Genomic DNA, 115343 nt, shown 5'->3' with positions numbered 1-115343 from the left:
GGCGATAAGGTCATGCAGGTGCGGAACGACTATAATCTGAGCTGGGAGATCCGGGGGAAGTACGGGATTCCGACGGAGCGGGGCGAGGGCGTCTTCAATGGCGATATCGGCATTATCACAGAGATCAATCGTTTCTCGGAGACGCTGACCGTGCAGTATGAGGAGCGCTTCGTGGAGTACCCCTTCAAGGACTGTGAGAATCTCGAGCTTGCCTATGCGATTACGATACACAAGTCGCAGGGCTCGGAGTATCCGGCGGTCATCCTGCCGATGTATCAGGGCCCCAGAATGCTGATGAACCGAAACCTCCTCTATACGGCGGTGACCCGTGCGAAGCGCTGCGTCTGTCTCGTCGGGAGCCCGGAGGTTTTTGCGGCGATGTGCCGGAATGAATCGGAGGCGAAGCGCTACTCTGCACTCGCGGAGCAGCTCAGGCGGCTTTCGGGTACGGGGGAAGAGGAGGCGGAATCAAAGAGCATGGAGGAAATGCTGGACTATTTCGCGGAAAACGGAGAGCTCGAGGAGCTTTGACGCCGGAGAGGAGGAAGGAATGGAGGAAGAGCCGCTGTATATGCGGGCGCTGGAATGGGTTTTTCCCCGCCGTTGCCCGGTCTGCGCGGAAATCGTAGAGCAGGACTGCCGTCGGAGCCGGAAAATCTGTCCGGACTGCTACAGCCGCCTCCGTTTCGTCTCGGAGCCGCGCTGCAGAGGCTGCGGGCGGCGCATCGCAGACAGCGCAGAGGAGCTCTGCGGGAACTGCCGGCGGCACAGCTTTCATTTCGAATACGGGCTGGTGCTTCTGGACTATAATGAAGAGACGATGCGTTCCATGGCGGATATCAAATACAAGGGACGCCGGGAGTATCTGGATTTTTACGCAGAGGAGACGGTGCGGAGGCTGGGAGAGCAGCTCAGGCGGCTGCGGGTGGACGGACTGGTTCCGGTACCGGTGCATCGGAAAAGGAGGATACAGAGGGGCTACAATCAGGCGGAGCTCCTGGCGAGGGGGATCGGCAGGCGGCTGGGGCTGCCGGTTTACCCGCAGGCACTTCGCAGGAGGCGGAATACACAGGCGCTGAAGGAGCTGGACGCGGGACAGAGACGGCAGGCGCTCCGTACGGCGATCTTCCCGGGCAAGCTCCCGGAGAATGCGCGGGCGCTGCTCCTCGTGGACGATATTCTCACTACCGGCGCGACGATGGAAAGCTGTGCGAATGCGCTTCGTGCGGCAGGGGCGGAGCGCATCTACAGCTTCTGCCTCTGCGCCAAAAGCGATGCTTCGTCTCACGGCTCTTAGGCTTCAGCTGAACTGCTCCCAGTATTCCCTCGCGAGCCGGATCAGCAGCTCCATCGGCTCGGAGAGATGCGTATCCTTCCTTCTCACGGCGAGCGCGTTCATCATGGGATGGCTCTTCAGCTTGACGAGGCGGATGCCGACAGGCATGACCGGTTTGTTGTAAGCGCCGATCAGGGAGCAGCACTCTCCGGCGGCGACCATCGCCATCGGATAGCTGATGCCCTCCGCCTCCATATATACGGCAGGATCATCGACGCCTGCCCGCTCGAACGCCTGCTCGGAGACATAGCGCTCGGTAGAGTCCTTCGCGCCGAGTACGAAGGGGACATCCTGCAGATGACGGAGATCCATGACCTCCTCGCCGTTCTCCTCCCGCTCGAGATGCGAGAGATAAGGGCTGTCCGCGGCGATCGCGAGCAGCACCTCGACCCTCGCGAGGAGATCATACTGCAAATGATAGCTCTGCTTATCGCCCATCAGGATGATGCCGAGATCGATCGTGCTGTTCCGCACCAGCTCCTGCGCCTTCAGTCCCTTCATGATATTCAGCTGCAGCTTGACATTCGGGAATTGCCGGTGAAATTTCCCATAGATCGAGGTCATCATATGGTCTCCCTGAATGCCGGAGGCACCGATGGCGATCTCCTCATTGTGCAGCTTCGCGATATCGGAGATTCTGGAATAGCAGTCCTTTTTCAGCGCCAGCATCCTGCGGGCGGTCTCGACATAGATGCGGCCGGCCTCGGTGATGGACCATTCGTTGCCTCTCCGGTAGAAGAGCTTCGTGCCGAGCTCCTTTTCCAGATTGAGGAGCTGCAGGTTCAGAGCCGGCTGGGAGAGGAAGAGCTTGTCCGCTGCGCGTGTGATATTTCGTTCCTCTGCAATTCGGATGATATTTTCGATTCGCTTTAAATCCATAGTGATTCCTTTCTCCTTGCGATGATTCCCTTCTCTATGCTACTATACTCTTGATGTAGATAGTATAAACTTTTTTATAGAGAAATGCAAAAAAATTATATGGGAAAAACGCAATTTCCCCTTATGCTCCAAGGAAAGCTGCTTGACGCAGGCGGCGTGGCATGGTATAGTTCAGTGGTATTTAGGGGCGTTGCCCTATTTTTTATTGCATTAATTTCGTAGTCATGCGAAGTTAAAATCATTGGAGGTGAAAAGCCGTGCGTACAAAGATTATTTTAGCATGTACAGAATGTAAGCAGAGGAACTACTTTATTACGAAGGAAAAGAAGCTTCATCCGGATCGTATGGAAGTGAACAAGTACTGCAGATTCTGCAAGAAGCACACCCTGCACAAGGAGACAAAGTAATGCAAAACGAGAAGACATCCTTTTTCAAGAGCTTCCTCGGGGGCTTAAGGACGGAATATAACAAGATTATTTTCCCGACCAGGCAGGATGTTGTGAAGCAGAGCGCTGCAGTCATCATTGCCAGCTTCCTGATTGGCGGACTGATTGCTGCTCTCGACCTCGTTATGAAGACAGGACTCGGATATATTCTTAAGTAAAGGTGGTTTCAATGTCAGAGAAGAATTCAGAGGCTCGCTGGTATGTGGCGCATACCTACTCAGGCTATGAGAACAAGGTAAAGATGGACCTCGAAAAGACGATTGAAAATCGCGGATTACAGGATGTGATTCTGGAGGTCAGCGTTCCGATGCAGCCGGTGATTGAGATGAAGAACGGCGTCGAGAAGAAGACTGACAAGAAGATGTTTCCGGGCTATGTGCTGGTGAATATGGTTATGAACGACGAAACATGGTATGTCGTGCGGAATACCCGCGGCGTGACCGGTTTTGTCGGTCCGGGATCCAAACCGGTTCCGCTTTCAGAGGAGGAGATTCTCACCCTTGGTTACAGAGAATCCGAGGTACTGGTTGATTTCGTGGTCGGAGATACGGTGAATGTCACTTCCGGAGCATGGAAGGATACGATCGGTACGATCATCGAAATCAATGAGCAGAAGAAGACCGTTACGATCAATGTTGAGATGTTCGGTCGGGACACTCCGGTAGAGTTATCCTACGGAGAGGTTCAGAAGCTGAGATGACAGATTGGTAATACCCGACGGGAGTGATCCCGAGGATTACAGTATAGCCACCGCCTGAAAGGATTTCAGGCTCGTGGGAGGGTTTACCCGCAATTACCACAAGGAGGTGCCTAAGATGGCAAAGAAGGTTACAGGTTATATCAAGTTACAGATTCCCGCTGGTAAAGCAACCCCAGCACCCCCCGTCGGTCCGGCACTCGGACAGCACGGCGTAAATATCGTTGCATTCACGAAGGAGTTCAATGCGAGAACAGCCAATGAGGGTGATCTGATCATCCCGGTTGTCATCACAGTTTATGCGGACAGAAGCTTCAGCTTCATCACGAAGACTCCTCCTGCAGCCGTTCTGATCAAGAAGGCTTGTAAGCTTCAGAAGGCTTCCGGCCAGCCGAACAAGAACAAGGTTGCAACCATCAGCAAGGCTGATCTTCAGAAGATTGCAGAGACCAAGATGAAGGATCTGAACGCTGCATCTCTTGAGGCTGCTATGTCAATGATCGCAGGTACCTGCAGATCCATGGGCGTCACAGTAGAACAGTAATTGAAGGAGGCTGAACTGATATGAAAATTGGTAAGAGATATGCTGAAGTAGCAAAGACTGTTGACAGACAGGCAAGATACGCAGAGCTTGATGCGATTCAGCTGGTAAAGAAGAATGCAACCGCTAAATTCGACGAGACCGTGGAGCTCCACATCAGAACCGGATGTGACGGCAGACATGCCGATCAGCAGGTTCGCGGCTCCGTCGTTCTTCCTGCCGGAACCGGCAAGAAGGTCAGGATCCTCGTATTCGCAAAGGGCGCAAAGGCTGACGAAGCACTTGCAGCCGGTGCGGATTTCGTAGGAGCAGAGGAGCTCATCCCGAGAATTCAGGATGGCTGGTTTGATTATGATGTCGTGATCGCGACGCCGGATATGATGGGCGTGGTCGGACGGATCGGACGTCTGCTCGGCCCGAAGGGCCTCATGCCGAACCCGAAGACCGGTACGGTTACCATGGATGTCACGAAGGCGATCGCAGATACTAAGGCAGGTAAGGTAGAGTACAGACTGGACAAGGCGAATATCATCCATGTTCCGGTCGGCAAGGCTTCCTTCACCGAGGACGCGCTGAAGCAGAATCTGGACGCGCTGATGGCGGCGATCGTGAAGGCGAGACCGTCCAGCCTGAAGGGGACCTATATGAAGTCCGCTACCCTGACCTCCACCATGGGACCCGGCGTGAAGCTGGATCCGCTCCAGTTCGGCGCGTAAGCCTCGAGGCCTGCTGTGTGCAGGCTGTGCTGAAAGCTTGCGCTGAAAATACGAAAAACCTTGACAGCTATGCATTCTCTGTGCTATCCTGTCTCAGGTATTAACCCGAAGACAGCAGGTAAAGTATTGTAAGACAGAGGATGCGCCTGCCGAGGACAGATACAGACATGAGTTTGTTTGTAGATCCCATATCTTCGGATATGGGATTTTTTCTGTCCCTGAACTATGTTCAGGGGAGAGCCGCACGGGGCATCCGCGGGTCACAGACCCGTGATGCCCCTCCGGAGAGGAGCTTTAAGCGGTTCAGAACAATCGCTTGCGATTGTATCTTATTTCGCGGTTATAATACGAAATTCAAAAAAAGGAGGAAAATCGAAATGGCAAAGGTAGAACTTAAGCAGCCGATTATCGACGAGATCAAGGGACTCCTTGATAACGCGGTATCCGTAACCGTCGTAGACTATCGCGGTCTGACTGTTGCACAGGATACGGAGCTCCGTAAGCAGCTGAGAGAAGCCGGCGTAGCGTACAAGGTCTTCAAGAACACGCTGGTCAAGAGAGCGGCAGAGGGCAGCGATTACGCGCAGCTTGACGGTATCCTTGAGGGACCGAATGCGATCGCAGTCTGCAAGGACGATGCTACAGCCGCGGCGAGGATCATTGCGAAGTTCGCGAAGACCGCCCCGGCGCTGGAGCTGCGGGGAGCTGTGGTAGAGGGCGTTTACTACGATGAGAAGGCAGTACAGGCTCTCTCGGAGATCCCATCCAGAGAGGAGCTGCTTGGAAGGCTTCTCGGCTCCATGCAGTCTCCGATCACCAATCTTGCCCGTGTTCTCAATCAGATCGCGGAGAAGAGCGGCGACGCGGCATGAGTCCTTTCATCCGCTTCCGATCGGATGATATCATGAAACAGCATTTCACAATCTGTGCCTGAAGGCATAAATCTAAAAATGGAGGAAATCAAAATGGCTAAGTTAACAACGGAAGAGTTTATCGCAGCGATCAAGGAGCTTTCTGTTCTCGAGCTGAATGAGCTGGTTAAGGCTTGTGAGGAGGAGTTCGGCGTATCTGCAGCTGCAGGCGTGGTAGTGGCAGCAGCGGGTGGTGCAGGCGCAGCGGCAGCTGAGGAGAAGACCGAGTTTGACGTAGAGCTCACCGAGGCAGGTCCGAACAAGATCAAGGTCATCAAGGTCGTTCGTGAGGCTACCGGTCTTGGGCTGAAGGAGGCGAAGGAGGCTGTCGAGGCAGCTCCGAAGGTTCTCAAGGAGGGTGTTTCCAAGGCAGAGGCTGATGAGCTCAAGGCGAAGCTTGAGGCAGAGGGCGCGAAGGTTACCCTTAAGTAATAAGCTTTCGGGAAAGGCTCCCGGGAATCCATGCAGGTATGGGTTTCCGGGGGCTTTTGCATATTTGTCCCGGAGACGACAGATAGAGATAAGGGAATATTAAGGTGACGGCAAAAATCTCCTATGATATACTAAGATGATATTCGGGGAGGACTGCAATGTATCGGAAACGACCGGGAAGCCTGATAAAGCATATTGATTTTCTCATACTGGATCTGCTTTGTCTGCTGGCATCGCTGCTTCTGGGTTTCTATTTTCGCCAGAACAATATGCGGCTGTGGGGGCAGGAGGCATATCGCAGCGCTTTCCTGCTGATCGCTATGATGCACATCCTGATCGCCGTATTCGGTTCCGCCTACCGCGGAGTGCTCCGGAGAGGACCGCTGGAGGAGCTCGTCGCAGTTTTCAAGCATATCGGTCTGGTTCTCAGCTTCACTGTGATCCTGCTGTTCTTCATCAAGGCAAGCGATATCCTGTCGCGGCTGGTCATCGTGTATACCTGGCTGCTGTCCTTCCTGACGGTTTATGCCGAGCGTCTGCTATGGAAGCAGATTCTGAAGCGCCACATGAAGAGTACTTCCAGACAGCTCCTGCTCGTAGCGGGCAGGGAGAACGCGGAACGGGTGCTGGAGAAGCTGAAGAAGCGCATGCTTGACTTCGAGGTCTGCGGCGTGGTTCTCCTCGGAGAGGAGGATGTCGGAGAGCAGGCTGCATGGAATGATGCAGCAGCTTCTCCTGCGGCTTCGACACAATATATCCTGGATGTTCCGATCGTCGCCAAGGCCGAGGAGCTGCCTGCCTATCTTGCGGCGAATGTCGTGGACGAGGTTCTGCTCAGCATTTCGGAGCGGGAAGCGCTGCCGAAAGCGCTGCTTCATGACTGCGCGCTGATGGGGCTGACGGTGCATATCGAATACGCGGTACTGGATGATCTTCCCGGGGCGAGGTACCACGAGCAGATTGCGGGGATTGACGTCCTGACCAGCTATACCAATGATGTGTCAGCGGTAGAGGAAGGACTGAAGCGGCTGATGGATATCACGGGAGGGCTTCTCGGTGTGCTGCTCACCGGTATCCTCTGCATCTTTCTGGCGCCGATGATCTATCTTGCGGATCCCGGACCGATCCTCTTTCGTCAGAAACGTGTCGGCAGGAACGGAAGGATCTTTGCTATCTATAAGTTCCGCAGCATGTATCAGGACGCGGAGCAGCGCAAGGCGGAGCTGATGGCGAAAAACGAGATGAAGGGCCTTATGTTCAAGCTGGAAGCGGATCCCCGCATCATCGGCAGCGGTCCCGATGGGACGAGACATGGGCTCGGCCATTTCCTCCGAAGCAGCAGTCTCGACGAATTCCCGCAGTTCTGGAATGTCCTGCGGGGCGATATGTCCCTCGTCGGGACGCGCCCGCCCACACTCGAAGAGTATGAGCAGTACGACATTCATCACAGGGCGCGGCTTGCGATCAAGCCGGGCATCACAGGGCTCTGGCAGATCAGCGGCAGGAGTGACATCAGAGATTTCGAGGATGTAGTGCGGCTGGATACGGAGTATATCCGAAACTGGAGCCTGTGGCTGGATGTGAAGATCCTGCTGAAGACCGTCTGGGTAGTGGTGATGCGGAAGGGGTCAAGGTGAGGGCCGGAGGGGTAAGGAGCGCGGGATATGTCAGTATTACAGGCACAGGTAATAGAATCACTGAATGGATTGTCAGACGAAAACCTGTCATTCCTTTTGAATTTCTTTAATATTATTTGGGAAAAGGTTGTAGTACCAATCCGTGGACTTGATTGGCAGAGGGTAAAATGGGGATAATTCCCATCGGTCTGCTGAGGGGGTTCCCGGAAGGGTACATTTTACCTGGCTTTAAGGTCGGGAAGTTATTAAGAGATCGAAGGGTGAGCTAGGGATGACGGGAAGTATGGATAGGTTCTTTGCTCTCCTGATGAGTTGGCAAGTAGGTTACAAGAAATAGAGGGAGAGAAACTAAAGTGCAGCATGTATACCTTGTCGGTGCGAAAAGTCTCGGAGCATATGGCGGTTATGAGACATTTGTTTATAAGCTCACAGAGTATCATCAGAATAAAAAGAATATTAAGTATCATGTTGCCTGCAAAGTAAACGGTGATGGATGCATGGATGAGACCAAGCTCGAAGGTGTGTCGAAGCTCAATGACCACGAGTTTGAATTCCATAATGCTCACTGCTTTAAAATCAAAATTCCTCAGATTGGACCGGCTCAGGCAATTTATTACGATTGTGCAGCACTTAAAGCCTGCTGCGAACACATCAAAAAGAATCACATCCCGCATCCGATTGTGTACATCATGGCATGCCGTATCGGGCCGTTCATGAAGCACTTCTACAAGGAAATCCACAAGTTAGGCGGAAAGGTTTATCTGAATCCAGATGGACATGAATGGATGAGAGCAAAGTGGTCGAAACCTGTGAGAGCTTACTGGAAGGCTTCGGAACGGATGATGGTCAAGTATTCTGACCTTGTCATTTGTGATTCTGTGAACATCGAGAAGTATATTCATCAAAGTTATGACGGCAGAGGAGTGCGTGGTGCTGATCCGAAGACTATATTCATTGCTTATGGAGCAGATTTAACGCTTAGTAAGTTGACAGACGATGACGAGAAGTTAGTGAACTGGTATAGAGAAAAAGGGCTGAAGAAAAAGGAGTATTACCTGGCAGTTGGTCGCTTTGTACCGGAGAACTCTTTTGAAGTAATGATCCGTGAGTTCATGAAGAGTAAGAGTGAACGTGATTTCGCACTGATTACGAATGTAAACGATAAGTTTCTGAATGAGCTGGAGGAGAAACTGCACTTTAAGAGCGATAAGAGAATCAAGTTTGTTGGCACCGTGTATGACCAGGAGTTGCTAAAGAAGATTAGAGAAAATGCTTACGCATATTTCCATGGCCACACGGTTGGCGGTACGAATCCGAGCCTTATCGAAGCACTGGGAAGTACTGGTCTGAATCTGCTCGTGGATGTTGGATTTAATAAAGAAGTTGCTGAGGACTGTGCACTTTATTGGAGCCGTGAAGATGGAATGTTGGCAGAGCTTATTGATAAGGCAGACCAGATGAGTACTGATGAGATTAAGAAGTTAGGACGGAGAGCCAAGCAGCGTGTTGCTGAAGAGTACACGTGGGATAAAATCTGCGGGCAGTATGAAGAAGTGTTTACTGCGGAGAATAAAAAACAGATATATAAAAAAGATTAAGACTGCATATAGCCGGGAATATATCAGTGGTAGATATGCGGAGATTTGGAGATAAACAATACGGGAGTTGAACATTATGAAGGTGATGCATTATTCATTAGGATTCCCACCATATAGGTCAGGCGGATTAACTAAATTTTGCGTCGACCTTATGGTTCAACAGGCAAAAGAAGGACATTCGATAGCGTTACTTTGGCCTGGGCAAATGGGGTTTATAAGCAAAAAAACATCGATAAGAACAAGTAAGGTTGATTTTGACGGTCAAAGTATTCTCAGCTTAGAACTGGTGAATCCATTGCCAATTTCGTTTGATGAGGGGATTATTAACATTGATGAATTCACTAAGGATGTTAATAGTAATATATATGAAAAAATATTGAGCGAATTTCAACCGGATGTTATTCATGTCCATACACTGATGGGACTTCATAGGAGTTTTCTGGAAACAGCAAAACGGATGAAAATTCGCCTTATATTTACGGCACACGATTTCTTCCCTATTTGCCCGAAGGTTACAATGTTTCGACAAGGAAAAATATGCGATTGTGTTAATAGCTACGAGTATTGCGGAGTATGTAATACCACAGCGTTAAGTTTAGTTAAAATAAAAATCCTTCAATCTCCTATTTATCGATATTTAAAAGATGTGGAAATTATTAAAAGACTAAGAAAAAGCCATAGAGATAATTTCTTGAGTGAGTCTAAAGTGGATAATGACACAGGAGTAATTGGACTAACAGAGGATTACGAGAAACTGCGAAACTACTATTATTCGCTCTTAAAAATGATGGATGTAATACATTACAACAGTAGTATAACCAAAAAAGTGTATGAATCTGTGTTTGAGCTTCCCAATAATTGCGTGATTCCAGTTATGCATTCAGGTATAAAAGATAATAAAAGAATAAAAGAGTATTCAAACGATTTTATTAGAATTCGCTACTTAGGACCACAGGGGGGGGCAAAGGGTTTTTTCTTCTCCAGGCGGCACTTGATGAATTATGGAGTAAAAAACAGAATTTTTGCTTAGATGTTCATTTTACTCCTATAGAGATGTCGCCGTATATAAAAACACATAGTAGATATGCGTATGCAGAGTTAGAGAAAATCTTTGAAGATACAGATATCCTTGTAGCACCAAGTATCTGGTATGAGACCTTTGGATTTACGGTTTTAGAAGCACTTAGTTATGGAATTCCTGTGATTATAAGTGGGAACGTAGGTGCTAAAGATATTTTGGTAAATGGCGCCGGCATTATTATTGAAGATATGGATGCTTCGAAGTTGGCTATGATTTTGCAAGATATTACAGTGGATAAGCTTCGCGAGATGAATCGTATAATTGTAGAAAAACAGACAATTATGCAGGTCGAGGATATGTCAAGACAAATTGAAATAAATTGCTATGGATGGGAAAAGTGAGGAAGAAAGTACAATATGAGTATTTTGGATGTATTGTTGAAGATCGCGGGAAAAGATGGCTTTCAACTTGATCCAGATATTGATAAAAGATACATATTGTTGCAATGTTGGAAATATGGTTGGATGATGATTAGAGGGAGTATTTTTTCCTTTGGACATAAAAAAATAGCAAAGAATGTTTTCATTGGAAAACATGTGAATGTTATTGAAAAGAAGCATCTTAGGATAGGTAACAAAACAAAGTTACAAGATGGCGTATATATAGATGCTCTTTCTAAAGAGGGTGTCGATATTGGAGAAAATGTTGTCATCGGCAGGAACACAAGAATTGAATGTACAGGTAGTCTTCAGGATATTGGTAAAGGTATAAAAATCGGCAATAGAACTACATTTGGAAATGATTGTTCATTCGGAGCAGCAGGTGGAATTGAAATTGGTGATGATGTAGTAGCTGGGCAGTTTATTCGATTCCACTCTGAAAACCACAATTTTTCAGATATGACAAAATTGATTAGAGAACAAGGTGTTACACATCAAGGCATTAGAATAGGTAATAATTGCTGGATTGGAGCAGGAGTAGTATTTCTTGATGGAGCAACAATTGCAGATGGTACTATAGTTGCTGCAAATGCTGTTGTTACGGGAGTGTTTCCGCAAAATTGTGTGATTGGTGGGGTCCCGGCAAAAATAATTAAATATAGAAATGAATAATTAGATGGGAATTTTTATGGAAAACAAAATCAAGAAAAAAATGGCTTTTATCGATAACTCTAATTTTTTGAATTGGCCAATGGGTGGAATGCTGGAATATGAATTATCTATATTAGGGCATTTATGTGAAGAATACGATGTTGACTTGTGGGGAGTTAGTGTCGATGGAATTTCTGTGGAAACAATAAACGTTTGTGGAGTTGAGCATAAACTAAATATATATGGTAATGTTCAGACTAAGAATAAGGTGATTCCAAATTATTGGTTAGGACTAAGCATATTGACTTGTAAAGAATTTAAAATAAAAAAATATGATGTGATTTATGCGCATACTGGGAGTTGCTTTGTTGGTGCTGTTTTAGGAAATAAGTATGAAAGAAATACAGTTAAGGTATACCATCAACATGGTCTAAGCTATAAAACAAATCATTCCTTGATGGTTGGAATTCAAAAGCCATTTTATTGGTTGTCCCAAAGAATGGCGGATATAGTTTTTCTAGTAACCGATGATAAAAGTGCACAGAATTATAGTGCTACTATGAGAAAAAAAAGTAAAGCAACTTTCGTTGGAATTGGAAGTCCAATAAGAATTGAAAAATTTAATCATGAAAATATCGTTAGGCGAATTGAAAAACGAAAAGAAGAGCGAATTGAAACTTTTATTTATGTTGGCAGATTAAGCCAAGAAAAGAATGTTTCACAAATGATAGAGGCTTTTAGGATATTTATTGATCGATATAAGAGTACTGCAAATTTGTGTTTGATTGGTGATGGACCGGATAGATTTAATGTAGAGGAGACCATAAACCGGTTAAATTTAACTGGACAAGTTATCCTTGAGGGAACAAAGCCGCATGCCGAAACTTTCAAATTATTGGAGAACGCCGATGCATTTTTAATTAGTTCAAAGGGTGAGGGTGTTTCGTTAGCAGTATTAGAGGCTTATGCGTCTGGGTTACCAGTAGTATGCTTTTCAGTTCCGGGACTTGAGGCACAAATAGTTGATGGCGTTACGGGTAAAGTGGCAGAAAAACTAAGTCCTGATTCTTTCGCGGATGCAATGAAATTCGTTGAAGATAATAAAACACAATTGTCCTTTCATTGCTTGGAAACAGCAAAAAATTATGATACATCGATTATTTCACAAAAGATAATAGACGAAATAGAAAAAAAGTGAATTTATGAATGAATGTCTTGTTACAATTATTATCCCAGTTTATAACGTGGAAAAATATTTAGATTGTTGTATAGAAAGCGTGGTTTCACAATCATATAAAAACTTAGAAATAGTATTAGTAGATGACAAATCCCCGGATAGTTGTCCTCAAAAATGTGATAGTTGGAGTTTGAAAGATAATCGAATCAAGGTGTTACATAAAGAAATAAATCAAGGACTAGGAGAAGCGAGAAATTCGGGATTAGAGATTGCCTCAGGTAAATATATTTTATTTCTAGATAGTGATGATTATATTGAAAAAAATGCAATCAATCTTTTGGTTGAGACAGCAGAGAAAGAAGATGCGGATATTGTTGGAAGTGGAGAATATGGGGTTAAAGAGAGCGGAGAGCTTATAGTCAATGCGTTACCAATTCAATATAAGATATATCGCGATTCGGAAATTTTTGACGAATTTTTACCAAACATTATTGCTCCAGACCCCAATTCTAAAAAAAAGGTTGGATTTAGTCTATGTATGAGCGGACCTTTCTTTTCGGCTAAACTACTAAAAAGAAAAGATTGGCGATGTGCTTCTGAGAGAGAAATAATATCTGAGGATACATACTCGTTCATAGATTTGTGTAGTGCAGTTCGGTGTGTAGTGGAAATTCCGGTTTTTACTATGTATTATCGTATGAATGAAAACTCTCTATCGCATACAATAAGACTGGACAGAGAAGAAAAAAATATCGAATTCTATACTAAATGCGTTAATTTAGTTAGAAAAAAGGGTTATAACCCAATCATAGAGTCAAGATTAGTATCGCCATATATTTCTTTTGTAATTGCGGATTTGAAACAGTTGTATGCGTCTGATTACAAGAACAAAATGTCAGTTATCTATAGATGTTTAAACGACAATAGACTAATAAGTATAATTGAAAAAGGAAATTTCAAGGGAGAAAGTTTTCCAAGACGAGCGTTTGTGTTCTTTGTCAGAAATCATATGGCATGGCTTGCAGAGGCTTTGATTGTGCTCAAGACAGGCAGGTGATTATATGCGTATGAAGATAAAATACAGTGAGTTAATAGGGACCCTTGTGATTCTTTTTGCCCTTATTGGCAATCAAAGTACCCGATTATTTGGAATCTCATACGGATTTTTATTTAAAATACTATATTTTTCTAAATATATATTATGCTTTTTGTTTATTGCATATTATTTGACACATAGACGCTCTTTTGCTGTAACGAAAAATGTTTCCAATAGATTTTTGAAACTGTCTATTCCTTTATTTGCTCTAATGATTTTGACAGAATGTTTGGCGCTTGGTTTTAGTGAAGTTCCTCAAATATATGGTGTGCATTACTGGTCAAGGTCTTTGTTTGTTTTCATAGATAGATTTTGTATCTGGACTACATGTTTTTTGATGTGGAAATATATAGGTAAAAAGAGTTTGGATTGCATTACAAGAGCTGTTGTAGCTGACGCAATTATTATCTTAGTTTGTGCCCTGATTAGAGTTGGTATTTCCGGTATTGCTAATAGTTTCCTATCCATTTTGGCTGACACGCAGGAAAACTTTTTTGAAGTTCACGAACTTACTTTTGCTATAGGCATGCTAATAATCTATTATCTATTTTTTGACGCAGAGCGTAGATCAAATAAAAAATTATTGGTTTTTTTCCTTACTATTAGTTTCCTTTTAGGGGACAAAAGAATTGGAATATTTGCAATTGTTGTTGCAGGAATTTTTGCTTTATTCGTTAGAAAGAGAGGATTGTCAAAAAAAAGTCTTGCAACTTTGGGAAGTTGCGGAATTTTAATCTGCATGCTTTATATTGCTCTAATCTATAATAGTGTTTTCTTTGCAATGTTGCTTAAGTACAATATTAGTTCATCAGGTAGAGATATTATCTTTGGATATTTTACAAGAAGAACTACTTTTGGCATTTCACATATGGGGTGGGGTATAGCAGGAATTAGCAAAGTTATAGAAAACTGGGATGCATCAGAAGTTATGTATATGCAGTCGATCTCGGGTTTACACAATGATATTCTGGCAACATATATTTCTTATGGAATTATAGGCAGTATATTATGGTTTGCATATTATTTGTTGTATCTACCTAATCGCTTTTTCTCTAAATTTTCAAAAAGAACAGCAACTATATATATGGCAATGGTTTTGTATTTATTTGTTACGTATTTGACTGATAATACAGCAGATTATTTTGTCTGCCAGGTACTGTTGCTATTAATTCCTTTATCTCAGTTAAGGAATTCGTGAATGCTGTAAGGAAGGGGGCGTACATGGGAATTAAAGGCGCTATCAGACAATTAATTTGGCCTAATCATTACAATAACCAAGTTTATATAGACTTTTTAAGACGTGGAGGGGCTAAAATTGGTAAAGGAACTTTTTTCTACGTACCTAACAGGTATCCGGTAGATGAGAGCTCGTTAAATTATATTGAGATTGGAGAATATTGTAGAATTACTGAAGGGGTTAAAATTTTAGCTCACGATTATAGTTATGCTGTTTTGAGACCAGTATATCATTCAATGCCGTTTAAAGTAGGGGTTACTCGGATAGGAAATAACGTTTTCATAGGTATGAATGCTATTATTTGTATGGATTGTAATATTGGCGATAATGTTGTAATTGGTGCGGGAAGCGTTGTGACTTCTGATATTCCTTCAAATGTTGTTGTTGCTGGGAATCCGGCTAAAGTGATATGTACTTTGGATGAATACTATAATAAATGCATGTCTAATTTTGAGCGTAATGCAAAACTATTTTATGAACGAGAAAGCTGTTATCTGGGTAGACCTTTAAAAGAAGAAGAAATGGGATGGTTTCTTTCTTTGTGGGAATGCGAAAATAAGCGCGATATTCTGAAAAACGCAAGGGTTGATGGAGACTGTTTACAGGATGTCATAAATGATGTGTGTGACAGCAAACCAATATATAAATCATTTGATGATTTTAAAAAGAAAGTAATTGCAGGAAATGAGGGAAAAGTTTGAGTACCAGATTATTTATATGTAACACATATTCACAGCTAATTGAATGCATACAACTGAAATTGACATTATTCTCGGATGATAAGTTTTGTGTTGCGATTTCTGATCATACAAATGGTTTGGCAAAGATATATCCTAAAATACGTGGCATGGGATTGTTTGACGAAACATATTACATCAAAACTAAAAATGTTGAGAATAAATCTATAGCCAATAAATGTAAGCTGGTGTTGCATTATATAAATGGGAACGATGATATCTGGAGGGATTTTCCTAATGAATCTGTTGATGAAATAATTTACTATTCTCAAACAGACGAAATTTATACGCTGTTTGCAAAATTGTATAAAATTAATCCTAAAATTATTGCCTCAAGATATGAAGAAGGTATTGTATCTTATGATGATTGGAATATTAAAACTGTTAAATCTAGGTTGGCTTTTAAAATTAGATCCCTTTTAAACCTCAGTCCTTTAGAATGTTCTGCGAGTAATTTTTATTGCTATTATCCAACTCTTTATAACGGAAAGTTGAATGCTGTTCAAATACCGCGGATTTCAGATAGCAGCGAGATGGCTAATATCTTGAATGATTTATTTGAGAATGATACTAAAAGTACCGATTATGAAAAATTTAAATATATCTGTTTAACCAGTGTATATGATTTTGAAGGCGGAGGCTCTATAGGGGAAATAGATGCTGTTCTAAAAGTAGCCAAATTTGTTGGAAATGAAAATTTGATAGTTAAAGCACATCCAAGAGATAATCCAGAACGTTTTATAAGAGCAGGACTCAATGTGGATGAAAATTCAGGTATTCCGTGGGAAGCTATTCAATTGGGGAAGGATTTTTCTAAACATGTGTTAATAACTGGGTATTCATGCAGTGCGCTTTCAATTAGCTTGACACAAAGTAATTCTCCAAAAATTTGCTATATATACCCGTTATGTAATCTTGGTGCCAATAAGAGCGCTTGCGAGACTGTTAATACTATCCAAACCATAATAAATGGTGATTTTGGCAGGCGATATTGTCATAATGTTTTAGTGATAGAATCTGAACGAGAAATGGAAAAGATTATATAAACGTATGAGATGATGATAAATGGAGAATAAGTTAAAGTACTTAATAAAAAATTTAGGATTACTAACGATTAGTAATTTTGCGTCCAAAATACTTGTTTTTTTGTTAGTTCCACTTTATACAAATATTTTAACAACTGAAGAGTATGGAACATATGATTTAGTTGTTACTACGGTGTCTTTTGTTTTTCCAATATTGACCTTAAATATTTGTGATGCGGTAATGCGATTTTCTCTAGATAAAAATTATGATGTCTCTAAGGTGGCAAGTATTGGACTAAAATTTATCATAATAAATTTGGCATTATCGATAGTTGGCGTTTTCATTGCAGCAAAAATTTGTGGTGAAATAATAGAGAAATTATGTTGGATAATTTGTTTATACTATATTGCGTATTCCATTTATCAATATTTAAATCAACTTGCACAAGGAAATGAAAAAGTTTTCGATATAGGAATTGCCGGATTAATTGGCACTGTTTCGGTGATACTATGTAATGTTTTCTTTCTGATTGTTGTTAAAGCAGGGTTGGAGGGATTCTTTTATGCCAATACTTTGGCATTGCTAGTTCCTGCAATATATCTTGCTTTTAGACTAGACATTGCGCGTCTGGTTTCATTTGGCAGTAGTGGGAAAATACAGAAGGAAATGCTTATTTACTCTATGCCGCTGATTGCTTCAGTTGTTGGGTGGTTAGTTAATAATACTTCTGACAAATATGTTGTGGCTGGAATGTGTGGTGTTGCGGCAAGTGGAATTTTATCTGTTTCCTATAAAATTCCACAAATTATAGGGACTTTACAGAATATATTTCTTCAGGCTTGGCAGATTTCAGCAATAAAAGAATATGATAAAGCTGATTCAGCAGCATTCTATGGAAAAGCTTTTTCTTTTGTGAACGTATTGATGTGTTTAGCATGCTCTGCTTTAATTGTTCTTTTAAAACCACTAGCATTAATTTTATATGCAAAAGATTTTTTCATAGCGTGGCAATATGTACCATTCCTTTTACTCGGCTGTGTGTTTAACAATGCTTCAGGCATGCTAGGATCAATTCTTGCAGCACAGAAAAACACCAAAATTTTATCTCTCTCTACTATGGTAGGGGCGGTGCTTAATTTGATATTGAATGTTGGTCTAATTTATATATTGGGAGTTCAAGGAGCAACAATAGCAACAGCTGCATCAAGTTATGTTATTTATATAATTAGAAAGAGCAAAATATCACATGGAGTAATTGGTGATGAAAAAAATTTAGTTTTGATATGGGGCTTACTTGTTTTACAATGCACGGTTGAAATTTTTGATATAAATGTTTTAATTCAGATACCGATTATTTTATTGATTATATGGCTGAATAAAAACGGAATTATAAGTGTTTTTAGCGCAGTCTTTAAATTGATAAAAACTGAAAAAAATAAAGCCACGTAGTTATTAACAAGAATTAAATACATTGAATTTATTTTTTATAAAAGGTGGGGATATAAAATGAAAACAGTTGCTTTAATTCCGATTAAATTGGGTTCGAAGAGAGTTCCGGGAAAGAACATAAAACCATTCTTTGATGGAACACCATTAATGCATTTTATTCAGAAGGCTTGCTTAGAAGCTAAGAATATTGATGAGGTCTATATTTATTGCTCAGATGATGCGGTTATCCCATATGTTTTACCTGGCGTTAAATATCTCAAACGTCCGGAGTACCTCGATGGTGATGGTATCAATGCCAACGACTTCATCAAAGAATTCATGAATACCGTTGATGCAGATATTTATGTGAATGCACACACCACTTCGCCTTTTGCTAAAGTTTCCACAATTGAAGAATGCGTAGATAAGGTTGCGAGTGGAGAATATGATTCGGCTTTTTGTGCAGAGGCATTAAGAACATTTATGTGGGAGAATGGAAAGCCAATCAACTTTGATCCAGACCATTTCCCTCGGACACAGGATCTTCCTTTGATTTATGGAGAAACTTCTATTGCCTATGTCTTTACTAAAGAGTCCTTTATAAAGCATAACAGAAGACTTGGTTCTCATCCGTTCATCAAGGAAGTAGATAAGATTGAAGCTATGGATATCGACTATCCTGAAGACTTCGAAATATGTAATGCGATTTATAAGGAGATGTTGAAAAAATGAGCGTACAGATAACAGATTGTACAATTCGAGACGGAGGATATCTTTTTAATAAGAACTCTAATCCTGAATTTGTAAAAGGAATTATGAAAGGACTTGCTGATGCAGGTATTGATTTTGCAGAGACTGGTTTTTTACAGACAAATGTAACTGGCGAAACTTTAGTTTATGCAAATTCAGTAGATGCAAGAAAGTATCTTCCAGAAGATAGAAAACATACACAATTCCTTGGTTTCTGTGATAACAGTAGATATTCATTAGAAAATCTTGATGACTATGATGGCAAGTCATTTAAGTGGCTTAGAATTTCCTTTGCACAGCATGAGATTGATGCTTCCATTGAATTTTGCAAGGGAGCTAAGGAAAAAGGATATCTTGTTCAGTTTAATCCAATGGATTCTATCAGCTATACAGATGAGGCTCGTGCCGCATTAATTGAAAAGGTCAATAAGGTTAAGCCTGCATCATTCTCTATTGTGGATACTTTTGGCACTATGTACATGACTGACCTCGTACATATTTTTAAACAAGTTGATAGTCTGCTTGATAAGGGTATTAAGATTGGTCTTCATTCACACGATAACCTTGGCCTTTCTTGCGCCTTGGCTGAGAGAATGATTGAACTAGCCGAAGAGTGTGACAGAGATATCATTGTTGATGGATCTCTTTTCGGAATGGGAAGAGGAGCAGGCAACGCAAAGACGGAGCTTCTTGCTGATTACATTAATAAAAACTGCGGTGGTCATTATGACCTTCAAACACTGCTTAAGACGATTGATACATATATCACGCCAATTTTAGGTGATGTTGATTATGGATATGATCTTCCGATGTATGTGTGTGGGACAAAGCATTCTCATGTAGATAATGTTTATCATTTAAAGAAAGCTCATAATTGTACAGCTAACGAAATGTTTGATGTTGTTGAGGAATTGTCTCCACAGCAGCGTACCAGATATGGAACAGGTTACTCGAAAACAGATTTTTCAGTTTTAGATGGAATCTATGACAAATATAAAAATTGTGTAAAGTGGTGATGGCAATGAATACAGCGAACGTAGAGAAAGAACATGTCAGGAATGGTTTGATAGATATATATATCGCTTGCTGATGGCTGTTATCATTATGATTTTCTATTCTTACCATTTGTATGAAATAAAACAATACCCGTTCATGTATGGAAGAATATTTGTTGAAGCGTTTTTCGCTTTGAGTGGATATTTTACTGTATGCTATTTTGAGAAGGCCAAACTGATCGGGGGGCACAGCAACGCAGTTGTTGATGCTTGGCATTCTGTGGCACTTAGCTACAATGCTGCCAATCTTGCCGGTCTTGGCGATATTTGTTTGAAAAACTCCGATTAAAGTGTATGGCACGCTTTCTTTGGCTTATGTTTTTGTGGTATTTCGTTTTAGGAAGATATCCTGTTTTTGCACCAATAAGCTATTTTAGAGCGATTGGAGGCCTGGCACTTGGAGTTTTGGTCTATTGCTTGGGACTGTTTTTTGAAGAGCAGCTTGATGATAGAAAAGAACTTCTTACAGCGCTGATGTCTGTATGCATGATTTCTCCAATTGTATTGACCGCACTTGACATTAAAACCGATAGATTGATTTTAATTATGGTTCTTATTGGTTTCTCTTTAAGCTTTAGTTCTAAAACAAAAAAGATAGCTGGCAACAAATTCACAAGTATGTGCGGCAAATTTTCTCTTGTTTGATAGATTACTTAGGAAGGTTGGGATTTTATGAATTGTTCGGAATACTTAGTTGATTACCTCATTAAAAATGGTGTCACTGACGTATTTGGCTATTCTGGGGGCTACATTGTACCTTTTATGGATGCCTTATACGCTAGAAAAGATGAAATAAAAGTACACGTTTGTTATAACGAGCAGGGGTGCGCTTATGCGGCTGATGGCTATGCTAGAACAAGTGGTAAGCTTGGAGTTTATTTTACGACTTCCGGTCCGGGTGCTGTGAATGCGTTCGGAGGTCTAGCTGATGCTTGGTTTGATGGTGTACCTCTTATGGGGATAAGCGGCAACGTTCCTACTAATGAGCAAAGAGGTTTTTCGGGCGTTCGTCAAAATGGTTTCCAGGAGATGGAAATCGTATCTATGACGAAGCATATAACAAAGTATTCTGTATCTCCAAACCTTGCGGAGACATTTCCGGATATTATTTCAAGAGCTTATAAATTAGCTACTACAGGAAGAAAGGGAGGTGTGGTCATTGATTTTCCATATGACATCCAGAAAACCAATATTGATTGTAGGTAATGGCGCAAGAGCAGCTGGTATATCTGAGCTTATTTATGAATTTATTAAAAAAACACACATTCCTGTTCTTGCCACAATGAATACTGTGGATATGATTCAGGATGAATATAGAATTGGATTCATCGGTACCTATGGCAATCGAGTTGCTAATATGATGTTGAATGAATGCGACCTAGTCATCTCCGTTGGTGCTCGTCTTGGATTAAGACAAATTGGTCACAAAAAGGAATTGTTTGCTCCAAAGGCTAAATTGATTCGTTGTGACGTTGATCAATATGAATTGGCACGGGTAGTAAAGGATGATGAAGAAGACTATAATATGGATGCTAAGGCGTTTATGGAGCAGTTGATAGCCGAAGAAATTCCAGACTATAGTGGCTGGTGGAATAACTGTATAGAAGCAAAGAATCTTCTTGATGATTATGATGACACTGAAGGCAATAAGCTGATGAAGAAGATTTCCGAGTTGCTTCCGAAAAATCCAATTGTTACAATTGACATTGGACAGACAGTTTGTTGGGCTGCACAGTCACTTTCATTCAAGGGAACCGAAGGAAGAATTGTTATTGGCGGAAGCTACGGGGCAATGGGAGTTGGTCTTCCATACGCTATTGGTTCATCAATCAGCACGGGAAATGGCATAGCATACTGCATCACTGGTGACGGTGGCTTACAGATGAATATCCAGGAACTTGAGACTGTAAGAAGAGAAAAACTGCCAATTAAGGTTCTTGTGGTCAACAATAAGGAACTCGGTAAGATAAGTGAGATTCAGCACGGTTCTTATAATGATAGATATTGCATAACGACAGCAGAAAGTGGGTATACAGTTCCGGATTTTGTAAAAGTTGCGAATGCATACGGCCTTAAGGCTGCTGAAGTTAGTAGCTATGAGAAACTAGATGAGTATAAAGATTGGTTAATGGATGATGAGCCTTGTTTATTGAACATTATGATTACTCCAGGAACTCTCCTTATCCCTAAGATTAAGTGGGAGAGCTGTACAATCAAACCGGATCTTGATGAAGAAATGTTAGAGAAAGTAAATGCTTTAATCGGTGCGTAAAAATGTAGGCATCGGCATTGGAGGTTAAAGATGGTTAAGTATTTAATTATGGATGTCGATGGAACACTCACCGACGGCAAAATATATATGGGTCCTGATGGAGAGGCTATGAAGGCTTTCTCCATTAAGGACGGTATGGTAATAAACTATATTTTAAAACCAAGAGATATCACACCAGTTATTATTACAGCGAGAAACAGTTCGATTGTTCAACACAGATGTGATGAATTAGGAATTAAAGAAGTATACCAGGGAAAGCTTGATAAACTTACTACTTTAAAAGAAATAGTAGGAGAGGATGGACTTGGAAGCTGTGCTTATTTTGGCGATGATACTCTTGATTTGAAGTGTATGAACCCAATAAAAGAAGCAGGTGGCATAGTGGCTTGCCCAGCCGATGCTGTAAGAGAAGTCAAGGCCGTTGCCGATTATGTCTGTGCAAATAAAGCAGGTGAAGGCGCTCTTAGAGATTTTGCTGAGTGGCTTGTTTCTGATAGAAGCGATGAAGCTGAGATTCAGAGCAGAGTTGAAAAAGCCGTTAGATATTTAAAGGAACTTAGGGTATCGGAAACAGATGCTGGCAAAAGAGTAGATGTGGATAACGAATTCTATTACAGCATTCAAAGCTATGATACAAAAACAGCAGAGCAGTGCAAACTCGAGTCACACAGAAAATATATAGATATTCAGCTTGTAGTTTTTGGTGAGGAGGGTATGGATTTTGTTGATATATCTAGACTTTCCCTAAAAGAAGATTATGACGAGGAGAAGGATGTAATGTTCTGGGATATACCTTCGAGAATGAGCAAAACCACATTGCTTGCTGGAGATTGCATAGTTCTTTATCCAGAAACCGCTCATCGTGGAGCACGGGATTTAGAAGAAACAAAGCATGTACTGAAGATTGTGGGTAAAGTTAGAATATAGAGTGCTAGCAATTGGGGAAGAAAACAAAAGATTATAAAGGAAAAATACAGCGAAGAGGCAGCCGGTGATATTCAGGATATTTATAAAATTGGTGGAGAGAGCTCTCATTTCAGTGGAAAAGTAAGTGATCATGACTTGCAGGATATTATAGGCAAGGCGATACATATTGTAGAATAGATTTTTTAGGTATTTCTTGCAAGATGAGCATAAATTTGACAAGGAAAATATTTATACATTTTTGAGTATGCTTCCTTTGAAAAATCGAATTTATATCTTGGAAAGTGTATATAAAGAATATCAGAATGAGAAATTAGTGGATAGACTAAGTTTGGCTTATTCAAAGAATGGACAAATGGACCGGGCTCAAATATAGCTTGTTTTCGGACAAGCTTTGAAACTTTGAAAATGGAATATCCTGAATTTGCTAATCTATTTCTATATCTCATGCAGACAGAAGACAGAGTTTATACTTGATATCGATTATTACATTGTCAGCTGAACAATTTGGTAAAAAACAACATATTTAAAACAACTATTGGAAAGGAAATAATAAAATGAAAATTTTAGCAGTTGGAGCACATTTGGATGATATTGAGATTGCTTGTGGAGGTACTCTTGCAAAGGCAATTGAGAATGGACACCAAGTTAAGGTGCTCATTATGAGTAAATCAGGATACACCAACATTAATGGTGTTGTTCAGAGAGGCAATGATGTGGCAGTCAAGGAAGGAACTAATGCTTTGCATGTTCTTGGCGTTCATGATATCGAGATTCTGGACTTCCCTACAAAAGATATTCCATGGCATTCTGATGTTGTAAATGCCATTGATGTGTGCATTACCGATTATAATCCGGATGTTATCTTTACACATCATCCATTTGATACTCATCAGGCTCATGCAGGCGTGTCTAATGCGACAATCGCAGCAGCGAGAAGAAGAAATACGGTATTCTTCTATGAGCCTATCACACCGTCGGGAAGATCTTATGTTGCATTTAAACCGGATCTTTATGTTGATATTGAGCAGACGTTGGAAAAGAAGCTTAATTCTTTAAGAGAGCACAAGTCTGAGTACAATAAGTTCGCTGGTGAAGATTGGGTTGAAGGTGTAAGATGTAGATGCGGTTTCAGAGGATATGAAATTGGAAAGAAGTTTGCAGAAGCATTTGAAGTATTAAGAATTGAGATGGACTTTAGCGAAGGCACTAAGCTGATTGGAAGATAAGGCGAATTAACAATGGTGGAAACTTGGTATGAACTTGGAAAGGAATATGGGATGGTCTTGGCGGTATTAGCTGACATCCATAATAGCAGAGTTACTGAGTTTCTGACGATTATAGAGAAGAATAAAACTGATCTGATTTTAATTCCTGGTGACCTTGTAGATGGTGCTGCTATTGAAAAGGCGAGAGATCATGAGAGATTTGTAAATGATGGTGTCGGGCTTCTGAACCGGATAAGTACAATAGCACCCACGTATTTCTCTTTAGGAAATCATGAGAAGCGGCTTACCGCTGACGAAATTAAGATGCTTTATAAATCCGATGCTGTTGTAGTAGAGAATCGTTATGTGAAAGCAGGAGATTTATATATTGGAGGACTTTCATCGGGACGCAATTATCATGATAAGAAGATCAGTCAGGTGCCGGATGTGGAGTTTATAGATGAGTTTGAGAAATTAGATGGATATAAAATTCTACTATCTCATCATCCAGAATACTATGAGCCGCACTTGAAAAACAGAAAAATAGATTTGATTGTTTCAGGTCATGCTCATGGTGGGCAGGTTAGAATTCTTGGTCGTGGCTTATACGCTCCTGGGCAGGGATTGTTTCCTAAGTACACAAGTGGAATACACGATAAAAAACTTATTGTAAGCCGTGGTATTGCCGGGACGGAAATAATGCCGAGAATCAATAATGAGCCGGAAGTGGTGTTTGTGAAGATATAGAGAGGTAAAGAGGACAGCAGATAGGAGAGCACAATGATTAATAATAAACAGACTATCAATAATGCCTTACAGTTATACGGAAGTCCTATATATGTGTTTGATAAGAGGGCTTTCATTGAAAATTATAGAGCTTTTTTTAGTGCTATGAAAACTAATTACGAAAAATATGAGTTATCTTATTCATATAAGACGAATTATGCTCCGTATATTTGTAAATTAGTAAAGGAACTAGGCGGGTACGCAGAGGTGGTATCCGACATGGAATATTACATAGCGAAGAAAGTTGGATATGAAGATGACCATATTATTTATAATGGTCCAATTAAGGGGAAATTAGGAAACGAAATGCTTCTGAATGGAGGCATGCTTAATGTGGATAATTTGGATGAATTAACTAGAATAGTTGACTTGGCAAAACAGAACTCTAAAATCAATATCAAAATTGGGTTGAGATTAAATGTTGATATTGGGCAAAGCTTTGTTTCACGTTTTGGAATTGATGTAACAAGTGGAGATTTTGAAAAAGCGTTAGGATTGATTCAAACTGCAGATAATCTTGACGTACAAGGTATACATATACATGTAGGCCAGTCGAGAACTGTTATGGCGTGGACAAACAGGATAAAGGAAGCTCTGAAGATTATAGATAAGTATTTTGATGGAAAGAAATTAAAGTATATCGATCTAGGAAGTGGCATGTTTGGAGAAATGGATGATGAACTTGCTATTCAATTTGGAAAGGATCTACCAAAGTATTTGGACTATGCACAGGCGATTGGCATGGTTATAAATGAGCATTATAAGGACTATACATATGATAACAAGCCTATACTCTTTACTGAACCGGGCACAACATTAATCAATCATTATATTGATTTTATTGCTACTGTGTCGAGTATAAAGCACATCAGAGGAAAAGATTTTGTAGTGTTAGATTGCTCAAAACATAATCTGGGCGAAATTAGCTATTTAAAGAAACTTCCAATTAATGTTATCCATAATAACAAAAATCAAGAACAAATTGTCGATGGTGAATTTGTAGGATATACTTGTCTAGAACACGATAAGATGTATATAGGCTATAACGGAACATTAGGCACAGGAGATAATATTATTTTTGGAAATGTTGGCGGTTATTCAAATGTTGACAAGCCACCATTCATATTACCTAATTGCGCTATGATTTCTATGGAAGGAGAAAGTCTCGAATTAATCAAAGAGAAGGAATCCTTTGATTATATACTTGATACTTATGTGTTGTGATTATGGAAAAGTTGAGAGATATCACGGTGTTATATACTGCGTGTGGAGCGATATATACGCCTGCATTTATTGACTGCTTAAAAGACAATGGTGAAAGAAATATTCGCGTCATAGGAGCGGATATGGCGTATGACGAAACTATGATTCCTCTTATTGATAAGCTGTATGTTACACCCAAAGCTATTGAACCTGGATACATAGATTCATTACTAGAGATTTGTGAGAAAGAAAAAGTCGATGTTCTGATTCCTGGAATGTCTAATGAGCTTTTAAAGTTGTTAGAAAACAAAGAGAAATTTGATGCAATAGACACAAAAGTGTCATTATCTAATAGAAAGAGCATTGAGATTGCCACGGATAAATATCGCTTTTATTCTTTTTTAAAGGAAAATAATTTTCCAGTACCTAAGTTTGCTCTAGTGAGATGCGCAGATGATTTAATAGAAGCTTGCAAGTATTGCGGATATCCGGAAAAATCGGTATGTGTTAAAGCAACAAACTTATCAGGATCGAGAGGTATAAGGATTATTAAATCAGATGTATCAAGATTTGATATTTTGTTTGGTGAAAAGCCCAATTCCATGTATACCACAATGGAAGAATTACTTTCTACATTAAGAGAAAAGAATAGTATGCCAGAAATGATGGCTATGGAATACTTACCTGGTGTAGAAGGGTCTGTTGATATTATTGGTGACAACGGAAAGGTTATATACGCTGGATATAGAGAAAGTACTGTTAATTTGGCGAGCATTCCGCAAGTGGCTGAAATCAAGGAAAATAAAGAAGCAATCGAAATTGCAAAAGCTGTTTGTGAGGCTCTTGGCATAGATGGGAACGCAGATTTTGATTTTAAGGCAGATGAAAATGGACATCCTGTTTTAATGGAGGTGAATCCTAGAGTTGCAGCCACCATGAAAATTTTCAAAAAAGCAGGAATGAATTTGCCGTATTTGAGAATCAAACAGTTGCTGGGTGAAGAGCTTCCGAAAGTTGAAATCAAGTATGGGGTAAAAATGAAACGTAGATATCAGGAAATGTTTTCTGAATAGCCGAACCACCATCCTTTTAAGTAACAAAGCAACAAGGCGCCTTTACTAAAAAACTGAGGTGATATCATAACGTTGTAACACCAGTGACTTAATGAGTATAATAAGCTTAGTAAAGGAGCAAATCATTATATCACGAAAGTATGAACCGGAATTTAAGCGTAAGATCGTCCGGCTGCATCTTGAAGAGGGGCGAAGCTACAAGAGCATTACTGCAGAGTATGGTGTTTCTAAAACCGCCGTCTCTCATTGGTGCGAAGGAGATCGGTTAATGACTTACCGCTTCATCGACGGTTATAAAGATCTTTTTGGCATCCGCTGGCACCAATGTAGATGAGATGGAAAGGATTTATCCGGGTGTCTCAGATCATCTATAAACCTATAGAAAGGCTAAGCGCATAACCATCATTTATACTGGTTATACACTTATTATACGAGGAAGAATATGATGAAAAAAAGATGTGATGTTTTGGAAAGTGCCTAGAAGAATGAGTAAGATTACATTGGTTGCGGGAGATTATATTGTTATATATCCTGAATTGCTCATCGTGGAGCACAAGATCTAGAAGGTACTTCTCACGTTTTGAAGATCGTGGGGAAGGTAAGAGTATAAATATGAACTTCCGCATTGTAAGCACTCAATGTTAATGTTTTCATAAAACCTGATATGGCGCAGTCGAGCACAGACCAGCATCAAAGCACTTTGACCATCAGGGAAAGCTCCAATCGCTTTGCGAAACTTATTATATATTATCTACAACTTTATTATAGGAGGATGCTCTCCTGATAACTCGGCATGTGAAGGGCTGTTCGAAAGATTAAGAATGAGTTCTTCTATGGCAGAGACTGGATGGGAGTGAGTCTTGAAAACTTCATGAAGGAACTGGATAAATATCTTCGCTGGTATAATGAAGACAGAATCAAGGAATCAGTGGGATTTATAAGTCCTGCAGGGTACAGGACATCGCTTGGGATTGCCGTTTAGACAGTCCAGGAAAATGTCCGTGTCCCCTTGCGTCAAAAAACGAGTAGGAGACCAGCTATGAAAAGTCAAGCATGAATTAGCGGAAAATTACCTTTTTTATCTGTGACCGAAAAAGGGTAACTCTAACAGAGCCCCCTTACGGGTACTTTGAAAAATCTACCATGATCTCGAATTAGAACTTATTCGAGGTTGAATGGTACATCGCTCGTCAGCATCTTAAAAATGATTCGGACGAGTTTGCCGGCACAGTGCCCAAGGGCATTGTAGTGAGAGCGGCCTTCGGACATCTTAGAGTCATAGTAAGCCTTGAAGGTCGCGTTGTTTTTCACAACGTTGTGCGTTGCGTTAATCAATGCATACCGGAGAACCCGGGAACCACGCTTAGACATTCTGGTGTGGCTGGCATTGAAGTTTCCGGACTGATATACAGAAGGATCTGGTCCGGCAAACGCGGGCAGCTGACAGGGCTTTTAGAAGCGATGGGGGTTGCCAATCTCGCCCAAGATCATTCCGCCATTGATATATCCGATGCCGGGAATGGTCATAATAACGGAATCGAGCCCAAGCATGATATCAGACATTTGGGATTCGATATCTTTGATCTGCCTGTCCGGTAATTCGATCTGTTCCACAGATTGAGTCACTTGCAAGGATAGGGCTCTGTCGCTGGAACCGACAGAGTTCTGTGCCAGAATTCTTAATTCCTTGGCCTGCTCTTTATTGAAGTGTCCGTGGGAGGAAACCTCGAGCAGATGAGCCGGATGAGTCAAGTGCATAGAAGAAATCAGTTCAGGTGTGGGAGCCTCAGTCAGAAGCGCATAAACAGCCTTCTGATGCAGTCCGGATTTGAAGAAGTATTGGAGTTCCGGGAGGACCCGATCCATGTAAGTCGTGAGTTGAATCTTGAGCCGAGTACGCTTCTTGATGTTCTTCTGCCGGAAACGACCGAGATTCTTGAGATGCATGAGGCTGATATCCTCTTGCGAGAAGAATCTATGCGGTTGAGTAATCAATGTTCTGGCAATAACTAACGTATCCACCTTATCGGTCTTTGTCTTCCGGATGTTGTTTTTACGCATCGTGGAAGTCTGGATCGGGTTGATAACGCAGACCTGGCAGCGTTTAGACACGAGGAATTCAACCAGTTTGTCAGCATAATGTGCCGTTGATTCAAGACCAATGATGAGGCTGCTGCGTCCGTATGAAGCGAGCACGGAAAGCAGCTTACAGAAGCCATCATTGTCATTCGTAAATTTGAACGGCTTGACGAGTACCTCTCCCTCTGAAGAAACAACAGAGGCGAAGTGATTAAGTTTGGCAATATCGATGCCTACATAATACATAGGGAAAGCTCATTTCGGGTTCCTGATACTGTAGCATTCACCAGCGATTATCATCGTAGACTTGATTGAAATAAGTACTCAGGAGCAAAGAGCTCCGGCACATCCAGCTGATAAACAATTCAGATAAAGGTAGCGGCAATACACTCCTGTTAAGTAGTTAAAGCTACAGGAAAACATTAAAAGTCCCACAGTATCTGAATGTATTGAACCACAGAATCAAAAAGAAAGGAAAATGTTGATTTAGCTTCTGAAATTATCATACAAGAAAATATGCTCAGAATATTGATTGTAGATGATGAAAAAACGCATCGTTCAGCATTGATTAAAATGTTATATACCTTCTATCCGGAGGACATTTTCTTGGAGGCTGAGGGCGGCGAACAAGCGTTGGAAGCAATGGAGATACTTGATTACGACATTGTGATCACGGATATTCGAATGAATGGAATGAGTGGTTTGGCATTACTGAAGGAGATACATTCCAGGTATGAAAATGTTGCAAGCATCATTTTGAGCGGATACAGAGAATTTTCCTATGCGAAGGAAGCGATTCATTATGGCGCATCAGACTATCTTTTGAAGCCGGTAGACAGAGAAGAAGTCAAACGGTGTCTGGATAAGGTGCGTGCGGACGTTATAAGTCAACACGCAGACAGAAAAATTAGGATAGATATGAAGAGCCAACTGCAGGAAACAGCAGATGTCTATCTTGAACATCTGATGCAGCGCTTTGTGCTGGACAAGAATTTTGACCAGAAAAACAGAATACGCGAGCTTTTACCCATTGAAAGTGAAGGGTATTTCTTTTTATGCCAAGTCGATTCAAGAGGGCATGGATTTAGCCCTCGGGAATTTCGTATGGCACTGAAGCAGGCAGTACAAAGAGTTTCCATCTATTGTTTTACACAGAGTGAGAACTTGTTTGGTGTTTTGGTTATGCAGGGGCATCTTGGAGACAAGCAATGGTTTGAAGGCATTGCGTGTTCTCTTACGGATATTTTTCCGGGATTCTCCTTTTCTTTTTATTTGGGTGAGGTACATCAAAACATCTATCAGGAAAGTGTAGAAGCGTATGCTGAGGCCCTGTGTGTATGGCAATATAGTTTCTATGACTTTGGACGTTATTGCAATTTCCGTTCAATTTGCGAAAGAATTCAAGGAGATATAGCCGAAACTGACACTTTGCTCTTACCGTTGACGGAGAAAATAAAGAAAAACGATATCATTGCTGCGTTCGGTTTGATAAAAAAATATCTGACAGAGAATTGTTCTCTAAAGTATCCGGAGCCAAAGATTTTGTGCCGTGCGATTATGTTGCTATTGTTTCGCGTTGTAAAGGCATTGGAGCCAATGCTTGTCAATGATATCCACAATGAGATGGATCAAATGCTTACAGGTGTTCACGAAGCGAAAAGCATTAAAAATTTACAAGAGGTTGTGTATCATTTTCTTTTGATGATTGGAAAAGAAGTCGGTTTTCAAAGAGAAACAAGGGGTGATGATGTATTTGAGCACTGCAAGGAATACCTTGCCAGTAATTATGCGGATGAGATCACAATGGAACAGATGGCTGAAAAATACTATTTTGCGTCTGCGTATTTCAGTACCTTGTTTAAGAGTCATTTTGGCAAAAGCTTCTCAGTATATCTGACAGAGATTCGTATGCAGAAAGCCAAGGAGCTGCTGCTTGAGAATAAGTCGCCGATAAGGGTCAAGGATATTGCCAGACGTGTGGGATATAAGGATTCTAACTATTTTATTCGTGCTTTTAAAAAATTTTACGGCTATACACCAGAAGAATACCGTAGGATGGCGGCAAGAGATTAAGAGGAAGAGAATGATACGGAGTCACCTGAAGCTGAGAACACAGATATTGCTGACAACGTTTCTTACGATCGGAATTTTGCTTGGAATTGTCACAATCACGCTGTATGACAACACTCAACGTACAATAGAAAATGAGGCGTTGGCAAGTTTTGCTGAAAATGTGCAAAAGACTAGTGATATACTGGACGTCCAGTTGGATATTATCCGAGAGGCATCCGAAAAGTTGAATCTGGATACTCGTTTGTTTGAATTATTCAAAAATCTGGACGTGTCAGACGAACTTGCATTAAAGAGGGCCAGTCAGGAGGTGACATCAATTCTCAGAGATTTTATCCCATGGTACAGTGATATATATTCAGCGCATCTTGTCACTTCTACTTACAGGTTTGGTGCCGAAGGCCTGAATTATTATCCTGATTTTTCAGAAAGTGAGATTGCGCAGAAAGCATATGAAGCAGGCGGAAGGTGTGTCTGGATTCCGACCTACAGCTACACAAAGATGTATCACATAGAAAACATTGATGATGCGAATCTGCCATATGGAAAACTATTTTCTGTGGCAAGGTATTTGAATTTGAACGATATCTCCAGCGGACGTGTAGATCGGCTTAGCAGCTATACGGAAAACCCTGTGTTGGTTGTGAACTTCCAGCCGCAATACATGAAGAGGGTATTAACAAAATATAACACAAACGGGATTCTGGAAGATGCAGAATATTATATCCTTGATGATGATTGTACCATTGTCTATTGCACAGATGAAGACTATGAAGCTGGTGCGAAGTATCCGGAGACGCTCCTTAAAAATCGGCAATTCGGTGAGAACGGCGAAAGTTTCGTGATGAAGGAGAATGGACGCAAATATATCTGCAGCTGTAGCAAAAGCACCGTAACAGATTGGAATGTGGTAATGAAAATTCCTGTATCCGGTTTGATTGGTGGCATTCAAAGGCGTTACATGCTCTCCCTCGTAGTGGCTTTTGGTGTGATGGTGGTTGTTCTGGCTGCCATGAGTGTTCTGCTGGCAAACAGTATCAATCAAAAGATTTATAGCGTCGTAGGAGTCATCAAGCGAATTGGAGAGGGGGAATTTCGACAGAAAATTGATTATAATGAAAAGGACGAGTTTTCTTTCTTCTATAAAAAAATAGAGAAGATGGGAGATGCAATTGTGTCATTGATCCATGAGAACTATGAGGTCAAACTGATGCAAAAAGACACAGAAATCAAAGCACTCAATGCTCAGCTGAATCCGCATTTTATCTATAACACGTTGAATATTATCAATTGGACCTGCCTGGATGGAGATATGCAGGCAACCAGCAAGATGTTGGTATACCTTTCCAGAATGCTGCAATATTCCTGTTATCATTCCGGAATATATGAGACTTTGAAAGACGACATGGAATGGATGGAACGTTATCTGTATATCATGAAAATCCGTTATGCAGATAAGTTCGATGTTAAAGTGGACATTCCAGAAGAACTTTTAACGATGAAGGTTCCCAAGTTATTTCTGCAGCCTTTTGTAGAAAATGCATTGGTGCACGGCTTTAAAAATCTCCAAGAGGATGGAATGCTGGAAATCAGTGCAGAATGTGAGGGGAATACAGTGATCTTTTATGTTGAAGATAATGGCTGCGGCATGACGGAGGATAAAATTCATGAAATTTTGGAGAATGACTCCGAGTCTATCGGTACCGCAAATGTGAACCAGAGAATTAAAATAATATACGGTAAGGAATACGGTGTGGAATATCATTCCCAGCTCAATGACGGAACTATGGTAATAATTCGGATTCCGAGAACAGTGCCGGCTGAGATGGAGAAAAGTGAATAAAAAAACCGGCACTTTGATATCAAGGTCCTGTGAATGTGTAATACATTCACAGGACCTTGTATTTCTTAAAAAAGTCCTACTTTCTCATTAATATGCGATAGAACATACGGCGTCTCCTTCTTATAATAAAGGCATAGAAAAACTCTTCTGCAGAAGAACCACAGCATAGTGAAAATAGAGAGTCCTGAACAAGAAAGGGGGTAACGTGGGATCTATGAAGAAAAAGTTAATCACAACGTTATTGGCAGCTGCAACGGTAATTTCAGCAATTACTGCTTGTGGTTCAACTTCAACCGATAGCACCGCAGCAGCCGAGCAGAACGAGGCGTCAAATGGCAGCGTTGCGGCTACGGACAGCAATGGCGAGGAGCCTTGCGCGATTACGTTCACCTATTGGGGCAGTGGCGCAGAACAAGCTGCTATTGAAGCTTCACTTGAGACGTTTCAACAGGCTTATCCGGAAATTACAGTCAACGCGATTCATATTCCAAGCGATGACTTTTTGACAAAGATTAATTCCATGATTGCGGCTGGAGAGACACCGGATATCAGCTATTCGGCCTCTTGGAAATGCCAGTTCGGTGAAGAAGGACTGATCTACAATTTCTTTGATCTTGCGCAGGAAGACCCGGATCTTGCAGCAGAAAATTATTTGGACACTTGTTGGTGGATGTGGTCAGAAACAGAATCTGCCGGACCAATCATGGCGAATGTTTGCCCTTCTCTGATGTACAACAAAGACATCATGGATGCGGCAGATATTACAGTACCTACAACCACTGATGATGCCTGGTCTTGGGACAAATTTGTCTCCGTTGCGCAACAGCTGACTTTGGATGGGAACGGAAAAAATGCAGCAGATCCGTCCTTTGATTCCAATAATATCGTGCAATACGGTGTAATGTTTGCACCCAGCTGGAATACCTATATGTCCTTCATTTACTCTAATGGAGGCGGATATTTAAACGAAGAATGCACAGAATTTGGATTACAGGAAACGGAGGCGGCAGAGGTTCTGCAGAATTTTGCGGATCTTATCAATGTATATCATGTAGCACCAAGCTCAATTGCTTCTAATTCCATGCCGTCTGCAGCTTCTGCGATTGCATCCGGACAGGCAGCAATGTACCTGGACGGAAGCTGGAATCATCTGGATCTGTCTGAAGCAGGGTGCAATTGGGGAGTTGGCGTACTTCCGATCAGCGAAAATTACACAACCTATCTGGATGGCGGCTCTCTGATCATTTTCAAGTCTACTGAACACTTGGATGCCACAATTAAGCTGTATAAGTGGATTACCAATCCGGAATCTTCAGACGAGATTACAGAAATGTTTCGTACCATCTGGATGCCTGTACAGAAGATCTACTACGACGATGAGGATAAGCTGAATTTCTGGGCTTCGGAAGATCTTTCTGCAAGGCCAAAGGGTTTTAAGCAGGCATGCGTGGAATCTGTTGTCAACAATTTGACAGTTGCTACGGAAATCAATGTTAAAAACTTCAGCGAAATTGATACTCTTGTATCCGCCGCAATGGATGAGGTGCTTGCAGGGACTAAAACTTCAGCGGAAGCGATGAATTCTATCAAGGCAAATGTAGACAGGCTTGTAGAAGGAACCTACAACGGAGATCGTTCCTAATCTGCATGTAACGTAAACACGGTTTATGCTGAGCCTGGAGAATCTCAAAGCGAGGTTCATCAGGCTCTTCTTAAGAGGAGGTCATATTGTGAAAAAACTATTGACCAATAAAAAACGTAGGAGAAGAGAAAACATTTGGGGAGTGCTATTTTGTCTGCCTTGCATTCTCGGGTTCATCTTCTTTGCGCTTATTCCGATGTGTACAAGCTTGTATTACAGTTTTACAGATTACAATGTCATTTCTAAATGCAACTTTATAGGACCGGGTAATTACGCAAATATGTTCAGCGGAACAGACCCATATTTCTATAAATCGCTGACCGTAACATGTATCTACGTTGCGCTTTCTGTGCCATCTTCGCTTATTGTCGCGTTTATGATCGCTTTACTTCTCAATGCGGATGTAAAGGGAAAGGGTGTTTTTCGAACAATCTTCTATCTTCCATCGATTGTACCTGTTGTTGCTATGTCTGCGGTATGGCTCTGGATTTTCAATTCGGATTTTGGTCTCGTAAATATGCTTCTAAAAGCTGTTGGATTGCCGACGTGCCAGTGGCTTTCCAGTGAGAAGACCGTTATTCCAACACTTGTCTTCACCAATTTATGGACAGTTGGGTCCACCATGGTCATTTTCCTTGCAGGGATTCAGGATGTTCCCAAGCAGTTAATGGAAGCCGTTGAGATTGATGGCGGAGGAGGAATTGCCAAACTATTTCACGTAATCATTCCTTTGATGACACCAACGATTTTTTATAACTTAGTTATGGGAATTATCAATGGATTCCAGGTGTTTACTCAAGCCTATGTCATTACGCAAGGAGGCCCGAATAACGCTAGCCTATTTTATGTTTACTATCTGTATCGTGAAGCTTTTCGGTTTATGCGAATGGGAAGTGCATGCGCCATTGCGTGGATTCTGTTTGGGATTATTATGCTGTTGACAGCTGCGATGTTTAAGCTGCAAAAGAAATGGGTTTATTACGGAGGTCAATAGGCGGGATGAAGAAGAAATTAACAGGACGAATTTTCCTATATTTGCTGCTCATTATTGGCAGCATTATGTGCTTGATGCCGCTGCTATGGATGATTAGAAGTTCTCTAATGACGAATGTGGAAATCTTCATGGTGCCGATTCATTGGCTTCCGAAAGCTTGTCAATGGAAAAATTATGCAGATATTTTTTCAACGCTCCCCTTTCTGACGTATTATGCAAACTCTATAAAGCTTGTCATTGGTGTTGTCAGCGGTGTAGTTATCACCAGTTCCATTTGCGCTTATGGACTATCCAGAATTGATTGGGGAGGAAAAAACATTGTTTTTGCCTGCATTATGGGCAGCATGATGCTTCCGGTAGCCGTAACCATTATCCCCACCTTTCTTATGTTTCGAACCATTGGGCTGACAAACAGTCTGGCACCGCTGATTATTCCCGCATGGTTGGGTGGCGGTGCATTCTATATTTTCCTTCTTCGCCAGTTCTTTCTTTCGATACCAAAGGACCTTGATGAAGCTGCATATATGGACGGTGCTACACATATTGTGATTTTTACTAAAATCATGCTGCCGCTCACAAAACCAGCACTTGTCGTTGTGGGTATCTTCGCCTTCATGAACACATGGAATGACTTTCTTGGCCCTCTGATTTATTTAAATAGTGATTCTAAATATACAGTTGCACTTGGCTTACAGCTTTTCATTGGAAGTTACCGGGCAGAATGGCAACTTATGATGGCTGCGGCGTGTCTGGTCGTAGTGCCCGCCATCCTCGTATTTATGCTTGGACAGCGGTACCTGATTGAAGGTATTACGATGACCGGTGTCAAGGGATAAGGAGTAAAATAAAATGTATTTGCGTGGAGATATTATCTATAAAGACTGGAGGGAGTTCTGGAAGAACTCCTATGTCTCGCCATATTTTAAAGCAGTGTATGATGAAACCTCTGAACAGACAGACTGGTCTTTAAGTGAAAGACAGCTTTTTGTTCAATCGAACGGCCGAATACTGCTTGGACAAGATACCATGGGAAGGCTGCATTTTATATGTACGCCGCATGATAGGATATATGCCGTTCCTTCCGGCGGTGAAAATATATGCGGGCAGTTTGGCGGCCATATCGGGCAGTATTATCAGAATGACACTGCATTGTTACTGGGGAAAATGCGCTATGAGTTGGAAATGGCAAACGGTCTTGTGCTTAGCGCGGCCAATAAGAATTCTGTGACAGCTTACACAGATCATTTTCTCCCAACAACAAGAACTAGCTATCCTGAAGCCACTATCAAGGTTTTTTCTTTTGCACCTGTAATGGAAAAGGATTCCGCGCCAATTTCCTCTATCCATCCGATCCCCGGTCCGGCTGCAGTTATGTTTTGTATGGAAGTTGCGAATACGTCCGGCTGCACGTTGACGGGTAAGGTGAGACTCGGCTTCGATCAGCGCTTTGTTAATCAATTTGAGCATTATGGAAAACGATTCGAGGATTATACGCAAGGTCCCTATAAATCCGAATGGGACCAAAAGCTTCTGATTCTATGGCACCCGGAGGCCTGTGCTGCTGTTCAGTTATTAGGAGGAACGCAAGAAGGAGAGGCCAATAATCCTCGTATCTATTGCCCTTTCGTACTAAAAGCTGGAGAAAGCAGGATTTTTACTACCGTTATTGCACTGACCCCCAAAAGGGATGAAATACACAGAAATCTGGGGATTCTTTATCAGCACACCGCGTTTGAATGGCTTAATGTAACGGCGGATTTCTGGAAGAAGCGACTTGGAACAATCGTATCCGGCATTCGAGAAGATACGACAATGGGGCTCAAATATAGCGACATGCATATTCGCTTTATCCTAGATAATTTTAATTGCCTGTCTTTTAATGAAGCTGGTGATTTGCTTACGAACTGGCAGGGAGCACCTTCTCACTCGTTGTCTCGATTGTGGGGCATTGATATTGAACCGGATGTGGTCAGTGTTATGTATTCTGTCCCTGAAGTTGGACCGCGAGCGATCGAATATCTTTTAAAAAGGAATACCCCGAGGTTTAGCCTTTATTCAGATCATAGCATGTTCTTTTATATTGCGCCATTACTCATAGCAGGGAAATATCTGGAGTTAACGGGAAATAAGGGCTATTTCTGCGATAATCCGGAAATTGTAGAGGATCTTGCGCGCGTGTATCAGGGAATACTTGCTCATAAGCATAAAGATTATGTGCTTTTCAGCAGTCATTATGCAAGCGATTTAATTGTATTCCGAAAATACGATTATGGATGCAATGTACAATGCTATTATGCATTGAAGAGCTGGAGCATGATTCTGTCTGTGACCGGGCAGGATAACACGGATGTTAAGCAATTGATTTCACAGATGCCTGTCGATATGGCAGCAACGATGGAGGGAGATGGACCGTTTGGTAAGCAAATCACCGGCGGAACAAATCTTGGTGAGGATCAGGATAGGTTTTATATACCGGAGGAATTATTCTATTACGGCGGTGAAGACACAGCAACAGTTTTGGCACCATTGTACGGGTTATATGATTTCGATTATGTCCCATATGTAAACCTTCACCGCTTTGCGAAGTCTCTTTATATTACAAGCTACGACCCGGAATTTCAGACGATGCGAGAGCTTCACTTTGGAATGAATCCATCCGCGACAGGATGCACTCTTCGCTTGGGAGGAAGTCATACCAGACAGGAAATGAAGGAAACATTAGCATTACTGTATTCAAAATTGGATGAGACGGGTTCACTTTTTTGGTGGCCTCGAGCATACAACAAAAAGAGATGCTTGACTCGCTGCAGTCAAGGACAGGGAGCCTGGATACAGCAGAGCGTAGAACAGTGGTTCGGGATACGACTTAATGCATTGGATCATGAGATAACCATTATGCCGCAGGGGCTTCTCACTTCCTATGCATTAACCGATTGCCGAATTGGTGCGTTTTATTTTGATGTTGACTACGTAGAGAATGAAAATGAGACTACATTTCAAGTAGTCAATCACAACGCAGAAGATTTCCGGTTACGATTTATCGTCCGTGGATGTGGTGCTGGAGCCGAGGGAAATTCGAAGACAATGCAGACAGATTCTGTGCTTATACCGGCGGGAAAAAAGGCGACACGCTCCTATCGGACAGAAACGCTCATGTCAGAGGAACCAAAGATAGAAGAGGCAGAGTTACGAAGCTTTTCTGAGAATGAGATTGTCTTTGCTCCTTATGGGATTGTTATGCCAAAGCTGTATAGCGGGAACTGCAATATTTTCCTGCTTCGCTTTGTAGCTGTACATAGTGGCGATGAAACATGGGAAAATGTACGCGTTAAGTTACAAGTTCCCGAGAATTGGAAAGCCTCTTCAAAGAAATTCTACATCTGGGATTATCAGCCTGTGTTTTCAGAAGAGACACAGGCAGTCAACGAGATCGGAGATCTTGCGGCAAATACACACGGTGTGGGTGGTTTCTACATATCTGTCCCTGATGAGTTGTCCGGAGGTGAAAACAGCATTATGCTGTCAGAGCATCCGTATCCGCAAAATGGAAAAGGGAAGCTCCGACAGGTAAGCCTTTTGATAGAGGGAACAACTAATATGTCTTTAGAGCCGATACGAGCGAGTCTGCTTCGTGAGAGTCATGAAGTTGCCAGTTATATCTTACCTGTACAGGTATTGGATCATGAGTCGTATCAACAACGGTTTCAGCAGATGTATCACGGAAGCTGTGAAATTCCAGTATGTTGAAAGTCAAAACGAGCTGAAACTGTGCGGTTATTTTGCCATCATCACATCAGAGGAGATGAATGCAAAGCAGGCGATCAACCTGTACAAAAGCCGCGATAGCTTAGAGAAGCTGTTCCGCACGGCATTAAAAGACAAGGGCTGTGCAGGCAGCTGGATAATGTGTACCGAATGGTTCATGCCGTAACGAAGACACAGAAAGAAAGCTTGAATGCGTTTGGCATTGAAGCTTCTCACATATAAGGCAACCCAGATCAGTGAGATACTTCGGGAGGGAAGAAAGTAATGGTAAGAAAAATCAGCAAAGATACGCTTGCAAAAAAATCAGCAAGCTCGAAACAGCAATCCGTAAGAATAGACAACAGTATGATTAGATGACGAAGCTGCTCGGTTTCATAGTGCGGTTCCGCTCTTCGGCACAAAGAAATTCGTCATATCAGCATTTTCCATCGTGAGCAGCTTTACTTTCTTATCGATTCCTCCGGCGTACCCGGTGAGGCTCCCATTCGTGCCGACGACACGGTGGCAGGGGATAATCAGCAAAATGGAGTTATGTCCGACCGCTCCGCCAATTGCTTGTGCGGACATCCGATCAAGTCCATGTTGTTTGGCTATTTTGTCCGCAATCTCTCCGTAGGTCATAGTTCGGCCGAAGGGAATGGTGAGCATAATTTTCCATACCTCTTTTCGAAATTGCGTCGTGCGCATGGTGAGCGGTGGGGTGAAATCCGGTGCTTTGCCGCTGAAATAGATGTCGAGCCATTTGGCAGTTTCATCAAAAATCGGCAGAGCCGTCTCGAAGACTTCATCCTCCAATGTGTCAGCAAAATATTTCTGGTTGTCGAACCAAAGCCCGATCAGGCTGTCACCGTCGCTTGCGAGTGTGATACCGCCGAACGGCGAGTCATAGTGATAGGTGTAATCCATATTTAAATCACTTTCTCAATCTTGAATACATTGGGGGCATTCGTCTTTTCTTTCGAGTGCAGTGCTCTTTATTTGGGGGATGCTTACTGACCTTACCGGAAAGCTGCCTGCCTCCTTCACAGTTAGCTTTGGATATAATATAATTATATCATAAATTAAAGCGTGTTACGATTAGCATATCACCTGATGCTGTAAATCCTAAAATGAAATTTACAGATAATAAAAGAGAAGATGGAATAATAGATCAAGCTATGCTATAATATAAAAGCTTTTAACCGGCATACAACGTAATACAAGCCGAAGGCACGGGGAACGCATTGCATCCGTGCTACACGAGAGGCTATGCGTGTGCCGGTCTTTTTTTGTAAAAGATATGGAGGAGCTCAGATGTTAAGTGCAAGAAATCAGATAAAAGGCAGGGTAAAGGAGATTAACGAGGGGGCTGTTAACGGCATCGTGAAATTAGAGGCGGCAGGCGGCAATTGTATTTCTGCAACCATTTCCATGGAGTCCATCAGGGAGCTGGGACTCGTACCGGGTAAGGACGCGACAGCCGTTGTGAAAGCGACGGACGTAATGATGGCGCTGGACTTCGTAAAGATCAGCGCGCGGAATCAGATCAAGGGAACTGTGGTATCGGTAAAGGATGGCACCGTCAATTCCATTGTTAAGTTGGATACGGCAGGCGGAATTGGAATCACATCCACCATTTCGATGGAAGCGGTGAAGGAGCTGGGACTCGTGCCGGGCAAGGAAGCGGTTGCGGTTATCAAGGCAACGAATGTCATGATTTCTGTAGACTGAAATAAAATGTGATATAGCATAGGAAATAGGGGCTGTGGCAAAACGATTTCTCGTTTTGCCACAGCCCCTATTTTTGCGATGTGTCCGACGATACACATTTTTGGAAAGCATGGTATGCGTATGCTCCGATATCAAATGTGAAATTGGTTTTCATATTGACAAGGCAGGGGAAGCGTTGTAAAATTTGAAAACAGTTTTCAAATTTAAAAGATACAGGGGCGGCAGCCGGAGCCGGTCGATACAGGGAAGAGAAGGGAGGGCGAAGCGATGCAGGAAAACAAACAGAAATATACCGTGTATCTGCTCTGTCTTTTCCTGCTCCTTGCGTTTCTCCTGTCCGCACTGTTTCTCGCGGCGGAGGCGGGGCACAGGTGCAGCGGGGAGGACTGCCCGATCTGCGTCTGTATGCAGCTGGCAGAGCGGGTGCTGCGGCAGATCGGCGGCGCGGTGCTCGGGGCTGCGCTGCTTCTTTTCCTTCTGCCGTCGGTGCGGAGGCGCTGCCGCATTCCGGAGACGGATCGTACGCCGATGACGCTGGTCAGCCAGAAGGTTCGTCTGGATGATTAGAGTGCCGGGTCTCCCGGGGAGCGGCGAACAGTCGCCTCTCTACAGTATGACAGAAACAGAAGGATTCGGAGGTAGGAAATGAGAAAATTTGTATCGGTACTGGCTGCAGCGGCAATGATGGCGGCATGCCTGATCGGCTGCGGGAAGCAGGCGGAGAATGCGGCAGCGGCGAGCAGCACGGCGGCAGAGAACACGACAGCAGCCATGGAAGCAGAAACAGGGAAGAAACTGAAGGTGGTCAGCACCATCTTCCCGGAGTACGATTGGGTGAGAGAGATTCTCGGCGAGGATGCGAAGAATGCCGAGCTCACGCTGCTCCTGAACAATGGCGTGGATCTTCACAGCTACCAGCCGACCGTGGACGACATTATGAAGATCGCATCCTGCGATCTCTTCCTCTATGTCGGCGGTGAGTCGGATGGCTGGGTAGAGGACGCGCTGGCAGAGTCCAGCAACCCGAACCGGAAGGTCATTAACCTTCTTTCGGTGCTGGGAGACAGCATCAAGGAAGAGGAAGTGAAGGAAGGCATGCAGGCAGACGAGGATGAGCATGAGCACGGACACGAGCATGACCACAGTAAGGAGGTCTCTACCTTTGAGGATAGTGAGGTAAAGGACAGGGCGCTCTCGGATTGGGCCGGCGAGTGGCAGTCCGGCTATCCGCTGCTGCAGTCCGGCGCACTGGACGAGGCCTTCGAGCATAAGGCGGAGTCCGGCAAGATGACGGCGGCAGAGTACAAGGACTACTATGCCAAGGGCTACGAGTCGGAATACAGCAGAATCAGGATCGACGGGAAGCACATTGCCTTCACGGACAATGCGGGCAAGACCGTAGAGTCGGACTATAACTATGTGGGCTATTATATCCAGAACTGGTCTACCGGCACCAAGGCGGCGATGTACCGCTTCGAGGCGGCGGACAAGGCATCCGGCGCGCCGCTTTATGTCGAGATCAACGACCATATGATCGAGCCGGCAGAGGCGGAACACTTCCACATTCGTATGAGCAATGAGAGCTTCGATGCAATCGAGGATCCGGAAAACCGCTGGCCGACCTTCTTCCCGGCAGCGCTCAGCCCGGAGGAGGTCTGCGACGAGCTGATCGGGCATGACCATGCGGAGGAAAAGGAGTATGATGAGCACGTCTGGCTCTCTCTGAAGAATGCGAAGGTGCTGGTAAATGCGATCGCAGAGGATCTCGCGGAGCTGGATGGCGCGCACAGAGACAGCTATATGGCAAATGCTGCGGCATATACGGAGAAGCTTTCCGCGCTGGATCAGGAGTACCAGTCCGCGGTGGACGCAGCTCCGAACAAGACGGTTCTTTTCGGCGACCGTTTCCCGTTCCGCTATATGGTGGACGATTACGGGCTGGACTACTATGCGGCATTTGTAGGCTGCTCTGCCGAGACAGAGGCGAGCTTCGAGACCGTTGTCTTCCTCGCGAAGAAGATGGACGAGCTGGGACTGCACAGCGTGCTCAAGATCGAGAGCTCCGACGGAAAAATCGCGGATACGATCGTCCAGAATACGAAGGAGAAGAACCAGAGTGTTCTGACGCTGGATTCCATGCAGTCGACCACAGCGAAGGATGTGGAGAACGGCGCGACCTATCTGTCGATTATGGAGAAGAATCTGGATGTGCTGAAGGAGGCGCTCCGGTAAGAGTAAGGAGGCAGGGGAGATGGCTTTGATCACTTGCGAGGAGCTGGGCTTCGGATATGAAGGGAAGACGGTAACAGCTCCGATCAGCTTTCAGCTTTCGTCAGGCGATTACCTCTATATTATTGGAGAAAACGGCGCAGGGAAAAGCACACTGATGAAGACGCTTCTGCACTTGCAGACGCCGATCAGCGGGAAGCTGTCCATGGGCGACGGTTTGAAGAAAAATGAGATCGGCTATCTCCCGCAGCAGACGCTGGTACAGAGGGATTTTCCTGCCTCGGTCTGGGAGATCGTGCTGTCCGGCTTCCAGGGAAGCTGCGGTCTGCGTCCCTTCTACAGCAGGGCGGAGAAGGAGGAAGCGGAGCGAAACATGGAAAAGATCGGCGTCTCGGCGCTCAGGGACCGCTGCTACAGAGAGCTGTCCGGCGGGCAGCAGCAGAGAGTGCTGCTCGCGCGGGCGCTCTGTGCGACGAAGAAGCTGCTGCTTCTGGACGAGCCGGTCGCGGGGCTGGATCCGAGGGTTACCGCAGATATGTATCGGTTGATTCAGGAGCTGAATCAGAGGGACGGGATCAGCATTATTATGATTTCTCACGATATCGAGGCAGCATACCGCTATGCGAGCCATATCCTCTATATCGGGCAGACGAGCTTTTTCGGCAGCAGGGACGCGTTTGTGGAGAGTGAGACGGGGAAATTCTATTACCGTTACAGAAGGGGGCTGGAACATGACGCTGCTTTTTAACAAACTTGCGCTGTACTTCGCTTACCCCTTCGTTCGCTATGCGCTGATCGTCGGGGTATTGATCGCACTCTGCTCCTCGCTTTTGGGGGTCACGCTGGTACTGAAGCGCTTCTCCTTCATCGGAGACGGGCTGAGCCATGTGGCGTTCGGCGCAATGGCGATCGCTTCGATTCTGAAGCTCACGAATGACCTGTACTTCGTCTTTCCTGTGACGATACTCTGTGCGGTGCTTCTGCTGAAAACCGGACAGAACGCGAGGATCAAGGGCGACGCCGCGATCGCGATGATCTCTGTCGGCGCGCTGGCGATCGGCTATCTTCTGATGAATCTCTTCTCCAGCTCCTCCAATCTCTCGGGGGATGTGTGCAGCACGCTTTTCGGCTCGACCTCTATCCTGACGCTCCGGATCGGGGAGGTCTGGCTCTGCGGGATACTCTCTGTGCTGGTGCTGGCGATATTTCTGTTCTTCTACAACAAGATCTTCGCCGTTACCTTCGACGAGAACTTCTCAAGGGCGGTCGGAACCAATGCCGATGGCTACAATCTGCTGATTGCGGTCATCATTGCGGTAATTATTGTGCTGGCGATGAATCTCGTCGGCTCTCTCCTGATCTCTGCGCTTATCATCTTTCCGGCGCTGTCGGCGATGCGCGTCTATCGGAATTTCCGTGCGGTTACGATCTGCTCTGCCATGCTCTCCGTGCTCTGCGCGCTCTTCGGGATCCTGATCTCGATTCTCGGCGGAACGCCGGTCGGTTCGACTATTGTGGCGGTGGATATCGTCGTGTTTGCGCTGTTCTATATCATAGGACTGCTCCGGAGCGGCGGGAAATGAGAACAGGGCGGTGAAGTGCAGAGACAGAGAAGAGAATGGAACAGGATATAGAAAAGGGCATTTCTGCCGGGCTTTCGCCTGCGGAAATGCCCTTTTCATCATAGGAATTTTGTTGTAAACTAGCGCCATGAGTGCGCGGAAGAATCGCGGGCAGCATTAAAAACGGAAAGGATAGGGAAGATAGAGGATGAAGAGCTATGATATGATCGTGATCGGCTTCGGAAAGGCGGGGAAGACGCTCGCTGCGAAGCTTGCGAAGCAGGGAAAGCATGTGGCGCTGGTGGAGAAGTCTGCAGAGATGTATGGCGGAACCTGCATCAATGTTGGCTGCATCCCGTCCAAGCGGCTGATTACCGACGCGCAGAATGCGCCGAAGGGCGATTTCGAAGCGCAGCGGGCGTATTACCGTAGGACGATAGAAGAGAAGCGCGCATTGACTGCGGCGCTCCGGAAAGCAAACTATGAGAAGCTTTTGCAGGCAGGGGTAGAGGTGGTTGACGGAATCGCTTCCTTCACTGACAGCCACCATATCGAGGTGCAGAGCGCCGGCGGGTGTCTTACGCTTTCGGCGGAGAAATTTCTGATCAATACCGGCTCCGTACCGGTGATTCCGGAGATCACCGGGGTGCGGGAGAGCGGAAAGGTATTCCTGTCGGAGACGATCATGGCACTTTCGGAGCTTCCGGAGCGGCTCAGTATCGTGGGAGGCGGCTATATCGGGCTGGAATTCGCTTCCATGTATGCGGATTTCGGGAGCCGTGTGACGATCCTGCAGGACGGAGATCTCTTCCTGCCGAGAGAGGACAGGGATATTGCGGAGAGCATTCAGGCAGTGCTGGAGGCAAAGGGCATCCGGATCCTCCGCGGCGTCGGTATTCACCGGATAGAGGGCGGGACGCTGCATTATAGCATAGGGGGTGCGGAAGCCTCTCTTGAGAGTGATGCGATCCTGCTTGCGACCGGACGCCGCCCGAACACGGAGGCGCTCCACGCGGAGCGGGCGGGCGTGCAGCTCTCTTTGCGCGGCGCGGTGGAGACAGACGCACATCTTCGGACTACGGCAGAGCATATCTGGGCTGCCGGAGATGTCTGCGGCAAGCTGCAGTTCACCTATATTTCGCTGGATGACAGCCGCATTGTGCTCTCGGCGCTGCTCAGTGAGGGCGGGCGGACGACGGAAAACCGGGGCGCCTTCTCCTATTCCGTATTTCTGACTCCGCCGTTTTCCCGGGTGGGTCTCAATGAAGTGGAGGCAACAAAGAGGGGGCTTTCCTACCGCGTTGTATCGATGCCTGCTGCGTCGATTCCGAAGGCGAAGGTGCTTCGCAGGACGGAGGGAATGCTGAAAGCGCTGATCGATCCGGAGGGCTATATCCTCGGTGCGGAGCTGTTCTGCGCAGAGTCCCATGAGCTTATCAATATGGTGAAGCTGGCGATCGATCAGCGGATGAAATACACGGTGCTGCGGGACTTCATTTTTACGCATCCGACGATGTCGGAGAGCCTGAATGATCTATTCGCGCTTTGATAAGGACGGAGAACATGGAACATTATGATTATCTGATCGTCGGTGCGGGACTCTACGGCGCCGTCTTCGCGCAGGAGGCGGGGAAGGCGGGAAAGCGCGTGCTTGTTATTGACAAAAGAGCGCAGATTGCCGGAAATGTTTATACGAAGGAAGTAGAGGGTATACAGGTTCACCAGTACGGCGCGCATATCTTCCATACGAATGACAGAACGGTTTGGGACTATGTGAACCGCTTCGCAGAGTTCAACCGCTTCACGAATGCGCCGGTAGCGAACTTCCGCGGAGAGCTCTATTCGCTTCCCTTCAATATGTATACCTTTAATAAAATGTGGAATGTCGTGACGCCGGAGGAGGCCGCGGCGGAGATCGAGCGGCAGAGGAGCGCGGCAGGCATCACGGAGCCGAAGAACCTCGAGGAGCAGGCGATCCGTCTGGTCGGGACGGATATCTATGAGAAGCTGATCAAGGGCTATACGGAGAAGCAGTGGGGGCGTCCGTGCACGGAGCTTCCGGCGTTCATTATCAAGCGGCTTCCGGTGCGCTTTACCTTCGACAACAACTACTTCAATGCGCTCTATCAGGGAATCCCGAAGGATGGCTATACGGCGCTGGTGGAGAATCTGCTCGGCGATACAGAGCTGCGTCTGAATACGGACTATCTCTCGGATCGGGAGCGGTGGAATGCTATGGCAGACCGAGTGCTGTACACCGGTGCGGTGGATGCCTACTTCGGCTACCGTCTGGGCACGCTGGAATATCGTTCCGTTCGTTTCGAGACGGAGACGCTGGATATCCCGAATTTCCAGGGAAATGCCGCTGTAAACTACACCGACCGGGAGACGCCGTGGACACGGATCATTGAGCATAAATGGTTCACGTTCGGGAAGGACAGGGAGGGACGGGAGCTCCCGAAGACGGTAATCAGCCGGGAGTACAGCTCGGAGTGGAAGCCCGGAGACGAGCCGTATTACCCGGTCAATGATGAGAAGAACGGCACGCTCTATCAGAGCTACCGTGCGCTCGCGGAGAAGGAGGAGCGCGTCCTCTTCGGCGGGCGTCTCGGAGAGTACCGTTACTATGATATGGATCAGGTTATCGCAGCGGCGCTGGAGCGCAGCCGGGCGGAGCTTGGCTGATGGGAATCCGGCTCGAAAAAGGCATCGGGGAACGGAATGCCGCGCTGCTGTGCAGCTGGTCTAATCAAAGAGGGAGCGCTTTTCAGGAGCAGTGGATGGGGGATAGGATATCCTATCCGCTGTGTCCTGAGAAGCTGCGCGCATTGGAGGGGGTGTTCTCTATCTTTGAAGGGGATGTATTTCTGGGAGTCATACAGAGAATTCGCCGTGAGCAGGATAATGTGCATATCGGGAGGTTCCTCATCGATCCCGATCGAACCGGAAGAGGCTTCGGAAAGCGGGCGCTGCAGGCACTGATAGAATGTGTATTCGAAGAGGAGGGCATCGGAAGCATTTCTCTGACTGTTTATGATCGGAATAAGACCGCGAGAAGCCTCTATGAGGCGCTGGGCTTTTCCATAGTGGAAACGCCGGAAATGCCGCAGCTGCGGCATTTGATGAAAAAATACAAAGAAAAATAAAAAGAAGGGGAAGCAACACCTCCCCTTCTTTTTCAATCGAGCGCGAGACGGGAATCGGACCCGCGACCTTCTCCTTGGCAAGGAGACGTAGTACCACTCTACTACTCGCGCAGTATTTCAGAACTTCTATACCTTACTAAAAAAACAGAGGGATGTCAAGCCCTGAATTACCGCACTATGTTTTTTTCGGATGCAGGGAGAAAAGCGCTTTCTTTATAAAGGGAGATTTAGTATGATGTAACAGGTCAGGGAAGCGGATCGGGACAGGACAGGGAGAGCCTGCGGAAGGGGCGCTTCCGGCGCTTCTATAAAAGGCGCGCAGAGGAGAGCAGAGCATGGCATAGCATAGGGGAGGCTCTCTATCAGGAGGGAAAATGGATTACGACGTATTGATTATCGGAGCGGGGCCGGGCGGGATTTTCTCGGCATTTGAGCTGACGAAACAGCAGCCGGAGCGGAAGATCGGCGTGATCGAGGCGGGGCACGCGCTTGATCGGAGAAAGTGCCCGATTGACGGAGAGCGAATCAAGTCCTGCATCGGCTGCCGGAGCTGCTCGATTATGAGCGGCTTCGGCGGCGCGGGCGCCTTTTCCGACGGGAAATACAATATTACCAATGACTTCGGCGGGACGCTGTATGAGTACATCGGGAAGAAGCAGGCAATCGAGCTGATGCGCTATGTGGATGAGATCAATATGGCGTATGGCGGGGAGGGGACGAGGCTCTACTCGACGAGCGGCACGAAATTCAAGAAGCTCTGTATACAGAACGATCTGCATCTGCTGGATGCCTCGGTGCGGCATCTCGGCACGGATATTAACTATGTCGTGCTCGAGAACCTTTACGCTTATCTTCGGGAAAGGGTCGACTTCTGCTTTGACGAGCCGGTGGAGAAGGTCGAGGTCATACCCGGCGGCTATGAGATCCGCACCGGGAAGCGGAGTCTCCGATGCAGGGACTGCGTGATCTCTGTCGGACGGAGCGGCAGCAAGTGGATGGAAACGATCTGTAAGGATCTGGAGATTCCGGTCAACTCAAATCGAGTGGATCTCGGCGTTCGGGTGGAGCTTCCGGCGGAGGTCTTTTCCCATCTGACAGACGAGCTCTATGAGAGCAAGATCGTATACCGCACCCAGAAGTATGGGGATCTGGTGCGGACCTTCTGCATGAATCCGAAGGGGGCGGTTGTCAATGAGAATACGAACGGCATCATTACCGTAAACGGGCACAGCTATGAGGATCCGGCGAAGCAGACGCAGAATACCAATTTCGCGCTGCTGGTGGCGAAGCATTTCTCAGAGCCCTTCAAGGATTCCAACGGCTATGGAGAGTCGATTGCGCGCCTCAGCAATATGCTCGGCGGCGGTGTCATGGTGCAGCGCTTCGGCGACCTGATCCGCGGACAGCGCTCCACACACAGCCGCATCACGGAGGCCTTTGTGACGCCGACCCTGAACGCGACGCCGGGGGATCTGAGCCTTGTGCTGCCGAAGCGGATCCTCGACGGCATTATCGAAATGATCTACGCTCTCGACAAGATCGCGCCGGGGACGGCGAATGACGATACGCTGCTCTATGGCGTGGAGGTCAAGTTCTACAATATGGAGGTCAGCGTGGATCAGCATCTGGAGAGTCGGCATAAGGGGCTCTATATCATCGGGGACGGCAGTGGGATCACGCATTCCCTTTCCCACGCCTCCGCGAGCGGCGTTTTCGTTGCCCGGGAGATTCTTGAAAAGCGAAGAGCCTGACCGCATGAGCTCCGCATTCTGAAGAAGCGCCGATTCCTCCATGTCCGCGTACATGGCATAAGAGTAGTGAATAAATCGACGCTTCCCTGAAAGCCGGCATTCTTGCATTGCTGCGATAAATCAAGGGGATGCCTGAAATGCTGGATGCAGCGCGGAGTGCGGGGATAGACAGAGAGACAGGCTCACAGGAGGAAAGATGGAGTTTTTACTGATATTTATCGCGATCGTTATCCTTGCCTGCATTCTCTTCGACAAGGTTGCGGATCGCATCGGTATACCGGCTCTGCTTGCCTTCATGCTTATCGGCATGCTTTTCGGGATCGACGGGATATTCCGGATCGACTTCGAGAACTACCGCTTCGCGGAGATCGGAGCGGGCGTTGCCCTCATTTTTATCATGTTCTATGGAGGCTTCGGCACCAACTGGAAATTGGCGAGGCCGGTAGCGGGGCAGGCGTCCCTGCTTGCGTCGGCGGGCGTTCTCCTGACGGCGCTTCTCACGGGGCTTTTTACACATCTGCTGCTGGGCTGGCAGCTGGCGGAGAGCGTCCTGATCGGCGCGATTCTGGGATCAACAGATGCCGCGTCCGTATTCTCTATCCTGCGAAGCAAGCGGCTGAATCTCAGGTACGGCACTGCGTCCCTTCTGGAGATCGAGTCCGGCTCCAATGACCCTGCCGCTTATATGCTGACCATGATTATGATCGGAGTGATCAGCGGGACGTCGGGGGATTCCATCCCCCTGCTTTTGTGGAAGCAGCTGAGCTTCGGCGTGGGCTGCGGGCTCCTGATCGCGGCACTTGCCATAGCCTTTCTGAAGCGCTTTCCCTTCGCGACCGGAGGCTATGGGACGGTGGCAGTGGTGGCGATCGCTCTGCTTGCCTATGCGCTTCCCGCCTATTTCGGAGGAAACGGCTATCTCTCCGCCTATCTCGTGGGGATCATTCTGGGAAATGCCGAGATACCGGGGAAGAAGGAGCTGGTGAATTTCTTCGACGGCATAACGGGGATGATGCAGATGTTTCTCTTTTTTCTCTTAGGGCTCCTCGCTACGCCCTCCCGCATTCCCTCGGTGCTGCTGCCTGCTGTGGTGATCGCTGTGGTAATGAGCTTTCTGGTTCGCCCGCTGGTCGTGCTTGGACTGCTCCGCCCCCTCGGAGCCCGGTGGAACCAGGTTCTGCTGGTTTCCTTCGCGGGGCTCCGGGGTGCCGCGTCCATTGTGTTTGCGATCATGGCGATCCTTGCAGTAGAAGGATCGGGAACCGACATTTATCATCTGGTGCTTACTGTGGTGCTCTTTTCCATACTGGTACAGGGGACGGCACTGCCCTTCCTGGCGGAGCGGCTGGATATGATCAGTGCAGATGAGGATGTGCTGAAAACCTTCAACGACTATTCGGAGCAGAAGCCGGTACAGTTCATCCAGTTTACGGTTCCCGAGGGACACCAGTGGGCGGGAAAGGCGCTTCGGGAGCTCTCCTTCCCGCCGGATACGCTGCTGGTGCTTCTGCAAAGGGAGAGAGAATTCCGGCTGGATCGGCAGAAAATGCGGGCAGGCATTGCGGGAAGCCTGCGGGACCGGGGATATATGGTTTATGAGAATATCGTGCCAAAGGGAGATACGCAGATCCTTCCGGGGGATCGGATCACCCTTGCAGCGAAGAGTGCATCGGACATCGAGGGCGTCCATCTGACGGAGAAAACTGTAGGGAAGAAGCAGGACGGAAGAACGGTGATGGAGTGCGGCAAGAAAAATATCGGACTGGTGGTCATGATAGAGCGAGGCAGTGAGATCATCATCCCGGACGGACAGACGAGGCTGCGTGAGGGGGATGTGCTGGTGCTGCATCGGAATCCCATGCTTCGTGCCGGAGAACGGAAGCGTCACACTGCCTCCGGAGGATGTAGGACTGAAACAGGATCTGTAGATGGAATTGCCGGGCAAGAGGTATAAGCAAAAAGCGATGTGAATAAGGTAAGCAGCATGGTTTGTCAATACGTGCCTGCCCCCGATCTCTGATTGGGGGCAGGCACGCGGCTTTTATTTTGCTGGAGCTTACCTGTTTTACGCGGGTTATTTGCAGAGCTTCGGGCCCTTTTCCGTGACCTCACAGAGTCCTCTCGGGGTGATGCGAAGCTCCGGGATGACCGGAAGCGCGAGGAAGGAAAGGGCGATGAACGGGGCGATGCCGGGCGTGACACCCATTTCCATCGCCTTCTTCTTCATTCTCTGCAGCTTTTCCTCTACGGCGGTGAAGCCGGCGTCGCTCATCAGCCCCATGATCGGGAGCGGGAGCGTCTCATAGACCGCACCGTCCGCTACAACCGTGTAGCCGCCCTGTACCCGGGTGATCTCGTTGACCGCGAGTGCCATATCCCGCTCATTGTCCCCGATCACGATAATGTTGTGAGAGTCGTGGGAAACGGAGGAGGCGATCGCGCCGCCGCGGATGCCGTAGCCGCGGCAGATCCCGACACCGATCAGACCGGTGTTTTTGTGGCGTTCCACTGCGGCGATCTTCTGGAAGCCTGGGTGTGTGCTGCAGTCGAAGTTCTCCGTCTGTTCGAACTGCTCGAGGAGTCGTTCTGTCGTGATCTGTCCCGGTGTGAGACCGATGACTGCACTTTCCTTCTTCCGGATCGGGAGCAGGAAATCCGCAGCGTGCAGCTCCTTCAGGTGGACGGTCTGCTTCAGCGCCTTCGGGCAGGGGTAGATCTTCGGCGTGTCTGTGCTTACCGGAACGCCCTTATGAAAGACCCGAGAAACCCGGAAGTCCCTGAGGTTATCTACGACGACGAGATCTGCCTGATAGCCCGCAGCGATTGCGCCGAGGGTGCGGAGCCCGTAGTGCCGCGCCGTGTGTATGGTCGCCATCTGAATCGCGGCGACCGGCTCCATGCCGAGAGAGACGGCGAGCCGGACATTGTGATTGATGTGCCCCTCGCGGAGGATATCCTCGATATGCTTGTCGTCCGTACAGAAGGAGAAGTGCGTCGTATCGATATGGTGCTTCACGATGCCGCTGACGATCGCCGTTTCGTTCCGCGCGGCGCTGCCCTCACGGATATGCACATGGATGCCGTTTCGGAGCTCCTCCAGTGCGTAGTCGAAGCTGGTCGCCTCGTGGTCTGTCCGGATGCCTGCCATGGAGTAGGCGCTCAGCGACTTCGGCGGCAGGTAGGGGGCGTGACCGTCCAGAGGATAGTCTTGGAAGAGGTCGAGCTTCTCGAACATCTCCCGGTCACCGCGGACGACGGCGTCGTCGTCCATGACCTCGCCGAGTCCGAGGATGCGCGGATTGGAGAGGTAATGCTCCATGTCTCCTGCGGTGAAGGCACCGCCGTTGTCGTCCACCTTCGTCGCGGGGACGCAGGAGGGCATCATCACATAGACATTTGCAGGAGAAGCGGCGGTCTGATCCAGAATATAGTCAATGCCGGCAGCGCCGGAGACATTCGCCGCCTCGTGCGGGTCAACGACGAAGGTCGTCGTGCCGAAGCGCGCCGCAGTGCTGACCAGCTCGTTGGGGCTGACCATCGTGGACTCGAGGTGGAGATGTGCGTCGATTAGCCCCGGGAGCAGGTACTGTCCCCCGAGATCCAGCTCCTGCTCTCCCTCATAGTCGCCGACGCCGACGATGACACCGTCCTGCACCGCGACCGCACAGTCCAGAATTTCACCTGTGAAGACATTGACGACATGGGCATTTTTCAGTACCAGCTCCGCGCGTTTCTTCCCGAGCGTGTACGGGGAAAGCCGTTTATAGTCCTGATATTTCATAATGCATACCTCCTAAAAAAAATTTAGATTTTTAAATGAACAGACTTCATACGAATAATTATTTAGATTATTATCTCATAAAAGAGAAAAAATGGGAATTGTTTTTTTAAGAAAAAACTTACATTTTAAATTTTGGCAAAAAATTATTTTTTAGGTCTAGCTATTGAGAACGTTATGTTGTATGATAAAGCTGAAACTTAGAAACGGATTGAAAATAAAATGGATCCGATGATAAGTATGTTACGGCAGAACAGTCGTGAAGTCATTGCCGTTTACATAGGTTGATGCAATCCGGCATCTATCGTTCAAAAAAAAGGGGGACGACAAATGGAGAAGTTCTTTAAGCTCAAAGAACATGGAACTGATGTGAGAACAGAAGTCATTGCAGGGATCACGACCTTTATGACGATGGCTTACATCCTGGCGGTAAACCCGAACATCCTCGGGGCGACCGGAATGGATTCCGGCGCAGTATTTACGGCGACGGCACTCGCCTCGGCACTCGCGTCCTTTGCGATGGCGATTCTCGCCAATATGCCGTTCGTGCTTTCTGCGGGCATGGGACTGAATGCATACTTCACCTATACTGTGGTTATGGGCATGGGCTACAGCTGGCAGACCGCGCTGACAGCCGTTTTCTTCGAGGGACTGATCTTCATCGTTCTCTCGGTAACCAATGTGCGTGAGGCGATCTTCAACGCGATTCCGGTGCCGCTGAAAATTGCGGTTTCCGTAGGCATCGGGCTTTTCATTGCGTTTATCGGCCTGCAGAACGCCCACATTGTAGTGGATGGTGCGACGCTGGTGACGATGTTCTCCTTCAAGGGCTCTCTCGCGGCAGGTACCTTCCAGTCTGAGGGGATCACGGTGCTGCTTGCCATGATCGGTATCCTGATCACTGCGATTCTGGTGCTGAAGAACATTAAGGGCAATATCCTGATCGGTATTCTCGTGACCTGGCTGCTTGGCATTCTCTGTCAGCTCTTCGGGCTTTATGTGCCGAATCCGGAGGCGGGCTTCTACAGCCTGATCCCGAGCGGGATCGTTTCCGCTCCGGCACCCATCGCGCCGACGCTGCTGCAGCTGGATTTCAGTAATGTGTTTTCGCTGAATTTCCTGGTAGTTATATTCGCTTTCCTCTTCGTGGACATTTTCGATACGCTGGGAACCCTGATCGGCTGTGCTTCGAAGGCAGGTCTGCTGGATAAGGACGGCAAGCTCCCGGGCATCCGCGGTGCGCTCCTTGCGGACGCGATCGGTACGACGGCAGGCGCCTGTCTCGGTACCTCGACGATTACGACCTTCGTAGAGTCCTCCTCCGGTATCGCGGAGGGCGGACGCACCGGTCTCACCGCAGTGGTAGCCGGCGCCCTCTTCGTGCTGGCGCTGTTCTTCTCTCCGATCTTCCTTGCGATTCCGTCCTTTGCGACGGCACCGGCGCTCATTATCGTAGGCTTCTTCATGATGCAGCAGGTGGCGAAGATCGACTGGAGCGATATGCTGACGGCGATTCCGGCGTTCATCTGCATCGGAGCAATGGCATTCATGTATTCTATCTCTGAGGGTATCGCGTTCGGTATCATCAGCTATACGCTGCTTCATCTGATTATGGGCGAGGGCAAGAAGGTTACGACGCTGATGTATATCCTGACCGTGATCTTCATCTTGAAGTATTTCCTTCTGTGATCGGAAGGCTTTCAGAGAGCGGCTCCTCAGGAGTCGCTCTTTTCCGTTAAAGGGAGTACTGATTTATGCACGGCGCGTGTCATCGCGATGCGGGAGCAGCCGTGCGAAAATGATATTCATAAAGCCCCGGGCTTTCAGAGAAACAAAACGGAGGACAGATATGGAGAATCGCTTTGTCGTAAAGGGAAACATCTACAGCAGCAGGACGGAGAAGGAGATTGCGGTATGGGAGAATGCGTATCTTCTGGCAGAGGATGGGAAGGTCAGCGGGATTTTTTCGTATCTTCCGGAGCAGTATCAGGGGCTTCCCTGCACGGACTATGGAGATGCCATGATTATCCCGGGAATGACGGATCTGCACCTGCACGCGCCGCAGTACAGCTTCCGCGGGACGAATATGGATATGGAGCTTCTGGACTGGCTGAATACCAATACCTTTCCGGAGGAGTCGAAGTACCGGGATATGGATTATGCGGAAAGGGGCTATACGGCGTTTTCAGAGGATCTGAAATATTCCGGGACGACCCGTGCCGTGATCTTCGCGACGATCCACCGGGAGGCAACGACGCTTCTGATGGAGAAGCTGGAGGAGAGCGGACTCTGCACCTATGTCGGCAAGGTTAATATGGATCGAAACAGCCCGGACTATCTGTGTGAGCGCTCGGCAGAGGAGTCGCTGGAGAGCACGAGAGCGTGGCTCCGGTCTATCGAGGGGCGCTTCCGGCGCACGCTGCCGATCCTGACGCCGCGCTTCACGCCGAGCTGTACGGATGCGCTGATGAAGGGGCTGGGGAAGCTCCGCGGGGAGCTTTCCCTTCCGGTACAGTCTCATCTCTCCGAAAATGTTTCCGAGATTGCCTGGGTGCGGGAGCTCTGCCCCTGGTCCGGCTGCTATGGGGACACCTATGACCGCTTCGGACTGCTGCGGGGCGCGGTCATGGCGCATTGCGTGCATTCTTCGGAGGAGGAAATCGCGCTTTTGAAGCGAACGGACGCCTTTATTGCGCATTGTCCGCAGTCCAATACGAACCTTGCCTCCGGCATCGCGCCGATCCGGCGCTATCTTTCGCAGGGACTCAATGTGGGACTGGGGACGGATGTCGCGGGCGGCGCCAATCTGTCTATGTTCCGCGCGGCGGCGGATGCGATTGCGGTATCGAAGCTTCGCTGGAGGATACAGGATCAGAGCCTGTCTCCGCTCAGCTTCCCCGAAGCATTCTACCTCGCGACCCGGGGTGGCGGACGCTTCTTCGGAGAGGTCGGGAGGCTGGAAGCCGGGTACGAGGCGGACTTCCTCGTGCTGCGGGAGAAGAAGCGGAGCGTCAGGACGCAGAGCCCGCTGGAGCGGCTGGAGCAGTTCTTCTATCTGGCGGAGGAGAATGGCGGGATTTCTGCGAAGTATGTACAGGGGAGGAAGCTTTTCGGCTGAGCCTCCGGCAGCCTTATGCGGAGAAAAGAAAATGACGGGCACAGGGAGACAGGAGAGGTGATGGGATGAGGGAAGAGGGGAAGAGCGACCGGGAGGGGAAGCATACCCGCATGCGGGAAGCTGTGCCGGGAGAGCCGGCACTTCGTCTCGGGATGATCGTAATGGCATCCGGCTGGAGCCGGCGCTTCGGCAGGAATAAGCTTCTGGACCGGCTCGCTGAGAAGCCGATGATTTCCTATGTCCTGCGGGAGCTCTCCGGTGCGGTGGCAGTGCAGAATCGCCGCGGCTCCCTCAGTGAGATCGTATCAGAGGAGCTTCCGAGCGACCGCAGGGAGCAGTACGGTGACCGAAGGCTGACATTGGATACGCCGATTGTCGTGACACGTTTCCCGGAGGTGCGGAGTCTCGCGGCGGCGTATGGCTTCCGCTGCATTTTTCACAGTGACCCGGATCAGAGCGACACGGTTCGTCACGGACTGAGCGCGCCGGAAAGCGCGGGCTGGGACGGCTGCATGTTTTTGACCGGGGATCAGCCGATGCTCTCTGAGGCGTCGATCCTCCGACTCGTGCGTGCCTTCCGGCAGAACCCGGACAGGGTCTATCGTCTCAGCTTCAATGGGGAAGCAGGCAATCCGGTGATTTTTCCGGAGAAATATTTCGAAAATCTGCGAAATCTGACCGGAGATCACGGCGGCGGCGTCCTCCTGAAAAACGGGATGATTCCTGCGGCGGATATCTGTCTGGTCAGTGCGGATCGGGAGTTCGAGCTCTGGGATGTGGACACGGAGGAGGCGCAGGAGCGGCTGGAGAAGCTGCTGCGGCGCTACTGAGGGCACTCCGGCTTGCAGCTTCGGCAGTGCATCTGCCATTTTACAGCGCTTCGTGCAGGAGAGAGGCGGCGGTCAGCGGGAGCGGACAGTGTGCGGCGAATTCCCGGAGGATTTCGCCGACGCGCTCTCCCCAAAGCTCCATCTGGTTCAGAAGAACCCGATCCGCAAGTCCCTCTCTCGTGAGAACATAGGCGGCGTGCTTCGGCTCGGCAGGACTGTCTATCGTAAGCTCCGGGAAGCGTTTTCTTGCGAGGGAGAGGAAGTGCTCCGGTCGATGAACGACCTCTCCTATTTTACGGTAGAAGCCGCTCGCGCCGACAACGCAGATGCACTGTCTGCTTCCCTCAGGGATGACCGGCTCATGTGCGGCGTGCGCCTTGAGCGGCAGCCGCTTCGAGCCGTCCGCTTCGACGAGTACATAGTCAGCGAGCTCCGCGAGGACAGAGAAGGGGAGCGCAGGGGAGCGAAGCTTACCATTTTCCGCATGACGCGCGACACACAGGATTCCCGCGGGGGAGTCGGCGAGCCGCGCCCGGAGCATTTCCGGCTCCGGCTCCTCGGAGAGGAGGAGGGGGCAGTGCGGGAAGGGCAGAAAATGCGTGCTCGTGGCGAGGATAACCGTGTGCTCTCGGGACAGCTCGAGAGAGAGCGCCCGCAGCAGGCTGGTTTTCCCGCCGCTGCCGATGACCGCGCTGATGCCCTTTCGGATCTGCAGGGCGGAAGAGAAGGAAGCGTTTGTGATTTCTGTGTTCATATAAGGAAGCTCCATATAAAATCAGGATGGAAACCGACGGCGCAGTGCCTGACAGGGAAAGCATACTACAAATCCGGAGCTGTTTGTAGTATGCTGTGTACAGCTTGGTAAAATTATAAATGTCTGACCTGAACGTTTGCGGAAGAGGGATTGATTGTATACGGCGCAGGGGAAACGGGAGGAGTAAATGGAAAATCTGGTTTATATCCGCGGGGCGGGCGATCTCGCCAGCGGGATCGCCGTGCGGCTGTATCGTGCGAGGCAGAGGATCGTCATGGCGGATCTGCCGATACCGACTGCCGTGCGGCGGACGGTCGCCTTCTCGGAGGCGATCCGGCTCGGAGAGATGACGATAGAGGGGATTCGCGGCAGATATGCGAGGGATATCGCGGAGGCGGAGCGGATTCTCTCAGAGGGAGACATCGCGGTGCTTGCCGATCCGACGAAGGAGAGTATCCGCACAATGCAGCCCGCCATGCTGGTGGATGCCATCATTGCGAAGCGAAATCTGGGGACAGAGATTACGGATGCGCCGCTCGTTATCGGGATCGGGCCGGGCTTCACCGCGGGGGAGGACTGCCACGCCGTCGTGGAGACGAAGCGGGGGCACAGCCTCGGCAGGGTGCTCTATCAGGGCTCCGCGATCGAGAATACCGGCGTTCCGGGGAATATCGGAGGCTTCTCGAGAGAGCGTGTGATGCGCGCGCCGGCGGACGGCACCTTCCATCCGACGCTGGAAATCGGGACGCTGGTGCATAGCGGGGATATCTGCGGGATGGTGGACGGCATCCCGATGCGGACGGAGATCGACGGTATGGTTCGCGGGCTTCTGCAGGACGGTGTAGCGGTGACGAAGGGGATGAAGAGCGGCGACGTGGATCCGAGAGGGGAGGGCGTGAACTTCCGCGAGGCATCGGACAAGGCGCTGGCGATCGGCGGCGGCGTACTGGAAGCGATGCTGCACTTTACGTCCCCCTGAGTTTCCCTAAGAGGCAGCAGATCGAGAAAAGAAAGGCAGGAGAAGGGATGGCAAAGGAAAATATCAAACTGACGAAGCTCACGGAATGCTCCGGCTGCGGCGCGAAGGTGGGAGCCGGAGAGCTGGCGAAGCTGCTGGGAAATCTCAAGGTACGGGAAGATCCCAACCTGCTGGTGGGCTTTGAGCGCAGCGACGATGCCTCGGTATATAAGATCTCGGAGACGCTGGCGATCGTGCAGACCGTGGACTTCTTTCCGCCGATCGCGGATGATCCTTATACCTTCGGAGCGATCGCGGCGGCAAATGCCCTATCGGACGTCTATGCGATGGGCGGCGAGCCGAAGACGGCGCTGAACGTGATGATGGTTCCCGAGGATATGCCGAAGGAGCAGGTGCAGGAGATCCTGCGGGGCGGCTATGACAAGGTTTATGAGGCGGGGGCCATCATTACCGGCGGACACAGCATCTATGATCGGGAGCCGAAGTACGGAATGGCGGTGACGGGCTTCGTGGATCCGGAGAAAATGCTGACCAATGCCGGTGCGAAGGCAGGCGATATTCTCCTCTACACGAAGCCGATCGGGATCGGCGTGCTGACGACCGCCGCGAAGGGCGGACTTTTGAACAGCGAAGAGATCCGACCTGTGGAGGAGCTGATGATGACGCTGAACAAATATGCCCGGGATATCATGGTACGCTATCCGGTGCATGCCTGCACGGATGTGACCGGCTTCGCACTGCTCGGGCATCTGCTCGAGATGGCGGAGGGCTCGGATACGGAGATCCATGTCGATACCTCCGGGCTCCGCTTCCTGCCCGAGGCGGAGAGCTATGCACGGATGGGCGTGCTGCCGGCGGGCGTTTACCGGAACCGGCATTTCGCCGAATGCAGGGTAGAGGCGGGGGAGCTCAGGCTGTCCCTGCAGGATCTCCTCTATGATCCGCAGACCTCGGGCGGGCTGATGATTGCGGCCGCACCGGAGAGGGCGGAGGAGCTGCTGGCGGCGCTTCGGGAGGCTCCGGGCGTGCCCGCAGCCTTCCCGGTCGGAGAGGTCAGAACCTATCGCGGCGGGAAACGGATATTCCTTCATTAAAAAGAGCAGAGAGAGGGCGCTCCGAATCGCAGGGATTCAGCGCGCCCTCTCTGTTTGTGCAGGTTCCATTTGCTTTTACGGCAGAGCATGATGCCTCTCCTTCTCCTCATAGAGCAGTGCATCGACATGGCCGAGGAAGCTGTCCACGTCGTGCCAGCGTGCCGGGCTGTAAACGGCGGCACCCAGACTGATCTCGAGGAGGTAGGGACGGGAACGGGCTTCATTAAACTGTGCGACGCCTTCCCGAAGCCGCTGCAGAATAGCCTCCAGCTCGGTCGTCTCCTTCAGCGGAACAAGGACGCAGAACTCATCTCCGCCGAAGCGGCCGATGGTATCAGTGCGCCGGAAACAGGCGCGCAGAATCAGGGAGAGATCGATCAGCGCCTGATCCCCTGCCTGATGCCCGAAGCGGTCGTTGATGAGCTTGAACTTGTCGAGATCCAACATAATGACAGCGAGAATGCGGCTGCGTCTGTCCTTGATTGCATAGTCCAGCGTGCTGTAGAACCCGCGGCGGTTCAGAACACCGGTGAGATAATCCTCATTGATGTCCCGGTTCTGGATATAGATGAAGAGCAGGAGACAGGAAAGTGTGAGCCCCATGTACTGGAAGGATGCGCCGAGGAAAATCACCTGCAGGATGCCGAAAAAGAGGCTAAGCAGGGGGAAGAGGGCGAGAGGAAGGAAATAGGACTTCTGGAAATCCTTCCTGTGCACGAAGATGAAGCCCTCCATCGCGATGCAGAGCGAAAGCATGACGACAGCGCGGTGGGTGTAGAGTATCCCTCTGTGGTAGCTGCTGCCCTTCAGATAGTAGAAGAGCGGCACATGAAAAAGCACGTTGAACAGAAGCAGCAGGAGGTTGACAGCAGCGAGCGGACGCCAGAGGAAGCGAGTGAAGAAGCTCGGCCTCTCCAGATTGGCGCAGGCCTCGATATAGGCGATGATGCAGCAGTAACAGATCGGATCCAGAGCATAGACCATGAAGTTGCTGATATGTGCGGAAAGGATGAACTGCGGAAGGTCGTTCGGCAGCCGGGAAAGGCTGTCTCCGAGCATCGTCAGGAGCAGAGCATGGAGCAGCCTGCGAAAGGAGAGGATCTGCCGTGTTTTCTGCCGGTTCCACTCATTAAAATACAGAAGAAGGGCGAGCACGATTATATTATAGGAGTTTAGGAATGCCCAGCCGGGTAAAGTAAGCATAGAAAAGCCTTTCTGCACGTTATTTTAAAAATAAATTGCATTATAAGTTTTTTGATATAATTATTATTCGGCAGGAAGAGGAGAAAATTAAGGGGACGGCGTTTTTTTTCTGCACTTTTGGCGGAAAAGTATAGGAATATTGCGAAGCTCCCGTGGAAGTGATAAGATTTACTGCATAAGTCCCCCGTCAAGCACGAGTGCAGCTTGATGGGAGAAACAAAGGAGAGGACAGACGCGATGGATATCAATGAAAAACTGATGAATTTTCTGGATCGGAGCCCGAATGCGTTTTGGGCAGTTCATAATATGGCAGAGGAGCTTACGGATGCGGGCTTCACGCGGCTCTACGAGGGAGCGGAATGGGAGCTCGGCGCAGGCGGCAGCTACTTCGTGACGCGGAACGACTCGGCACTGATCGCCTTCCGTCTCCCGAAGAGCCGTCTTAGAGGCTTCCAGATGATGGCGAGCCATGCGGACTCTCCGGTATTTAAAATTAAGACGAACGCGGAGATCGAGATCGACAAGAAATATGTAAAGCTGAATGTGGAGAAGTATGGCGGGATGCTTTGCGCGCCGTGGCTGGATCGGCCGCTCTCTGTGGCGGGACGCGTTGTGGTGGAGACGGAGACGGGCATAGAGAGCCGGCTCATCAACATTGACCGGGATCTGCTGTTGATCCCGAACCTTGCGATCCATATGAACCGGCAGGTGAATGATGGCTATGTCTACAATGCGCAGACGGATATGCTTCCGCTCTTCGGCTCGGGCGTGCCGAAGGGAGAGTTCCTGAAGCTCGTCGCAGAGGCGGCGAATGCAGCGCCTGAGCAGGTGCTGGATACTGACCTTTTCCTCTATAACAGGATGAGGGCGAGCCGCTTCGGACTGCACGGGGAGTTCATCGGCAGCGGCAGGCTGGACGATCTCCAGTGTGCCTTCGCCTCTCTGCAGGGACTTCTGCTTTCGGAGCCACGGGAGAGTGCGGCGGTGCATATTGTACTGGACAATGAGGAGGTCGGCAGCGGCACGAAGCAGGGGGCGGCAGGCAGCTTCCTCCGCGACACGCTGCGGAGAATACAGTTTTCTCTGGGCGGCGGGGAGGAGGACTATCTCCGCGCACTCTGCTCGAGCTTTCTGGCTTCCGCTGACAATGCGCACGCGGTGCACCCGAATCACACCGACAAGTCAGATCCGACGAACCGCCCATATCTGAATGAGGGCATCGTTATCAAATACAGTGCGAACCAGAAGTATACGACAGACGCGGTATCCGGCGCGATCTTCCGAAGCCTCTGCCGGCGTGCCGGCGTGCCGGTGCAGAGCTTCACGAACCGCTCGGATATGCTCGGCGGTTCCACGCTCGGCAATATTTCCAATACGCAGGTCGCCCTCAATACCGTAGACATCGGACTGCCGCAGCTTGCAATGCATTCTCCCTATGAGACGGCAGGCGCGAAGGATACGGAGTATCTGGTCCGGGCGGCGAAGGAGCTCTTCTCCTCGGATATTGAGGGAAGAGGCGATGGCAGCTACCGGCTGCGCCCCTGAGCAGCGGCATGCAGAGAAACGGAGGATATCCCGGCGAAGGAGGCAGGATGTATCAGGCGAGAGACGATAGATATGAGAGGATGCAGTATCGGAGATGCGGACGGAGCAGGGACTTCAGCAGCTTCTCCTCGAGAAGGGCGTGGGCTGCATTGCCTACAGTCCGCTCGCACAGATGGCGCTTGCCTGGGTGCTTCGCGGCTCTGGGGTGACGAGTGCGCTGATTGGTGCGAGCAGCACATCACAGCTTCGGGAGAATGCCGGTGCACTGGAAGGAATGGATTTCACGGCGGAGGAGCTTGCCCGCATTGACCGGATCCTCCGGGAAGAGCCGGGAACGATGCCGACATAGGAGAGAAACGAACATAGATCGGGAGGCAGAGGGGAAGCGATCGCAGGTGATTGCGCTGAAGTGCGCAAAGCTCTTTGCCAGAGGGGCATCGCAGGGATAAGCCGCGAGGCTCCCCCGATCTTCGATTAGAAAAATGCAGAGTGTAAAGCAAACAGTCGCAGATCGGGGGCAGGGATGGGAAAGGGAGAAAAGACGGAGAGCTACTTTAAAAATCGGGAGCTGTCATGGCTTCAGTTCAACGAGCGTGTACTGAATGAGGCGGGGAACCCCAGGGTGCCGCTCGGGGAGAGACTGAGCTTCGCTTCGATCTACCAGACCAATCTGGACGAGTTCTTCATGGTTCGCGTCGGGACGCTGATGGTGCAGATGCAGTCGCGGGAGAAGGTACGGGAGAACAAGACGGGACTCACGGCGGCGGAGCAGGTGAAGCGCATCGTCAAACAGGTGAAGCGGCTGGAAAAGAAGAAGCGGCTGATCTATGAGCAGCTGATGGGAGAGCTGGAGCCGGAGCACCTGCACCTCATCAATTTCCAGAAGCTGTCGAAGACGGAGCAGGTGCAGCTCGAGCAGTATTTCGACCGGGCGATTCGCCCCTATCTCTCCCCGATGCTTGTCGGGAGGCAGCAGCCCTTTCCTTTCCTGCAAAACCGTGAGCTTTACGCGGTGGTTCTGCTCGGGACGAAGAGCGGAAACAGGAAGATCGGTGTGGTGCCCTGCTCCAATCCGGTTTTCAAACGGCTGATCGAGATTCCGGGGCGGCGCGGTTATCTGATGCTTTCGGAGGAGCTGATCCTGCACTTCGTTTCGAAGCTTTATCCGCAGTATCAGATCCTGGAGAAGTCTATCGTGCGGGTGACAAGGAATGCGGATATCGATGCCAATGATATCTACGACGAGGATCTGGACTACCGCGGGATCATGGAGCAGCTTCTGAAAAAAAGAAGTCGTCTGAACCCTGTGCGTTTGGAGCTGTCCCGCGATATGAACAAGGCGGTCAGGAAGAAGATCGCGGAATATCTGGATATCCCGGAGAGCCATATCATCCGCTCGGAGACGCCGCTGGAGCTTTCCTTTGTATTTCAGCTTCAGAGCTACCTCAGGGAGAGACCGGCGCTGTTCTATCAGAAACGCTCCCCGCGCTACAGTGCGATGCTGAATCGAAGCGAGTCGGTGCTTTCACAGGTGGAGCGGCAGGATGTGCTCCTCTCCTACCCCTATGAGAGCATGAGAGGCTTCCTCACGCTGCTGAAGGATGCAGCGGAGGATCCGCAGGTGGAGTCCATCAAGATCACGCTTTACCGGGTGGCGAATCACAGCCAGATCGTGGACGTGCTCTGCGACGCGGCGGAGAATGGCAAGCAGGTGCTCGTGCTGGTCGAGCTTCGGGCGCGCTTCGACGAGGCGAATAATATAGATATGTCGCGTCGGTTGGAGGACAGCGGCTGTCAGATCATCTATGGGCTCGGGGAGTACAAGGTGCATTCGAAGCTCTGCCTGATCACGAAGCGGGGCGAGAAGGGGATACTGCGCTACATTACCCAGATCGGAACCGGCAACTACAATGAGAAGACGGCGCTGCTGTATACGGATCTCTGTCTGATGACTGCAAATCAGGAGATCGGCAGAGATGCGGCGGAGGTTTTCCGTTGTCTGATGCTGGGGGAAACAGTGCGGGACGTCGGCCTCCTGCTGGTTGCGCCGAACTGTCTGCAGAATCGGATTCTCGAGCTGATCGAGAGGGAAATCCGGAAGGCGGCGGCGGGCAGGCCTGCTTATATCGGCATCAAGATCAATTCACTCACGGACAAGGCGATCATTCAGAAACTGGCGGAGGCATCGAGGGCAGGTGTCCGGATCGAGATGATCGTTCGGGGGATCTGCTGTCTGATCCCGGGCATCCCGGGGGAGACGGAGCATATCCGGATCGTGAGTATCGTGGGACGATATCTCGAGCATGCGCGGATCTACCGCTTCGGCATCGGTACGGAGGAAAAGATCTACATTTCCTCCGCGGATTTCATGACGAGGAATACGCTCCGGAGGGTCGAGGTCGCCGCGCCGATTCTGGAGGAGCGGCTGAAAGAGCGAATCCGCCATATCTTCGAACTGGAAATGCGGGACGACGAGAAGGGAAAGGAGCTCGCGGAGGACGGCATGTACTATGACCGCGCGCTGCATGCGGAGGGAAATCGTGTGAATTCGCAGGAAATCCTCTACCAGGAGGCATACGGAAGCGCGGAATCCAAGTAGAGGGAGGCATGATGCTGTTTGTTTTTTCAGCGCTGCATGCGGAGGCACAGCCCCTGATCCGGGAAATGATTCTGAAGCGAAGGGAGGGGAGCGGGCGCTTCCAGCAATTCATCGATGAGAAAGAAATGCTGCTGCTCACGCTCACGGGCGTGGGAGAGATTCCGGCAGCGGCAGGTGTCGCTGCCGTTCTTTCGAGGGAAAGCCGGAGGAGGGGGGATATCCTCCTCTCCCTCGGAAGCTGCGCGTGGATCGGGGAGCGGGAAGCGGCTCCGGAGCTTGGACAGTATCTCCGGCTTTGCTCTATCCGGAACCGGGACAGCGGGCGGATATTTTATCCGGATCTTTTGGAACGTTCTGTGTTTCCAGAGGCGCGCTGTCTTTCCGGCAGCAGACTGATCCGGACAGAGGAAGAGCGTGCATCTGCCGCACTTTCCGGCTGCGAGGTCTACGAGATGGAGGCTGCGGGCGTCTATGAGGCAGGAAACCTCTTTCTGGGACCGGAGCGGCTGCACTTTCTCCGGCTGCTGACAGACTTCGGGGAGAGCGACAGCCTGAGCCCGGAGCGGCTCCGGGAGCTTGCCACGCGGAATGCGGACGTGCTCCTTACGGAGGTCGATCGGCTGCTTCATCTTTCAGAATCGCTTTCGGAGGAGACGGCGCTTTTTACAAACGAGGAGAAGTGCTGCACGGAAAGACTCGTGCAGGATCTTCGCCTGTCGCGGACGCTGGAGTGGCAGCTCCGGCAGCGGCTCTGCTATTTGCAGCTTGTCAGTGCTCCGTGGCAGGAGCTCACGGAGCGCTGGTACGAGGAGGGGCGGCTGCCCTGCCGGGATAAACGGCAGGGGCAGAAGCTGCTGGAGGAGCTATGGAAGCATTTTCACACATCTATATAGAGGAACGCCTGCTCGGGAGCGGGCGGGCTCTGCAGATTCTCTCGCATTTTCCGAATGCGGCGGTGATTCCGATTGGGCATTATAAGGATGTCTTCAACCGGCACGGACAGGACATCGCGCTGCAGCACAGATACCAGAACCTGATTCTCGCGGAGAAGCATGGGAAGCTGGTCTATCCGGGCGCGCCGGTCTGCCAGAGCTTCGGGAATCAGCATTTCTACTATACCTCCTGTGCGGTAAACTGTTTCTTCGACTGTGAATATTGCTACCTGAAGGGGATGTACCCATCCGGCAATCTCCTGCTTTTTCTGAATATCGAGGAAATATTTCAGGAGCTTCGGGTGCTGCTTCGGGCACATCCGGTTTACCTCTCCGTTTCCTATGATACAGATTTGCTCGCACTGCATGAAATCTTTCCCTATGCGAGGCTGTGGGCGGAGCTGGTGAAGACAGAGCCGGGCCTCACCGTGGAGCTTCGCACGAAGTCTGGTGCGCTTTCGTACTGGAAGGAGTTGCGCGCTGTGTTTGGAGAGACGGGAGACGGCAGGGAGCGTCTGATTACCGCCTTCACCCTTTCTCCGGAGTACATCATCCGGGAGTATGAGCATCGTACGGGGACGCTCCGGACCCGGCTCCGGAGCGCCCGCGCGGGGCTTGCATTGGGGATGCCGGTACGGCTCTGCTTCGACCCGATGATTTACTGTCCGGACTGGCGGGCGCAGTATGAGGCGCTGCTGCGGGAGGTCTTCCGTGCACTCCCGACGGAGCAGCTTCGGGATGTGAGTATCGGCTCCTTCCGTATCTCCGAGAGCTATCTCAGGAATATACGGCGTGCCTTCCCCCGTTCGGCGGTAGTGCAGTATCCGTATGAGAATGACCATGGCGTCTGCCATTACAGTGCGGCGCTGACCGAGGAGATGGAGGGCTTCCTTTTCGGACTGCTGCGGGAGAGGCTCCCGGAGGAGCGGATCTTCCGCTGGAGGGAATGAGGGGAGCTGCATAGAAAGGCAGGGCATGCGATATGGGAAGGCAGGATGAGAAAAAGAGGGGAGAGGAACGGGCGCTCGCGTTGGTGAGCGGCGCTTCCTCCGGTATCGGAAGGGCGGTTTCGCGGCGTCTCATGGAGCTGGGCTACGAGGTCTACGGGATCGGCAGAGACTTCGGGGAATGGGAGGCGGCGAACAGGAAAACGCCGGGAGCAGCGGGAACAGAGCGTATGGGGACAGGAATACCACAAACAGAAGCATGGCTGTATGCCGGCTCCGTATTCCATCCGATCCGCTGCGACCTGCTGGATTCCGAGCGGCTGCCCGCGCTGCTGGAGCCGATTCGCAGGACAGGGCGGCTCCGTCTGCTCGTGAACAATGCCGGAGCCGCCTACTATGGGCTGCATGAGATGCAGACAGCGGCACAGATCCGGGAGATGCTTAGAACCAATCTGGAGACACCGATGCTGCTCACGCAGTTCTTCCTCCGGGGAATCCGGGAGAGGCAGGGCTGCATCGTCAACATCTCCTCCGTGACGGCGATGCACAGCAGTCCGCATGCAGCGGTATATGCTGCGAGCAAGGCGGGACTGCTCAGCTTCAGCCGGAGCCTCTTTGAGGAGCTGCGAAAGCATGGCGTCCGGGTCGTCAGCATCCTGCCGGATCTGACAGAGACGGAGCTCTATCGCAATGCGGACTTCCGCCCGGGGAGCGCCCCGGAGGAGCATCTGCTGCCGGAGGAGGTCGCCGATGCCGTGGCATATGCCGTGTCTCGCCGTCCGGGACTGCTGGTTTCGGAGCTGGTGCTTCGTCCGCAGAAAAACCGGATCGAGCGGAGAGGAAAGGAAAAGAGCACTGCCGCCGAATGAAAAATGCAGGCATAAAGATCTGCTTGTCTGAACCGTTATATTTTGCGGCGAAGCACTTCGACAGGACAGGCTGCTTTCTTAATTGACTATATGAAACACGGGTTTTATAATACTACGCAAATGCCCGCTTAAAAGCGCGCTTTTATAAGGAAAAAGATAAAAGAAGCTGATTCTGCGAGGCTTTACCTTCTATGGGGCGGAGCAGATGCTGCGAAGAGGGAAGAGAAGCTGAGACAGCACATCATGGGATACAGGAGGGAAAGCGCGCAATGTCAAAGAGAGAAGTACCGGTAGTGCTGGTGACGGGGTATCTGGGGTCGGGGAAAACCACGCTGATGCAGCATATCCTCCGGCAGGAGAAGCGGAGGGTAGCGTTGATCGTGAATGACATGGGAAGCATCAACATCGACGCATCTCTCCTCAGTAAGAGCGGGAACCGGCTCGTACAGGTGGAAATGGTGGAGATGCAGAACGGCTGTATCTGCTGTACGCTGCGGGAGGAATTCATGGCGGAGATCGAGCGTCTCTCGCAGGATCAGAACATAGAGGCGATCTTCGTGGAGGCCTCGGGGATCAGCGAGCCCTCCTCCATTGCCGGTGCCTTCGTGGGTTATGAGGAGGAAATGGAGGAGAGCCGGGTTTATTTGAAAACAGTGGTTTCCGTCGTGGACGCGGATCGGATCTACAGGGAGTTTCTGCATGATCTGGCATCGGAGGAGGAGAATGAGGAGGGAGACGTCATCAATCTGGTGATGGATCAGATCGAGTTCTGTAACCTCCTGCTCCTGAACAAGACGGATCTCCTCACAGAGGAGCAGCTGCAGGAGGTCAGGGACGCGCTCCGGAACATTCAGCGCGGGGCGGAGATCATTCCCTGCATACAGGGGGAGCTCGAGCTGGATCGGATATTGGATCGGGAGGACTTCGACTTTGAGGAGGTCATGGCGTCGAGTACGGTGCAGCGGGCGCTGAATGCCTCGGATTCCGAAGAGACGGCATGCATGGATGAGTATGGGATCACTTCCTTCGTGTATGAGGAGAGGGCTCCGTTCAACCGGGAGCGCTTCAACCGCTTCGTCTCGGAATATCCGGAAACGCTGATCCGTTCCAAGGGCTATATCTGGTTCGCCGATGATGACCGGCATATCCAGCTGTTCGAGCAGGCGGGACGCAACGCTTCGGTTACCGAGCTTTCGGAATGGGTTTCCGCCTGGTCGGAGGAGGAGCTCGCGGCGATGGAGCAGGACTTTCCGGACATCCGGGAGGACTGGGACGAGGTCTACGGCGACCGGGTCAATCAGATTGTTCTGATCGGGAAGGGCTACCGAAGGGATGAGATCGTCCGGCAGCTCGATGCCTGCTTGAACTGAGGCCGGGTTTGCTTAATAGTTTAAAATAGCTGGCAGCATAGCTAAGCCATTCGCAATTTACTGAAACAAAAATGATTGCTATGAATTTGAAGTGGCATTTCAGCGGATTACGAATAAAAGCTTGTCAAACAGGCCGTTATGTCTGGGCTGCTGCCAAAATAGAAGCTGGGAGAGAAAGTGGAAACGAGACAGGGCTATACGGAAGAAGTCGAAATCGATATCAAGCAGATGCTGATCTACTGCATAGAGGGGGCGTGGCGCATCCTGCTCGCGGGTCTGCTCTGCCTGCTTTTGCTGGGCGGATATAAATTTGTGAAGAGCTTTTCAGCGTACCGCAGCCTGCAGGGCATGGTGCAGACCAAACTGAAATCCGAGGGTACGGATGCCGAGCTGTACGAGCTCCAGAGGGAGAGCTATCTTTCCCAGATAGAAAATCTGAAGGAGCAGCTGCGGCAGAGGACGGAGTATCGGGAGGAGTCGCCGCTGATGAGGCTGAATGCGGACGATTTCTATGAGGCGCGGCTTTCATGGTTCGTGACGACCAATTATCAGATCGATCCGGATAAGACCTTTCAGAATCCGGACAGGACAGCAAGCGTCCTGAAGAGCTATCAGTCCCTTCTGGCAAGCGGAGAATTCTACAGGTATGTCCATGAGAGGGTTTCTGCAAAGATTCCGGAGAAGTATCTGCAGGAGCTGATTGAGAGCGATGCGGACGAGCAGTATGGGCTCCTGCGGCTCTCTATCTTCGGCGGGGAGGAGAAGCTGGTCACGGAGATCATGCAGGCTGCGGAGCAATTTCTGGATGAGAGGAAGGCGCCGATCGCAGAGGTTGTGGCGGCGCATGAGATCAGCTGTCTGAGTGCGGAGGTATTCAGATCCTGGGATGCAGATTCGGAGGATGTGCTGCCTGTGCAGGCATCGCTGTCGGAACGGAAGGAAAGCATCCGGCAGAAGCAGATGCAGGTCGAAACAGGTATTTACGAGCTTCAGACGCAGATCGTGGAGCTCCGGCGGCAGTATGATGCGCTGCAGGCGCCGGAGAAGTTCGTGACATTGACAGCTGTCGGGAAGTCTTCGCTGAAATTCGGGCTGCTTGGATTCCTGCTGGGGGCTTTCCTTGCGGCAGGATATCGTGCGCTCCGTTTCCTGCTCACGAACCCGCTCGTGGAGGAGGGAGAGGTTATGCGCAGGCTGGGGATCGTGGTACTGGGGTCGAAGCGCCGTTATCCGGCGCAGGGCATCCTGAACCGGATCAATGCTGCACTTTCCGGAGATGAGGCGCGGCAGCGCACGGAGGAGGAGACCTGCGGCTTCGCAGCGGAGAATCTTCGATCGCTTCTGGAAATCAGCCCGGAGGCAGAGGCGTCCGGTATCCTGCTGCTGGGAACAGACGAAGCGCTGGTAAAGGATGTGTATGAAAAGATAAATGCAGGCTGGGAGGGAGAGAAGCTCGGCTTCACCGGCAATATTCTGTACAGCACGGCTGCAGTGGAGCGATTAAGAGACTATAGAAGGGTCGTGCTGGTGGAGGAAAAGGGGAAGCTCCCCTTCGAGAAGCTTCAGCGGGAATGCGAGAAGCTTCGTCTCCTGCAAAAGGAAATCTGCGGGATCATGCTGTTGTAAGGGGACTCCGGCAGAGGAGGACTCTTTAAACGGCAGGGAGGACTCGAGACGTCCGCCGGCGATTTGCCTTAGGAGTGGCAGGAAATGAGGAAAGAGGAAACCGCACCGATATCTGTCCTGATGAGCGTATATGAGGGGGAAAGCCCTGCGTATCTACGTCAGGCACTGGAGAGCATCTATCGTCAGACGCTTCCTGCGGACGAGGTCGTTCTCGTAGAGGATGGTCCCTTGCCGGAGGCCCTTGTGGATGTGCTGTCGGCTTATCCGGTAAAGACAGTGAAGCTGAGCGCGAATCAGGGGCTGGGCATTGCCCTTGGCGAGGGGATGAAGCATTGCAGGAATGCATGGGTTGCCCGGATGGACAGCGATGATATCATGGTTCCCGAGCGAATGCGGTTACAGTGGGAATACATACGCCTGCATCCGGAAGTCAGCGCATGTGGCGGCAATATTCGGGAATTCGTATCGGATCCGAAAAAAAACAGGCTGAAGCGTATGCCCGTATCGCACGAAAGCCTGTATCAGTATGGCAAATACAGAAATCCGATAAACCACATGACGGTCGTATTTCGGAAGCGGGATGTCATGCAGTGCGGAGGCTATCGGGATGTGCGGGGACTGGAGGATTATGATCTGTGGATCAGGATGCTGGCAGGAGGCTATAAACTATGCAACATGGATGAGGTTCTGGTCTATGCCCGCATGGGAGGCAATTTCTCGGCCCGGCGCGGAGGATGGGGCTATTTCTGCAGATATCTGGGACTGCGAAGAGAGCAGCATGCGTTGGGCTGCACCAACAAAGCGGAGTGCATGCTTGGCATCGCTCTGACCTTTGCGATGACACTTTCCCCCGGCTTTATCAGAGCATATCTGTATTCCGGACTGAGAGAGGGGAAATGAGGAACGGATCGGGATGCCGGAGCGGTCTTCCGGGGAATGCCGTTTTTTGAATGCATTCATAAAACGTAAGGGAGGGGGAGCCGGCGGCTCCCCCTCCTCATTTACCCAAGATCCACCGGGTGCATCTTCCCGTTCCGGAGCATGGAGAACTGATCCATCGGATAGTTCTTCAGATTTTCCAGCACCTTACGACCGTCTGCCTCGTCGAGGAGGGATTGACGCGCCCGCTTGATCTCGATCTCCGTCTTATGCTTGGACGGGCCGCCGACGCAGCCGCCGTCACAGACCATACCCTCGATGAAGTCCTCCGGGAGCTTGCCCATCTTCAGCAGGGAGAGGGCAGTGACGCATTCCTTGCCGCCGGAGCAGGCGCGCAGCTTGATGCCGGTGGTATCCTCGCCCCGCTCCTTCATGCATTCCATCACGGCGTTGGCGACTCCGCCGGAGGAGGCGAAGCTCTTGCCCCAGATTGAGGATTCCTGATAGCTGTCCACGACCGGCTGGAGCTCGACATCTCTGGAACGGAGCATGGTGGTCATCTCACCGAAGGTCATGACATAGTCGGCGTTGCCCTCGATATGGAGCTCCTGCGACTCGGACTTCTTTGCCATGCAGGGGCCGATAAAGACGGTGATACAGCCCGGGTGTGTCGCCTTCAGATAACGGGATACCGCGCACATCGGGGAGACGGTTTCGGACATATTCTCGGCGAACTGCTCCGGGAAGTGGCGCTGCAGCAGGTTGATAAAGGCAGGACAGCAGGAGGTGGTCATCTTCTTGCCTTCTGCCCGTGCCTCCGACCACTCTGCAGATTCCCATGCCGCCGTCATGTCTCCGCCGAGCCCGACCTCGACCATATCGGCGAAGCCGACCTTTTTCAGCGCTGCCTTGACGGCTGCCATCGTGATGTCCTTCCCGAACTGCCCCTCGGTTGCAGGCGCGCACATCGCGATGACCTCCCTGCCCGCCTTGATATGGCGGATGATGTCGAGGACATAAACCTTCGAGGCGATGGCGCCGAACGGACAGGAATGGATGCACTGTCCGCAGCGAATGCACTTCTGCTCGTCGATGATACAGAGACCGTTCTCGTCATAGCTGATCGCATTGACGGGGCAGGGCTTGCGGCATGGGCGGACGAGGTGAGCGATGGCGCCGTAGGGACAGGCGTTGGCGCACATTCCGCATTCCTTGCATTTGTTCGGATCGATGTGGGCGCGGTGCTCCCCCATGCTGATCGCGCCGAACTTACAGCTGTTCTGGCATGCCTTTCCGAGGCAGAGGCGGCAGTTGTCCGTCACGGTGTAGGAGGACAGCGGACATTCCTCGCAGGCGGGATCGATGACTTGAATGATATTTCCGGAGGGCTTGTCCGGATGCGCATCCTCGTTGCAGGCGAGACGGATTCTCCATTTCAGAATCTCCCGCTCCTTGTAAACGCAGCAGCGGAAGCTGGGATGCGGCCCCGGAGAGATCTGAAAGGCAAGCTCCTCCTTTGTCTGCTCGTTCAGATTCCCTGCCCATTCCAGTCTGGCGAGGCCCTCGATGACCTGATGCTTCAGCGCGATCGCGCCCTTATCGTTGGTTACCATAAAATCTCCCTCCGGGGTCCTGATCCCCTGACGCAAGCCAAAGTGTTTTCTTTCAGAGTATAGCATAGAATCCGCCGGGAAACGATAAAACATTGTCAATGTTTTGGATGAAATTCAGTACATATTGCAGGGTATTTTATGATATACTTGAAAAAATTATGCAATGAAAGTAAGGTGAGGAAATGGCGTTTTTCGATAAACTTTTAGGGCAGGAGAGGAAGGAAGAGAAGGGGGAGGGAGCGTCTCCCGCTGCGGCTGTCTCCCGCCGTATCCTGCTGAAAAATGCGGAGGGCGCGGAGCTTGCAAAGCTGTCCGGCGAGGAGAAGGTTGAACTGCTTGTTTCGAGAGCGGACAACAACATCCGTATCGTGAAGCGGCGGGCGGAGGAAAAGCCGGAGACGATCGTGACCTTCCTCTATCCGGACAATTCCGTGATCCGGAAGGAGCTGACGGATATGCTGGGGCTGGTGATCATTGACATCCGTACCGCGCAGCGGCGGGGAGAGGATATCGAGATTCCGGTGAACCGCTATGATCTCTTCATGTATATGAAGCATCGCCCGATGGTGGACGTGGATATGGAAAAGCTGGAGGAGGAGCTCTGCCGGGAGAAGCCGGAAAAGACGGGGCCGATGCAGCAGGAGTTTCTCGACGCTGTGAGCCGGAACTGCCAGGTGGAGATCTTCTATACGAGGAATACGCTCGTGGAGGATACTGCCGTCCGGGTGCTCAAGCAGGGCTTCCGTATGAACAAGCAGGTTCGCTTCCATGATATGACCGTGCCGGAGCGTTATGTGGTGTTCTGGACGGATCTGCGGATCCAGAAGCTCATCCGGGAGAATCCCAATGTCCCGATGATCGGTGTGGGGATCGTCGGAAGGAAGCCGAAGTACGGGCTGGATCTGAGCAGCACGAAGCAGAGTTCCGCCCTCCGCAAGGCATCGGCGCTGGTACGGCATCCGATGAATATTCGGGAGGAGATGATCGATGCGCAGGAGCTCCGCAATGCCGCCGGGGTCTGGGATACCGCGGTGAACCGCAGCAAGGGCGAGGACTTCATTCGGAAGTTTATGCTGGAGCTGGCAGTGGAGGAGGCATCCTACCGGATGCCGACAGAGGCGGCGCAGCGGATTGCGGACTATGTCCGGCGCAGCGGCTACAATGAGGGACGCGAGTTGGATACTCTTCGCGTAGAGCGGATCGACCGTAAGATGCTGCTGAATCTCCTGCACGACGCGGAGAAGGGCTTCGCGGCAGAGTCTCCGGAGGGCTTCGTCTGCTATCGGGATATCACGAATGATCTCGTGGAGCGCTTCGGCTGGAGGGATCAGGGGAATGGCTGGGTGAGCTCTCCGAAGGATGTGAAGCCGGAGATCCTTCGGAAGGAGACGGCGCTGGTGCTGATGGAATGCAGATATATCCGTTCGATGCGGGAGCTGCTGCTTCGGAACCGGCAGAAGCCGATCGCGGAGGCCTATCAGTCGATACAGAATTTCGTGCTGGAGAACCGGAAGGCAGGGATCGATGAGGAAATGCAGATCGCGCTTTTGAAGCAGATCGAGGGAATAGAGGAGAATTCCTACGGGATGTCTCTGGAGAACATGATTCATGATGTCCTGTCCGACGAGGATCTGAGCTATACGACATTTGCGAGAAAGAAGGAGAAGTAAGATGAGCGCACACAAGGATGAGAGATGGTTTCCCTATGATTGTGCCGAGGCGGAGTCCGGCGGGGAGGGCGTGGAGAAGCGTGTGCTCGCCTATTCGAAGGATCTGATGGTGGTGGAGAACAGCTTCGAGAAGGGGGCGGTCGGGAAGCTGCATCACCATCCGCATACACAGATCACCTATGTGAAGAGCGGTGTCTTCGAGTTCACGATCGGAGAGGAGAAGCGGATCGTGCGGGAGGGGGATACCCTGCTGAAGACCGACGGCGTGGAGCATGGCTGCGTCTGCCTCGAGGCGGGACAGCTTCTGGACATTTTCACGCCGTACCGCGAGGACTTCGTAGAGGATTGAGAAAGTGCCGGCAGCTGTCGGCGGGATTTGAGGAGAAAACATAATTATGAAAGAAAAGAGCAACCGGCTGCTGTCGCTCTCTGCAATCGGGCTCGTGATCCTGTTTCTGATTGCCGCGCGATTTCTGACGACGGCGGAGAGCGTGCGGCAGAGCTTCTGGGCGCTGGTGCCGCCGATCGTCGCGATCACGCTTGCCCTCATTACCAAGGAGGTCTACAGCTCCCTGTTTCTGGGGATCGTGACGGGAGGGCTGCTGTATTCCGGCTACAGCTTCGAGGGGACACTGAACCATGTATTCGTGGATGGCGTGATTTCCGTCCTGTCCGACAGATGGAATGTCGGCATACTCTGCTTTCTGGTGACGCTCGGCGCCATGGTGCAGCTGATGAACCGTGCGGGCGGCTCTGCCGCCTTTGGGAAGTGGGCGGGGAAGCATATCCGCACCCGTGCCGGTGCGCAGATCGCGACGATTCTTCTGGGCTGTCTGATCTTCATCGATGACTATTTCAACTGCCTGACGGTGGGCTCGGTCATGCGTTCGGTCACGGATCAGCACAGGATCAGCCGCGCGAAGCTTGCCTACCTGATCGACGCGACGGCTGCGCCGGTCTGCATTATTGCACCGATTTCTTCCTGGGCGGCGGCAGTTTCCGGCTTCGTGGAGGGGGAGAACGGCATGAGCCTCTTCCTGCAGACGATCCCATTCAACTTCTATGCGGTCTTTACCATCGCCATGATGCTGTTTCTCGTCGCATTCAGGCTGGATTACGGACCGATGGCGCTGCATGAGAGGAATGCTGTAGAGAAGGAAGACCTGTTCACGACGGAGGAGCGTGCCGGAGATGAGAGTCTGGAGCGGCCGTTACGGCAGAAGCCGGGGGAGGTCATCGATATGCTGGTGCCGATCCTCTCGCTGGTCCTCTGCTGTGTCGTCGGCATGATCTATACCGGCGACTTCTTCAGCGGGGAGAGCTTCATCGATGCCTTCGCAGCCTCCAATGCCTCGACCGGATTGGTGCTGGGCTCCTTCGTGTCACTGGTGATCACGCTGGCATTCTATATGCTCCGCAATGTGCTTTCCTTCAACCAGTGCATGGATTGTCTGCCGGAGGGCTTCCGGCAGATGGTGCCTGCCATCCTGATCCTGACCTTCGCCTGGTCGCTGAAGGCAATGACGGACAGCCTCGGCGCGAAGGAGTATGTTGCGGCGGCGGTGAAGAGCTCCGCGACCGGTGTGCTCAGCCTCCTGCCGTTCCTCATTTTTCTGATTGCGGTCGGACTCGCCTTCGCGACCGGTACCTCCTGGGGTACCTTCGGCATTCTGATTCCGATCGTGGTGGCGGTGTTTCAGGGCACGAATCATGTGATGCTGATCATGTCCATGTCGGCGTGCATGGCGGGCGCGGTCTGCGGCGATCACTGCTCCCCGATCTCGGACACGACGATCATGTCCAGCGCCGGCGCAGAGTGTGTGCATCTGAATCATGTTTATACGCAGCTTCCGTATGTGTTGACGGCAGCGGCGGTTTCCGCGCTGGCCTACCTTTTATCCGGCGTTCTCGCGGTCAGCGGCATCACGGACAATCCGTTCGTATCGCTCTTCGGCGGGCTCGCGGTTCTGGGACTCGTGCTGCTGGGGATCCGCGGCGGAGCCGGGACGAAGGCGGAATAGCGCTGGTTGAAGAAGCGGAAGTCCGCCCGGAAAGCGTTGACGGGATCGGCAGGGGGGCGCACTGATAGTACAGCCCTCTGCGGATCCCGTTTTCGCCGAAAGGCGGTGCCTTCCGTTTCAGCACTTGACAAGCTTATCAAAAACCATTAAGATGTAGGTAAAAATGTAAGCGCTTACAGAGCGGCGCGCCGAGTGGAAAGGATGGATTTGAGATGGAGAAGCTGAATTATGAGGTGCTGGAGAAGGCGGGCTATCAGGGCTATATTCTGAAGGATGCGCCGGTTCGGGTGATGCAGTTCGGAGAGGGCAATTTTCTCCGCGCCTTCGTGGACTATTGGTTTGACATGGCAAATGAGAGGGCTGGCTGGAACGGCAAGATCTCGCTGGTACAGCCGATCGCACAGGGGCTGACGGACTATGTCAATGCGCAGGAGGGACTCTATACGCTGTATCTGCGCGGCTCCGAGGGCGGAGAACGCGTGGATCGAAAACGTGTGATCTCTTCGGTGAAGGACTGTCTGAATCCGTATACCGCGGAGGGCTTCGCGGCGATGCTGGAGCTCGCGAAGTCGGATACGCTGGAGTACATCGTATCCAATACGACAGAGGCAGGAATTGTCTACGATCCGGAGACTGGCTTTAACCAGACACCGCCGCAGTCCTTCCCCGGTAAGCTGACGAGGGTGCTCTATGAGCGGTTCCGGGCAGGGAAGCCGGGCGTAGTGGTGCTCTCCTGCGAGCTGATCGATAATAATGGCAGGGAATTAAAGAAGGTCGTGGAGCGTCACATCGCGGAGTGGGGGCTTGGAGAGGATTTTGCTGCCTGGGTGGAGAAGGAAAATCTTTTCTGCTCTACGCTGGTGGATCGGATCGTGCCGGGACGGATCCGGGATCAGGAGGAGCTCAAGCGGCTGGATAGCCTGAACGGCTATACCGATCCGCTGACGGATGTCGGAGAGGTTTTCGGCGTCTGGTACATCGAGGGACCGGCAGAGCTTGCAGATCGGCTTCCCTTCAAGCGTGCCGGACTCAATGTCCATGTCGTGCCGGAGGTAGCACCCTATAAGAAGAGAAAGGTTCGTATCCTGAACGGCGCACATACCGGCTTCGTGCTCGGCGCTTACCTTGCCGGCTTCGATATCGTACGGGACTGCATGCATGATACGGTTGTGCGTGCTTATATGAACAAGATGCTGAAGGAGGAGATCATCCCGATTCTTCCGCTGGACAGGGAGGACTGCGAGCAGTTTGCGGCAGCGGTGGAGGATCGCTTCAATAATCCGTTTGTGGATCATCAGCTTCTGTCCATCTCGCTGAATTCTACCTCCAAGTGGAGAGCAAGAAATATGCCGTCCCTTCTCGAGTATGTCGAGAAGTTCGGGAAGCTTCCGGTGGTGCTGACGATGAGCCTTGCTGCCTATATCGCCTTCTATTCCGACGAGCTGCTGCGCCGTGAGGAAGACGGGCTGATCGCCCGGAGAGCGGCGGGCAATGAGTACAAGATTCAGGATGACGCTTTCGTGCTCGACTTCTATTTCGCGCACAGAGCGGATTCTATAGAGGCGCTGGTGAAGGCGGTGCTTCAGAATACGGAGTTCTGGGGACAGGACCTCACGGAGATTGCGGGACTCGAGGCTGCGACGGTGAAGAACCTGGCGAAGATCCGTGCGGAGGGCGCGAGAGCGGCATACGAGAGCGTCCTATAAGGCGGCGGCGCGGAGCCCTGCACAGGGCTTCCTCCGCGCGCAGAGGCAGCAGAGAGGGAGAGCAATGGCGAAGTTTGTACATATCAATAAAGAGGACAATGTAGCGGTAGCGATCGAACCGATCCCGAAGGGAACGATACTGGAGATATCGGGCAGAAGCCTTACGGCGGCGGAGGATATCCCGCAGGGACACAAGATTGCTCTCGAGCCGATCCCGAAGGGCGGGCAGGTGCTGAAGTACGGCTATACGATCGGGCACGCGACGGAGGATATCCGCACCGGACAATGGGTGCATACGCATGACATGGCGACCAATCTCTCCGGAGAGGTGGAGTATGTTTATGCGCCATCGCATCCGACGCTTCCGGTGCATTCTGCGGAGAGCTTCGAGGGGTATCTTCGTCCGGACGGCAGGGCAGCGGTTCGGAACGAGCTCTGGATCATCCCGACGGTGGGCTGTGTCAATGACATCGCGAAGCATCTGGTTTCCGAGAATCAGGATCTGGTGCAGGGCAGCATCGACGGGCTCTATACCTTTACGCATCCCTTCGGCTGCTCGCAGACCGGAGAGGATCATGCACAGACCCGGAAGCTGCTGGCAGATCTGGTTCGCCATCCGAATGCAGGCGGCGTACTGGTGCTTTCCCTCGGCTGCGAGAATCTGACGCATGAGCAGTTCCTCACGGAGCTGGGCGCTTATGATGCGTCGCGTGTGAAATTCCTGAGCTGTCAGGAGGTGGAGGACGAGCTCGCGGCGGGACGGGAGCTGCTCGAGCAGCTCGCACAGTATGCGGGACAGTTCCGGCGGCAGACGCTCGGGATGGACAAGCTGGTGATCGGAATGAAGTGCGGCGGCTCGGACGGGCTGTCCGGCATCACTGCCAATCCTACCGTCGGGCGCTTCTCGGATATGCTGGTCTCGCAGGGCGGGACGACGGTCCTGACCGAGGTGCCGGAGATGTTCGGCGCGGAGGGAATGCTGCTGCCGCGCTGTGAGAGCCGGGAGGTGTTTGAGAAGGCAGACCGGATGCTGAATGGCTTCAAGAATTATTTTATCAGCCATAACGAGGTGGTCTATGACAACCCGAGCCCGGGCAACAAGCAGGGCGGGATCACGACCCTCGAGGACAAGTCCTGCGGCTGCGTGCAGAAGGGCGGCAGAGCACCGATCGTGGATGTGCTCTCCTATGCGGAGCCGGTGAAGAAGAGAGGGCTGAACCTGCTCTACGGACCGGGGAACGACCTTGTGTCCGCGACGAATCTGACCGCGGCGGGCTGTCACCTGATCCTGTTCACGACAGGACGCGGCACGCCGTTCGGCGCACCTGCGCCGACGATGAAGCTGGCGACGAACGACCGCCTCGCGGAGAAGAAGAAAAACTGGATTGATTTCAATGCCGGGCCGGTCGCCTCCGAGGGAGAGAGCATCGACCATGCGGCGCGGCGGCTCTTCGATATGGTGAAGGAGGTCGCCTCCGGGAAGAAGACGAGGAGCGAGGAGAACGGCTTCCGGGAAATCTCGATCTTTAAGGACGGCGTAGTGCTTTAAACGAGTAAGCGTATTTCATCAGCGTTTCCTTAGCGGAACTGTTACGAAATAAGAAAGGCGAGAAGCAATCACGGGAGAAGAAAGGAGAGGGATGCAGGTCGTTTATGCCTGCATCCCTCTCCTTTCTTATAGACTTTGATTGCTGTGCGTGAGTGGGAATTTTGCTGCTTCCCATCCCCAAAACGAGCCTGCATTTCCGCCCGTGTCAGCGTTCAGCGGAGGGAGAGCCGCATATCATGCCAGCTTTCACCGCCCCAGCGGGAGTCTCCGATGCCGAGATCCTCGAAGCCGAAGCCTTCATAGAACGTGACGAGATGTGTATGACAGGTGAGAACCAGCGCCTCCCTGCCGCGCGCCTTTTCCCGTTCGATATAGCGATCCATCAGTGCGGTCGCGAGACCGTGGTGGCGGTATTCCGGCGAGACATTCAGTCCGAGGAGGTAGACGGTCTTCCCGGCGGGCTCGTGCAGCGCGGCATCCATGAAGAATTCGTCGCGGAAACGAGGCTCGTCGGAGCAGATTCCGCAGAGGAAGCCCGCGAGCTTCGGATTGACCTGGTCACAGGCGACGAAGAAGTTTTCGGACGCTTTCTCGATCCGCTGCCGGAGCTGCTCCGAAGTACACGCTTCGTTCGGCGGGAAGCAGACTTTTTCAAGCGCCGTGAGCTCCTCCCATTCAGAGAGCTTTGCATTACGGAATTCGAATCGGTCAAAATGAAAACGCATGGCGGGGAAGGGCTCCTTTCTCAATGGGCGGCAGGGGATTTCCCCCTGCCGCGGAAACGTTAAGGCATCCATGCCCCTCCTGCGGGGCATGGATGCCTGAGGTTATATATATATGGCATCACGCCTATGGATTAAATCAGCGCGACCTCAGTCTGTCTCTTCTGTGGAAACAGAAGCCGCTGCATTGCTATCGGTGCGCTTTTGAAAAGCGTCGAAGTCCTCGCTGCTGGTGCTTCCCTTGATGGGACCGGAGGTTTTTTGTGTGAGATCCGGGTTTTTGCCCTTTACGGCATGGATCTGATTTAACGGCTTCTTCGGACGCGTCTTCTTCGTGGAGGAAGCAGTGCTGCTCGTCGCACTCGATGCGGCGGTACTTCCCGAAACAGTCTGAACTACGCCGTCCTTGATCCACTGCCCGTCTGCATTTACGGTATAGCCGTCCGGTGTCGTGGCAGAGGAGAGCATCCAGCCCTCGGCATCGAAGTAGTACCATTTTCCATCAATGACCTGCCAGCCGCTCCTGGTATAGCTGCCGTCGGCATTCTCATACCACCATCTCTTGCCGGCATCGTCCTGCTTCCATGCGGCAAACGCCGGAAGCGTGCCGGAAACGGTCAAGAGTCCGAGCATTGCAGCCATAACGATAGATTTCTTCATAAATATACCTCTCAATTTTAAAATCCTCTCGACAAGCTGCAATGCAGCCGATCAACTGCCTATAGTGTAAACGGATTTCCCGACCGTGACAAGGTCTGTATCTTAGAAAATAGGGTCGAAAAATTTAAGATCCTTACATTCCCCGCGAAAAAAGACATAGCAGCATGGTATAATATGATCTGAGAAAACATCAAACAGTTTAAGAGGGAGAGAGTATGGCGAAAAATCTACTGGCAGCACAATCCGGAGGGCCGACTGCGGCAATCAACGCGACGCTTGCAGGCATCATAGAGCAGGCAGACGCTATGGAGGGGATTGACAGGATCTACGGCGCACGCTACGGTATTCAGGGCGTGCTGTCTGAGCGATTTCTCGATTTGGGAGAGCGTCTCCGGACGCTGGGCGCTTCGGAGTTTGGGGAAGAACAGGAGAAGCGGCGTTGGGAAAGAATGCTGAACCGCCTGAGCACGACACCTGCGGCGGCGCTGGGCTCCTGCCGATATAAGCTGAAGGATCCGGCGGAGGACAGCTCGGAATTCGAAGCGCTGTTCCGGATCTTTCGGAAGTATGAGATAGCATACTTTGTATACATTGGCGGCAATGATTCGATGGATACCGTCGCGAAGCTTTCCCGCTTCCTCGCGGAGAGGGGAGAAAGCGGCATTACCGTAGTGGGCGCGCCGAAAACCATTGATAACGATCTCTTCGGGATCGATCACTGCCCGGGCTTCGGCTCCGCGGCGAAGTATATTGTCTCTTCGCTTTCCGAGCTGGAGCGGGAGCTCTTGGTATATGATACCGACTATGTGATCCTCGTGGAAATGATGGGGCGGAATGCCGGCTGGCTGACAGCGGCGGCGGCGCTTTGCGAGGGCAGAAATTCGGAGATCCCTTATCTTCTCTATTTGCAGGAGAGAGCATTCTGCCTTGATCGCTTCCTCACGGATGTACGGGACAGGCTCAGGGAACATCGGCAGGTGATCGTCGCCGTTTCGGAGGGCATACGGGATGAGAACGGCATCATGCTCTGTGATTATGACGGTGTGGATGGCGGGCTCGATGCATTCGGACACCGGATCGCGTCCGGTGCGGCGCGGGTGCTGGAGCGGGCGGTACAGCGGGAGATCGGCTGCAAGGTACGCTCGATCGAGCTGAATCTTCTGCAAAGATGCGCGGGGCATATCCTCTCGGCGACCGATGTCGAGGAGTCGCGGGAGCTGGGGCGAAATGCGGTGCGGCTCGCTCTCAGGGGGAGAAACGGCGTGATGTCCTCCCTCCGGCGGCTGCCGGGGCCGGACTACGCCGTGGAGTACTTTCCCGTGGAAATCACGGAGATCGCGAATCGGGAGAGGAAGGTTCCGGATGCGTGGATCAACGCGGCAGGAAATAACGTCACACCGGAATGCAGGGCATATCTTCGCCCGCTGATCCGGGGAGAGCAGAGCTGTGCATTCGAGGACGGCATCCCGAAGTATGTCGTCCTGTTCTGAGGAGATGCCGGAATGTCCGCTCATGCAGGCATGGCGCCCATTCCGGCATCTGACAGGGACTTATACAATAAAGCCATGATGGAGGAAGGGATGGAGAAGCGGTACGGTGAGGGATATCGGCATAGAGAGGATGTAAAGAACAGCGTGGGCAGGCTGCTTTTTGTGGGAATCTCTGCTCTCATCCAGCTCCTGTGGTTTGCCTTTATCATCCTGCGGCTGAGCGAGAGCTACCTCTGGGTATCCGCCGTGCTTCGCATCCTGACGATAGCAGCTGTTCTCCGGATCTTCGGCAGACATACGAACGCGACGATCAAGCTGAGCTGGATTGTCTTCATTATGGCGACGCCGATTCTGGGGCTGGTCTTTTATTTGCTGAGCTACCGCTCCAACTTTGTCAATACAATGTCGAAGCGGTTCCGGAAACTGGACAGCCTGCTCCTTTCGAAGCTTCCGGATACGTCGGCACTCGTAGAGAGGCTGCGCTGCGAAAATCCCGGGGTGGGAAATCAGGCGTACTTTTTGCAGAGGAGCGCAGGCTTCCCGCTCTATCAGGATACAGATGTGGCGTATTACAGCGACGCGAGACAGGGGCTGGAGGCGCAGAAGGAGGCGCTTCGTCATGCCGAGCGCTTCATTTTTATGGAATATCATGCCATTGAGGACAGAGAGGCGTTCGGAGAGCTTCGGGAGATTCTCACGGAGAGGGCACGCGCCGGCGTAGAGGTGCGGATATTCTACGATGAGGTAGGCTCGGTCGGCTTCCTGACGCGGGGCTTCATTCGGGAAATGGAGAGTTATGGGATACGCTGCCGCGTGTTCAATCCGATCATGCCGCTCGTAAATCTGTTTATGAACAACCGCGACCACCGGAAGATTACGGTGATTGACGGCAGGATCAGCTTCACCGGAGGCTATAATCTCGCGGATGAATACTTTAATCTGACCCATCCCTACGGCATATGGAAGGACAGCGGCATCCGCATGGAGGGGGCGGCGGTTCGCACCATGACGATGCTTTTCCTCGAGATGTGGAATGCGATGGATCGAAGCGGCATGGAGGACGTTTCGAAGTATCTGGACGATACGGAGGGGGATGCGGAGAGAAGAGGATTTACGGCAAAGGAAAGGGATGCCTATATTCTTCCCTATGCGGATACGCCGCTGGATGAGCTGCATACCGGAGAGGATGTGTATCTGAATGTCCTGAAGAATGCGAAATATTATGTATATATCATCACGCCGTATCTGATTCCTACGGACGACATGGTTCGCGAGCTGACGCTCGCGGCACGGCGGGGTGTGGATGTCCGCATTCTCACGCCCGGCATCCCGGACAAGCCGCTGATCTATGGGATGACGCGCTCCTATTACGGGGCGCTCGCGCGGGAGGGCGTCCGCCTGTTCGAGTATACGCCGGGCTTCTGCCACGCGAAGCAGGTGGTTGCGGATGGGGAGCTCGCCGTGATCGGGACGATCAATTTCGACTATCGCTCCCTCTACCATCACTTCGAGAATGCGGTGCTGCTCTATCGCTATGCCTGTATAGCGGAGATGCGGGAGGACTTCCTGCATTGCCTCGAGGAGTCCGGAGAGGTCACCGCGCGCTATCGTGACGGAAGATCCGCCGTGCTTCGCATCGGACAGTGCGTGCTGCGTCTCTTTGCTCCGCTTTTGTGACGCATTGCACTGCCTGTTCAGCCCCGGCGGTTGCTCCTCCAGATCAGATACAGTCCGCGGAGCAGGAGCTGCTCGTCAATCCGGATCGGATGCGTGCAGTAGGGACATACGGAGGCTGCCAGTCCGCCGGTGGCGACAATGCTGGCAACGCCGTCAAGCTCTGCCTCGAAGCGGTGCAGGATGCCGTCGAGCGCGCCGGCAGCGCCATAGAGGAGCCCTGCACGGATGGCATCGCCGGTAGCGGTGGCGATCAGCTTTCTGGGCGGCGCGAGATCGACCGATGGCAGCAGGGAGGTATTTCCGGCGAGCGCATTCATCGAGATCCGGACACCCGGCATGATGACTCCGCCGATATAGCTGCCCTCCCGATCCACGACGGTCACGGTGGTGGCGGTTCCCATATCGATAATGATGGCAGGCAGCGGGAAGAGCTGCTTCGCGGCGACCGCGGTCGCGACGAGATCCGAGGCAATGCTGCCGGGATCGTCGATCCGGATCCGAAGTCCTGTCCGGATACCGGCGCCGACGACGAGACTGTCCCTGCCGGTCAGCAGCCGGAGCGCCTTGCGGAGCGTTTCTGTTAGACCGGGGACGACAGAGGAGAGGATCGCCCCTTCGAAGCGTGGCTCCTCCGGACCGAGGAGCCGCAGGATCCGGTCAATGTCGGATGCGTATTCGAAATGACTTTTGTTCCGGTTGCTTTCTATGCGGAATTCCCGCACGATCGTCCCCTGCTCGTCGATACAGCCAAGCACGGTCTGGGTATTGCCGCAGTCTGCTGCTAAGATCATAGTGTCCTCTTTCCTTGCAGAAGCTTTCTTAGGAGCTTCTGAGCTTCCATCGTTTCTGTTTCAGCGAATGACTTACTTGAACGGTTACCATTATATACCAGTCCTGCCGCCCGCGAAAAGGGCTTTTGGAGAAGCTTGCGCGACGCAGACAAATTGGGTATGATAAGATCGGCAAGGGGCAGAAAGGATGGCGGCATGAGCAGGGAAAGCGGGAAAAACGGCAGAGCTGCGGAGGCGGTGCTTCCGTTTCGGATTCATGAGTCCGTGAGCATAGACGGGAACCGGCTGACGCTCCCTCTGAGCTGGAGTGAGGAGGTCGAGCTTCTCTACTTTAAGAGCGGGCGCTTTCGCGTAATGGTAGAGCTTTCGGAATATGAGATTTCGGAGGAATGTATCTGCTTCGTGAATCCCGGAGAGCTTCGCCGGGTTTCCGCACTTTCGGAGGGGGCGGTAGAATATTCCGTTCGCTTCCGTCTGGACTGCCTCCTTTTTCAGCAGGAGGACATCACGGAGACGGCGCTGCTCCGTCCGCTCGCTGCCGGTAAGCTCAGCTTTCCCCGGTTTATCGGGGTTTCCGACCTCGGAAACGCGGAGATCCTGTGCTGGACGACGGCGCTTCTGCAACGCTTTCGGAGGCTTGGGGAACGCTGCCCCTCGATCCGAAGCAGCGAGAGGCTGGTGCTCCGCAGCGCATCGGACAGCCTCCTCCTGAAGGCAGAGCTGCTTCGTCTGATCGGGCTGCTGGATTCCTATGGGCTTCTCAGGGAGGCACGGCAGCGGACGGCGGACAGACAGGTTCAGGTCATCAAGCAGACGGTTCTGCATATCCGGGAGAACTACCAGAGACGGATCTATGTGCGGGATCTGGCGGCACTTGTCGGATTGAACGGGCACTACTTCATTCACTTTTTCAAGCGGGTCATGGGAGTGCCGCCGCTGGAATATATCAACCGCTTCCGGGTACAGCAGGCGAAGCGGGAGCTCACCGAGAGCAGAGACAGAGCGTATGAGGTCGCGGCGCGCTGCGGCTTCCACAATATCGGGAATTTCATTCGGGTTTTCCGTGCTGTCACCGGCATGACGCCGAATCGATTCCGGGATTACTGTGCGGAAAGCATGCATCCGCGGGATGCCCGGGGACAGACGGGGGAATGATTTGGGGAAGCAAGCTGAATTACGGAAAAAGAAGGAGAAAAAATGACATATTATTACCCTGCGGTGATTACGAAGAAGGACAACGGGTATCGGGTGGATATTATAGATCTGGAGGACTGCTACGGGGAGGGGGCAGATCTGGATACTGCGCTGGAGGAGGCACGCTATGCGGGTGTGAACTGGCTGCTCGCGGAGCTGGAGGATACGATGGAGTTTCCGGCGCAGACGCATCTTGCGGATCTCCGGCTCGCGGAAAACCAGAGAGGGACGATGCTTGCCCTCCTGATGCCGCGGAATGACGGCTGGGACGAGTAGGAGGACAGGGGAAACCGTGAGCGATACCGGGGAGACAGAGGAGGAGCGTATGGACTACAGAATCGAACGGGACTCGATGGGGGAAATCCGGGTGCCCGCGGATCGCTGCTGGGGCGCGCAGACGGAGCGAAGTCTCGAGAACTTCCGGATCGGGACAGAGAAGATTCCGGAGGAGATGATCTCTGCCTTCGCAATCCTGAAAAAGGCGGCGGCACAGGCGAACCGCAGTCTGGGCAGTCTGGATGACAGGCGTGCCGGATGGATCGAGACGGTCTGCGAGGAGATTCTGGCGGGCAGGCTCGACGGGAATTTCCCGCTCGCGGTCTGGCAGACCGGCAGCGGCACGCAATCCAATATGAATCTGAATGAGGTCATCGCGAACCGCGGCAATGCACTCGCCGGGGAGAAGCTTCTCCATCCGAACGACCACGTCAATATGTCCCAGAGCTCCAATGACACCTTCCCGACGGCGATGCATATCGCGGCGGTGCTTGGGATCGAACGGCAGCTGCTCCCGGCGATCGGCGGGCTGATCGAGACCTGTCACCGGCTGGAGGAGGAGAACACGGGCATCGTGAAGAGCGGACGCACCCATCTGCAGGATGCAGTTCCGATCTCCTTTTCGCAGGAGATCAGCGGCTGGCGGGGAATGCTGGAGAAGGACAGAGAGATGCTCCGCGCTGCGCTTCCGTATCTTCGGGAGCTGGCGCTCGGCGGCACCGCGGTCGGAACAGGACTTAACGCTCCGAAGGACTTCGGCCGCCTCGCCGCGGAGGCGGTGTCTGTGCTGACCGGCACGAGGTTCGTGACGGCGGAGAACAAGTTTCAGGCGCTGAGCAGCAAGGATGCGCTGGTGTTCGCCCATGGAGCAATGAAGGCGCTGGCGGCGGATCTCATGAAGCTCGCAAACGATGTGCGCTGGCTCGGCAGCGGGCCGCGCTGCGGGCTCGGAGAGCTCTTTCTGCCGGAAAACGAGCCGGGCAGCTCCATCATGCCGGGCAAGGTGAACCCGACCCAGTGCGAGAGCGTGACGATGGTAGCAGTGCAGGTGATGGGCAACGATGCGGCAATCGGCTTCGCCGCCTCGCAGGGAAACTTCCAGCTCAATGTCTTCATGCCGGTGCTGATCTACGATTTCCTCCAGTCACTTCGGCTGCTCACGGATTCGATCCGCTCCTTCGACCGGAATTGTATGCGGGGGATCCGCCCGAACCGGCGGAAAATGGAGGAAAATCTCCGCCGCTCCCTGATGCTGGTTACCGCGCTTTCGCCCTATATCGGCTACGAGAACGCGGCAAGGACGGCGAAGAAGGCGTATCAGGAGGAGATTTCGTTGCGGGAGGCATGCCTCTCTCTCGGCTATCTCACGGCAGAACGCTTCGACGAGGTCTTCCATCCGGAGGAGATGGTCTGAGCGGAAACACAGCCGCAGGCAAATGCCAAGCGAGAATTTTGAAGGCAACACAATTACGCATTGCATCACGGAGGATTCAAGAAGAGCGCCGTATGCAGAAAGCGCTTGCTTTTTTTTTCGCTTCGGGGTATGATTCTTAGGTGCTTCGGGATGTAGCGCAGGTGGTAGCGCGCTTGACTGGGGGTCAAGAGGCCGCAGGTTCAAGTCCTGTCATTCCGATGACGCGAAAAAGCGCGGGTTTTCAGCGAGATAGCGAAAATCCGTGCTTTTCTGATGTTTTGGCGGGATTTTCCGGCAGCTTGGCAGGAACTTCACAGCCCGTTCCCTTGCAGAATGAATAAAATTTTTGTATTCTATAAGACAGAATTCCCATGTGCAAAAACATAGTATACAGAAAAATACAACAGCGATAGAGAACCGGAATTGCACGGAAAGGACAAGAGCATGAAGCTCGTAAGGATGGAATGTCCCAGCTGCCACGGACAGCTGGATGTGAAGGAGGAACAGGGACAGGGGTTTGTGAAGTGCCCTTTCTGCGGTACGATGGTGTATCTGGATGAGGAAAAGCCGGATGTGAACCAGACCATATATATCGACCAGCTCAACATCGGCGGGGAGAAAAAAGAGGAAAAGACCTCTCCGCTTTTGACGCTGGCGGTAAGCATTACGATTGTTCTTATTGCGCTCCTTATGATAGCGGCAGGAGGTCTGTGGCGCCATACGGCGGAGACAGCGAAGGCGAGCTACCGTACCGCGCCGCAGGATCCGGCGGTGCGGGAATTTCTGACGCAGGCATTTGGGCAGTCCTACACGGCGCTTACTGCCGAGCAGCTTGAGCGGGTGCGGTATCTCCGGATCGAGCGGGAGGACAGCGAGGGGCAGTGGGACGATACGGAGAACCACTGGATTTTCATCTGGGCGGAGCAGATCGATGATGCGGGGGCTCCGGTGAATCCCGAACAGATCGAGACAGGCGGGACGAAGGCGATAGAGCTGGAGGATATGCAGATATTCGCCGCTTTGCAGGCGCTTGACATCCATGCAGCGCGGGAGGTTCAGTGGTCGGAGGCTTATTCGGATAGAGATATCCGGGATCTCAAAAATCTTGCGGAGCTTCATTATTTTCAGGGTGGTTATGGATTTCTGATATCGGAATTATCGGAGATCTTTGCCGATCCCTCTCAGATCTATAATCTCGGGGCAATCTATTTTTCCGATAGAGAAGATTTGGAGAGGCTTTCTGCCTTTACGGGGCTTCGGATGCTGTCGCTTTCGCTGGGGGAGAACTGCGGGAAGGATCTTCATTTTCTGAGCGGGATGCAGAATCTGGGCACGCTCTGGCTTTCTTTCGGTACAGATACGGAGTTTGATCTTTCAGCATTGTCCACGCTTTCGAAGCTCAAGAGTCTGTACCTCTCGTCGTACGGCGCGAAGCTGGAGAATATCACGGTGCTGATGGGGCTTCCGCAGCTCGAGCAGCTTCAAACAGAGAATGTGGACGCGCTGAAGGATCTGAGCTTCGTTCGGAATATGCCCAAGCTTCGTGTGCTGGACATCGATGGCAGCCCGCTCCTCGATCTGGAGGGGCTTCGGGACGCCTTGTCACTGCAGGAGCTTCGAATGAAGAGCTGCTATGATTTGAAGGATGTTTCCGCGCTCAGCACGCTGCGCTCTCTGAAGAAGCTGAAAATCTCGGGGGATCTGGAACTTTGATATCCAGCTTCCGGCGCTGCAGGAGCTTTCTTTGCTGGAGGAGGTGGAGATCGAATGCTGGCACCTCGATGCGATCGCCGGGATGCCGTCGATTCGGCGGCTGCAGATCTATGAGACGTGCTTAAGCTACTCGCTGGAGCCGCTTCGGGGCATGCAGGAGCTGAGAGAATTGTATATCCGCAGCTATCACAGCGCGAAGAAAGGGGATCTGGGAGCGGTGCTCGCTGCGCTTCCGGCACTGGAGAAGCTGACCTTCTCCTATGGCTCGCTCATGGACGGAGCCGACTACGCGGATGTCTTCTCCGTTCCGACAGTGAAGGAGTTTGTGATAAAGCCGGACGATGCGTTCTCCAGCTATGTACAGCTTTCTATGAGCCATATCAAGGACAATCCGGTGCTGGAGCGGCTGGATCTCAGTGGGATCGAGATCGAAAATCTGGACAGACCGGACGAGAGACCGCAGCCCTTCGGCGTCTATGCGGAAGAGTTCCTGTCGCATTTCCCGGGGCTGAAAAGTCTCAACGTATCAGGCACAAAGCTGGACAGTCTGGACTTCGTCCGAAATATGCCGGAGCTCGCGGAGCTGGACATCTCCGATAATTATATCACGGATCTGACGCCGCTCGCCGGACTTCCCAATCTGAAGAAGCTCGTGCTCCGCGGCAATCCGGTGCAGAACCCGGACATTCTGCCGGACACGGTGGAGATGATACGATAAACGGAGAAGCCCCTCGCCGGAAAGTGCGTTTTTGTTCTCCTTCGTGATGCCATGAGGCATCTGTTTAGATCTGTGGCTTAACCCGAGCTTCTCCATACTCCTGTAGACAGTTCGCTCACTGGGAATAAATACAACAAAGGATGCGGTAAAACATCAAATTGTTTTACCGCATCCCTGTCTTTCCCTTCAGTGAGAATCTTTCTCTGCCTGTTTATCGTTTTGTTTTATCCTCTCCGCACAGGAGGCAGGCTTCCCTTATTCCTGCTCCTTCCGCTCCAGATTGTCCAGATAGCTTCTGGAACGTTCGGCGGCGAGACGCTCCTTCTGATAGCGGTAGCTCTGCTCCTCTATCTGATGCTCCCGACGGAGCTGCCGGAACAGCAGCGTCTGCGTTCTGTCGAAGAAATCCATGATTTCCGTGCTTACCGTATGCAGATAATGCTCGAAGTGCCGGAGACCTGCGTCGAAATTACCCTCCAGCAGCATGTCCGGAGATACATGCAGTGCGGAGGAAATCAGCAGCAGTGTTTCCAGACTGCACTGTGAGCCGCCATGCTCAATGCGGGAAATGGTATTTACATTCGCGCCGATCGCTTCCGCGAGATCCTCCTGCCGCAAGTGCCTGTGTTTTCTGAACTTTCGGACATTCTTGCCCAGCTTTACCGGATCCCAGCTTTTCCTCTTATTCTGTGCTTCCATAGGTTTCCTCCATCTCATTCTGCCTCAAACGGCATATTCGTTTCATATTCCTTCTTCGGATAGTAGTATTATCGCATAGTTTTCGGAAGATTGCAGATTTTTTTGCAGCAGATATGGAAATTTTGCAAGCAAATTCTGTAACTTTGATTATTATTGCAGCTTAAAATTTTATTATAAGCATTAAGCTGGCGCATCGCAACGGCAGCTTGCCAGAGTGTAAGGAAAGAGACAGCGGACAAGATTTGCCGTACAAAAAAGAGAAGCCGTGAATGAATGGGCTTCTCTCTGTCGGAGCATAGAGAAAAACTGCGGGATCTGCCGCAGCTTTTCTTTTGCCGGAAACGGCGCAGGGAGCTCAGCGCTCCGGTGTCAGAGTCAGAGACTGTTTCCGGAGAACCGGATACAGCGACATGTAGATGATAGTCGAAACGATCGCGGAGACGACGGCATTGATGCCTGATGCCAGAAAATTGATACGGAGCGAAACGTCGGCAGCCGGCTTCCCGAGGATCAGAATCTTGTAGAAGTAGCCGATGATCGGGTCCGCGATGACGTTGAAGAGCAGTCCGAGACTCACGGAAAGGATGACCCAGCGGAGAATGTGACTGCGATCGTCGCTGTGGCCGATCCTGCCGACTCTGTGCGCGAGGAAGCCGGTAATGAGACCGATCAGGAGCTTGCAGAGAAAGGTCTTCGGAACGAGCGGGAGATAGACCGGATCGAAGAAATCGCCGATGCTCATGCCCAGCGCGCCGGCGAGACCGCCCAGAGGTCCGCCGATAACGAGGGCGGCGAGCACGACGACGGCATTGCCGAGGTGGATAGAGGTCATATCCGCGCCGACCGGAATCTTGATCTGCAGGAAGGTAAATACCGCGTAGGAAAGCGCGGCGAAGAGCGCGGTAAGGGCGATTCGGTAGCTGCTTTGCTGTTTCATAAGTTCTCCTCTTTCTGTGAAGCGGCATGATGAAAATGAAGAATGGGAGGCTTCACGATGTGATGTCGGTAGTATAATGCCATTTTGGATATATTAGAATTACCAGTTTGTGTTTTTTGGATAATACCAAAAGAGGAAGAAAAGAGAGAAATCCGTTTGCTTTCCATAGGATAGTGTGATAAAATTAGAACATTAGTTCAAGAGAAATGAGTTATAAAGCAAAAAAAACGGAGGTACGGTATGTCGATTCGTTTTCTGTTCGGTATCAGCGGCAGCGGGAAAACGGAATATATGATTCGCAGAGCGCTTCGGGAGGCGCCGCGGGATCTTCGAAGACAGTGGCTGTTCCTCGTGCCGGAGCAGGATACGCTCAGTATGCAGCGCCGTGTCGCGGGACATCCGGAGAATCCGGGGAAGGGAATGCTGAATATCGACGTGCTGAGCTTCCGGCGTCTTGCCTACCGGGTGTTCCGTGAGCTGAATCAGGAGCCCCCGCGGATCATCGATGACAGCGGCAAGGTGATGATTCTTCGGGAGACGGCAGAGAAGGTGTGCGGGGAGCTGTCCTATTACCGGGAGCAGCTCAACCGTCCGGGCTTTCTCCGGGAGCTGAAGTCGCAGATCTCGGAGTTTTACCAGTACCGTATCCTGCCGGAGATGCTCGATATGGCAGCGGAACGGAGCGGCTCTGTGCAGACGAAGAGCAAGCTACGGGATCTCGCGCTTCTCTATCGTGCCTTCCGGGAGTATATGGACAGCCATGGATACCTTGCGCAGGAGGAGCTGCTGGATCGTCTGCTGCAGGCGCTGCCGCTGTCGAAGCAGCTTCGGAACAGTACGCTTTTTTTCGACGGCTTCACCGGCTTCACACCGGTGCAGCAGGACATCATCGAGGAGCTGATGCTGCAATCGAGTGAGCTCTGCTTCGCGCTGGATCTCAGGGCGGAGGAAACGGCGTCGATTTATGAGAAGCGGGGGGCGGAGGACTTATTCTATCTGACGAGAGAGACCGTACAGCGGCTGTCGTTTCGCGCGGCGCGGCAGAGAATCCCGGTAGCGCCTCCGATCGACCTGAACCGTTATCAGGCAGAGACGGGAGAGCCGCAGGGGGCTTCGCCTGTCTTTCCGCGCTTCTCAGCGGCACCGGAGCTGCAGTATCTCGCGGAGCAGATCTACCGCTACGGGGAGCCGGAGCAGGAAGCACCGCCCGCATCTTCGATCGAGCTCTGGGAGGCGGGCGATATTCGGAGCGAGCTGGAGCATGCGGCAGAGCAGATCGAGCATGCCGTAAGGGAAGAGGGGAAACGCTACGCGGAGATCGGTATCCTGCTGACTGTACCGGAGGAGTATCGGGATCTGCTCTTTCGGGTCTTCGGGGCGGCGGAGATCCCATATTTTCTGGATGACAGCCGGAGCCTGCTGGACTCTCCCTATGCGGAGCTGATCCGTGCCGCGCTGCTGGTGCCGGAAAGGAGCTTCAGCTTCGACAGCGTGATTCGCTACCTCCGCGCGCTTCCTCTGCGCTCGGAGGAGGAGGAGAATGAAATCGATCTCTTCGAGAATTACCTCCGGGAGAGCGGGAAGCGGGGGCTCGGGAAATATCGGGAGGACTGGGAGGCGTATCCGCTACTGAAGGAAAAGCTGATAGGCCCGCTGCTCCTGCTGCAGGAGGAATCCGGGCGAGGGAGCACGGCGGCGGAACGCACCGAGGCGCTCAGGGCGCTGCTCGAGCGGATCGGCGCACGGGAGCGGGTAGAGGCTGCGGCGGAAGAGAAGCGGCAGGCAGGAGAGCAGGAGCTCGCGGAGGAGCTCCTGCAGGGGATGGCACGGATTACGGAGCTGCTGGAGCGTCTGGCTCTGCTGCTCGGGGATACAGCGGTTTCCCGGAGGGAGTATATCGACATTCTGGACAGCGGACTCAGGGAGGAGAAGCTCCACATCATCCCGACGACGGTGGATCAGGTAATGATCGGAGATCTGACCCGTTCGAGATTTTCCAATCCGTCGGTCTTCATGATTCTGGGGGCGAGCGCCGCCAATCTGCCGAAGGCTGCGGGAACCTCCGGGATACTCGGGGATCGGGAGAGGGCGCTCTTTCGGGAGCTGGAGATGGAGCTCGCGCCGGATCGGACGGAGGACGCGCTGCTGGAGCGCTTCTACATTTACCGTGCGCTGGCAGCGCCGTCTCAGAGACTGCTCCTTTCCTATGCCACGAAGGGCAGGGGCGGCAAGGGGCTTCGGAGATCCTCGGTGATGGAGAAAATCGAACAGCTCTTCCCGAATATCCGGATGCAGTCCGTCAGGAAAAAACAGATGGAGCTCTACACCGGAAGGGAACTGCTCCGTCAGCTCTCACGCAGGCTTCCGGATTATCTCGAGGACAGAAGGGCGGAGAAACCCGCTTCGGAGACGGAGGAGACGCTTCTCAGGACATTGCTTCTGCTCCGGAGAAATGGCTACAGAGCGGAGAGTGCGGGGCTGCTTTCTGCTGCCTTTACGCACTACCGGGAGTCGAAGCTGGAGCGCAGCGCGGCGGAGGCTGTCTATGGGGAGCGTCTGCGCGGCTCGATCACGAGGATAGAGCAGTTTAATCAGTGTGCCTATGCGCATTTTCTGCGCTATGGGCTGCGGCTTTCCGAACGGAAGACAGATGAAATACAGGCATTTGATATCGGAAATCTGTATCATCGGGCGATAGAGCTTGCTTTCCGGGAGGCAGAACGGCAGAAGCGGGGGCTGGGAGAGCTTTCCGCTGCAGAGCTTCACATGCTTTCCGAGCAGGTCGTGCTGCAAACCGCGGAGGAGAACCGCGACCTCCGTCTGCTTTCTACCGGCAGGAACCGGTATATCCTGAGAAAGATCGGAGAGATTACGAGGACGACGCTCTGGGCGTTGTCGGAGCAGCTCCGGCGGGGGGATTTCCGGACGATAGCGCTGGAACGGGACTTTGACCTGCTTCGGGACGGGATAGAGCTTCGGGGGAGGATCGACCGTGTGGACAGCTGCCGCAGCGGGGATCGGCTCTATGTCAGGGTGATCGACTATAAGTCCGGCAGGACAGCATTCTCTCTGCAGAAGGTTTATGAGGGGCTGCAGATCCAGCTGGTGACCTATATGAATGTCATGCTGCAGAATCTTGCGTACCGGAATCCCGGCAGGGAGGTGCTCCCGGCGGGGCTCTTCTACTACCATATCGACAGTCCGGTGCTGGATTATCAGGAGGGAAAGCGGGAGGAGGAGCTGCTCAGGGAGCGTCTTCAGGCGCTTCGGATGGATGGTCTCGTGAATGCGGAGCTGGACATCGTGCGGCACATGGATCGGGATTTCACGAAGGATTCCGATGTGATTCCGGCGACGCTTCGGGACGGGCTCGTAGATGAACGGAAGAAGTCCGCAGCGAGCACGGAGCGTCTCACAGCCCTCAGGCATTATGTGGATCGCCGGATCGGGCGGGACGCGCGCAGGATACTGGAGGGAGAAATCGCAGTGCGTCCGGTGCGGGAGGATAAGGAGAGGACGGCATGCAGTTACTGCCCCTATCACAGTGTCTGTGCCTTCGACCCGCGTGTGGAGGGGTATCGTTACAGAAATATCGGGAAGATTTCGGAGGAGGAGCTTTGGAAGAGGCTTTCGGAAGAGGAAGAAAAGGATGGGGATGACGTGGACTGAGGAGCAGGAGAGGATCATTACGCACAGAGAGGGCAATCTGCTGGTTTCCGCGGCGGCGGGCTCCGGAAAGACGGCGGTGCTGGTCGCGCATGTGATCTCGCGGGTGACAGACCGGAAGAATCCGGTTTCGCTTTCGGAGCTTCTGATCATGACCTTTACGGAGGCTGCGGCGGCAGAGATGCGGAGCCGCATTCAGGCGGCGCTGGAGGAGCGGCTTCGGCAGGAGCCGGAAAATGTACTGCTGATCCGGGAGCTTGGAAGGATACAGAATGCCGATATTTCGACGATAGATGCCTTCTGCAAGCGGCTGATCACTGAAAACTATGCGCTTCTCAAGGGACTTGATCCGGGCTTTCGCATCGGGGACGAGGGAGAGCTGAGGTTGCTGAAAAGCGATATCATCGAGGAGCTTCTGGAGGAGCACTATCTCAAGGGGGAAGAACGCTTCCTCCGCTTTATGGATCAGTTTACGAGGGGGAAGAGCGACGAGGGAGTCGAGGAGCTGATTCTGCGCCTTTACGATTATGCCTCCGCCACGCCGTGGCAGGAGGAGTATCTGCGGGATCTGGAGAGCGGCGGAGAGGAAGAGGCGGAGGCACTGCTGCTTGCCTCGCTGCTTCCGGCGCTCGAGGACGATGCGCTGGAGCTGGAGCGGGCGCTTATGCTCTGTGCGGAGGAGGGAGGACCGGAAGAATACCTCCCGATGCTGACAGAGGATCTCGAGGGGCTTCGGCGGGTTCTCTCTGCGGAGACGCTCGACAGTCTGCGCCGCGGTCTTTCGGAGCTTCCTTTCTCGAGACTGAAGCTCTCGAGAGCGAAGAAGCGGGAAGCGGTGAAGGAACTGCGGGAAGCGGTCAAAAAGCATGTTCAGGAGTTTCTGAAACGGCTGATCCTGCCGGAACCGGAGAAGAGAGCGGAGGTTGCAGCGGGCATCCGGGAGAGCATCGGGATGCTGCGTTCGCTGACGGAGGAGTTTCTGCACCGCTTCCGGGAGGAGAAGGACAGGCGGAAAATGCTGGATTTCTCGGATCTGGAGCATTTCGCACTGGAGCTGCTCTATATCCGGACAGAGGAGGGGCGGCGTGTACCTTCCCCGCTGGCGGATGACTATGCGAGGAATCTGAAGGAAATTCTGGTGGATGAGTATCAGGATTCCAATGAGGTGCAGGAATGGCTGCTCTCTGCGCTCTCTGCGGAGCGCTTCGGACGTCCTGATGTCTTTCAGGTGGGAGATGTAAAGCAGAGTATATACAGCTTCCGGCAGGCACGCCCGGAGCTTTTCCTTTCGAAATATCGAGAGGAGAGCTATCCGAAGATAGAGCTGGCGAAGAATTTTCGAAGCAGAGCCGGCGTGCTGGATGCGGTGAATCAGGTCTTCTCCCGTGTAATGCGGGAGGCGGTAGGAGGAATCGACTACAATGAGCGGGTAAGCCTGCATCTCGGCAGGGGCGAAGAGCCGGCATCCCCGGATGGAGAGGATATGGAAGCGTCCGCGAAAAAGGTGTCGGACGATCAGACAGAGCTGCTGCTCTGCGATTACGGCACACTTTCGCTTCCGGACGGAGAGGAGGTCGAGCTGGGACGTGCGGAGGCAGAGGCGCGGATGATCGCACACCGCATCCGGGGGCTCAGGGAGGAGGGCTATTCCTACCGCGACATCGTGATCCTGCTGCGCTCTCTGGGAGACAGTGCGGATCGCATGGTGGAGGTGCTGGGAAATGAGGGTATTCCCGCCTATTCCGTCTCCCGGGAGGGGTATTTTTCCGCGGTGGAGGTGGAGACGGTGCTTGCGTTTCTGAGTATCATTGACAACCCCAGACAGAGCATCCCTCTGGCGGCGGTGATGCATTCTCCGATTTTCGGCTTCACAGATGCAGAGCTTGCGGAGATCAGTGCGGCATATGGGACGCTGGAGCGGCGTTTCCCGGGGGAGGATGCGCTCCGGAACGGAAATACTCCGGAGCAGGCGGACGGAACGGAGCAGGGGGGGGAGGAGCCCGCGGTAGAGGAGGGGGAGGCTTTGCTCTCTCCGGCGCTTTCGGAGAAGCTCTCGCATTTTCGCCGGACGCTCCGGCATTTTCGGGCGCTTTCCCGCTACCGGAGCATTCACGAGCTGCTTTACTGCATCTATGAGGAGACGGGCTACTACGAATATGCCTCCGCGATGCCGGCCGGCAGGAAGCGGCGGGCGAATTTGGATCAGCTGGCGGATTCCGCACTCCGCTTCGAGCAGACGAGCTACCGCGGTCTGTTTGACTTTATTCGTTACATCGAGAAGCTGAAAAAATACAATGCCGATCAGGGAGAGGCATCGGTTTATTCGGAGCAGGATGATCTGGTTCGTATCATTTCCATGCACAAATCGAAGGGATTGCAGTTCCCCGTCGTATTCCTTGCGGGTATGGGAAGGAGCTTTCATACCAGAGATCTGAACGGGAAGCTGCTGATCGATGCGGAGCTGGGCGTCGCCGCCGACTATATCGATCCTGCGGAGAAGCTCCGCTACCCCTCTGTCCGGCGGCTGGTGATCCGGGATCGCCTCCTGCGGCAGCAGCTGGGAGAGGAGCTGCGTATCCTCTATGTGGGGATGACCCGTGCAGAGGAAAAGCTGATCCTGGCGGCAGGACTTCCCGATGCAGAAAAACGGCTCTCGAGGCTGCGGGACAGAACGGAGCCGCTTACGGCGAGCCGTATTCTCTCCGCTTCCTCCATGCTGGACTGGATACTGATGGCGGAGGGGGATCGCCTGCTTTCCGATACGGGGAGCGCACCGATCCGTCTCTGCTGCTTCCCTGCCGGGGAGCTCTTCGACAGAGTGAGGGAGAAGCTGACGGCGGAGCTGAATCTGGAGGAGGCGTTTCTTCGGAAGCTTCACGAGAGAGAGAGACGGAGTGAGGACGGCGATCCGGAATATGAGAAAATGGCGGAGCGGCTGTCCTTCCATTATGCGCATGAGGCGGCGACGAGACTCTTCCCGAAGCATACGGTTTCGGAGATCAAGAAGGAGAGCGGCGCTTTTCTGCCGAGGGGACAGATCCTGCCGGGCAGAGCGATTCGTCTCGAAGCGGAGGAAGAATCGCTTGGGGAGCGCATGCCGCTTCCGGCAGCGTACCAAAAAGAGGCATCCGGTGCAGAGATCGGGGATGCCTATCATCACGCGCTGGCTGCCTATGATTTTGAACGGGGAATGGAGCAGCTCGGGGAGCTCCTCCCGGCGGCAGAGCTTGCCCTGATTCAGGAGGATAAGCTCCGGGAGTTCCTGCTTTCGCCGCTCGGGCAGAGAATGCGGGAAGCGGCGGGAAGCGGACGGCTTTTCCGGGAGCAGAGCTTCATGAAGGAGGTGCCCTACAGCTACCTCTTTCCGGGCAGCGGCATCACGGAGAAGGTGCTCTTACAGGGCGTAATCGATGCCTTTATTTTGGAGGAAGACGGCATCCTGCTCCTCGACTACAAGACAGACCGAGTGCGCACGGAGCGTACGCTGCGGGAACGCTACGCGATACAGCTCAGGCTCTATGCAGACGCACTCACGGCGCTTACCGGGCGGGAGGTGAAAAGCAGATTGATCTATTCCTTCGCGCTGGGAAGGACGGTTATGTTCCCGCCGGAAGCGAAGCCCTCGGATTAAGAGCGAGGAGGCTGCTCCTCCGCTTCCCTCTCTTTCTTCTTCTCCGGAAGATTCTCGAAGAATTCCTGAAGCGATGCGGTGAGATGCTCCTGAATGACGCCCTTCATCTCACAGAAGTGCTCGTAATAGGGGCTGTAGAGCATATTGTAGTTTCCGCTTAGCAGTGCATCCGGAGAGACCTGCAGCGCCTCACAGAGTGACAGCAGCATCTCCAGACTGCAGCCGATCGCGCCGATCTCCAGACGGGAGATGGTATTTACCGTTGTTCCCACCATCTCTGCGAGATCCTTCTGCAGGAGATCCCGTCCGAGACGGTAGTACTTCACCTGCTCTCCGAGCTTTTCCCAGCGAACCTCAAATTTGATCCTTTTCTTTCCGAGAGATTTGTTCATTGTCTGTCCCTTCATTATCGTTTGAAAATCCGTATGGTACCGGAAAAATCGACATGGACCGTGCGTTCGGTGAGTTGTATGACCCTGCCCTCTCCGAATTTCAGATGATGAACGGAGAGACCGACTGTGAAGCCGGAAGTGCTGCCCTCTCGGAAAAACTGTTTTTTTTCCGGAGAAGATCGGCGCTTTACTGCAGTAAGGCGTGCCTTGGAGGCTGCTTCGCTATCCTCCCGCGGCGCGTCGAGGCTCTGCCCTGCAGATTTTTCCTCCATTTCCCGGAGATAGATCGAGGGCTTCGCCTGATTTTCAGTATAGCGCAGCAGGTATAAGGAATCTCTTGCGCGGGTCATCGCGACATAGAACAGCCGACGCTCCTCCTGGCGCTCCGTGAAGCTTCGTGCCAGCGGGCTCGGTGTGATTCCCATCACGCAGTCCATGATGAAAACAGTATCCCATTCCAGTCCCTTCGCCTGATGCATGGTACAGAGACGGACACCCTCTCCGCCGGAACGGAGACTCGCCCGATGCCGCTCGACATGGGAGACCGCCGCCTGATACCATGAAGACAGGTCGCCGCAGTGCGCGGCTGCCTCCTCGTAGAAGCAGAGCTTCGCCTCGAGTGCGGAGAACTCTGTGCCGCTGCTTTTCGCATAGTCCCGAAGATAGGAGCGGTAGTCGATCTCGTCATAAATTCCGGCGAGCTGCGCAGAGAGCGTCCGTCCCTTCAGCTCGTGCAGCTTCCGGAGGTAACGCCGGAAGTGATTGACGATTCGGGGGGAGGAGGGGTACTCTGCCTCCATTATACGATTTAAGTTGGAATCTGTCCATGTATCGATAGAAATAATACTTTGCAGCTTCACATAATGATTGGGACGATTCAGAACACGCAGCAGGTCTTCCTTCCGCCGCTTGCCCTGAATCAGGCGGAGATAGCAAAGAAGATCCCGAAAGATGAAGTGCTCATAGGGGTCGCGGAGAGATTCTGCCGCGTGGTAGGGCAGGCTCTGTGCTTCGAGGTACGCAGCGATATCCTCGAGCTGGGCGTTGGTTCGGGTGAGAACTGCCGTATTCCGGAGCGGCTGTCCTTCCGCACGGAGCTCCCGCAGCTTCTCGCAGAGCTTCTGCAGCGTCTCCGTCCGGGAGGCTGCGTGCAGCTGCTCGACGCGCCCTTCTCCGCTTCGGGCAGCCCGGATGTCCTTCGGGAAGCGGAGGGCGTTGTGTTCGATCAGCCTGCGGGACTGCTCCACGATGCGGGGAAGCGAGCGGTAATTGCTGTTCATGCAGAGCGTTTTCGCATGAGGAAAGTGTTTCCTGAAATCCGGCATGCTGCGGCTGTCTGCGCCGCGGAAGCTGTAAATGGACTGGTCATCATCTCCGACGACGCAGAGATTGCCGTCTTTTCCGGCGAGAAGATAGAGGATATCCCGTTGAATCCGGTTTGTATCCTGATATTCGTCACAGATCAGATAGGGAAAGAGTCTCCGGTAGTGTGCACAGACCGTAGGGCTTTCCCGGAGGAGACTGCGGCATTGCAGGATCATATCGTCGAAGTCGATCTGTCCGTTTTCCTTCTTCCGTGCTTCATACAGCGGGAGAAGCGTGCGGAGCTCGTCCTTGTCGAGACCGCTGCATTCGAAGCTGTTCATCGGAATGTCCTTATTTTTAAAGGCAGAGATATTCAGCAGAAGATCCTTCACGGAGAGATCGAAGGGATTTCTTGCGTGCTTCCGGATGAGCTCCGCAACATAGCTTCGCTGCTGCTCTCCGGAGAGCACCTGCTGCCGTTCGAAGCCGTTTTCGCGCAGGATACGGAGGGAAAGCGCATGGAGCGTCTGGAACTGGGCGCTGCTTTCTCCATAGTCCCGCCGGTAGCGCTCCCGCATTTCCCGCGCGGCGGATTCCGTGAAGGTTACCATCAGAATGCCGGAGGGATCGATGCCTGACTCCGTCATGTCGAAGATCCGCCGGAGCATGGTCGTAGTCTTGCCGGAGCCCGGACAGCTGATCAGCAGGAGCTGCCCTGCATGGGTTTTGACCGCTTCCTCCTACGCCGCATTATATTCCGTCATTCGCATGCCTCACAGCTGATGTGCATGAGCGCTTCGATCGCATGGTGAAGCTGATGTACCTCCGTGCTGTCCGCGGCATGGTAATAGACCTCCTTGCCCTCCCGATGCTGGGTGAGCAGCCGGGCGAGCCGCAGCTGCTTCAGGTGGTGGGAGACGGCGGGGGGAGACATCTGCATCCGTATGGAGAGGCTGCTGACGCATTCCTCACTGTGGCAGAGTATCCAGAAGATACGGAGACGGCTTCCGTCCCCGAGGATCTTGAAGCGCTCCGCCAGTGCAGTAAAATCTTCTATTTCAAGCATGGCAGTATTTCCTGTTTCTTCTATAAATTATATATATATATGCTATATGCCGAAGGTACCGGCTGCGCCGCTCTGTCCGATAAACATCTGTCTGTGCAGCTGCGGTATCTATTCGTCCGCCTGACAGGGGACTTATACAGTATAGGGAAAATATGTGATTTACGCAAGGAAAGAGGAGCTGTCATTCGGGACAGCTCCTCTCGGGGAGGGTGCACCGCCGCCGGAGGGATGTCCGGAAGCGGAATCGAAGCGTAGGGATAGGATCAATCCGCCACTGCATAACGGCGGGTGGATCTCCGATCGGAATAGAGCGCGGAGATCTGTGTCCGCTGGCGAAGGATACGGGCGGGCTCCTCCGGCTCGGAGAAGCTCTGGTGCTGATAGAGGTAGTTCATCAGCTCACGCCGCCGGACGATGCCGATGAAATGCTCGAGGTCGTCTACAACCGGAACGAAGTTCTGCGTCAGCGCCAGCTTCACGAGCCCCTCCATGGAGCTGGAGACATCGACCGGATCATAATGATTCTTCATCGCGATGTCCTTCACGCGAACCCTCTCTGCCTCGCGGAGGTCGAGCTGCAGCTGATTCTTGATCTCAAAGAGGAGATCTCCCTCTGTCAGTGTCCCTACGAAGCGGCCGTCTCTTGACAGGACGGGGATCGCGGAATAGCGGTGGTATTCCATCTTTTCCAGCGCGTTCCTGAGCGTGTCGTTCTCTTCGACGAATGCTACGTCGCATTTCGGTGTCAGAAAGAACAAAATATTCATAATGTATAAAAACCTCCTAAAAGCAGTTGAAATAGTGAGAAATATAAAACGAAACGGATATTTGCCTGTCTTTCACTTTTGATATTATCCTATAATATACTTGTGTCAGACCTGTGAATATATTATTACATTTTTCTCGAAAATTATAAAATTATTATTAAAAATGGCGAAGGAGGAAGACGGCATCTCCACAAGGGGAACAGCTTGTCCGCTGCGGGGAGAAAACGCGAGGGGAAATACAGCCGACTGTTTTGACAAGACTCTGTATCCTGTGTAAAATAATAAAGTTTAGAAATGAGGGAGAAGTCATGGCAGAGCAGAGAGAAGAGACCACGCTGGAGAGGCCGGCGGACAATACGCCTCCGGAGGAGCTGTATCAGGAGCTGATCACGGCGATTCGACGATACCACCCGTCCGGGGATCTCAGCATTATCGAGAAGGCGTATCAGGTCGCGAAGGAGCAGCACAGAGAGCAGAAGAGGAAGTCAGGTGAACCGTATATCATTCACCCTCTTTGCGTTGCCATCATTCTCGCAGATCTGGAAATGGACAAGGAAACGATCGCGGCGGGGCTCCTGCATGATGTCGTCGAGGATACGGGGATGACGCTGGAGAAGCTTCGCAGCCTTTTCGGGGAGGACGTGATGATCCTCGTCGACGGCGTCACGAAGCTGACGCAGATGAATCTGAATACGGATAAGGTAGAGATGCAGGCGGAGAATCTCCGCAAAATGTTTGTCTCCATGGCGAGGGATATCCGCGTCATCATCATCAAGCTTGCAGACCGCCTTCATAATCTGCGGACACTGGAGTATCAGACACCGAAGAAGCAGAAGGAAAAGGCGAAGGAGTCGCTGGAGATCTACTCGCCGCTCGCGGATCGGCTCGGTATCAGCCGGATCAAGATCGAGATGGATGATCTGTCTCTGAAATATCTGGAGCCGGAGGTATACTACGATCTCGCGGAGAAGGTGCATTTTAAAAAGGAGGTGCGGGAAGCACGCATCGAGAGCATCGTAAAGGAGGTTTCGGCGCACATTCATGAGGCGGGGATCGAGGCGCAGTTCAGCGGGCGCGTGAAGTATTTCTTCTCGATTTATCGGAAGATGGTTAATCAGAATAAGACCATCGACCAGATTTACGATCTTTTCGCGATCCGCATCATCGTGGATTCGCTCCGGGACTGCTATGCTGCGCTGGGCATCATTCATAAGATGTATACGCCGATCCCGGGCAGATTCAAGGACTATATCGCGATGCCGAAGCCGAACATGTACCAATCCCTGCATACGACGGTGATCGGGCAGGACGGGGTGCCGTTCGAGATCCAGATCCGCACCTTCGAGATGCACCGTACCGCGGAGTTCGGTATCGCAGCGCACTGGAAGTACAAGGAGCAGGGGGGCTCGCAGGAGAAGGCATCCGAGGCGGAGACGGCGAAGATGAACTGGCTGCACGAGATCCTCGAGTGGCAGAAGGACGAGTCGGATTCCAAGGAATTCATGAATATGGTGAAGTCTGACCTGAATCTCTTCAATGAGAATGTGTACTGCTTCACGCCTACCGGCGATGTGAAGAACCTGCCGGCGGGCTCCTGCCCGATCGACTTCGCCTATGCGATCCACTCCGCGATCGGCAATAAGATGGTCGGCGCCAAGGTAAATGACAAGCTGGTGCCGATCGAGTACCGCCTGCAGAATGGTGACCGGGTCGACATTATCACCTCGCAGAATTCCCGCGGTCCGTCCCGCGACTGGCTGAAGATCGTCAAATCCACGCAGGCAAAGAATAAGATCGCGCAGTGGTTCAAGCATGAGCTGAAGGAAGAGAATATCGATCGCGGCAAGGAGCTGCTGGACAAATATGTGAAGTCCAAGGGGCTGACGCTCGGCGAGCTGACGAAGCCGGAGTATGTGGAGGCAGTGCTGCGCCGCTATGGCTATATCGACTGGGAATCGCTCCTCGCCTCCGTGGGACGGGGCGGGATCAAGGAGTCCCAGGTCATCAGCAAGCTCATAGATATGAAGCAGAAGGCGGAGGCGAAGAATCTCGACGACAGCGAGGTGCTGCAGAATATCGAGGAGCTGAGCCGGAAGCCGGAGGTGATCCGGAAAACCAAGTCGGGCATCATCGTGAAGGGGATTCACGACCTTGCCGTCCGCTATGCGAAGTGCTGCTCTCCGGTGCCGGGAGACGAGATCGTCGGCTTCGTGACGAGGGGGCGTGGCATCACGGTGCACCGGACGGACTGCATCAATATGATGAATCTGCCGGAGGACGAGAAGGCGCGCCTGATCGAGGCGGAGTGGCAGACAGACAATACGAAGGAAACCTATGCGACGGAGCTGCAGATCTATACCAATAACCGGGTGGGGCAGATCGTGGATATCTCGAAGATCCTCGCGGATGCCAACATTGACATCAAGGCGCTGACCTCGCGGCTCGGCAAGAACGATAAGGCGACGATCACGATTTCCTTCGATATTCACAACAAGGAGGAGCTGGCGAGCCTCGTATCGAAGCTCCGGAAGATCAACGGAGTGCTCGACATCGAGAGGGCGCAGGGGTAGGAAAATGCTGAAGATAAAGAAATATACGATGGGCGTGATGCAGACCAATGTCTATTTCGCGCTGAATGAGGAGCACGGTGAGTGCGTAGTGATCGATCCTGCGGCAAACGCGGTGAAGCTTATCGACATTGCGGAAAATATTCTGCGGACGAAGCCGGCGGCGATCCTGCTCACACACGGGCACTTCGACCATATCCTCGCTGCCCAGGAGCTCGCGGCGCATTTCGGGATCCGGATCTATGCGGGAGAGAAGGAGCGGGAGACGCTTGCAAGCCCCGATGAAAACCTCTCCCGGAATTTCAATCTCGATATCTCGATCACGGAGTTCACGCCGCTTCGGGACGGGGATACGCCGGAGCTTGCCGGGGCGTGCTTCCGGGTGCTCGAGACGCCGGGACATACGCCGGGCGGCGTGTCCTATTTTACGGAGAATGAGGGGAAGCCGCTGGTCTTCACCGGGGACACGCTCTTTCAGGAGTCCTTCGGCAGGACGGATTTCCCGGGCGGCTCGGAGAAGCAGCTTTTCGACAGCATCCGGAACCGTCTGTTCACGCTGCCGGAGGAAACCATGGTTTACCCGGGACACGAGTCCGAGACAATGATCTCTCATGAGAAGAAGTATAACCCGGTCGTTTACCTCTCGCAGCTTGGGGCAGGAGGGATCTCCATATGATCCGGCTGGTACTGGACCGGAGGGCGGCTGTCTTTGAGCAGGATATCCGGGAGCTCTGCAAGTCCTTCTATCCGGGAGAGGATTTTGAGATCCACACCCCGGAGGGGGTACATCTCTCTGAGACGACGCAGGAGGAGAAGAATGCGCTGAAGACGGCGAAGGAGCGGCAGCAGGAGACAGCGGTGAATCCGAAGAGCCTGCGTCACCGGAATGCCGACAGGCGAAAGAGGGTGCTCACGCCCGAGGGGCTCAAGAACCGGGACGAGATCACGCTCTCGCTCGAGATCACAGGGGAGGCGCTGCCGCTTTCCGGCGACCGCAGGGCGGACAAGTCGCTCCTGAAGGCAGAGCTCTACAGGACGCTCTCCGCCCTGAGCGGCAGGGAGCTGCCCTGGGGAGATCTGACAGGGATCCGTCCGGTTTCGCTTGCCAGTCCGTATCTCACGGCACTGGGCGCGAAGCGTCCGGATGGGATGCCGTCGCAGGAGGATATCGATACGGTGCGAACCGCCATTTCCTCGGAATATCTGCTCCGTGGGGAGAAGCTCGTGCTTTTGATGGACATCGCGCTGCGGGAGCAGCGGATCCTGCACCGGATCGAGGAGAAAACGGGACATTCCTACCGGGAGGGCTTCAGCCTCTATATCGGTATTCCCTTCTGTCCGACCCGCTGCCTCTACTGCTCCTTTACCTCGAATCCGATCGCGCTCTGGGAGGAGAGGCTCCCGGACTATTTCAACTGTCTCCGGCAGGAGCTTCGCGCCGCAATGCGGGAGCTGTGCGGCAGGCAGGGGAAATATCTGCAGACGATCTATATCGGCGGCGGGACGCCGACCGCACTCAGCGCGTATTGGCTCTGTAAGCTTATGGAGCTTGTGCGGGAGGAATGTATCGAGCATCCGATGGCGGAGCTCTGCGAGTTTACGGTCGAGGCGGGACGTCCGGATTCGATCAACGAGGAGAAGCTCTGCATCCTGAGAAACGCCGGTGTCTCCCGAATCTCTATTAACCCGCAGAGCTTCGAGCAGAAGACGCTGGATCTGATCGGCAGGCAGCATAGCGTGGAGCAGACGAGTGATGCGTATCGGCTCGCCCGCTCTCTGGGCTTCGACAATATCAACATGGATATCATCCTGGGGCTCCCCGGAGAGCGGCTCCGAGAGGTGACGCACACGCTCTGCGAGGTCGCGAGACGCAGACCGGACAGTCTGACGGTGCACAGCCTTGCGGTGAAGCGGGCGGCACGGCTCACGCTGGAGCGGGAGCGCTGGAATCAGGTTTACCATGCAGGCGGAGATTTCACCGTCTATCCGGACGGCAGCACAGAGATGGAGCGGATGATGCGTGTTTCCGCGTATACGGCGGAGCTGTTGGAGCTGAAGCCCTATTACCTCTACCGGCAGAAAAATATGGCGGGGAATCTCGAGAATGTCGGATATGCGAGGGCGGGGAAGGAGTGCCTCTACAATATCCTGATGATGGAGGAGAAGCAGACTGTGGTGGGCTGCGGCGCAGGCTGCTCCAGCAAGTTTATTTTCCCGGGCAGAGACGGCGATCCGGCGAATAAACGGGTGGAGAGGTGCGACAATGGAAAGGATATCGGGAACTATATCCGGCGCTTCCCGGAGCTGCTGGAAAAGAAGCTGCGCTGTATGTCTGATTCTGCGTCTTGATCGATGCAGAGCCGATGTCCGAAAGTCGTAGACTTTCGGACATCGGCTCATTTTGATATGGCGCTTATTTTTGAAGATCCCGAGAGTGTGTGAAGGAATCTCTGTAAATAGGATTTATGTCTGAGGGCTTGCAAAAAGCAGCGTTATCGGCCTTCAGACGGTTGCTTAGGGAGTATCCCAAGCCGATATCATCAGCCTTGCCCCAGTGTATCAATTGACAAATCTTATATCAGTTTTTTGGGTTTACACAAAACTTGAAACTGTCTCACACTCATCTAAGGTTTAAATAGTATAGATCAGTTTGACAACATTTATTTTGAGAGCACTGCATCATTTCTGGAAAGAAGATATACACAATACTGATTCATGCTGATTCCTTCTTTCTGAGAATGTTCTGCCAGTGATCTGTGCAGGCTTCGTGGAATTCTCAATTTAAACTGTCCGGAATAATCTTTCAGGCTATCGGGCTCATGAATCTCCACACCTTCTTCTAATGCTGCTTCAATCCATGTTTTTTTTGCATCCAGCGCATTTGCTACTGCACTTTCTACAGTTTCTCCACAAGTAATGCATCCAGGCAAATCTGGATAAGAAACCACAAATCCGCCTTCATCCTTATCTTCTACAATTTCCATACGATAGGACATTGCCATATAATCATTCAATGTCTTCCTCATTCTTCACCTCGCTTTCTACAATTTGCCTTACCATTTCTACATATACTTTCTTGATAGGTTCATGCTTCGGTATTGTAATCGGCATACAGCCCTGCTTTCTGAAAGTGTAGTGACTGCTTCCGCTTCTTGGTGCATTCATTTCGTATCCATAGCTTTCCAATACCTTCCGCAGCTCATCAAACCGGAGGTCTTTCGATAAATTGCATATACGTGTTATCAGCTTATCCCATTTTGACATTTGTTATGCCTCCTGATTTTATATTATAAGTGGTGTCACATGGGGTGTCAATCAATTCGTTGTACAATTCCATGATGTTGCTGCATACTTGTACCGCCACGCTGACGTGCATTTAATAACAATTCTCTGATTTCATTTTCCATATCGATAAAGTTATTCCTGCGTTGCAGCGTTATATCATAAAACCTTGCATTGCCTCCTGAAATCGTCTATACTTTGATACCAGCGCCGAAGGTTGGTGACAGGCAGAATGCGGTACGGTGCTGTGTGACGCATCACATGCTTTTCACTGCATTTTGGCATAACAGAAGCAATGAAGAAGATTACGGGAAGGACATAGGAGCCAAAGGCTATGGGTCTGGAATTCAGAAATAAGCTGCCGAGCTCTGCGGAGCTGCGGGAGCAGTACCCGCTTCCGGCGGAGCTTGCGAGAGTCAAAGCGGAGCGGGACGAGGAAATCAAGCGGATCTTCCGGGGCGAGTCCGACCGCTTCCTGCTGATCATCGGGCCCTGCTCCGCGGATCATCCGGATCCGGTGCTGGAATACTGTAATCGTCTCCGGGAGGTCGCGGAGCAGGTGAAGGATCGGCTCTTCATCGTGCCGCGGATCTATACCAACAAGCCGCGGACGACGGGAGAGGGCTACAAGGGTATGATGCACCAGCCGGATCCGGAGAAGGACGCCGACGTGGCGGGCGGGATCGTTGCGATCCGACAGCTCCACATGGAGGTGCTGAAGCAGACCGGCTTCAGTACGGCGGACGAGATGCTCTATCCGGATAACCTCCGTTACCTCTCGGATGTGATGAGCTATATCGCGGTCGGCGCGCGCTCGGTGGAGAACCAGCAGCACAGGCTGGTCAGCTCCGGCATCGACGTGCCGGTGGGGATGAAGAATCCGACCTCCGGAGATCTCGGCGTCATGCTGAATGCGATCTATGCCGGACAGCACGGGCATGACTTCATTTTCCGGGAATGGGAGGTCAAGTCGGACGGCAATCCCTATACCCATGCCATCATGCGGGGCTCGCAGAGCAAGCACGGGCAGATGCTGCCGAACTACCATTATGAGGATCTGAAGCTGCTGCTCTCCCTCTACGGCGAGCGGGAGCTTTCGTACCCCGGCTGCGTTGTGGACACCAATCACTGCAATTCCGGGAAGAAATACAGAGAGCAGCTCCGCATCGCGCAGGAGGTCATGCATTCCCGCAAGTATTCGCAGGAGCTCGCTGGTTTCGTCAGGGGGCTGATGGTGGAGTCCTATCTGGAGGAGGGGAGCTGCAGGGTGGAGGAGCATATCTACGGCAAATCCATCACGGATGCCTGCATCGGCTGGGAGGATACGCTTCGGCTGATCGATATGGTCTACGAATATGCGCAGCAGACGACGAAATAGATAGGGGAGAAGCGGTTCTGTACGGGAGCACAGGATGGGATTTTTGCTGGGAGGCTGGAATGGGAGTATATGAGGAGCTGATCGAGCGCGGGCTGATCGCGCAGGTGACGAATGAGGAAGAGATCCGGGAGATGGTCAATGCCGGCAAGGCGACCTTCTATATCGGCTTCGATCCGACGGCGGATTCGCTCCATGTGGGGCACTTCATGGCGCTCTGTCTGATGAAGCGCCTGCAGGAGGCAGGGAACCGTCCGATCGCGCTGGTCGGCGGCGGCACCGGCATGATCGGCGATCCGTCCGGACGGAGTGACATGCGGAGCATGATGACGATAGAGCAGATCGACCATAACTGCGAGTGCTTCCGGAAGCAGATGAGCCGCTTCATCGAGTTCGGCGAGGACAAGGCGCTCATGGTGAACAACGCAGATTGGCTCCGCAACCTGAACTTCCTTGATTTCATGCGGGAGATCGGACCGGCGTTTTCCGTAAATGAGATGCTGCGGGCGCGCTGCTATGTGAACCGCCTCGAGAACGGGCTGTCCTTCCTCGAGTTCAGCTATATGCTGATGCAGGGCTACGACTTCTATATGCTCTATCAGAAGTACGGCTGCAATATGGAGTTCGGAGGGGACGACCAGTGGTCCAATATGCTTGCCGGGACGGAGCTGATCCGGAAGAAGCTGGGGAAGGACGCGCATGCGCTGACGATCACGCTTCTGACCAACAAGGAGGGCAAGAAGATGGGCAAGACCGCCAGCGGCGCGGTCTGGCTCGACCCGGAGAAGACAAGCCCGTACGAGTTCTATCAGTATTGGAGAAATGTAGACGATGCCGATGTTCTGAAGTGCATGAAGCTTCTGACCTTTCTGCCGATTGAGGAAATCAGGGCGATGGAGGGCTGGGAGGGCGCAGAGCTCAATAAGGCGAAGGAAATCCTTGCTTACCACCTGACCGAGCTGGTGCACGGCAGGGAGGAGGCGGAAAAGGCGGATTCCGCGGCAAAGGCGATCTTCGCGGGCGGCGGTGTGTCCGAAAATATGCCGAAGCTTTGCCTGGAGGATGCAGACTTTACGGATGACAGCATTGATATCCTGAGCATCCTGGTCAGAGCTGGGCTCTCTGCCTCCCGCGGCGAGGCGCGCAGAAACGTGCAGCAGGGCGGCGTGCAGCAGGACGGAAAAAAGATCACGGATATCACGAGACGTTATGCGAGAGCCGACTTTGGCGAGGGACTCGTGTTCCAGCGAGGTAAGAAGAATTTCGTGCTGGTGAAGGCGTGATGCGGAAGGCATAAACCTTACGAAAAGCTTAACAAAAGGGGTCGAAAGCAGGCGGAAGCTTGCCGAGATCTCTTTTTTTCGCTATAATAGTTTCGTTCTTACTGGGAGTGGGGGGAGTCTGCGCCATGAAAGCAGGAGAGGGGAAGGGATAAAGATGCATCTGAAACGATATATCGCGGCGGCATTGACCGCATTGCTGTTTTCCCTGCCTGCCTATGCGGCAGAAAATGCTGCAGGGAGCTATACAGTGGATCTGGCGTGCGAGTCGGAGCCCGTAGAGGGTAAGGTGAACGATCCTGTCAGCGGGAAAACCGTCAGAGGGAAGATTTTCAGCGGGAATCCCAGCTTCCATGTGGAGTGCGCCTCCTCCTCGAAGCAGGCGGCAGACATTATCGTATACAGCAATACCTATGTCGAGGGCGAGGATAAGGGCGTCCGGAATCGTTTGATGAAGAAGAAGGTTCGCATCAACGAGAGCTTCCGGCTCCTGCCGGAGGAGATCTATGAGGCAGGCGAGGAGGACGGAAGCCTCTATGACTTCCTGAACCAGTGCTTCGTGCTTCGGGTCTATGAAGATGAGTCGGATACGGTATATAAGGATTACTACATCGGCATTGTGGATGACAATATGTTTTCTGAAATGTCGGTGCAGCAGGCTGAGAGAGCTGCCGCGGAGAAGGAAAGAGCGGCAAGGCTGGGGCCGGCGCTCCGGTAATACATGCATCATAGAGAGACGAGAGATCCGGGAAATATCCCCGGATCTTTTTCTGTTGTAAGAATATGTAAGGATTTTTAAATGGAAATTTGGATGGGATGATTGTATAGTTAGGTGGCTCCCGGAGACGGGACAGACTTCAATGAGGGACAGAGGAGGATAAGATGCAGGAGAAGGGAAGCGGGCTTTCCAAGAGGCTTACAGGCTTTTTGCTGATAAGTATTCTGATGCTGCTGTTCGGCAGCATTATGGCGTATGCGCAGGAAATGAGTGCAAGCATCTCGTCAGTGACGATCGGCGGGCAGGCGAACGACCGGATCAATGTGAATCTGCAGACAAACCAGAAAACGGCCGGGACGGACGGTAAGCTCTATATTTTCGAGATGAAGCCCTATCAGCCGGAGCTGACGAGGCTGATGAAGCCGGTGGCGAGCGCGGATATCTCCGGAAATATGACGGTGAGCTTCGATCTCAATGCCGGACCGGGAGAGAAGAGGCTTTACAGCGCCTTCATGGCGGCGGTGAAGACCGGGAGGGGCTATGAGGCGGTCAGCGACCGGCATTACATTACCAATCCGGAGGTGCTGGCAGGAAACAGGGATGCGGCGCGGAACCCGGGGAAGAAAGGGCTTCGTGTGGATCCGAATATTCTGGACGATGCGCTGAGCCTCAACATCAAGCATGCCGGCGTAGATATCCCGACGCACCGTTTCTTCGGCTCCGGCATCAGCTACAGCTATGAGGGCAAGACCTTCTCCATCAATGCGGAGCTGATCAACCAGCTGGATCAGGAGGTGAAGCGGCTGAGCGATTCCGGTGTAGCGGTGACGGCGATCCTCCTGAACGCATGGAACACGGTGACACCGGAGCTGAACCGGAACGGCATCAGCCAGCTTCCCGCGGCGCAGGCACAGTATTATACCTTTAATGTGGAGACGGAGGCGGGCTTCCGCGCGGTTAAAGCGATGGCATCCTTCCTCGCGAAGCGCTACAACGGGCAGAACGGGCACGGCAAGATCACGAACTGGGTAGTCGGAAACGAGATCGACAACCAGTATTGGAACTATGCGGGTGACTTCGATGTGGCGAGCTACACGAGGCTTTTCCAGCGCGCCTTCCGTGTGTTCTATACGGCGATGAAGGCGGAGAGCTCCAATGACAATATCATGTTTTCGCTGGATCACTACTGGAACAGCCTGCCGGAGGCGGCGCCGGTAGGGAAGTACAAGGGAAGGGATGTGCTGGAGTGGTTCAATCACTGGGACTATGCCGAGGGACGTACGAACTGGGCGTTGGCGTATCATCCATACTCCTACCCTCTGAGCAGTCCGGAATTCTGGGACGATGAGGAGAGCGGCAAGGTAGATCAGACGAACGATACGCAGGTGATCAGCTTCCAGAATCTGCATGTGCTGACGGACTTTATGAGAAATGAAGCGATGCTGACGCCGGGCGGAGAGGTGCGGAAGATCTTCCTGACAGAGCAGGGCTTCAGCAGCACGAAGGGAAAGCAGGACAAGACGCAGGAGCAGGCTGCGGCAGTGGCGTATTCCTATTACATAGTAGACAACAATCCGTACATCAGCGCCTATCTCCTGAGCCGGCAGGAGGACAATGAGGGGGAAACCGCGCACGGGCTCTCCTTCGGGCTTTCTTCGATTCAGAATCATCAGCTCGTCGCGAAGCCGGCACATGAGGTTTTCCGTTACATCGACGATCCGGCGAAGTCGCTGGAGGTCTCGGAATTTGCGAAGGAAATTCTCGGCATCACGGACTGGAGCGAACGGATCCCGGACTTTCACGCGCCGGCGGTCGGATAAATGCAGAGGGCGGCCGCAGGATATCTGCTCCTC

General features: G+C 51.5%; 103 protein-coding genes, 2 tRNA genes, 3 pseudogenes and 1 other annotated feature (2 of these 109 cut by a window edge). Of the genes and pseudogenes, 87 read left to right on the top strand and 21 right to left on the bottom strand.

What is annotated here, in order from left to right; genetic code table 11:
• Nucleotides 1-531 carry the 3' portion of an SF1B family DNA helicase RecD2 gene (gene recD2, locus HW273_RS09960; RefSeq protein ID WP_179011991.1) on the top strand. 1770 nt of this gene lie to the left of the window's left edge, so only the last 531 of its 2301 coding nucleotides appear in the window; the start codon falls outside the window, past its left edge; the stop codon is at nucleotides 529-531.
• Between the two features lie 19 nt (nucleotides 532-550).
• Nucleotides 551-1297 carry a ComF family protein gene (locus tag HW273_RS09955; RefSeq protein WP_243206790.1) on the top strand — a complete coding sequence of 249 codons (747 nt, stop codon included), beginning with the start codon at nucleotides 551-553 and terminating at the stop codon, nucleotides 1295-1297.
• Between the two features lie 3 nt (nucleotides 1298-1300).
• Here the strand turns inward: HW273_RS09955 and HW273_RS09950 are convergent, their stop codons facing one another.
• The gene (locus tag HW273_RS09950; RefSeq protein WP_179011989.1) at nucleotides 1301-2215 is read right to left on the bottom strand and encodes a LysR family transcriptional regulator; all 915 of its coding nucleotides are present in this window, start codon (nucleotides 2213-2215) and stop codon (nucleotides 1301-1303) included.
• 257 nt (nucleotides 2216-2472) lie between these two features.
• On the opposite strand from HW273_RS09950, the gene rpmG reads away from it, so the two are divergent.
• From rpmG to HW273_RS11585, 31 genes and pseudogenes are all read left to right on the top strand, one after another.
• Nucleotides 2473-2622, top strand: a complete 150-nt coding sequence (rpmG, locus tag HW273_RS09945) for a 50S ribosomal protein L33 (RefSeq protein ID WP_179011988.1) — start codon at nucleotides 2473-2475, stop codon at nucleotides 2620-2622.
• Nucleotides 2622-2819, top strand: coding sequence for a preprotein translocase subunit SecE (gene secE, locus HW273_RS09940; RefSeq protein WP_179011986.1), 198 nt, complete (start codon nucleotides 2622-2624; stop codon nucleotides 2817-2819). Before rpmG ends, secE begins: the two co-directional genes overlap by 1 nt.
• Before the next feature lie 11 nt (nucleotides 2820-2830).
• On the top strand, nucleotides 2831-3361 hold the full coding sequence (gene nusG, locus HW273_RS09935; RefSeq protein ID WP_179011984.1) for a transcription termination/antitermination protein NusG: 531 nt from the start codon (nucleotides 2831-2833) through the stop codon (nucleotides 3359-3361).
• A gap of 115 nt (nucleotides 3362-3476) precedes the next feature.
• Nucleotides 3477-3902, top strand: a complete 426-nt coding sequence (gene rplK / locus HW273_RS09930; RefSeq protein WP_179011982.1) for a 50S ribosomal protein L11 — start codon at nucleotides 3477-3479, stop codon at nucleotides 3900-3902.
• A gap of 20 nt (nucleotides 3903-3922) precedes the next feature.
• Nucleotides 3923-4615 (top strand): 50S ribosomal protein L1, encoded by a 693-nt coding sequence (gene rplA / locus HW273_RS09925; protein WP_179011980.1) that lies wholly within the window; start codon nucleotides 3923-3925, stop codon nucleotides 4613-4615.
• A gap of 87 nt (nucleotides 4616-4702) precedes the next feature.
• Nucleotides 4703-4837, top strand: a sequence feature (ribosomal protein L10 leader region).
• A 155-nt stretch (nucleotides 4838-4992) separates the two neighbouring features.
• Entirely contained in the window at nucleotides 4993-5487 is a 495-nt protein-coding gene (gene rplJ / locus HW273_RS09920; RefSeq protein ID WP_179011978.1) for a 50S ribosomal protein L10, read from the top strand.
• A gap of 93 nt (nucleotides 5488-5580) precedes the next feature.
• Entirely contained in the window at nucleotides 5581-5958 is a 378-nt protein-coding gene (rplL, locus tag HW273_RS09915) for a 50S ribosomal protein L7/L12 (RefSeq protein WP_179011976.1), read from the top strand.
• A gap of 158 nt (nucleotides 5959-6116) precedes the next feature.
• The gene (locus HW273_RS09910; protein ID WP_179011974.1) at nucleotides 6117-7595 is read left to right on the top strand and encodes a sugar transferase; all 1479 of its coding nucleotides are present in this window, start codon (nucleotides 6117-6119) and stop codon (nucleotides 7593-7595) included.
• Nucleotides 7596-7622: 27 nt separating this feature from the next.
• Nucleotides 7623-7772 (top strand): hypothetical protein, encoded by a 150-nt coding sequence (locus HW273_RS09905; protein WP_179011972.1) that lies wholly within the window; start codon nucleotides 7623-7625, stop codon nucleotides 7770-7772.
• A gap of 176 nt (nucleotides 7773-7948) precedes the next feature.
• Nucleotides 7949-9193 carry a beta 1-4 rhamnosyltransferase Cps2T gene (gene cps2T, locus HW273_RS09900; protein WP_179011970.1) on the top strand — a complete coding sequence of 415 codons (1245 nt, stop codon included), beginning with the start codon at nucleotides 7949-7951 and terminating at the stop codon, nucleotides 9191-9193.
• Nucleotides 9194-9269: 76 nt separating this feature from the next.
• Entirely contained in the window at nucleotides 9270-10223 is a 954-nt protein-coding gene (locus tag HW273_RS09895) for a glycosyltransferase (protein WP_179011968.1), read from the top strand.
• 23 nt (nucleotides 10224-10246) lie between these two features.
• Complete coding sequence (locus tag HW273_RS09890; RefSeq protein WP_179011966.1) at nucleotides 10247-10615, top strand: glycosyltransferase; 369 nt, start codon at nucleotides 10247-10249, stop codon at nucleotides 10613-10615.
• 15 nt (nucleotides 10616-10630) lie between these two features.
• Complete coding sequence (locus tag HW273_RS09885; RefSeq protein ID WP_179011964.1) at nucleotides 10631-11326, top strand: acyltransferase; 696 nt, start codon at nucleotides 10631-10633, stop codon at nucleotides 11324-11326.
• 16 nt (nucleotides 11327-11342) lie between these two features.
• Nucleotides 11343-12503, top strand: a complete 1161-nt coding sequence (locus tag HW273_RS09880; RefSeq protein ID WP_179011962.1) for a glycosyltransferase — start codon at nucleotides 11343-11345, stop codon at nucleotides 12501-12503.
• A gap of 4 nt (nucleotides 12504-12507) precedes the next feature.
• On the top strand, nucleotides 12508-13539 hold the full coding sequence (locus tag HW273_RS09875; protein ID WP_179011961.1) for a glycosyltransferase family 2 protein: 1032 nt from the start codon (nucleotides 12508-12510) through the stop codon (nucleotides 13537-13539).
• 10 nt (nucleotides 13540-13549) lie between these two features.
• Entirely contained in the window at nucleotides 13550-14776 is a 1227-nt protein-coding gene (locus HW273_RS09870; RefSeq protein WP_179011959.1) for an O-antigen ligase family protein, read from the top strand.
• Between the two features lie 23 nt (nucleotides 14777-14799).
• A complete protein-coding gene (locus tag HW273_RS11700) occupies nucleotides 14800-15516 on the top strand; it encodes an acyltransferase (protein ID WP_179011957.1) in 717 nt (238 codons plus the stop codon).
• Nucleotides 15513-16598 carry a polysialyltransferase family glycosyltransferase gene (locus HW273_RS09860; protein WP_179011955.1) on the top strand — a complete coding sequence of 362 codons (1086 nt, stop codon included), beginning with the start codon at nucleotides 15513-15515 and terminating at the stop codon, nucleotides 16596-16598. The genes HW273_RS11700 and HW273_RS09860 overlap by 4 nt, the downstream gene beginning before the upstream one ends.
• Before the next feature lie 19 nt (nucleotides 16599-16617).
• Complete coding sequence (locus HW273_RS09855; RefSeq protein WP_179011953.1) at nucleotides 16618-18027, top strand: oligosaccharide flippase family protein; 1410 nt, start codon at nucleotides 16618-16620, stop codon at nucleotides 18025-18027.
• Between the two features lie 57 nt (nucleotides 18028-18084).
• A complete protein-coding gene (locus tag HW273_RS09850; RefSeq protein ID WP_179011951.1) occupies nucleotides 18085-18738 on the top strand; it encodes an acylneuraminate cytidylyltransferase family protein in 654 nt (217 codons plus the stop codon).
• Complete coding sequence (locus tag HW273_RS09845; protein ID WP_179011949.1) at nucleotides 18735-19772, top strand: hypothetical protein; 1038 nt, start codon at nucleotides 18735-18737, stop codon at nucleotides 19770-19772. Before HW273_RS09850 ends, HW273_RS09845 begins: the two co-directional genes overlap by 4 nt.
• Before the next feature lie 306 nt (nucleotides 19773-20078).
• Nucleotides 20079-20456 (top strand): hypothetical protein, encoded by a 378-nt coding sequence (locus HW273_RS09840; protein WP_179011948.1) that lies wholly within the window; start codon nucleotides 20079-20081, stop codon nucleotides 20454-20456.
• Between the two features lie 27 nt (nucleotides 20457-20483).
• Nucleotides 20484-21017 carry a thiamine pyrophosphate-binding protein gene (locus tag HW273_RS09835; protein WP_179011946.1) on the top strand — a complete coding sequence of 178 codons (534 nt, stop codon included), beginning with the start codon at nucleotides 20484-20486 and terminating at the stop codon, nucleotides 21015-21017.
• Nucleotides 20971-22083, top strand: a complete 1113-nt coding sequence (locus HW273_RS09830; RefSeq protein WP_243206789.1) for a thiamine pyrophosphate-binding protein — start codon at nucleotides 20971-20973, stop codon at nucleotides 22081-22083. The genes HW273_RS09835 and HW273_RS09830 overlap by 47 nt, the downstream gene beginning before the upstream one ends.
• Before the next feature lie 30 nt (nucleotides 22084-22113).
• Entirely contained in the window at nucleotides 22114-23010 is an 897-nt protein-coding gene (locus HW273_RS09825; RefSeq protein ID WP_179011944.1) for a YhcH/YjgK/YiaL family protein, read from the top strand.
• 554 nt (nucleotides 23011-23564) lie between these two features.
• On the top strand, nucleotides 23565-24236 hold the full coding sequence (locus HW273_RS09820; protein WP_179011943.1) for a PIG-L deacetylase family protein: 672 nt from the start codon (nucleotides 23565-23567) through the stop codon (nucleotides 24234-24236).
• Between the two features lie 12 nt (nucleotides 24237-24248).
• Nucleotides 24249-24962 carry a metallophosphoesterase gene (locus tag HW273_RS09815; protein ID WP_179011941.1) on the top strand — a complete coding sequence of 238 codons (714 nt, stop codon included), beginning with the start codon at nucleotides 24249-24251 and terminating at the stop codon, nucleotides 24960-24962.
• A 33-nt stretch (nucleotides 24963-24995) separates the two neighbouring features.
• Entirely contained in the window at nucleotides 24996-26225 is a 1230-nt protein-coding gene (locus tag HW273_RS09810) for a diaminopimelate decarboxylase (RefSeq protein WP_179011940.1), read from the top strand.
• Nucleotides 26226-26227: 2 nt separating this feature from the next.
• Nucleotides 26228-27277, top strand: coding sequence for an ATP-grasp domain-containing protein (locus tag HW273_RS09805; RefSeq protein WP_179011938.1), 1050 nt, complete (start codon nucleotides 26228-26230; stop codon nucleotides 27275-27277).
• A gap of 91 nt (nucleotides 27278-27368) precedes the next feature.
• Nucleotides 27369-27596 (top strand): annotated as a pseudogene (locus tag HW273_RS09800) (transposase); the annotation flags it as partial.
• Between the two features lie 451 nt (nucleotides 27597-28047).
• A pseudogene (locus HW273_RS11585) lies at nucleotides 28048-28259 on the top strand (IS3 family transposase); the annotation flags it as partial.
• Between the two features lie 179 nt (nucleotides 28260-28438).
• Here HW273_RS11585 and HW273_RS11810 read toward each other — a convergent pair.
• A complete protein-coding gene (locus tag HW273_RS11810; RefSeq protein ID WP_243206851.1) occupies nucleotides 28439-28717 on the bottom strand; it encodes a transposase in 279 nt (92 codons plus the stop codon).
• A 12-nt stretch (nucleotides 28718-28729) separates the two neighbouring features.
• A complete protein-coding gene (locus HW273_RS09790; protein WP_243206788.1) occupies nucleotides 28730-29602 on the bottom strand; it encodes an IS110 family transposase in 873 nt (290 codons plus the stop codon).
• 282 nt (nucleotides 29603-29884) lie between these two features.
• On the opposite strand from HW273_RS09790, the gene HW273_RS09785 reads away from it, so the two are divergent.
• The 7 genes from HW273_RS09785 (at nucleotide 29885) to HW273_RS09755 (ending at nucleotide 39836) form a co-directional block, all read left to right on the top strand.
• Nucleotides 29885-31429: a response regulator transcription factor gene (locus tag HW273_RS09785; RefSeq protein ID WP_179011933.1), complete on the top strand. Its 1545-nt coding sequence runs from the start codon at nucleotides 29885-29887 to the stop codon at nucleotides 31427-31429.
• Nucleotides 31430-31439: 10 nt separating this feature from the next.
• On the top strand, nucleotides 31440-33269 hold the full coding sequence (locus HW273_RS09780) for a sensor histidine kinase (protein ID WP_179011932.1): 1830 nt from the start codon (nucleotides 31440-31442) through the stop codon (nucleotides 33267-33269).
• A gap of 214 nt (nucleotides 33270-33483) precedes the next feature.
• Nucleotides 33484-34911: an ABC transporter substrate-binding protein gene (locus tag HW273_RS09775; RefSeq protein WP_179011931.1), complete on the top strand. Its 1428-nt coding sequence runs from the start codon at nucleotides 33484-33486 to the stop codon at nucleotides 34909-34911.
• A gap of 88 nt (nucleotides 34912-34999) precedes the next feature.
• Complete coding sequence (locus HW273_RS09770; protein WP_330604001.1) at nucleotides 35000-35905, top strand: carbohydrate ABC transporter permease; 906 nt, start codon at nucleotides 35000-35002, stop codon at nucleotides 35903-35905.
• A 5-nt stretch (nucleotides 35906-35910) separates the two neighbouring features.
• On the top strand, nucleotides 35911-36741 hold the full coding sequence (locus HW273_RS09765) for a carbohydrate ABC transporter permease (RefSeq protein ID WP_179011928.1): 831 nt from the start codon (nucleotides 35911-35913) through the stop codon (nucleotides 36739-36741).
• Nucleotides 36742-36754: 13 nt separating this feature from the next.
• Entirely contained in the window at nucleotides 36755-39652 is a 2898-nt protein-coding gene (locus HW273_RS09760; protein ID WP_179011926.1) for a hypothetical protein, read from the top strand.
• Nucleotides 39633-39836 carry a hypothetical protein gene (locus tag HW273_RS09755; protein WP_179011925.1) on the top strand — a complete coding sequence of 68 codons (204 nt, stop codon included), beginning with the start codon at nucleotides 39633-39635 and terminating at the stop codon, nucleotides 39834-39836. The genes HW273_RS09760 and HW273_RS09755 overlap by 20 nt, the downstream gene beginning before the upstream one ends.
• 206 nt (nucleotides 39837-40042) lie before the next feature.
• Here HW273_RS09755 and HW273_RS09750 read toward each other — a convergent pair whose 3' ends face one another.
• Nucleotides 40043-40576 (bottom strand): methylated-DNA--[protein]-cysteine S-methyltransferase, encoded by a 534-nt coding sequence (locus HW273_RS09750; RefSeq protein ID WP_179011923.1) that lies wholly within the window; start codon nucleotides 40574-40576, stop codon nucleotides 40043-40045.
• Between the two features lie 387 nt (nucleotides 40577-40963).
• Between HW273_RS09750 and HW273_RS09745 the strand changes: the two genes are divergently transcribed.
• The 8 genes from HW273_RS09745 (at nucleotide 40964) to HW273_RS09710 (ending at nucleotide 48317) form a co-directional block, all read left to right on the top strand.
• On the top strand, nucleotides 40964-41380 hold the full coding sequence (locus tag HW273_RS09745) for a TOBE domain-containing protein (RefSeq protein WP_179011922.1): 417 nt from the start codon (nucleotides 40964-40966) through the stop codon (nucleotides 41378-41380).
• A 267-nt stretch (nucleotides 41381-41647) separates the two neighbouring features.
• Complete coding sequence (locus HW273_RS09740) at nucleotides 41648-41947, top strand: hypothetical protein (RefSeq protein ID WP_179011920.1); 300 nt, start codon at nucleotides 41648-41650, stop codon at nucleotides 41945-41947.
• A 78-nt stretch (nucleotides 41948-42025) separates the two neighbouring features.
• On the top strand, nucleotides 42026-43612 hold the full coding sequence (locus HW273_RS09735; RefSeq protein WP_179011919.1) for a metal ABC transporter solute-binding protein, Zn/Mn family: 1587 nt from the start codon (nucleotides 42026-42028) through the stop codon (nucleotides 43610-43612).
• Nucleotides 43613-43631: 19 nt separating this feature from the next.
• A complete protein-coding gene (locus HW273_RS09730) occupies nucleotides 43632-44357 on the top strand; it encodes a metal ABC transporter ATP-binding protein (protein ID WP_179011917.1) in 726 nt (241 codons plus the stop codon).
• On the top strand, nucleotides 44341-45192 hold the full coding sequence (locus tag HW273_RS09725; protein ID WP_179011915.1) for a metal ABC transporter permease: 852 nt from the start codon (nucleotides 44341-44343) through the stop codon (nucleotides 45190-45192). Before HW273_RS09730 ends, HW273_RS09725 begins: the two co-directional genes overlap by 17 nt.
• Nucleotides 45193-45379: 187 nt before the next feature.
• Nucleotides 45380-46720, top strand: coding sequence for an FAD-dependent oxidoreductase (locus tag HW273_RS09720; protein WP_179011914.1), 1341 nt, complete (start codon nucleotides 45380-45382; stop codon nucleotides 46718-46720).
• Nucleotides 46721-46734: 14 nt separating this feature from the next.
• On the top strand, nucleotides 46735-47856 hold the full coding sequence (gene glf / locus HW273_RS09715; RefSeq protein WP_179011912.1) for a UDP-galactopyranose mutase: 1122 nt from the start codon (nucleotides 46735-46737) through the stop codon (nucleotides 47854-47856).
• A 95-nt stretch (nucleotides 47857-47951) separates the two neighbouring features.
• Nucleotides 47952-48317 (top strand): GNAT family N-acetyltransferase, encoded by a 366-nt coding sequence (locus HW273_RS09710; RefSeq protein ID WP_330604000.1) that lies wholly within the window; start codon nucleotides 47952-47954, stop codon nucleotides 48315-48317.
• Between the two features lie 39 nt (nucleotides 48318-48356).
• Here HW273_RS09710 and HW273_RS09705 read toward each other — a convergent pair.
• Nucleotides 48357-48428 (bottom strand) — tRNA-Gly (locus HW273_RS09705).
• 263 nt (nucleotides 48429-48691) lie between these two features.
• Between HW273_RS09705 and HW273_RS09700 the strand changes: the two genes are divergently transcribed.
• Both HW273_RS09700 and HW273_RS09695 read left to right on the top strand, forming a co-directional pair.
• Nucleotides 48692-50068: an NAD(P)/FAD-dependent oxidoreductase gene (locus HW273_RS09700; RefSeq protein ID WP_179011909.1), complete on the top strand. Its 1377-nt coding sequence runs from the start codon at nucleotides 48692-48694 to the stop codon at nucleotides 50066-50068.
• Between the two features lie 196 nt (nucleotides 50069-50264).
• Complete coding sequence (locus tag HW273_RS09695) at nucleotides 50265-52022, top strand: potassium/proton antiporter (RefSeq protein WP_179011908.1); 1758 nt, start codon at nucleotides 50265-50267, stop codon at nucleotides 52020-52022.
• A gap of 120 nt (nucleotides 52023-52142) precedes the next feature.
• Here HW273_RS09695 and ade read toward each other — a convergent pair whose 3' ends face one another.
• Nucleotides 52143-53849, bottom strand: a complete 1707-nt coding sequence (ade, locus tag HW273_RS09690) for an adenine deaminase (RefSeq protein WP_179011906.1) — start codon at nucleotides 53847-53849, stop codon at nucleotides 52143-52145.
• A 327-nt stretch (nucleotides 53850-54176) separates the two neighbouring features.
• Here ade and HW273_RS09685 point away from each other — a divergent pair, with 327 nt between their 5' ends.
• From HW273_RS09685 to HW273_RS09675, 3 genes are all read left to right on the top strand, one after another.
• The gene (locus HW273_RS09685) at nucleotides 54177-55535 is read left to right on the top strand and encodes an NCS2 family permease (protein WP_179011905.1); all 1359 of its coding nucleotides are present in this window, start codon (nucleotides 54177-54179) and stop codon (nucleotides 55533-55535) included.
• 160 nt (nucleotides 55536-55695) lie between these two features.
• On the top strand, nucleotides 55696-56964 hold the full coding sequence (locus HW273_RS09680) for an amidohydrolase family protein (RefSeq protein WP_179011904.1): 1269 nt from the start codon (nucleotides 55696-55698) through the stop codon (nucleotides 56962-56964).
• Nucleotides 56965-57029: 65 nt separating this feature from the next.
• Nucleotides 57030-57794 carry a nucleotidyltransferase family protein gene (locus tag HW273_RS09675; protein ID WP_243206787.1) on the top strand — a complete coding sequence of 255 codons (765 nt, stop codon included), beginning with the start codon at nucleotides 57030-57032 and terminating at the stop codon, nucleotides 57792-57794.
• Between the two features lie 40 nt (nucleotides 57795-57834).
• Here the strand turns inward: HW273_RS09675 and yqeC are convergent, their stop codons facing one another.
• Nucleotides 57835-58548, bottom strand: coding sequence for a selenium cofactor biosynthesis protein YqeC (yqeC, locus tag HW273_RS09670; protein ID WP_179011902.1), 714 nt, complete (start codon nucleotides 58546-58548; stop codon nucleotides 57835-57837).
• Nucleotides 58549-58735: 187 nt separating this feature from the next.
• On the opposite strand from yqeC, the gene yqeB reads away from it, so the two are divergent.
• Nucleotides 58736-59527: a selenium-dependent molybdenum cofactor biosynthesis protein YqeB gene (yqeB, locus tag HW273_RS09665; protein ID WP_179011901.1), complete on the top strand. Its 792-nt coding sequence runs from the start codon at nucleotides 58736-58738 to the stop codon at nucleotides 59525-59527.
• Nucleotides 59528-59574: 47 nt separating this feature from the next.
• The gene (gene selD, locus HW273_RS09660) at nucleotides 59575-60621 is read left to right on the top strand and encodes a selenide, water dikinase SelD (protein ID WP_179011899.1); all 1047 of its coding nucleotides are present in this window, start codon (nucleotides 59575-59577) and stop codon (nucleotides 60619-60621) included.
• A gap of 75 nt (nucleotides 60622-60696) precedes the next feature.
• Here selD and HW273_RS09655 read toward each other — a convergent pair whose 3' ends face one another.
• Nucleotides 60697-61824, bottom strand: coding sequence for a GGDEF domain-containing protein (locus HW273_RS09655; RefSeq protein WP_179011898.1), 1128 nt, complete (start codon nucleotides 61822-61824; stop codon nucleotides 60697-60699).
• A gap of 207 nt (nucleotides 61825-62031) precedes the next feature.
• Between HW273_RS09655 and HW273_RS09650 the strand changes: the two genes are divergently transcribed.
• The 9 genes from HW273_RS09650 to HW273_RS09610 all read left to right on the top strand — a co-directional run bounded on the left by HW273_RS09650 (nucleotide 62032) and on the right by HW273_RS09610 (nucleotide 72612).
• A complete protein-coding gene (locus HW273_RS09650; protein ID WP_243206786.1) occupies nucleotides 62032-63369 on the top strand; it encodes a M18 family aminopeptidase in 1338 nt (445 codons plus the stop codon).
• 94 nt (nucleotides 63370-63463) lie between these two features.
• Nucleotides 63464-63718: an aldo/keto reductase gene (locus HW273_RS09645; RefSeq protein ID WP_179011896.1), complete on the top strand. Its 255-nt coding sequence runs from the start codon at nucleotides 63464-63466 to the stop codon at nucleotides 63716-63718.
• A gap of 174 nt (nucleotides 63719-63892) precedes the next feature.
• Nucleotides 63893-65968: a polyphosphate kinase 1 gene (gene ppk1 / locus HW273_RS09640; RefSeq protein ID WP_179011894.1), complete on the top strand. Its 2076-nt coding sequence runs from the start codon at nucleotides 63893-63895 to the stop codon at nucleotides 65966-65968.
• A gap of 8 nt (nucleotides 65969-65976) precedes the next feature.
• On the top strand, nucleotides 65977-66861 hold the full coding sequence (locus HW273_RS09635) for a hypothetical protein (RefSeq protein ID WP_179011893.1): 885 nt from the start codon (nucleotides 65977-65979) through the stop codon (nucleotides 66859-66861).
• Nucleotides 66834-67850, top strand: a complete 1017-nt coding sequence (locus HW273_RS09630; protein ID WP_179011891.1) for an SPL family radical SAM protein — start codon at nucleotides 66834-66836, stop codon at nucleotides 67848-67850. The genes HW273_RS09635 and HW273_RS09630 overlap by 28 nt, the downstream gene beginning before the upstream one ends.
• Before the next feature lie 32 nt (nucleotides 67851-67882).
• The gene (locus HW273_RS09625) at nucleotides 67883-68716 is read left to right on the top strand and encodes an SDR family oxidoreductase (RefSeq protein WP_179011889.1); all 834 of its coding nucleotides are present in this window, start codon (nucleotides 67883-67885) and stop codon (nucleotides 68714-68716) included.
• 269 nt (nucleotides 68717-68985) lie between these two features.
• Nucleotides 68986-70086, top strand: a complete 1101-nt coding sequence (locus HW273_RS09620; RefSeq protein WP_179011886.1) for a CobW family GTP-binding protein — start codon at nucleotides 68986-68988, stop codon at nucleotides 70084-70086.
• 177 nt (nucleotides 70087-70263) lie between these two features.
• Nucleotides 70264-71712, top strand: coding sequence for a hypothetical protein (locus HW273_RS09615; protein WP_179011884.1), 1449 nt, complete (start codon nucleotides 70264-70266; stop codon nucleotides 71710-71712).
• An 84-nt stretch (nucleotides 71713-71796) separates the two neighbouring features.
• Nucleotides 71797-72612, top strand: coding sequence for a glycosyltransferase (locus tag HW273_RS09610; protein ID WP_179011882.1), 816 nt, complete (start codon nucleotides 71797-71799; stop codon nucleotides 72610-72612).
• Between the two features lie 101 nt (nucleotides 72613-72713).
• On the opposite strand, the gene HW273_RS09605 is transcribed toward HW273_RS09610, so the two are convergent.
• Nucleotides 72714-74204 (bottom strand): 4Fe-4S dicluster domain-containing protein, encoded by a 1491-nt coding sequence (locus HW273_RS09605; RefSeq protein ID WP_179011879.1) that lies wholly within the window; start codon nucleotides 74202-74204, stop codon nucleotides 72714-72716.
• A 182-nt stretch (nucleotides 74205-74386) separates the two neighbouring features.
• Between HW273_RS09605 and HW273_RS09600 the strand changes: the two genes are divergently transcribed.
• From HW273_RS09600 to HW273_RS09580, 5 genes are all read left to right on the top strand, one after another.
• A complete protein-coding gene (locus HW273_RS09600) occupies nucleotides 74387-75874 on the top strand; it encodes a hypothetical protein (protein WP_179011877.1) in 1488 nt (495 codons plus the stop codon).
• Between the two features lies 1 nt (nucleotide 75875).
• A complete protein-coding gene (locus tag HW273_RS09595) occupies nucleotides 75876-76223 on the top strand; it encodes a cupin domain-containing protein (protein ID WP_179011876.1) in 348 nt (115 codons plus the stop codon).
• 46 nt (nucleotides 76224-76269) lie between these two features.
• Entirely contained in the window at nucleotides 76270-77895 is a 1626-nt protein-coding gene (locus HW273_RS09590) for a Na+/H+ antiporter NhaC family protein (RefSeq protein WP_179011874.1), read from the top strand.
• Nucleotides 77896-78107: 212 nt separating this feature from the next.
• The gene (locus HW273_RS09585; RefSeq protein WP_179011872.1) at nucleotides 78108-79601 is read left to right on the top strand and encodes a tagaturonate reductase; all 1494 of its coding nucleotides are present in this window, start codon (nucleotides 78108-78110) and stop codon (nucleotides 79599-79601) included.
• A gap of 64 nt (nucleotides 79602-79665) precedes the next feature.
• Nucleotides 79666-81150, top strand: coding sequence for a UxaA family hydrolase (locus HW273_RS09580; protein ID WP_179012532.1), 1485 nt, complete (start codon nucleotides 79666-79668; stop codon nucleotides 81148-81150).
• Nucleotides 81151-81362: 212 nt separating this feature from the next.
• Here HW273_RS09580 and HW273_RS09575 read toward each other — a convergent pair whose 3' ends face one another.
• Nucleotides 81363-81947, bottom strand: a complete 585-nt coding sequence (locus HW273_RS09575; RefSeq protein ID WP_243206785.1) for a GNAT family N-acetyltransferase — start codon at nucleotides 81945-81947, stop codon at nucleotides 81363-81365.
• Between the two features lie 75 nt (nucleotides 81948-82022).
• Nucleotides 82023-82532 (bottom strand): hypothetical protein, encoded by a 510-nt coding sequence (locus HW273_RS09570; protein WP_179011870.1) that lies wholly within the window; start codon nucleotides 82530-82532, stop codon nucleotides 82023-82025.
• A gap of 215 nt (nucleotides 82533-82747) precedes the next feature.
• On the opposite strand from HW273_RS09570, the gene HW273_RS09565 reads away from it, so the two are divergent.
• Nucleotides 82748-84022, top strand: a complete 1275-nt coding sequence (locus HW273_RS09565; protein WP_179011868.1) for a 6-phosphofructokinase — start codon at nucleotides 82748-82750, stop codon at nucleotides 84020-84022.
• A 90-nt stretch (nucleotides 84023-84112) separates the two neighbouring features.
• Complete coding sequence (gene cls / locus HW273_RS09560; protein ID WP_179012529.1) at nucleotides 84113-85699, top strand: cardiolipin synthase; 1587 nt, start codon at nucleotides 84113-84115, stop codon at nucleotides 85697-85699.
• Nucleotides 85700-85716: 17 nt separating this feature from the next.
• On the opposite strand, the gene HW273_RS09555 is transcribed toward cls, so the two are convergent.
• A complete protein-coding gene (locus HW273_RS09555; protein WP_179011866.1) occupies nucleotides 85717-86490 on the bottom strand; it encodes a type III pantothenate kinase in 774 nt (257 codons plus the stop codon).
• Nucleotides 86491-86685: 195 nt separating this feature from the next.
• Between HW273_RS09555 and HW273_RS09550 the strand changes: the two genes are divergently transcribed.
• The 6 genes from HW273_RS09550 (at nucleotide 86686) to HW273_RS09525 (ending at nucleotide 91805) form a co-directional block, all read left to right on the top strand.
• A complete protein-coding gene (locus HW273_RS09550) occupies nucleotides 86686-87645 on the top strand; it encodes a helix-turn-helix transcriptional regulator (protein ID WP_179011864.1) in 960 nt (319 codons plus the stop codon).
• A 42-nt stretch (nucleotides 87646-87687) separates the two neighbouring features.
• Nucleotides 87688-87960, top strand: a complete 273-nt coding sequence (locus tag HW273_RS09545) for a type II toxin-antitoxin system HicB family antitoxin (RefSeq protein ID WP_179011862.1) — start codon at nucleotides 87688-87690, stop codon at nucleotides 87958-87960.
• 49 nt (nucleotides 87961-88009) lie between these two features.
• The gene (gene fumC, locus HW273_RS09540; protein ID WP_179011860.1) at nucleotides 88010-89374 is read left to right on the top strand and encodes a class II fumarate hydratase; all 1365 of its coding nucleotides are present in this window, start codon (nucleotides 88010-88012) and stop codon (nucleotides 89372-89374) included.
• 146 nt (nucleotides 89375-89520) lie between these two features.
• Nucleotides 89521-89593: transfer RNA gene (locus HW273_RS09535), tRNA-Pro, on the top strand.
• Nucleotides 89594-89818: 225 nt separating this feature from the next.
• On the top strand, nucleotides 89819-91087 hold the full coding sequence (locus HW273_RS09530; RefSeq protein WP_179011858.1) for a hypothetical protein: 1269 nt from the start codon (nucleotides 89819-89821) through the stop codon (nucleotides 91085-91087).
• A 31-nt stretch (nucleotides 91088-91118) separates the two neighbouring features.
• A complete protein-coding gene (locus HW273_RS09525) occupies nucleotides 91119-91805 on the top strand; it encodes a leucine-rich repeat domain-containing protein (RefSeq protein WP_179011856.1) in 687 nt (228 codons plus the stop codon).
• Nucleotides 91806-92060: 255 nt separating this feature from the next.
• On the opposite strand, the gene HW273_RS09520 is transcribed toward HW273_RS09525, so the two are convergent.
• Entirely contained in the window at nucleotides 92061-92504 is a 444-nt protein-coding gene (locus tag HW273_RS09520; RefSeq protein ID WP_179011854.1) for a helix-turn-helix domain-containing protein, read from the bottom strand.
• A 355-nt stretch (nucleotides 92505-92859) separates the two neighbouring features.
• The gene (locus HW273_RS09515) at nucleotides 92860-93441 is read right to left on the bottom strand and encodes an ECF transporter S component (protein WP_179011852.1); all 582 of its coding nucleotides are present in this window, start codon (nucleotides 93439-93441) and stop codon (nucleotides 92860-92862) included.
• 240 nt (nucleotides 93442-93681) lie between these two features.
• Here HW273_RS09515 and HW273_RS09510 point away from each other — a divergent pair, with 240 nt between their 5' ends.
• Together HW273_RS09510 and addA are read left to right on the top strand one after the other, a co-directional pair.
• Nucleotides 93682-97110: a PD-(D/E)XK nuclease family protein gene (locus HW273_RS09510; protein WP_179011850.1), complete on the top strand. Its 3429-nt coding sequence runs from the start codon at nucleotides 93682-93684 to the stop codon at nucleotides 97108-97110.
• Nucleotides 97097-100738: a helicase-exonuclease AddAB subunit AddA gene (gene addA / locus HW273_RS09505; RefSeq protein WP_243206784.1), complete on the top strand. Its 3642-nt coding sequence runs from the start codon at nucleotides 97097-97099 to the stop codon at nucleotides 100736-100738. The genes HW273_RS09510 and addA overlap by 14 nt, the downstream gene beginning before the upstream one ends.
• On the opposite strand, the gene HW273_RS09500 is transcribed toward addA, so the two are convergent.
• From HW273_RS09500 to HW273_RS09485, 5 genes and pseudogenes are all read right to left on the bottom strand, one after another.
• The gene (locus HW273_RS09500; protein WP_179011846.1) at nucleotides 100735-101130 is read right to left on the bottom strand and encodes a helix-turn-helix domain-containing protein; all 396 of its coding nucleotides are present in this window, start codon (nucleotides 101128-101130) and stop codon (nucleotides 100735-100737) included. The genes addA and HW273_RS09500 overlap by 4 nt on opposite strands.
• A gap of 14 nt (nucleotides 101131-101144) precedes the next feature.
• Nucleotides 101145-101930 carry a 3'-5' exonuclease gene (locus HW273_RS11695; RefSeq protein WP_279287611.1) on the bottom strand — a complete coding sequence of 262 codons (786 nt, stop codon included), beginning with the start codon at nucleotides 101928-101930 and terminating at the stop codon, nucleotides 101145-101147.
• A 45-nt stretch (nucleotides 101931-101975) separates the two neighbouring features.
• A pseudogene (locus tag HW273_RS11690) lies at nucleotides 101976-103160 on the bottom strand (ATP-dependent helicase); the annotation flags it as partial.
• 35 nt (nucleotides 103161-103195) lie between these two features.
• Nucleotides 103196-103501 carry an ArsR/SmtB family transcription factor gene (locus HW273_RS09490; protein WP_179011842.1) on the bottom strand — a complete coding sequence of 102 codons (306 nt, stop codon included), beginning with the start codon at nucleotides 103499-103501 and terminating at the stop codon, nucleotides 103196-103198.
• Nucleotides 103502-103764: 263 nt separating this feature from the next.
• Complete coding sequence (locus HW273_RS09485; protein ID WP_179011840.1) at nucleotides 103765-104268, bottom strand: CBS domain-containing protein; 504 nt, start codon at nucleotides 104266-104268, stop codon at nucleotides 103765-103767.
• 308 nt (nucleotides 104269-104576) lie between these two features.
• On the opposite strand from HW273_RS09485, the gene HW273_RS09480 reads away from it, so the two are divergent.
• From HW273_RS09480 to hemZ, 3 genes are read left to right on the top strand one after another with little or no spacing between them, the layout of a single operon-like run.
• Nucleotides 104577-106838 carry a RelA/SpoT family protein gene (locus tag HW273_RS09480; protein WP_179011838.1) on the top strand — a complete coding sequence of 754 codons (2262 nt, stop codon included), beginning with the start codon at nucleotides 104577-104579 and terminating at the stop codon, nucleotides 106836-106838.
• A gap of 4 nt (nucleotides 106839-106842) precedes the next feature.
• Nucleotides 106843-107511, top strand: a complete 669-nt coding sequence (locus tag HW273_RS09475) for an MBL fold metallo-hydrolase (protein ID WP_243206783.1) — start codon at nucleotides 106843-106845, stop codon at nucleotides 107509-107511.
• The gene (hemZ, locus tag HW273_RS09470; protein WP_179011836.1) at nucleotides 107508-109184 is read left to right on the top strand and encodes a coproporphyrinogen dehydrogenase HemZ; all 1677 of its coding nucleotides are present in this window, start codon (nucleotides 107508-107510) and stop codon (nucleotides 109182-109184) included. Before HW273_RS09475 ends, hemZ begins: the two co-directional genes overlap by 4 nt.
• Nucleotides 109185-109495: 311 nt before the next feature.
• Here hemZ and HW273_RS09465 read toward each other — a convergent pair whose 3' ends face one another.
• On the bottom strand, nucleotides 109496-109861 hold the full coding sequence (locus HW273_RS09465; protein WP_179011834.1) for a type II toxin-antitoxin system HicB family antitoxin: 366 nt from the start codon (nucleotides 109859-109861) through the stop codon (nucleotides 109496-109498).
• Nucleotides 109842-110099 (bottom strand): type II toxin-antitoxin system HicA family toxin, encoded by a 258-nt coding sequence (locus HW273_RS09460; RefSeq protein WP_179011832.1) that lies wholly within the window; start codon nucleotides 110097-110099, stop codon nucleotides 109842-109844. Before HW273_RS09460 ends, HW273_RS09465 begins: the two co-directional genes overlap by 20 nt.
• Nucleotides 110100-110451: 352 nt before the next feature.
• Here HW273_RS09460 and HW273_RS09455 point away from each other — a divergent pair, with 352 nt between their 5' ends.
• From HW273_RS09455 to HW273_RS09435, 5 genes are all read left to right on the top strand, one after another.
• Nucleotides 110452-111495: a 3-deoxy-7-phosphoheptulonate synthase gene (locus tag HW273_RS09455; RefSeq protein ID WP_179011831.1), complete on the top strand. Its 1044-nt coding sequence runs from the start codon at nucleotides 110452-110454 to the stop codon at nucleotides 111493-111495.
• Nucleotides 111496-111554: 59 nt separating this feature from the next.
• A complete protein-coding gene (gene tyrS, locus HW273_RS09450) occupies nucleotides 111555-112775 on the top strand; it encodes a tyrosine--tRNA ligase (protein WP_179011829.1) in 1221 nt (406 codons plus the stop codon).
• A gap of 154 nt (nucleotides 112776-112929) precedes the next feature.
• The gene (locus tag HW273_RS09445; RefSeq protein WP_179011827.1) at nucleotides 112930-113490 is read left to right on the top strand and encodes a hypothetical protein; all 561 of its coding nucleotides are present in this window, start codon (nucleotides 112930-112932) and stop codon (nucleotides 113488-113490) included.
• A gap of 164 nt (nucleotides 113491-113654) precedes the next feature.
• The gene (locus tag HW273_RS09440; protein ID WP_243206782.1) at nucleotides 113655-115310 is read left to right on the top strand and encodes a DUF5722 domain-containing protein; all 1656 of its coding nucleotides are present in this window, start codon (nucleotides 113655-113657) and stop codon (nucleotides 115308-115310) included.
• Nucleotides 115311-115343, top strand: the 5' portion of a protein-coding gene (locus HW273_RS09435) for a DUF1294 domain-containing protein (RefSeq protein ID WP_179011825.1). It continues 252 nt past the right edge of the window; the window shows 33 of its 285 coding nt (coding positions 1-33); the start codon lies at nucleotides 115311-115313; its stop codon lies off the right edge, out of view.

Source organism: Oribacterium sp. oral taxon 102, assembly GCF_013394775.1.
In the GTDB taxonomy this organism is placed as follows: Bacteria; Bacillota; Clostridia; order Lachnospirales; family Lachnospiraceae; genus Oribacterium.
This window is presented reverse-complemented; position numbering and strand designations above follow the sequence as displayed.

Coding starts and splice junctions, on each gene's coding strand:
- HW273_RS09955 (WP_243206790.1), top strand. CDS start 551: ATGGAGGAAGAGCCGCTGTATATGCGGGCGCTGGAATGGGTTTTTCCC.
- HW273_RS09950 (WP_179011989.1), bottom strand. CDS start 2,215: ATGGATTTAAAGCGAATCGAAAATATCATCCGAATTGCAGAGGAACGA.
- secE (WP_179011986.1), top strand. CDS start 2,622: ATGCAAAACGAGAAGACATCCTTTTTCAAGAGCTTCCTCGGGGGCTTA.
- nusG (WP_179011984.1), top strand. CDS start 2,831: ATGTCAGAGAAGAATTCAGAGGCTCGCTGGTATGTGGCGCATACCTAC.
- rplK (WP_179011982.1), top strand. CDS start 3,477: ATGGCAAAGAAGGTTACAGGTTATATCAAGTTACAGATTCCCGCTGGT.
- rplA (WP_179011980.1), top strand. CDS start 3,923: ATGAAAATTGGTAAGAGATATGCTGAAGTAGCAAAGACTGTTGACAGA.
- rplJ (WP_179011978.1), top strand. CDS start 4,993: ATGGCAAAGGTAGAACTTAAGCAGCCGATTATCGACGAGATCAAGGGA.
- rplL (WP_179011976.1), top strand. CDS start 5,581: ATGGCTAAGTTAACAACGGAAGAGTTTATCGCAGCGATCAAGGAGCTT.
- HW273_RS09910 (WP_179011974.1), top strand. CDS start 6,117: ATGTATCGGAAACGACCGGGAAGCCTGATAAAGCATATTGATTTTCTC.
- HW273_RS09905 (WP_179011972.1), top strand. CDS start 7,623: ATGTCAGTATTACAGGCACAGGTAATAGAATCACTGAATGGATTGTCA.
- HW273_RS09895 (WP_179011968.1), top strand. CDS start 9,270: ATGAAGGTGATGCATTATTCATTAGGATTCCCACCATATAGGTCAGGC.
- HW273_RS09890 (WP_179011966.1), top strand. CDS start 10,247: ATGTCGCCGTATATAAAAACACATAGTAGATATGCGTATGCAGAGTTA.
- HW273_RS09885 (WP_179011964.1), top strand. CDS start 10,631: ATGAGTATTTTGGATGTATTGTTGAAGATCGCGGGAAAAGATGGCTTT.
- HW273_RS09880 (WP_179011962.1), top strand. CDS start 11,343: ATGGAAAACAAAATCAAGAAAAAAATGGCTTTTATCGATAACTCTAAT.
- HW273_RS09875 (WP_179011961.1), top strand. CDS start 12,508: ATGAATGAATGTCTTGTTACAATTATTATCCCAGTTTATAACGTGGAA.
- HW273_RS09870 (WP_179011959.1), top strand. CDS start 13,550: ATGAAGATAAAATACAGTGAGTTAATAGGGACCCTTGTGATTCTTTTT.
- HW273_RS11700 (WP_179011957.1), top strand. CDS start 14,800: ATGGGAATTAAAGGCGCTATCAGACAATTAATTTGGCCTAATCATTAC.
- HW273_RS09855 (WP_179011953.1), top strand. CDS start 16,618: ATGGAGAATAAGTTAAAGTACTTAATAAAAAATTTAGGATTACTAACG.
- HW273_RS09850 (WP_179011951.1), top strand. CDS start 18,085: ATGAAAACAGTTGCTTTAATTCCGATTAAATTGGGTTCGAAGAGAGTT.
- HW273_RS09845 (WP_179011949.1), top strand. CDS start 18,735: ATGAGCGTACAGATAACAGATTGTACAATTCGAGACGGAGGATATCTT.
- HW273_RS09835 (WP_179011946.1), top strand. CDS start 20,484: ATGAATTGTTCGGAATACTTAGTTGATTACCTCATTAAAAATGGTGTC.
- HW273_RS09825 (WP_179011944.1), top strand. CDS start 22,114: ATGGTTAAGTATTTAATTATGGATGTCGATGGAACACTCACCGACGGC.
- HW273_RS09820 (WP_179011943.1), top strand. CDS start 23,565: ATGAAAATTTTAGCAGTTGGAGCACATTTGGATGATATTGAGATTGCT.
- HW273_RS09815 (WP_179011941.1), top strand. CDS start 24,249: ATGGTGGAAACTTGGTATGAACTTGGAAAGGAATATGGGATGGTCTTG.
- HW273_RS09810 (WP_179011940.1), top strand. CDS start 24,996: ATGATTAATAATAAACAGACTATCAATAATGCCTTACAGTTATACGGA.
- HW273_RS09805 (WP_179011938.1), top strand. CDS start 26,228: ATGGAAAAGTTGAGAGATATCACGGTGTTATATACTGCGTGTGGAGCG.
- HW273_RS09790 (WP_243206788.1), bottom strand. CDS start 29,602: ATGTATTATGTAGGCATCGATATTGCCAAACTTAATCACTTCGCCTCT.
- HW273_RS09780 (WP_179011932.1), top strand. CDS start 31,440: ATGATACGGAGTCACCTGAAGCTGAGAACACAGATATTGCTGACAACG.
- HW273_RS09775 (WP_179011931.1), top strand. CDS start 33,484: ATGAAGAAAAAGTTAATCACAACGTTATTGGCAGCTGCAACGGTAATT.
- HW273_RS09765 (WP_179011928.1), top strand. CDS start 35,911: ATGAAGAAGAAATTAACAGGACGAATTTTCCTATATTTGCTGCTCATT.
- HW273_RS09760 (WP_179011926.1), top strand. CDS start 36,755: ATGTATTTGCGTGGAGATATTATCTATAAAGACTGGAGGGAGTTCTGG.
- HW273_RS09750 (WP_179011923.1), bottom strand. CDS start 40,576: ATGGATTACACCTATCACTATGACTCGCCGTTCGGCGGTATCACACTC.
- HW273_RS09745 (WP_179011922.1), top strand. CDS start 40,964: ATGTTAAGTGCAAGAAATCAGATAAAAGGCAGGGTAAAGGAGATTAAC.
- HW273_RS09740 (WP_179011920.1), top strand. CDS start 41,648: ATGCAGGAAAACAAACAGAAATATACCGTGTATCTGCTCTGTCTTTTC.
- HW273_RS09735 (WP_179011919.1), top strand. CDS start 42,026: ATGAGAAAATTTGTATCGGTACTGGCTGCAGCGGCAATGATGGCGGCA.
- HW273_RS09730 (WP_179011917.1), top strand. CDS start 43,632: ATGGCTTTGATCACTTGCGAGGAGCTGGGCTTCGGATATGAAGGGAAG.
- HW273_RS09725 (WP_179011915.1), top strand. CDS start 44,341: ATGACGCTGCTTTTTAACAAACTTGCGCTGTACTTCGCTTACCCCTTC.
- HW273_RS09720 (WP_179011914.1), top strand. CDS start 45,380: ATGAAGAGCTATGATATGATCGTGATCGGCTTCGGAAAGGCGGGGAAG.
- glf (WP_179011912.1), top strand. CDS start 46,735: ATGGAACATTATGATTATCTGATCGTCGGTGCGGGACTCTACGGCGCC.
- HW273_RS09710 (WP_330604000.1), top strand. CDS start 47,952: ATGGGGGATAGGATATCCTATCCGCTGTGTCCTGAGAAGCTGCGCGCA.
- HW273_RS09700 (WP_179011909.1), top strand. CDS start 48,692: ATGGATTACGACGTATTGATTATCGGAGCGGGGCCGGGCGGGATTTTC.
- HW273_RS09695 (WP_179011908.1), top strand. CDS start 50,265: ATGGAGTTTTTACTGATATTTATCGCGATCGTTATCCTTGCCTGCATT.
- ade (WP_179011906.1), bottom strand. CDS start 53,849: ATGAAATATCAGGACTATAAACGGCTTTCCCCGTACACGCTCGGGAAG.
- HW273_RS09685 (WP_179011905.1), top strand. CDS start 54,177: ATGGAGAAGTTCTTTAAGCTCAAAGAACATGGAACTGATGTGAGAACA.
- HW273_RS09680 (WP_179011904.1), top strand. CDS start 55,696: ATGGAGAATCGCTTTGTCGTAAAGGGAAACATCTACAGCAGCAGGACG.
- HW273_RS09675 (WP_243206787.1), top strand. CDS start 57,030: ATGAGGGAAGAGGGGAAGAGCGACCGGGAGGGGAAGCATACCCGCATG.
- yqeC (WP_179011902.1), bottom strand. CDS start 58,548: ATGAACACAGAAATCACAAACGCTTCCTTCTCTTCCGCCCTGCAGATC.
- yqeB (WP_179011901.1), top strand. CDS start 58,736: ATGGAAAATCTGGTTTATATCCGCGGGGCGGGCGATCTCGCCAGCGGG.
- selD (WP_179011899.1), top strand. CDS start 59,575: ATGGCAAAGGAAAATATCAAACTGACGAAGCTCACGGAATGCTCCGGC.
- HW273_RS09655 (WP_179011898.1), bottom strand. CDS start 61,824: ATGCTTACTTTACCCGGCTGGGCATTCCTAAACTCCTATAATATAATC.
- HW273_RS09650 (WP_243206786.1), top strand. CDS start 62,032: ATGGGAGAAACAAAGGAGAGGACAGACGCGATGGATATCAATGAAAAA.
- HW273_RS09645 (WP_179011896.1), top strand. CDS start 63,464: ATGCGGACGGAGCAGGGACTTCAGCAGCTTCTCCTCGAGAAGGGCGTG.
- ppk1 (WP_179011894.1), top strand. CDS start 63,893: ATGGGAAAGGGAGAAAAGACGGAGAGCTACTTTAAAAATCGGGAGCTG.
- HW273_RS09635 (WP_179011893.1), top strand. CDS start 65,977: ATGATGCTGTTTGTTTTTTCAGCGCTGCATGCGGAGGCACAGCCCCTG.
- HW273_RS09630 (WP_179011891.1), top strand. CDS start 66,834: ATGGAAGCATTTTCACACATCTATATAGAGGAACGCCTGCTCGGGAGC.
- HW273_RS09625 (WP_179011889.1), top strand. CDS start 67,883: ATGGGAAGGCAGGATGAGAAAAAGAGGGGAGAGGAACGGGCGCTCGCG.
- HW273_RS09620 (WP_179011886.1), top strand. CDS start 68,986: ATGTCAAAGAGAGAAGTACCGGTAGTGCTGGTGACGGGGTATCTGGGG.
- HW273_RS09610 (WP_179011882.1), top strand. CDS start 71,797: ATGAGGAAAGAGGAAACCGCACCGATATCTGTCCTGATGAGCGTATAT.
- HW273_RS09605 (WP_179011879.1), bottom strand. CDS start 74,204: ATGGTAACCAACGATAAGGGCGCGATCGCGCTGAAGCATCAGGTCATC.
- HW273_RS09600 (WP_179011877.1), top strand. CDS start 74,387: ATGGCGTTTTTCGATAAACTTTTAGGGCAGGAGAGGAAGGAAGAGAAG.
- HW273_RS09595 (WP_179011876.1), top strand. CDS start 75,876: ATGAGCGCACACAAGGATGAGAGATGGTTTCCCTATGATTGTGCCGAG.
- HW273_RS09590 (WP_179011874.1), top strand. CDS start 76,270: ATGAAAGAAAAGAGCAACCGGCTGCTGTCGCTCTCTGCAATCGGGCTC.
- HW273_RS09585 (WP_179011872.1), top strand. CDS start 78,108: ATGGAGAAGCTGAATTATGAGGTGCTGGAGAAGGCGGGCTATCAGGGC.
- HW273_RS09580 (WP_179012532.1), top strand. CDS start 79,666: ATGGCGAAGTTTGTACATATCAATAAAGAGGACAATGTAGCGGTAGCG.
- HW273_RS09575 (WP_243206785.1), bottom strand. CDS start 81,947: ATGGATGCCTTAACGTTTCCGCGGCAGGGGGAAATCCCCTGCCGCCCA.
- HW273_RS09570 (WP_179011870.1), bottom strand. CDS start 82,532: ATGAAGAAATCTATCGTTATGGCTGCAATGCTCGGACTCTTGACCGTT.
- HW273_RS09565 (WP_179011868.1), top strand. CDS start 82,748: ATGGCGAAAAATCTACTGGCAGCACAATCCGGAGGGCCGACTGCGGCA.
- cls (WP_179012529.1), top strand. CDS start 84,113: ATGGAGAAGCGGTACGGTGAGGGATATCGGCATAGAGAGGATGTAAAG.
- HW273_RS09555 (WP_179011866.1), bottom strand. CDS start 86,490: ATGATCTTAGCAGCAGACTGCGGCAATACCCAGACCGTGCTTGGCTGT.
- HW273_RS09550 (WP_179011864.1), top strand. CDS start 86,686: ATGAGCAGGGAAAGCGGGAAAAACGGCAGAGCTGCGGAGGCGGTGCTT.
- HW273_RS09545 (WP_179011862.1), top strand. CDS start 87,688: ATGACATATTATTACCCTGCGGTGATTACGAAGAAGGACAACGGGTAT.
- fumC (WP_179011860.1), top strand. CDS start 88,010: ATGGACTACAGAATCGAACGGGACTCGATGGGGGAAATCCGGGTGCCC.
- HW273_RS09530 (WP_179011858.1), top strand. CDS start 89,819: ATGAAGCTCGTAAGGATGGAATGTCCCAGCTGCCACGGACAGCTGGAT.
- HW273_RS09520 (WP_179011854.1), bottom strand. CDS start 92,504: ATGGAAGCACAGAATAAGAGGAAAAGCTGGGATCCGGTAAAGCTGGGC.
- HW273_RS09515 (WP_179011852.1), bottom strand. CDS start 93,441: ATGAAACAGCAAAGCAGCTACCGAATCGCCCTTACCGCGCTCTTCGCC.
- HW273_RS09510 (WP_179011850.1), top strand. CDS start 93,682: ATGTCGATTCGTTTTCTGTTCGGTATCAGCGGCAGCGGGAAAACGGAA.
- addA (WP_243206784.1), top strand. CDS start 97,097: ATGACGTGGACTGAGGAGCAGGAGAGGATCATTACGCACAGAGAGGGC.
- HW273_RS09500 (WP_179011846.1), bottom strand. CDS start 101,130: ATGAACAAATCTCTCGGAAAGAAAAGGATCAAATTTGAGGTTCGCTGG.
- HW273_RS11695 (WP_279287611.1), bottom strand. CDS start 101,930: ATGGAGGCAGAGTACCCCTCCTCCCCCCGAATCGTCAATCACTTCCGG.
- HW273_RS09490 (WP_179011842.1), bottom strand. CDS start 103,501: ATGCTTGAAATAGAAGATTTTACTGCACTGGCGGAGCGCTTCAAGATC.
- HW273_RS09485 (WP_179011840.1), bottom strand. CDS start 104,268: ATGAATATTTTGTTCTTTCTGACACCGAAATGCGACGTAGCATTCGTC.
- HW273_RS09480 (WP_179011838.1), top strand. CDS start 104,577: ATGGCAGAGCAGAGAGAAGAGACCACGCTGGAGAGGCCGGCGGACAAT.
- HW273_RS09475 (WP_243206783.1), top strand. CDS start 106,843: ATGCTGAAGATAAAGAAATATACGATGGGCGTGATGCAGACCAATGTC.
- hemZ (WP_179011836.1), top strand. CDS start 107,508: ATGATCCGGCTGGTACTGGACCGGAGGGCGGCTGTCTTTGAGCAGGAT.
- HW273_RS09465 (WP_179011834.1), bottom strand. CDS start 109,861: ATGAGGAAGACATTGAATGATTATATGGCAATGTCCTATCGTATGGAA.
- HW273_RS09460 (WP_179011832.1), bottom strand. CDS start 110,099: ATGTCAAAATGGGATAAGCTGATAACACGTATATGCAATTTATCGAAA.
- HW273_RS09455 (WP_179011831.1), top strand. CDS start 110,452: ATGGGTCTGGAATTCAGAAATAAGCTGCCGAGCTCTGCGGAGCTGCGG.
- tyrS (WP_179011829.1), top strand. CDS start 111,555: ATGGGAGTATATGAGGAGCTGATCGAGCGCGGGCTGATCGCGCAGGTG.
- HW273_RS09445 (WP_179011827.1), top strand. CDS start 112,930: ATGCATCTGAAACGATATATCGCGGCGGCATTGACCGCATTGCTGTTT.
- HW273_RS09440 (WP_243206782.1), top strand. CDS start 113,655: ATGCAGGAGAAGGGAAGCGGGCTTTCCAAGAGGCTTACAGGCTTTTTG.